This window comes from Actinoplanes siamensis (genome assembly GCF_016862395.1).
Classification (GTDB): domain Bacteria; phylum Actinomycetota; class Actinomycetes; order Mycobacteriales; family Micromonosporaceae; genus Actinoplanes; species Actinoplanes siamensis.
On record NZ_BOMW01000017.1, the window covers coordinates 1 to 115,343 of the forward strand.

At 72.3% G+C, this 115,343-nt stretch carries 89 protein-coding genes (1 of these 89 running past the window's edge); 38 read left to right on the forward strand and 51 right to left on the reverse strand.

The features are described from left to right. The 3 genes from Asi03nite_RS08410 to Asi03nite_RS08420 all read left to right on the forward strand — a co-directional run. A partial coding sequence (locus Asi03nite_RS08410; protein ID WP_307833990.1) for a DUF6059 family protein occupies positions 1-269 on the forward strand: 269 nt, incomplete at its 5' end. Positions 270-321: 52 nt separating this feature from the next. Continuing rightward, positions 322-1,098: an alpha/beta fold hydrolase gene (locus tag Asi03nite_RS08415; protein WP_203677874.1), complete on the forward strand. Its 777-nt coding sequence runs from the start codon at positions 322-324 to the stop codon at positions 1,096-1,098. A 37-nt stretch (positions 1,099-1,135) separates the two neighbouring features. Next, complete coding sequence (locus Asi03nite_RS08420; protein ID WP_203677875.1) at positions 1,136-2,398, forward strand: cytochrome P450; 1,263 nt, start codon at positions 1,136-1,138, stop codon at positions 2,396-2,398. A gap of 39 nt (positions 2,399-2,437) precedes the next feature. Here the strand turns inward: Asi03nite_RS08420 and Asi03nite_RS08425 are convergent, their stop codons facing one another. Both Asi03nite_RS08425 and Asi03nite_RS08430 read right to left on the reverse strand, forming a co-directional pair. Continuing rightward, positions 2,438-4,738, reverse strand: a complete 2,301-nt coding sequence (locus Asi03nite_RS08425; protein WP_239102534.1) for a putative bifunctional diguanylate cyclase/phosphodiesterase — start codon at positions 4,736-4,738, stop codon at positions 2,438-2,440. A 199-nt stretch (positions 4,739-4,937) separates the two neighbouring features. Then, positions 4,938-5,450 (reverse strand): DUF4360 domain-containing protein, encoded by a 513-nt coding sequence (locus Asi03nite_RS08430; protein ID WP_239102535.1) that lies wholly within the window; start codon positions 5,448-5,450, stop codon positions 4,938-4,940. Here Asi03nite_RS08430 and Asi03nite_RS08435 point away from each other — a divergent pair. From Asi03nite_RS08435 to Asi03nite_RS08445, 3 genes are all read left to right on the forward strand, one after another. Further along, positions 5,449-5,769 carry a hypothetical protein gene (locus Asi03nite_RS08435; protein ID WP_203678080.1) on the forward strand — a complete coding sequence of 107 codons (321 nt, stop codon included), beginning with the start codon at positions 5,449-5,451 and terminating at the stop codon, positions 5,767-5,769. The genes Asi03nite_RS08430 and Asi03nite_RS08435 overlap by 2 nt on opposite strands. Positions 5,770-5,986: 217 nt before the next feature. Then, a complete protein-coding gene (locus Asi03nite_RS08440; RefSeq protein ID WP_239102536.1) occupies positions 5,987-6,619 on the forward strand; it encodes a DUF4360 domain-containing protein in 633 nt (210 codons plus the stop codon). 358 nt (positions 6,620-6,977) lie between these two features. Beyond that, positions 6,978-7,919: a hypothetical protein gene (locus Asi03nite_RS08445; RefSeq protein ID WP_373872098.1), complete on the forward strand. Its 942-nt coding sequence runs from the start codon at positions 6,978-6,980 to the stop codon at positions 7,917-7,919. Positions 7,920-8,084: 165 nt separating this feature from the next. Here the strand turns inward: Asi03nite_RS08445 and bla are convergent, their stop codons facing one another. The 4 genes from bla to Asi03nite_RS08465 form a co-directional block, all read right to left on the reverse strand. After that, a complete protein-coding gene (gene bla, locus Asi03nite_RS08450) occupies positions 8,085-8,993 on the reverse strand; it encodes a class A beta-lactamase (RefSeq protein WP_203677878.1) in 909 nt (302 codons plus the stop codon). Between the two features lie 56 nt (positions 8,994-9,049). Next, positions 9,050-10,234: an AbrB family transcriptional regulator gene (locus Asi03nite_RS08455; protein ID WP_203677879.1), complete on the reverse strand. Its 1,185-nt coding sequence runs from the start codon at positions 10,232-10,234 to the stop codon at positions 9,050-9,052. 196 nt (positions 10,235-10,430) lie between these two features. Next, entirely contained in the window at positions 10,431-11,675 is a 1,245-nt protein-coding gene (locus tag Asi03nite_RS08460; protein ID WP_239102538.1) for a WD40 repeat domain-containing protein, read from the reverse strand. A gap of 51 nt (positions 11,676-11,726) precedes the next feature. Next, complete coding sequence (locus tag Asi03nite_RS08465; protein ID WP_203677880.1) at positions 11,727-12,380, reverse strand: TetR/AcrR family transcriptional regulator; 654 nt, start codon at positions 12,378-12,380, stop codon at positions 11,727-11,729. 61 nt (positions 12,381-12,441) lie between these two features. On the opposite strand from Asi03nite_RS08465, the gene Asi03nite_RS08470 reads away from it, so the two are divergent. Both Asi03nite_RS08470 and Asi03nite_RS08475 read left to right on the forward strand, forming a co-directional pair. Beyond that, positions 12,442-13,635, forward strand: coding sequence for an FAD-dependent monooxygenase (locus Asi03nite_RS08470; RefSeq protein ID WP_203677881.1), 1,194 nt, complete (start codon positions 12,442-12,444; stop codon positions 13,633-13,635). 118 nt (positions 13,636-13,753) lie between these two features. Beyond that, entirely contained in the window at positions 13,754-15,406 is a 1,653-nt protein-coding gene (locus tag Asi03nite_RS08475; protein WP_203677882.1) for a hypothetical protein, read from the forward strand. A 49-nt stretch (positions 15,407-15,455) separates the two neighbouring features. Here Asi03nite_RS08475 and Asi03nite_RS08480 read toward each other — a convergent pair whose 3' ends face one another. Continuing rightward, on the reverse strand, positions 15,456-16,862 hold the full coding sequence (locus Asi03nite_RS08480; protein WP_203677883.1) for an AfsR/SARP family transcriptional regulator: 1,407 nt from the start codon (positions 16,860-16,862) through the stop codon (positions 15,456-15,458). A gap of 121 nt (positions 16,863-16,983) precedes the next feature. Between Asi03nite_RS08480 and Asi03nite_RS08485 the strand changes: the two genes are divergently transcribed. Further along, positions 16,984-17,427 carry an SPW repeat protein gene (locus Asi03nite_RS08485; protein WP_203677884.1) on the forward strand — a complete coding sequence of 148 codons (444 nt, stop codon included), beginning with the start codon at positions 16,984-16,986 and terminating at the stop codon, positions 17,425-17,427. 145 nt (positions 17,428-17,572) lie between these two features. Here Asi03nite_RS08485 and Asi03nite_RS08490 read toward each other — a convergent pair whose 3' ends face one another. Further along, positions 17,573-18,067: a hypothetical protein gene (locus Asi03nite_RS08490; protein ID WP_203677885.1), complete on the reverse strand. Its 495-nt coding sequence runs from the start codon at positions 18,065-18,067 to the stop codon at positions 17,573-17,575. A 199-nt stretch (positions 18,068-18,266) separates the two neighbouring features. Between Asi03nite_RS08490 and Asi03nite_RS08495 the strand changes: the two genes are divergently transcribed. After that, entirely contained in the window at positions 18,267-19,286 is a 1,020-nt protein-coding gene (locus tag Asi03nite_RS08495) for an LLM class flavin-dependent oxidoreductase (protein ID WP_203677886.1), read from the forward strand. 47 nt (positions 19,287-19,333) lie between these two features. On the opposite strand, the gene Asi03nite_RS08500 is transcribed toward Asi03nite_RS08495, so the two are convergent. From Asi03nite_RS08500 to Asi03nite_RS08510, 3 genes are all read right to left on the reverse strand, one after another. Further along, entirely contained in the window at positions 19,334-20,314 is a 981-nt protein-coding gene (locus tag Asi03nite_RS08500; RefSeq protein WP_239102539.1) for an MsnO8 family LLM class oxidoreductase, read from the reverse strand. Positions 20,315-20,403: 89 nt separating this feature from the next. Then, positions 20,404-21,354 carry a pectinesterase family protein gene (locus Asi03nite_RS08505; protein WP_239102540.1) on the reverse strand — a complete coding sequence of 317 codons (951 nt, stop codon included), beginning with the start codon at positions 21,352-21,354 and terminating at the stop codon, positions 20,404-20,406. Between the two features lie 25 nt (positions 21,355-21,379). Next, entirely contained in the window at positions 21,380-23,209 is a 1,830-nt protein-coding gene (locus Asi03nite_RS08510) for a rhamnogalacturonan lyase (protein ID WP_239102541.1), read from the reverse strand. Positions 23,210-23,436: 227 nt separating this feature from the next. Here Asi03nite_RS08510 and Asi03nite_RS08515 point away from each other — a divergent pair, with 227 nt between their 5' ends. Beyond that, positions 23,437-24,984 carry an alpha/beta hydrolase gene (locus tag Asi03nite_RS08515; RefSeq protein WP_239102542.1) on the forward strand — a complete coding sequence of 516 codons (1,548 nt, stop codon included), beginning with the start codon at positions 23,437-23,439 and terminating at the stop codon, positions 24,982-24,984. Between the two features lie 57 nt (positions 24,985-25,041). Here the strand turns inward: Asi03nite_RS08515 and Asi03nite_RS08520 are convergent, their stop codons facing one another. From Asi03nite_RS08520 to Asi03nite_RS08550, 7 genes are all read right to left on the reverse strand, one after another. Beyond that, positions 25,042-25,749 (reverse strand): class I SAM-dependent DNA methyltransferase, encoded by a 708-nt coding sequence (locus Asi03nite_RS08520; protein WP_203677892.1) that lies wholly within the window; start codon positions 25,747-25,749, stop codon positions 25,042-25,044. 10 nt (positions 25,750-25,759) lie between these two features. After that, positions 25,760-27,040 carry an MAB_1171c family putative transporter gene (locus Asi03nite_RS08525; RefSeq protein WP_203677894.1) on the reverse strand — a complete coding sequence of 427 codons (1,281 nt, stop codon included), beginning with the start codon at positions 27,038-27,040 and terminating at the stop codon, positions 25,760-25,762. A 2-nt stretch (positions 27,041-27,042) separates the two neighbouring features. Next, positions 27,043-27,549 carry a hypothetical protein gene (locus Asi03nite_RS08530; RefSeq protein WP_203677896.1) on the reverse strand — a complete coding sequence of 169 codons (507 nt, stop codon included), beginning with the start codon at positions 27,547-27,549 and terminating at the stop codon, positions 27,043-27,045. 10 nt (positions 27,550-27,559) lie between these two features. Continuing rightward, positions 27,560-28,006 (reverse strand): XRE family transcriptional regulator, encoded by a 447-nt coding sequence (locus Asi03nite_RS08535; RefSeq protein ID WP_203677898.1) that lies wholly within the window; start codon positions 28,004-28,006, stop codon positions 27,560-27,562. Positions 28,007-28,426: 420 nt separating this feature from the next. Further along, positions 28,427-29,020, reverse strand: coding sequence for a hypothetical protein (locus Asi03nite_RS08540; RefSeq protein ID WP_203677900.1), 594 nt, complete (start codon positions 29,018-29,020; stop codon positions 28,427-28,429). A 239-nt stretch (positions 29,021-29,259) separates the two neighbouring features. Beyond that, on the reverse strand, positions 29,260-30,459 hold the full coding sequence (locus tag Asi03nite_RS08545; RefSeq protein ID WP_203677902.1) for a hypothetical protein: 1,200 nt from the start codon (positions 30,457-30,459) through the stop codon (positions 29,260-29,262). Positions 30,460-30,556: 97 nt separating this feature from the next. Then, on the reverse strand, positions 30,557-31,738 hold the full coding sequence (locus Asi03nite_RS08550; RefSeq protein ID WP_203677904.1) for a serine hydrolase domain-containing protein: 1,182 nt from the start codon (positions 31,736-31,738) through the stop codon (positions 30,557-30,559). Positions 31,739-31,897: 159 nt separating this feature from the next. Here Asi03nite_RS08550 and Asi03nite_RS08555 point away from each other — a divergent pair, with 159 nt between their 5' ends. Continuing rightward, positions 31,898-32,380, forward strand: coding sequence for a TetR family transcriptional regulator (locus Asi03nite_RS08555; RefSeq protein ID WP_203677905.1), 483 nt, complete (start codon positions 31,898-31,900; stop codon positions 32,378-32,380). 221 nt (positions 32,381-32,601) lie between these two features. On the opposite strand, the gene Asi03nite_RS08560 is transcribed toward Asi03nite_RS08555, so the two are convergent. Beyond that, positions 32,602-34,404 (reverse strand): CocE/NonD family hydrolase, encoded by a 1,803-nt coding sequence (locus Asi03nite_RS08560; RefSeq protein ID WP_203677912.1) that lies wholly within the window; start codon positions 34,402-34,404, stop codon positions 32,602-32,604. 250 nt (positions 34,405-34,654) lie between these two features. On the opposite strand from Asi03nite_RS08560, the gene Asi03nite_RS08565 reads away from it, so the two are divergent. Beyond that, entirely contained in the window at positions 34,655-35,809 is a 1,155-nt protein-coding gene (locus Asi03nite_RS08565; protein WP_203677919.1) for a polysaccharide deacetylase family protein, read from the forward strand. Positions 35,810-35,895: 86 nt separating this feature from the next. Here Asi03nite_RS08565 and Asi03nite_RS08570 read toward each other — a convergent pair whose 3' ends face one another. Then, positions 35,896-39,609 (reverse strand): nSTAND1 domain-containing NTPase, encoded by a 3,714-nt coding sequence (locus Asi03nite_RS08570; RefSeq protein WP_203677921.1) that lies wholly within the window; start codon positions 39,607-39,609, stop codon positions 35,896-35,898. A 121-nt stretch (positions 39,610-39,730) separates the two neighbouring features. Here Asi03nite_RS08570 and Asi03nite_RS08575 point away from each other — a divergent pair, with 121 nt between their 5' ends. Continuing rightward, entirely contained in the window at positions 39,731-40,330 is a 600-nt protein-coding gene (locus tag Asi03nite_RS08575; protein ID WP_203677922.1) for a hypothetical protein, read from the forward strand. A 49-nt stretch (positions 40,331-40,379) separates the two neighbouring features. Here Asi03nite_RS08575 and Asi03nite_RS08580 read toward each other — a convergent pair whose 3' ends face one another. The 5 genes from Asi03nite_RS08580 to Asi03nite_RS08600 all read right to left on the reverse strand — a co-directional run bounded on the left by Asi03nite_RS08580 (position 40,380) and on the right by Asi03nite_RS08600 (position 47,930). Beyond that, entirely contained in the window at positions 40,380-43,226 is a 2,847-nt protein-coding gene (locus Asi03nite_RS08580) for a GH92 family glycosyl hydrolase (protein ID WP_203677938.1), read from the reverse strand. Between the two features lie 145 nt (positions 43,227-43,371). Continuing rightward, positions 43,372-44,766, reverse strand: coding sequence for a GH1 family beta-glucosidase (locus Asi03nite_RS08585; RefSeq protein WP_203677939.1), 1,395 nt, complete (start codon positions 44,764-44,766; stop codon positions 43,372-43,374). Then, complete coding sequence (locus tag Asi03nite_RS08590) at positions 44,763-45,659, reverse strand: carbohydrate ABC transporter permease (protein WP_373872097.1); 897 nt, start codon at positions 45,657-45,659, stop codon at positions 44,763-44,765. The genes Asi03nite_RS08585 and Asi03nite_RS08590 overlap by 4 nt, the downstream gene beginning before the upstream one ends. 6 nt (positions 45,660-45,665) lie before the next feature. Continuing rightward, positions 45,666-46,598 (reverse strand): carbohydrate ABC transporter permease, encoded by a 933-nt coding sequence (locus Asi03nite_RS08595; protein ID WP_203677941.1) that lies wholly within the window; start codon positions 46,596-46,598, stop codon positions 45,666-45,668. Positions 46,599-46,664: 66 nt separating this feature from the next. Further along, positions 46,665-47,930: an ABC transporter substrate-binding protein gene (locus Asi03nite_RS08600; RefSeq protein WP_203677943.1), complete on the reverse strand. Its 1,266-nt coding sequence runs from the start codon at positions 47,928-47,930 to the stop codon at positions 46,665-46,667. A gap of 286 nt (positions 47,931-48,216) precedes the next feature. Here Asi03nite_RS08600 and Asi03nite_RS08605 point away from each other — a divergent pair, with 286 nt between their 5' ends. Next, a complete protein-coding gene (locus Asi03nite_RS08605) occupies positions 48,217-49,209 on the forward strand; it encodes a LacI family DNA-binding transcriptional regulator (protein WP_239102543.1) in 993 nt (330 codons plus the stop codon). 233 nt (positions 49,210-49,442) lie between these two features. Here Asi03nite_RS08605 and Asi03nite_RS08610 read toward each other — a convergent pair whose 3' ends face one another. After that, the gene (locus tag Asi03nite_RS08610; RefSeq protein WP_239102544.1) at positions 49,443-50,291 is read right to left on the reverse strand and encodes a DUF4352 domain-containing protein; all 849 of its coding nucleotides are present in this window, start codon (positions 50,289-50,291) and stop codon (positions 49,443-49,445) included. 450 nt (positions 50,292-50,741) lie between these two features. Continuing rightward, positions 50,742-51,917, reverse strand: a complete 1,176-nt coding sequence (locus Asi03nite_RS08615; protein WP_203677947.1) for an ROK family transcriptional regulator — start codon at positions 51,915-51,917, stop codon at positions 50,742-50,744. Positions 51,918-52,096: 179 nt separating this feature from the next. Between Asi03nite_RS08615 and Asi03nite_RS38450 the strand changes: the two genes are divergently transcribed. The 6 genes from Asi03nite_RS38450 to Asi03nite_RS08645 all read left to right on the forward strand — a co-directional run bounded on the left by Asi03nite_RS38450 (position 52,097) and on the right by Asi03nite_RS08645 (position 58,103). Further along, positions 52,097-53,308 carry a chitosanase gene (locus Asi03nite_RS38450; protein WP_203677949.1) on the forward strand — a complete coding sequence of 404 codons (1,212 nt, stop codon included), beginning with the start codon at positions 52,097-52,099 and terminating at the stop codon, positions 53,306-53,308. A gap of 215 nt (positions 53,309-53,523) precedes the next feature. After that, positions 53,524-54,111, forward strand: coding sequence for a restriction endonuclease (locus Asi03nite_RS08625; RefSeq protein WP_203677950.1), 588 nt, complete (start codon positions 53,524-53,526; stop codon positions 54,109-54,111). Beyond that, positions 54,042-54,803, forward strand: coding sequence for a transcriptional repressor LexA (gene lexA / locus Asi03nite_RS08630; RefSeq protein WP_203678074.1), 762 nt, complete (start codon positions 54,042-54,044; stop codon positions 54,801-54,803). Before Asi03nite_RS08625 ends, lexA begins: the two co-directional genes overlap by 70 nt. 219 nt (positions 54,804-55,022) lie before the next feature. Further along, on the forward strand, positions 55,023-55,682 hold the full coding sequence (locus tag Asi03nite_RS08635; RefSeq protein WP_239102546.1) for a DUF6518 family protein: 660 nt from the start codon (positions 55,023-55,025) through the stop codon (positions 55,680-55,682). Between the two features lie 219 nt (positions 55,683-55,901). Further along, the gene (locus Asi03nite_RS08640) at positions 55,902-57,257 is read left to right on the forward strand and encodes a glycoside hydrolase family 6 protein (RefSeq protein ID WP_203677956.1); all 1,356 of its coding nucleotides are present in this window, start codon (positions 55,902-55,904) and stop codon (positions 57,255-57,257) included. An 84-nt stretch (positions 57,258-57,341) separates the two neighbouring features. Next, positions 57,342-58,103 carry a S1 family peptidase gene (locus Asi03nite_RS08645; protein WP_239102547.1) on the forward strand — a complete coding sequence of 254 codons (762 nt, stop codon included), beginning with the start codon at positions 57,342-57,344 and terminating at the stop codon, positions 58,101-58,103. A gap of 208 nt (positions 58,104-58,311) precedes the next feature. Here the strand turns inward: Asi03nite_RS08645 and Asi03nite_RS08650 are convergent, their stop codons facing one another. After that, the gene (locus Asi03nite_RS08650; protein ID WP_203677968.1) at positions 58,312-59,493 is read right to left on the reverse strand and encodes a PucR family transcriptional regulator; all 1,182 of its coding nucleotides are present in this window, start codon (positions 59,491-59,493) and stop codon (positions 58,312-58,314) included. A gap of 125 nt (positions 59,494-59,618) precedes the next feature. Here Asi03nite_RS08650 and Asi03nite_RS08655 point away from each other — a divergent pair, with 125 nt between their 5' ends. Both Asi03nite_RS08655 and Asi03nite_RS08660 read left to right on the forward strand, forming a co-directional pair. Then, a complete protein-coding gene (locus Asi03nite_RS08655) occupies positions 59,619-61,832 on the forward strand; it encodes an aminotransferase class III-fold pyridoxal phosphate-dependent enzyme (RefSeq protein ID WP_203677970.1) in 2,214 nt (737 codons plus the stop codon). Then, a complete protein-coding gene (locus tag Asi03nite_RS08660; protein ID WP_203677972.1) occupies positions 61,833-63,431 on the forward strand; it encodes a xylulokinase in 1,599 nt (532 codons plus the stop codon). Positions 63,432-63,500: 69 nt separating this feature from the next. On the opposite strand, the gene Asi03nite_RS08665 is transcribed toward Asi03nite_RS08660, so the two are convergent. The 5 genes from Asi03nite_RS08665 to Asi03nite_RS08685 all read right to left on the reverse strand — a co-directional run bounded on the left by Asi03nite_RS08665 (position 63,501) and on the right by Asi03nite_RS08685 (position 70,290). Further along, positions 63,501-66,446, reverse strand: a complete 2,946-nt coding sequence (locus tag Asi03nite_RS08665; protein ID WP_203677974.1) for a DEAD/DEAH box helicase — start codon at positions 66,444-66,446, stop codon at positions 63,501-63,503. Between the two features lie 293 nt (positions 66,447-66,739). Continuing rightward, positions 66,740-67,405 (reverse strand): GTP-binding protein, encoded by a 666-nt coding sequence (locus Asi03nite_RS08670; RefSeq protein WP_203677976.1) that lies wholly within the window; start codon positions 67,403-67,405, stop codon positions 66,740-66,742. Next, positions 67,320-67,667, reverse strand: a complete 348-nt coding sequence (locus Asi03nite_RS08675; RefSeq protein ID WP_203677978.1) for a DUF742 domain-containing protein — start codon at positions 67,665-67,667, stop codon at positions 67,320-67,322. The genes Asi03nite_RS08670 and Asi03nite_RS08675 overlap by 86 nt, the downstream gene beginning before the upstream one ends. After that, entirely contained in the window at positions 67,664-68,089 is a 426-nt protein-coding gene (locus Asi03nite_RS08680) for a roadblock/LC7 domain-containing protein (protein ID WP_203677986.1), read from the reverse strand. Before Asi03nite_RS08680 ends, Asi03nite_RS08675 begins: the two co-directional genes overlap by 4 nt. After that, the gene (locus Asi03nite_RS08685; protein ID WP_203677988.1) at positions 68,086-70,290 is read right to left on the reverse strand and encodes a nitrate- and nitrite sensing domain-containing protein; all 2,205 of its coding nucleotides are present in this window, start codon (positions 70,288-70,290) and stop codon (positions 68,086-68,088) included. Before Asi03nite_RS08685 ends, Asi03nite_RS08680 begins: the two co-directional genes overlap by 4 nt. 483 nt (positions 70,291-70,773) lie before the next feature. Here Asi03nite_RS08685 and Asi03nite_RS08690 point away from each other — a divergent pair, with 483 nt between their 5' ends. Next, a complete protein-coding gene (locus Asi03nite_RS08690) occupies positions 70,774-76,230 on the forward strand; it encodes an ATP-binding protein (RefSeq protein WP_203677990.1) in 5,457 nt (1,818 codons plus the stop codon). Between the two features lie 410 nt (positions 76,231-76,640). On the opposite strand, the gene Asi03nite_RS08695 is transcribed toward Asi03nite_RS08690, so the two are convergent. Further along, entirely contained in the window at positions 76,641-78,182 is a 1,542-nt protein-coding gene (locus Asi03nite_RS08695; protein ID WP_203677992.1) for a glycosyltransferase, read from the reverse strand. After that, a complete protein-coding gene (locus tag Asi03nite_RS08700) occupies positions 78,179-79,441 on the reverse strand; it encodes a glycosyltransferase family 4 protein (RefSeq protein WP_203678076.1) in 1,263 nt (420 codons plus the stop codon). Before Asi03nite_RS08700 ends, Asi03nite_RS08695 begins: the two co-directional genes overlap by 4 nt. A 108-nt stretch (positions 79,442-79,549) precedes the next feature. Between Asi03nite_RS08700 and Asi03nite_RS08705 the strand changes: the two genes are divergently transcribed. Then, positions 79,550-81,163: a glycosyltransferase family 4 protein gene (locus tag Asi03nite_RS08705; protein ID WP_203677994.1), complete on the forward strand. Its 1,614-nt coding sequence runs from the start codon at positions 79,550-79,552 to the stop codon at positions 81,161-81,163. Between the two features lie 177 nt (positions 81,164-81,340). On the opposite strand, the gene Asi03nite_RS08710 is transcribed toward Asi03nite_RS08705, so the two are convergent. The 3 genes from Asi03nite_RS08710 to Asi03nite_RS08720 all read right to left on the reverse strand — a co-directional run bounded on the left by Asi03nite_RS08710 (position 81,341) and on the right by Asi03nite_RS08720 (position 86,001). After that, positions 81,341-83,008, reverse strand: coding sequence for an acyl-CoA dehydrogenase family protein (locus tag Asi03nite_RS08710; protein ID WP_203677995.1), 1,668 nt, complete (start codon positions 83,006-83,008; stop codon positions 81,341-81,343). Between the two features lie 3 nt (positions 83,009-83,011). Next, positions 83,012-83,560: a PadR family transcriptional regulator gene (locus Asi03nite_RS08715; protein WP_203677997.1), complete on the reverse strand. Its 549-nt coding sequence runs from the start codon at positions 83,558-83,560 to the stop codon at positions 83,012-83,014. Between the two features lie 296 nt (positions 83,561-83,856). Continuing rightward, positions 83,857-86,001: a molybdopterin oxidoreductase family protein gene (locus tag Asi03nite_RS08720; RefSeq protein ID WP_203678000.1), complete on the reverse strand. Its 2,145-nt coding sequence runs from the start codon at positions 85,999-86,001 to the stop codon at positions 83,857-83,859. A 283-nt stretch (positions 86,002-86,284) separates the two neighbouring features. On the opposite strand from Asi03nite_RS08720, the gene Asi03nite_RS08725 reads away from it, so the two are divergent. Both Asi03nite_RS08725 and Asi03nite_RS08730 read left to right on the forward strand, forming a co-directional pair. Continuing rightward, positions 86,285-87,022, forward strand: coding sequence for a M23 family metallopeptidase (locus tag Asi03nite_RS08725; protein ID WP_203678017.1), 738 nt, complete (start codon positions 86,285-86,287; stop codon positions 87,020-87,022). A gap of 264 nt (positions 87,023-87,286) precedes the next feature. Continuing rightward, positions 87,287-87,829, forward strand: coding sequence for a GNAT family N-acetyltransferase (locus Asi03nite_RS08730; protein ID WP_203678019.1), 543 nt, complete (start codon positions 87,287-87,289; stop codon positions 87,827-87,829). Between the two features lie 10 nt (positions 87,830-87,839). Here the strand turns inward: Asi03nite_RS08730 and Asi03nite_RS08735 are convergent, their stop codons facing one another. From Asi03nite_RS08735 to Asi03nite_RS08760, 6 genes are all read right to left on the reverse strand, one after another. Continuing rightward, positions 87,840-88,913, reverse strand: coding sequence for a glycoside hydrolase family 88 protein (locus tag Asi03nite_RS08735; RefSeq protein ID WP_203678027.1), 1,074 nt, complete (start codon positions 88,911-88,913; stop codon positions 87,840-87,842). 157 nt (positions 88,914-89,070) lie between these two features. Continuing rightward, positions 89,071-89,736: a YesL family protein gene (locus Asi03nite_RS08740; protein WP_203678029.1), complete on the reverse strand. Its 666-nt coding sequence runs from the start codon at positions 89,734-89,736 to the stop codon at positions 89,071-89,073. Positions 89,737-89,741: 5 nt separating this feature from the next. Then, positions 89,742-90,620, reverse strand: coding sequence for a carbohydrate ABC transporter permease (locus Asi03nite_RS08745; RefSeq protein ID WP_203678031.1), 879 nt, complete (start codon positions 90,618-90,620; stop codon positions 89,742-89,744). Between the two features lies 1 nt (position 90,621). Next, positions 90,622-91,521, reverse strand: a complete 900-nt coding sequence (locus tag Asi03nite_RS08750) for a carbohydrate ABC transporter permease (RefSeq protein ID WP_239102549.1) — start codon at positions 91,519-91,521, stop codon at positions 90,622-90,624. Beyond that, a complete protein-coding gene (locus Asi03nite_RS08755; protein WP_203678033.1) occupies positions 91,518-92,819 on the reverse strand; it encodes an ABC transporter substrate-binding protein in 1,302 nt (433 codons plus the stop codon). Before Asi03nite_RS08755 ends, Asi03nite_RS08750 begins: the two co-directional genes overlap by 4 nt. Beyond that, entirely contained in the window at positions 92,804-94,675 is a 1,872-nt protein-coding gene (locus Asi03nite_RS08760; protein WP_239102550.1) for a DUF2264 domain-containing protein, read from the reverse strand. Before Asi03nite_RS08760 ends, Asi03nite_RS08755 begins: the two co-directional genes overlap by 16 nt. A 233-nt stretch (positions 94,676-94,908) precedes the next feature. On the opposite strand from Asi03nite_RS08760, the gene Asi03nite_RS08765 reads away from it, so the two are divergent. From Asi03nite_RS08765 to Asi03nite_RS08775, 3 genes are all read left to right on the forward strand, one after another. Further along, a complete protein-coding gene (locus Asi03nite_RS08765) occupies positions 94,909-96,792 on the forward strand; it encodes a heparinase II/III domain-containing protein (RefSeq protein ID WP_203678041.1) in 1,884 nt (627 codons plus the stop codon). After that, on the forward strand, positions 96,789-97,868 hold the full coding sequence (locus Asi03nite_RS08770) for a substrate-binding domain-containing protein (RefSeq protein ID WP_239102551.1): 1,080 nt from the start codon (positions 96,789-96,791) through the stop codon (positions 97,866-97,868). Before Asi03nite_RS08765 ends, Asi03nite_RS08770 begins: the two co-directional genes overlap by 4 nt. Before the next feature lie 180 nt (positions 97,869-98,048). Next, positions 98,049-98,381, forward strand: a complete 333-nt coding sequence (locus Asi03nite_RS08775) for an STAS domain-containing protein (protein WP_203678042.1) — start codon at positions 98,049-98,051, stop codon at positions 98,379-98,381. Between the two features lie 59 nt (positions 98,382-98,440). Here the strand turns inward: Asi03nite_RS08775 and Asi03nite_RS08780 are convergent, their stop codons facing one another. The 6 genes from Asi03nite_RS08780 to Asi03nite_RS08805 all read right to left on the reverse strand — a co-directional run bounded on the left by Asi03nite_RS08780 (position 98,441) and on the right by Asi03nite_RS08805 (position 105,633). Then, positions 98,441-99,223, reverse strand: a complete 783-nt coding sequence (locus tag Asi03nite_RS08780; RefSeq protein ID WP_203678043.1) for a sulfite exporter TauE/SafE family protein — start codon at positions 99,221-99,223, stop codon at positions 98,441-98,443. Positions 99,224-99,442: 219 nt separating this feature from the next. Then, positions 99,443-99,853 carry a hypothetical protein gene (locus Asi03nite_RS08785; protein WP_203678044.1) on the reverse strand — a complete coding sequence of 137 codons (411 nt, stop codon included), beginning with the start codon at positions 99,851-99,853 and terminating at the stop codon, positions 99,443-99,445. Between the two features lie 407 nt (positions 99,854-100,260). Beyond that, on the reverse strand, positions 100,261-101,517 hold the full coding sequence (locus tag Asi03nite_RS08790; RefSeq protein ID WP_203678045.1) for a GGDEF domain-containing protein: 1,257 nt from the start codon (positions 101,515-101,517) through the stop codon (positions 100,261-100,263). A 250-nt stretch (positions 101,518-101,767) separates the two neighbouring features. Continuing rightward, the gene (locus Asi03nite_RS08795) at positions 101,768-103,114 is read right to left on the reverse strand and encodes an ABC transporter substrate-binding protein (RefSeq protein WP_203678046.1); all 1,347 of its coding nucleotides are present in this window, start codon (positions 103,112-103,114) and stop codon (positions 101,768-101,770) included. Between the two features lie 29 nt (positions 103,115-103,143). Further along, the gene (locus Asi03nite_RS08800; RefSeq protein WP_203678047.1) at positions 103,144-104,727 is read right to left on the reverse strand and encodes a methyl-accepting chemotaxis protein; all 1,584 of its coding nucleotides are present in this window, start codon (positions 104,725-104,727) and stop codon (positions 103,144-103,146) included. A 579-nt stretch (positions 104,728-105,306) separates the two neighbouring features. Then, entirely contained in the window at positions 105,307-105,633 is a 327-nt protein-coding gene (locus tag Asi03nite_RS08805) for a TraR/DksA family transcriptional regulator (protein ID WP_203678048.1), read from the reverse strand. Between the two features lie 150 nt (positions 105,634-105,783). Between Asi03nite_RS08805 and Asi03nite_RS08810 the strand changes: the two genes are divergently transcribed. Next, the gene (locus Asi03nite_RS08810) at positions 105,784-106,332 is read left to right on the forward strand and encodes a YciI family protein (RefSeq protein ID WP_203678049.1); all 549 of its coding nucleotides are present in this window, start codon (positions 105,784-105,786) and stop codon (positions 106,330-106,332) included. Here Asi03nite_RS08810 and Asi03nite_RS08815 read toward each other — a convergent pair. Continuing rightward, positions 106,284-106,574: a DeoR family transcriptional regulator gene (locus Asi03nite_RS08815; protein WP_203678050.1), complete on the reverse strand. Its 291-nt coding sequence runs from the start codon at positions 106,572-106,574 to the stop codon at positions 106,284-106,286. The two genes, Asi03nite_RS08810 and Asi03nite_RS08815, sit on opposite strands and share 49 nt — an antisense overlap. A gap of 128 nt (positions 106,575-106,702) precedes the next feature. Between Asi03nite_RS08815 and Asi03nite_RS08820 the strand changes: the two genes are divergently transcribed. The 7 genes from Asi03nite_RS08820 to Asi03nite_RS08850 all read left to right on the forward strand — a co-directional run. Further along, a complete protein-coding gene (locus Asi03nite_RS08820; protein ID WP_203678051.1) occupies positions 106,703-106,909 on the forward strand; it encodes a Flp family type IVb pilin in 207 nt (68 codons plus the stop codon). A gap of 452 nt (positions 106,910-107,361) precedes the next feature. After that, a complete protein-coding gene (locus Asi03nite_RS08825; RefSeq protein WP_203678052.1) occupies positions 107,362-110,307 on the forward strand; it encodes a glycosyl hydrolase 115 family protein in 2,946 nt (981 codons plus the stop codon). 4 nt (positions 110,308-110,311) lie between these two features. After that, positions 110,312-111,571 carry an SGNH/GDSL hydrolase family protein gene (locus Asi03nite_RS08830; protein WP_203678053.1) on the forward strand — a complete coding sequence of 420 codons (1,260 nt, stop codon included), beginning with the start codon at positions 110,312-110,314 and terminating at the stop codon, positions 111,569-111,571. 214 nt (positions 111,572-111,785) lie between these two features. Then, complete coding sequence (locus Asi03nite_RS08835; protein ID WP_239102552.1) at positions 111,786-113,846, forward strand: ATP-binding protein; 2,061 nt, start codon at positions 111,786-111,788, stop codon at positions 113,844-113,846. Between the two features lie 69 nt (positions 113,847-113,915). Further along, positions 113,916-114,902: a radical SAM protein gene (locus tag Asi03nite_RS08840; protein ID WP_203678054.1), complete on the forward strand. Its 987-nt coding sequence runs from the start codon at positions 113,916-113,918 to the stop codon at positions 114,900-114,902. A 3-nt stretch (positions 114,903-114,905) separates the two neighbouring features. After that, positions 114,906-115,070 (forward strand): hypothetical protein, encoded by a 165-nt coding sequence (locus Asi03nite_RS08845; protein ID WP_203678055.1) that lies wholly within the window; start codon positions 114,906-114,908, stop codon positions 115,068-115,070. Positions 115,071-115,109: 39 nt separating this feature from the next. Further along, positions 115,110-115,343 carry the start of a DUF3455 domain-containing protein gene (locus tag Asi03nite_RS08850; RefSeq protein WP_203678056.1) on the forward strand. Its footprint extends 426 nt past the window's final position, so only the first 234 of its 660 coding nucleotides appear in the window; its start codon is at positions 115,110-115,112; its stop codon lies beyond the right edge, outside the window.

Genomic DNA, 115,343 nt, shown 5'->3' on the forward strand with positions numbered 1-115,343 from the left:
GGACGCCCTGCGCTCGGCGGTCTGACGTGGCGCTGAGACTCCGCTGGTGGTGCCGCCGATCGCTGCGGTTCACCGGTCGGGCCGTGATGCGGGGCCTGCAGCACTACGGCGCCTGTTACGCGGGCGTGCCGGTGTTCCCACCCGCGCCGCCGCTCCCGGGGAGTCAGGGACCACCGCTCGGCCACCCCGAACGCCTGGCTGTCGACCTGCCCCTGTCGGCGGCCGAAACCCAGCTGTGGGCGCAGCTGGGTCATTTCCCCGGCCCGTAGCGCGTACGCGTGGCGGGCTTTCCGAGAACACTTCCGGGAGGAGAACAGTCGGATGCGTAAGGTCGTCTCCAGGGACGGTACGGCCGTCGCCTACGCCAAGGCGGGCGACGGGCCGCCGCTCGTCCTGCTCCCCGGCGCCTTCCGGGACCACACGGTCTTCACGTACATGCTGCCGTATCTCACCGGACTGACGACGTACTGCTACGACCGGCGGGGCCGCGGGCGCAGCGGCGACGCGCCGGACTACGCGGTGGAGCGGGAGATCGAGGACCTCGTCGCCGTCATCGAGGAGTGCGGAGGTGAGGCGGCCGTCTTCGGCGGCTCGACTGGCGCGGTCCTGGCGCTGGAGGCCGCGATGGCCGGCGCGCCGATCAGCCGGTTGACCCTGCTCGAACCGCCGTACCGGCTGCCCGGCGAGCAGCTTCCGGACGCGGACCTGGCCACGCGACTGACCGGCCTGGTGGCCCGGGGCCGCCGCGGCGACGCGGCAGCGCTGTTCCTCGCCCAGGCGGCCGGGCTCGACCAGCCGGGGATCGAGGCGTGGCGCAACGGGCCGATGTGGGAGCAGAGCGAGGCCTTCGCGCACACCCTCGCCTACGACGCCGCGATCTGCGGCGACTTCCGCCTGCCGGCCGAACGCCTGGCGCGACTGTCCGTGCCGACGCTCGTGGTCAGCAGCGACAGCACGAGCGCGTGGCTGGCCGCGTCCGCCGCCGCGACGGCCGCGGCGATCCCGGACGGCCACCACGCCGTGCTGCCCGGCGTCTGGCACCGGGTGCCGGCCGAGACGATCGGTCCCGCCATCGCCGCGTTCGTGCTCGCGGGCTGACCCGTCCTCCGGCACCCCTTCGAGATCAGGAGTTCCGATGACCCAGCGCCAGGAAGCCGTCCGGCCGGACGCCGGGGACGGGATCGTCCCCCGCCTGCCGACCGAGCGCACCTGTCCCTTCGATCCCCCCGAGGAGCTCCGGCGGTTGCGGGCCGAGGCGCCGGTGCGCCGGATGCGCTTCCCCACCGGCGACCTGGGCTGGCTGCTGACCGGTTACGACGAGGTGCGTGCCCTGCTCGCCGACCCCCGGGTCAGTTCCCGGCGCACCCGGGCCTCGCACCCGGTCCGCGAGCTCCCGCCCGAGGCGGAGGAGATCGTCCGGGTCCAGCCGGGCCACTTCATCGCGCAGGACGCGCCCGACCACACCCGCTACCGGCGGCTGCTCACCGGCCACTTCACGGTCCGCAGGGTGCGCGCCCTGACCGGGCGCATCGAGGAGATCGTCGACGACCACCTCACCGCGATGGCCGCCGGCACACCGCCGGTCGACCTGATGCAGGCGTTCGCGCTGCCCCTCCCGTCGCTGGTGATCTGCGAGACGCTCGGCGTCCCGTACGCCGAGCGTCAGATGTTCCAGCGCCGCGCCGCCGCGCTGATCTCCACGACCGACGACGTGACGGTCATCCGGCGCTCCCAGCGGGAGATGCTGGAGTACATGTCCGACCTGCTGCGCGCCAAGCGGGCGGAGCCCGGCGACGACCTGCTCAGCGGCTTGGTCACCCGGTCGGACGCGGAGGGACCCCTCACCGACGAAGAGCTGGTCAACATCGCCAACCTGCTGCTCGTCGCCGGGCACGAGACGACCGCGAACATGATCGCCATGGGTGTGCTCACCCTGCTGCGGCACCCCGGCCAACTCGCCGCGCTGTGCGACGACCCGGACCTGACGGACCGGGCCGTCGAGGAGCTCCTGCGGTACGTGACGATCCCGCAGCACGGTGTGGTGCGTACCGCGACCGGCGACATCGAGATCGGCGGGAAGCGCATCCTCGCCGGCGAGACGATCGTGGCGTCTCTGCCGGCCGCGAACCGGGATCCGGCCCGCTTCGCCGACCCGGACACGCTGGACGTGAGCCGGCAGTCGCCGGCGCACCTCTCCTTCGGTCACGGCGTGCACCAGTGCCTCGGCCAGCAGCTGGCCCGGGTGGAGATGCGGGTGGCGTTCCGCGCCCTGCTCCAGCGTTTCCCCACACTGCGCCTGGCCGTGCCGTTCGAACAGCTCCGGATGCGCACCGACAGCTTCGTCCTGGGCATCCACGAGCTCCCGGTGGCCTGGGACACCGCGGCGGCCCGCGCATAGTGGCCGGGGCCGGCCACCGCGACGGACTCCCGCGGGCTTCTATGCCGCTTCGCGGCCAGCGCCCGGCAGGCGCTCGGCGGGACGTCCGAAGTGGTAGCCCTGCGCCAGCCGGTAGCCGAGCCGGTGCAGTTCGACGGCCTGCTCTGCGGTCTCGACGCCCTCGGCGACGGCGGCCATGCCGAGCGCGTCGGCCACCCGGACGACAGCGGCCGCGATGACCGAGGTCCGGCCCCCGGCGGTCACCTCGTCGACGAACGACTTGTCGACCTTGAGGGCGTGTGCCGGCACGGTCCGCAGCAGGGCCAGCGACGAATGCCCGGTGCCGAAGTCGTCGAGGGCGATCCGCACGCCCATCCGGTCCAGCTGGCGCAGCGTCTCCTGGGCGCGGTCGGTCTCGAACACGGCGGTCTCGGTGACCTCGATCGTCAGGCAGGCGGCGGGCAGGCCGCTCTCGGCCAGCGCGGACGCGACCACCTCGGCCAGGCCGGGGCGGGCGAGTTGCCGGGCGGAGACGTTGACGCTCACCCGCTGCGGTGCCGCCGGCCCGTGATCGCTGCGCCACCGGGCCGCCTGCCGACACGCCTCGCGCAGGATCCAGGCGCCCATCTCCACGATGATGCCGTTGCGCTCGGCGACCGGGATGAACTGCGCCGGACTGATCACCCCACGTTCGGGATGGTGCCAGCGCACCAGCGCCTCGACGGCTATCAGCCGGCCGGCCGGAAGTTCGACGATCGGCTGGTAGACCAGCCTCAACTGGCCCGCGTCCAGGGCGGTACGCAGCTCTGCCCCGGTCCGCGCGTCCTCGCCCGCCCGCCTGTCGAGCTCGGGGTCGTACCAGCGGTACGGCTCACCGAGTTCCTTGGCGGCGTACATGGCGACGTCCGCGCGGCGCAGCGCCTCGACCGGGTCGGCCAGGCCGCCGGTGTCGGCGATGCCGATGTTCGCGCTGATCAGCAGCTCGTGGCCGGCCACCCGGACCGGCTGCGCGAGCATCTGGCGGACGCGCTCGGCCAGCGCTGTGGCGCTCTCGCGGGACGCGCCCGGCAGCAGCAGGGTGAACTCGTCGCCGCCCATGCGTGCCACCCACGCCGCGTCCCGGGTGGCGGCGGTGAGCGTCCTGGCCACTTCGACGAGCAGTTGATCGCCGACGTGGTGGCCGAACTGGTCGTTGACCTTCTTGAATCCGGTCAGATCGAGCAGAGCGATGCAGCCGGGACCGCCGTCCAGGGCGGTACGCAGGCGCGCCTGGAATCGGCGGCGGTTGTCCAGGCCGGTCAGCTCGTCGTGCAGGGCCAGGTTCTCCAGCTGGCCGGCCTGCTTCTGCACCTGGTTCACGAAGCCGGACATGCGCGCCGAGACGAGCAGGAACAACACGACCGCGCCGGCCGCCACGACCATCCAGTCGCCGCGGCGCGCGGCGATGCCTGGTACGAACAGCATGCCGGGGGCCAGCAGGGAGCTCGCGGCGAGCACTGCCTGACGCCCCCGGCCGAACCCGGTCCCCAGCGTCTGCGGCGCCGCGGCCGGGCTCGCCGCCATCGACGGGTGCAGCGCCGCGGCGCCCCACAACACGTACGACAACAGCCATGCCGCGTCGAGCGGATTGCCGTCGTCGAAGCTCAGACGGGCCGTGAGCACGGAGTAGCCGACATCTGCCACCAGCAGCATCAGGGCTGCCACGGCGAGCAGCCGCGTGCTGGCGGTACGGGCGCCGGCCAAGGTGAACAGCCCGGCCAGGATGGCCAGCAGCATGGCGTCGACGGCCGGATACGCGGTGTTGATCAGGCGTTCGAGTGGCGTGTTCGCCGCGGCCGCGGCCGCCGGGTGCGCCACGAACACCCAGAACACCAGCCCGGTGCCGGTCGCCACGATGGCGGCGTCGAGAAGGTGCCGCCAGCCGCGGCCGCGGTGCCGGCTCACCAGCCGTACCAGCCCGGCCACCAGCAACGGGTAGCTGCCCAGATAGAAGGCGTCGGCGACGAAGGGGAAGGGCTCCCGGTGCAGCGCGTACTCGCAGATGTTCCAGACCGCGTCGCCGGCGACGTTCATGAACTGCCCGGCCGCGAAGCAGAACCACGGCGCCGGCCGGGCCGGCCGGTGCAGCCGCACCCCCACGAGCACCGCCAGCCCGGACAGCAGGCCCATGACGTTGTAGGTCACGGCCTGCGCGAGGCCGCCGCCCGGGAGAAGGAAATAGCCGCCGATGGCCGCGACCCCGGCGGCCAGCGTGAGCCACCACAGCCGGCGGCGCAGCGTGGCGCCGGCCGGGGAAGCCGCATCTGCCGTGCGTACCGGCGCCCGGCCGGCAGTCCCGTTGTCGCGGCGTCCGAGTCTCACCCAGGTGATATCGGGGGCGGCACGCCGCAGTTGAGTTCCGGTGCCCCGGCATTGCGTCACAGCCGGAACCGGACAGCGCATCGGGCCCTGCGCATCCGCGCCCGGCCCGATCATCCGTGTCGGCCTGGACGGGCCGGACGTCGAGCCGCACCGTAGATCGGATCGGAGCGGCTCGGCGTCCCGCGGTGCCCGGCACTGGTCAGTGGCACCGCATCCAGGTGAAGTGGTAGAGCGTCTGGATGCTGCCGTCGGTGGAGTCCATCGTCAGGTAGCTGACGTCGGTGGAGGTCCCCTTGGTGACCCGCAGCTCAGTGTTGATGTTGAGATTGCGCTGCTCGCCGCAGGGCCGGAAGACCTGGGCCGCGATCGGGACCTCGTCCGTGGCGATCCAGTTGTCGTCCAGGGGCGCGGCGATCGCGTGGTTGGCGTAGCTGCCCGCCGTCATGCCCTGGAAGTAGTAGTTCGCCCGCTGCTGGGCGGTCGCGCCGCGCTGCAGGAATCCGTAGCCCCGGTAGTCGACCTTGGCGATCGCGAAGGTGTACCCGGACGGCGCGTTGACCAGCACGTTCAGCTGACAGTTCTTGCGGTTCTCGGTGACCGGGATGCCCGGGCCGACCTGCGCCAGGTAGGCGCTGTAGATCGCGGTGAACGCGGAGTTGTCCGGCGAGATCGCCACGTCGGCGGTGCCCGGAGCGCAGCCGGAGCCGGCCATGGCGACCAATTCGATGGAGATGTCACCAGTGGGCGGCGGATCGGTGATAACGAGTCCCGCGGACGCCGGAGACGCCTGGAGCAGCGACGATGCCAGGACCGCGAGCGCAACGCACCCGGCAGTTAACAACCTTTTCACGTCTTTTCCCTTCGGTTCGGAAGCGGGCCAGGACAAGCTATTGATTTACTTCAATGTAAGTCAACAGCAGCCAAACAAGTCGCCGGAATTCTTGATGCCCATCGAAAAAGAGGCCGACCGGGCATTAACCTACCGAAAAGCCCCGAAAGGTCTGCGGTATGGCGGGGTTGATACCGTTTAACCCGAACTCTACAGCGGTCGGCATGGAGCACTTACACAACCGAGTGACTTCGATGACGATCAATAGAAAATTGCCGCTTGTGTACGCCTGGCGCGCGCCACTACGGTGGTCGCGGATGTAACGGCAGACATTCTGGAATCACTCAAGAGTCAATACTGTGGCACCTGATGGAACCGTGCCCGGCTCATCCCCCCGCCCCTGCTCCGGAAGGAATTCCATGAAGAACAGCAATCGCGTGATGGCGGCCGTGCTGACCACGGTCCTCGCGTTGCCGCTCGGCACACCCGCGCACGCGGCCACCGAAGCCGGCGCGGCCGCGGCCGCGATCACCGTCGAGGTGATCGCCAGCAGCGGATCGGGGTGCGCCGCGGGCACCGCCTCGGTCGTCGGCAACGGCGACAACACCGGGTTCCGGGTCAGGTACCGGGACTTCGTCGCCGAGGCCGGCGGCGACACCGGCATCGTCGACCGCCGCAAGAACTGCCAGCTCGGCGTCCTGGTCAGCATCCCGGACGGCTGGACCATCGCCATCGCCTCGGCCAACTACCGGGGCCGGGCCGCGCTCCGGGCCGGCGCCACCGCCCTGCAGCGCACCAGCTACTACTGGCAGGGGTCGTCGGCGACCGAGCGCAAGGACGTGACCTTCACCGGCCCCCTCACCGGCCTCTGGACCACCTGGGACGTGGCGCCCGTGCTGACCTACGCCGAGTGCGGCTCGCAGAGCGTCCTCAACATCAACACAGAGCTGCGCGTCAACCCGGGCTCCTCCACCGGCACCAGCACGATGTCGATGAACACCACCGAGGGCGACGTCGACACCCTGTTCAACTTCAGCCTGTCCGCCTGCTGACCGCGCCGGCCGGGGTGCACGGCGCGCCCCGCCGTGCACCCGACGGCCGGTCGGCCGGAGCAGGGCCTGTCCCGCGGATCACGCCAGTGCGAGGCGATGCCCCGGGCGCCGAACCGCCTGGGCAGCGCCGCGGCCCCGCGCGATCCGCGAGACAGACGCCGGCGCAGGTGGCGCTGGCGTGGCTGCCGACGCCGCTCCCCCGCGACCGTCGTCGTCGCGCAGCGGGACCCGTTCCGGACCGCCACCGGGCTCGGTCTTCCGGCACCTCGACGCCCTCGGTGGACTCGTGCAAGATCGGTTCTGGTGGCCGCCGGCTGAGCGGCCACATCGGACCGACCGAGGAGATCGATTGTTCAAGGTGCTGATCTCGCGCGCCGCGGTGGTGTGCGGCCTGGCCGCCGCCATGGTCACCGGCGCCCCGGCCGTCGCGGCACAGGCCGCCTACTACAACACCTACACCGACATCGCCAGCACGCCCGACACGAGCTGCTGCACCGGGGCGCAGGGCTTCGCCGCCGGATCCACGTACCTCTACTCCATCAAGAATCACACCAACTACGACGACACCGCGGTCATCTACCGGATCAACAAGAACACCGGCGAGCGCGTGCTGATGACCAACGGCACCGACAGCACCTCGACCAACACCTGGCTCGGGCACGGCAACGACATCACGATCGTCGACATCGACGGCCAGCATCACATGTTCATCGTCACGATGGAGGCGAGCGGCGCGCAGCTCGTCCGGCTCCGCTACGACGGCACGACGTACTACCATGCCGGGTCGTACCAGCTGCGCCTCAACGGGGCGGTGGCGGCGCCGTCCGGGATCAGCCGGGTCTCGGTCAGCGGCACCACGATCACGTTCATGTTCAAGAGCGGCCGGACCGTCTACAACGGCAGCCTGCCGCTGCGCGCCTCCTCCGGGACCATCGACCTGAATAAGGCGTTCGACCTGCAGGTCGACGGCGCGCTCGTCAACGGGGCCACCGTGCCGGACCTGGCGACCTTCGCCAACCAGGGGTTCTACTACGACGCGGCGAACCAGGTGCTCTACAACCCGCTGACCAAGGAGAACCGCAGTATCGTGCTGGTCTACCGCAACGTGTCGCCGGCGACGACCGGGACCGCGCCCGCGGCCACCGACCTCTCCTTCCGCATCACGTCCTCGAAGTACTCCACCTTCGAGATCGAAGGCGTCGGCATCAGCGACGGCAAGCTCTACTTCAGCACGAACCGGGCGAACGCGGACGGCGGCTACGACGGGGTCCACTCCTTCGACGGCTACGTCGCGGGGTGACCCCGGCGGGCGCCGTGGCCCGGCCGGGCACTGGGGCCCGGCCGGTTCGCGGCCCGGAGCCGCCGGCGACGCGGCGTCGCGGGCTCGGGGCCACAGCCGTGCAAAGTGCGTGCGCCCGCACCGGATCGGCGCCGCCGGCCGGGGTGGTTGCTCTGCCACCACGATTCAGCGCAGCGCCTCCGTGACCGCGGTGGCGGCGTGCGCGACCAGGGCGTCGTCGCGGTCCGCGGCCGCGGAGTCGCGGCGGGACAGCACCGCGAGCACGATCGGGCGGCCCGCGGCGGGCCAGACCACTGCCACGTCGTTGCGGGTGCCGTACGCGGCCGCGCCGCTCTTGTCGGCGACCGTCCAGCCGCGCGGCACCCCGGCGCGGATCAGCGTGTCGCCTGTCGCGTTGCCGCTGAGCCAGTCGACGAGCAGGCGGCGGTCGGCGGCCGGCAGCACGTCGCCCAGCACGTAGGCCTGGAGGTCCCGGGCCAGAACTCGCGGCGTGCTGGTGTCCCGCTCGTCGCCCGGCTCGGCCTTGTTCAGGGTGGGCTCGTCGCGTACCGGAACCGTGGTGTTGTCGCCCAGCGCCCGCAACGCGGACCGGAAGCCGTCCGGACCGCCCAGCTCGTGCAGCAGGATGTTGCCCGCGGTGTTGTCACTGAACCGGACCGCCGCCTCGGCGGCGTCACCGAGGCCGATGCTGCCGCCGGCGTGCTTCCCGGTGACCGGCGAAGGATCCAAGATCGCCGGCACCGGGACGGGCCGGGCCAGCTCGGCTCCGGTGGTCCGGGACAGGATCGCGGCCGCGGCGAGCGCCTTGTAGGTGGAGGCGTAGGCGAACCGCTCGTCCGCCCGGTAGGCGACGGCGCGGCCGGAAGCGACGTCCAGCGCGTACACCCCGAGCCGGGCGCCGAACCGCCTCTCCAGCGCGGCGAACTCCGCGTCCGCACTGCTCACGGTGCTCGCGCTGCCGGGGCTGCCGGTGGCCGGCGGGCTGCCGGCCGCGGGCGGCGGCTGGTGGTCCGTGTCCGCGCACGCGGTCAGCAGGAGGCAGGCCAGCACGGTGGAGGTCATCCGGAAAATCATGGATCGAGGCTGACACAGTGGCCCGGAGACCGCAGGGCCGCCCGCGCGGACGAGGGTCACACCGCGCGACAGGTCCGGATGGCCGCATCTCGCCGACGGACCATCCATCGGATCAGCGACGGGGTCAGCAGGACCACGGTGAACAGGCGGATGCTCTGCACCGCGGAGATGACCGCCACGTCACGGCCCGCGCTCGCGGCGGTGGCCACCACCGCGTTGATGCCGCCGGGCGTGGTGGCGAGGTAGGCGTCCAGGAACGGCATCCCGGTGACGACGGCGAGGCACCAGGCCAGTGCCGCGCAGGCAAGGCACATCAGCCCGGTGGCGCCGATCAGATACGGCGCGAGCCGGCGCACGCGCCGGACGGACGTACGGTTGAACCGCAGCCCCACCTCGAGCCCTACCAGGACGAAGGCGAGGTCGCGCAGCGGCCCGGCCGGGGTGAACGTATGCGACGTGCCGGCCATCAGCAGCAGCGCGGTCAGCGCCATCGGCCCCAGCACCGACGGCGCCGGCAGCGACAGCCGGGCCCCGGCCCGCACGCCGGCCACACAGATCACGATCAGCTGGAGCAGGCCCACCGCCTGGTGCGGATTCGTCACGAGGCGGGCCAGCGCGGGGAAGGCGCCGGGCGAGGGCGGCGCGGCGGCCGTTCCGCCGGCGAGCGCGACGATGACCGGCGCGCTCAGCGCGACGAGCCCGACTCGCAGGTACTGGGCGAAGGCGACCACGCGTGAGTCGGCGCCGATCGCCTCCGCGGAGGCCACGATCGCCGCCGAACCGCCCGGGATGAGGGCCATCAGGGCGTCGGCGAGGCTGATGCGGCTCACCCGCGCCAGCAGGACCGCGGTTCCCACGCTGAGGGCGATCGTCACCACGGTGGCGCCGGTCAGGGGCAGCACGGTGCCGGCGAGCGCGCGTACCACGGACGGCCCGAGGTAGCTTCCCATCAGCACACCGATGGTCGCGTGTGATCCGCTGACAGCGGCTCGCGGCAGATTTCCGGCGGCCACTCCGGTCAATGCCAGCACGACGCCCACAAGCAGCGACAACACGAGTTGCGGAGCGGGAACGCGCGCCTTCTCCCCGTACTCGCCGAGCAGGTAACAGGCGACCGCCAGGACGGACCAGGCGGCGGCCGGGACCAGCCGCCTGCGAGCGGCGGTGAGCCGCCCGCGGAAGGGGCGTTCCGCTCTGTGGGCATCGAGCACGATCATGGCGTTGTCCCGTCGCGTCAGCATCGGCAAATCGGGTGAAATCTAGGCCTGTGCCGATAAGAAGACGCTGAAGACGAACACCACTCATCACCCGCTGGGCGCGCCAACGCCGGGTACCGCCCGGCCGAGGACGGCGGCGACTGAGCCGTCGCCGCCCGGGGTCACACCGCGCGTGCCGATGCGCGGTGTGACGCGCGACCACTCGCGGCCGGGGTCCGGATCAGCCCGCGTTTCCGGTGGGCAGACGCCACAGCCGGACCCGGTTGTCCGCGCCGGCCGTGAGCAGGCGCTTGCTGTCCGGGCTGATCCGCAGCGCCCAGACCTGCCCCCGGTGCCCGGTCAGCGGCAGACCCACCGGGCTTCCGGTCGCGGCGCTCCACAGCCGTACGGTGCCGTCGTCGCTGCCGGTGGCCAGCAGCTTCCCGTTCGCGCTGAACCGCATGGCCCGCACCGGCCCGGCGTGACCGGTCAGCGGCGCGCCGATCGGCCGGCGGGTCGCCGTGTCCCACAGCCGTACGGTCTTGTCGCCGCCGGAGGACGTGGCCAGGAGCCGCCCGTCGGGGCTGAACGTGAGGGCGTACACCGGCCCGGAGTTGCCGGCGAGCGGTTCGCCGGCGGGTTCGCCGGTGGCCGGGTTCCACAGTCGTACGACGTCGCCGCCGTCGGAGGTGGCCAGGAGCCGTCCGTCCGGGCTGAAGCTCACCGCGTACACCGCCCCGGAGCCCGCGGCCAGCGGCTCGCCGATCGGCCGGCCGGTGCCGGTGCGCCACAACCGCACGGTGTTGTCGCTGCCGGCGGTCGCGAGGATCCGCCCGTCCGGGCTGAACACGACCTTGCTCACCGCGCCGGCCCGGCCGGTCATGGTGTGCACCAGCCGCCCGGTGCGGGTCTCCCACAGCCGGGCCGTGCCGTCGTCACCGGCGGTGGCCACCAGTCGCCCGGCCGGGCCGAAGGCCACCGAGCGCACCGGCCCGACGTGGCCGGTCAGCGGCCGTCCGGACCGCTGCCCGGTGGCGGAGTTCCACAACGACACCCCACGGTCCGCGCCGACGGCGAGCAGCTTGCCGTTCGGGCTGAACTCGATGGAGTGAACACCCTGGATGCGACCGGCGAGCTGGGGTCCGGTCCGGCGCCCGGTCACCGTGTTCCACTGCCGTACCACTCCGCGGCTCGCGGTGGCGAAGACTTTCCCGTCCGGGCGCAACGCGATGATCCCGGCCGCGCCGGGCACGCCGTTACGGGCACGGGGGGCGGGCGCCTCGTGGGGTGCGGCGGCCCGGCTGGGCGCGACGCTCTCCGCGTTCCGGGTGAGCGCGGGTCGCGGGGCGGCATGCCCGGCGGTGGTGGTGACGGCGGGGGCGAGCAGCCCGATCATGGCAGCGGCGGCGACCCGGCCGGCGCGTCGCCGGCGGGCACCGATCAGTGAGCTGCCGCAGGCATCTTTACGATCTCTCTCCGTAGTCATTCCCGCACCGTAAGATCCGGCCGGGCGGGTGTCCGGCAGCTTCGCCGCGGTTCATCCGGCCGGGTTCTCCCGCCAGGTGGCCCGGCCGGAGCCGGGGGACTCGCCGTCGCCCGGACGGGGTTCGGCGTCGCGTGCGGGCAGCACGGCGTCGACCAGGTCCCGCGCGGCGGCCTCGAGTTCCGCGGCGGCGACCGGCCCGCCCGCGTTGGCGCCGGCGATGTTGTCGAAGAGGATGCCGTCGAGGCAGGCTACGAGCCATCTGGCCTGGCGCGGCGGGTCGCCGGCGCCGAGTTCGGTGAGCAGCGCGGCGATCCGCCGGCGCAAACCGTCCCCGGAACGGTGGAGCTCCGCGGCCACCTCCGGCCGGCGCGCCGACTCCAGGGTGAGCTCGTAGCGGGCCAGGTGACGCTGCCTGCCGGTGGTCAGCCAGCGGTGCAGGATCTCGGCGAGGAGCCCGGCCAGAGCGGCCCGGTCCGCCGCGACGAGCCGGGACGCCAGGGCGTCGAGCTCGGTGTGGTCGTCCTCCACCAGACGCTGGACGCACGCGCTGAGCAAGGCCGCGCGGGACCGGTAGTAGTAGGACGTGGAGCCGGGCGGCAAGCCGGCCGCGGCGTCCACCGCGCGGTGTGTCAGACCGCGGGAACCGTGCTGGGCCAGCACGCCTAGGGCGGCGTCGGCGACGAGTCGGTGCCGCGCGGAGATCATGACCACACTCTACCGGCGTAGAGCTTGTTTGCCCTTCCTCTACATCTGTAGGGTCACCTCTATGGATGTAGAGGAACGACGGTCCGCCGCGGTGGTCGGGGGCGGCATCGGAGGGCTCGCCGCGGCCGTGGCCCTGCACCGCGCGGGATGGACGGTGGCGGTCCACGAGCGGTCCCCGGCACCGAAGCCGGCCGGAGCGGGGCTCACCCTGTGGCCGAACGCGGTCCGCGCTCTGCACGCCCTGGGGCTCGCCGAGGCGCTGCGGTCGCGGGCGGCGCCCCTGACGGGTTCGGGCGTGCGCCGGCCCGACGGGCGATGGCTGTCGCGGACGGATGCCAGCCAGGTGATCTCCCGGCACGGTGCTCCACAGCTGGCGATCATGCGAGCCGACCTGGTGGAGCTGCTCGCCTCCGCGCTGCCGCCCGGGTGTCTGCGGCTGGGCGCGGACATCACCGGCGCCGACGCCGGCGGCCCGGACCGGCAGGCGAGCATCCGCTGTGGTGACCGGCTCGTCCCCGCCGATCTCGTGGTCGCGGCCGACGGTGTCAACTCCCGGCTGCGCCAGACGCTCTGGCCGACCCAGCCACCGGCGCGGTATTGCGGATACGTCGCCTGGCGCGCCGTGGTGCGCTCCCCGGCGACGGCGATCGGGGCGGCCAGTGAGACGTGGGGGCGGGCGGAGCGCTTCGGTGTCGTTCCGATCGGCCACGACCTGGTCTACCTCTACGCCACCGCGAACAGCCCGGCCCGGAAGCCGGGCGCCGACGAGCTGGCCGAGCTCCGCCGCCGGTTCCGGCACTGGCACGAACCCATTCCCGCCCTGCTCGACGCGATCACGCCCGACGGCCTGCTGCGGCACGACATCATGGCGGTGCAGCCGTCCCCGCGGCGTCTCCACACCGGCCGGATGGCGTTGCTCGGCGACGCCGCCCACGCCATGGAACCCAACCTCGGCCAAGGCGCCGGCCTGGCCATCGAGGATGCCGTCGTGCTGGCGCACGCGGTGACCGGCGCGTCATCGACGGTCAGCGGGCTCGCTCACTACAGCCGGGCCCGAGCCGGACGCGTCACCCGGCTCGCCCGGCAGTCGCGCCTGCTCGGCCGGATCACGCAGAGTCCCTCCGCTGCCGTCGTGGCGTTGCGCGACGTCGCTACCCGCCTGATCCCCGACCGCCTCGCGCTGCGCGGATTCGACGCCGCCGCCAACTGGCATCCGCCGGCGCCACCCCCCGGGCGCGCCCCAAGGGAGCGCTGATCAGAGCGCACAACGGCGGGCCCGGCCCTCCAGGTTTTCTCACGCCGCCCTTCAGCGTTCCTCCAGCGCCCTCGCCACGGTGGAGGGAGCACTCCGCTCCTACGGCATGGAGGTTCCTATGGCATCGCCGCCCCGTCCCGTCGTCCTGGCCGCCGCCCTGCTGGTCGCATCCACCGCGCTGGGCGGGCGCGCCGTGGCGGCAGCACCGGCCACCACCGCGGACACCGCCGTGGTGTTGCGTCCCGACGGGGACATCATCCGGGAGTGGTCAGGCGGCACCGCCGGCCCGGCGTGGTCCGCGCTGGACGACGCCGTCGTGCAGCCGGCGTCGGTGTCCGCCGCCGACTACGTCTACGCCAGCGGCGCCGGACGCCGTATCGAGGTCACGCTCACCACTACGCCGCTCTCCGGCGGCACGGCCTCGGTGACCGGCTGGTTCTATGCCAACACCGGCAGCGCCACCCAGCTGTCGGCCCAGGTGGTGACGTCCGGCCGGACGCTGGCCGGCATCACCGTCCCGGCCGGCTCGGGATTCGCCTGGCGTTCGGTGAGCGCCACCGGGATCGCCCAGGCCGATCTGGACGACCTGCGGCTGCGGTTCACCACCGCCGGGGGCGGCGACAGCAACGTGCGGGCCGCGTACGCCTCCGCGGCGGTGAGCGCGGGACCGGCGTGCACCCCGGGCTGGGGCTCGTTCGGCCCCGGATCCTGGCCGCCGGCGTGCTGGCGGCCGTTCGAGACGAGCAGCCCCTTCAACACGCGCCTGCCCGCCAGCCCGCGACTCATCGGCGGCAGCGCGCAGCGCTCCGACGCGATCAGGGCGCGGATCCTGGGTGACATCTCCGCCCGCGACTACCCGGGACACATCAGCGCGGATCCGCAGGGTCTCGGCGGCGAGCCCACCTACTACGCGCAGTCCGGCGATCCGTCGTACGTGATCGACTGCCTGTCGTACGGCGGCGCCTGCACCATCGACGGGATGAGCGTGCGCATCCCGGCGCAGGCCGCGCCGGAGGGCGGCTGGTCCGCGCCGGCCGGCGCGGACCGGCACCTCGCCGTGGTGGACCAGAGCACCGGATGGTCGTACGACATGTGGCAGGTCCGCGGCAGCGGCCTGCCCGCGCCCGGCGGCACCCTGCAGATCTCCTTCGGCGGCCGGTCGCGCGTGGTCGGCGACTGCGCCTCCGGCGTGCCCGCGGACGGCACCAACTGCGAGCCCACCGGCGTGGGGCACGGCACCGCCGCGCACTTCGCCGGGCTGGCCGGCCGGGTACGCGCGGAGGAGCTCCAGGCCGGCCGGATCGACCACGCGTTGAACATCGTGATCGACTGCGACAACGGCACCTTCGTGTACCCGGCCCGCGGCAAGGGCAAGACCTGCGCGAACACCACGGACGCGCCGCCCATGGGCGCGCTGCTGCAGCTGGACCTGACGTCGCAGCAGATCGACGCGCTGCCGGTGCAGCCGTGGAAGAAGGTCTTCCTGCGAGCCATGGCCGAATACGGCATGTACTTCGGCGACACCGGCTCGCAGAACATCTTCTCCATCGAGACCGAGTCGGGCAATCAGTACACCGCGTTCGGCCGGCCCGACCCCTGGCTCGCCTACGGGCAGGCCAACTGGGAGCCGTACACCGCGGACGGCGTGACCTCGTACGTGGCCAAGCTCTACAACCGCCCCGGCGACCCCGACCCCACCCTCGACTGGACCTCGGCGGTGTGGAGCCACCTGCGGGTGCTCGACCCGTGCGTGGCTCAGCGGACCTGCTGACCGGCACCTGTTCCCGCCGGCGCCCGGACCGCGGCGCCGGCGGGAACACTCAGTCGTCGAGCACGGTGACGTGCAACGGCAGGACCGCCTGCCGGCTCTCCGGCATCCGGATCACGGTGAGCAGCGCCCACCGGCCGGCGTGCGTCCGCAGGCACACCTCGGCGCCGGCGGCCAGCCCGGCCAGCCGGACGTTGCCGCCACCCCGCCGGGACAGGCCGCGGCAGACCTGCGGCGGGTCGCCGGGGTTGACCGCGTGCACGGCGTTGAAGGCGTCGGTGTTGGTCAAGTCGACCCCGGAGATCTGGTCGTGCGGCGCGTCCGGGCTGGTGCGGTACAGGTCCAGGTGGTCGTAGTCCGGCGAGCGCGGGTTGTTGGTGGCATGCCAGTCGCTGGGCCGCCCGGCCGGGATGTCGAGGTCGTACCCGAGGCCGGGCCGGACGGCCACGTCGAACTCCGCGAAGGTCCCACCCACGGGCGGGGCCTCCGGCACGGCGCGGTCACCCGCGCCCAGCCCGGCGGCAACCCCGATCGGCAGGACGGCTGCGGCGGCGATCCACCTCCACGGACGCCGGCGCGCCCCGGGCGCGGGCGCCGCGGGCCGCGCTTCGGGCCGGGTCACCGGTGACCGCGGCGACGCGGGCGGGGCACCGCCGATCTCCAGATCCGGGTCCTGCCGCAGGATCCGCTGCTCGAGCCGGTGCAGTCTCGGCCCCGGTTCGACGCCCAACTCCTCGACCAGGCGGGTCCGGGCGGCACGGTAGGCGCCGAGCGCGTCGGCCTGCCGGCCGGACCGGTAGAGGGCCAGCATGAGCTGCGCCACCCACTCCTCCCGCCAGGGGTTCGCCAGCACCAGGCCGTCCAGCTCCGCCACCAGCTCGGCATGCCGGCCCAGGGCCAGGTCCGCGTCGATCCGCAGCTCGGTGGCCACCAGCTGGCACTGTTCCAGCCGGGCCGCCTCCCGCGCCGCGGTGTCGCCGGGCACGTTGCCGTACGCGGCCCCGCGCCACCAGCCCAGGGCGGCGTGCAGCAGGTCCGCGGCCTTGTCGTGCTCCTGCGCCTCGAGGGCCGCCCGGCCCCGGCGCACCGCCTCCTCGAACCGGCGGCTGTCCAGCTGGTCCGGCGGCAGATCGAGCAGATACCCGCCGGGGACCGTGCGCAGCACGCGCGGCCTGTCCCCGGGACGCCGATCCGGTTCGAGCAGCCGGCGCAGCTGGGACACGTACGTCTGCAGGGTGTTCGCGGCGCTCGCCGGCGGACCGCCGGGCCAGACCTCCGCGCCCAGGGCCTCCGGGGTGACCAGCTCTGCGCGGTGCACCACCAGGTACGCCAGCACGGCGCGGGCCTTGGCGGCGCGGACGACGACGTCCCGCCCGCCCTGCCGGACGGTCAGCGGTCCCAGCACCAGGATCTCCACGCACCCCACCCTGCCGCCGGAGAGCAGGATGCCGATGCGCACCGTTGAGTATCGGACAGTTGCCGGGCCCACGATCCCGGAACGCCGGCGTTCCGGGCCGGTGGGGACCACGCTGAAGGGGTATGCCACCTGTCCAGCGTTCTTGTCGGAAGAGGTGGGAGAGATGAACGAGACCATGGGGTACGTGCCGCTGGGCACCCACCCCGATCTGATCGAGATGCAGATCCGGTACGAGCGGGCGGCGGCCAGCGGCCCGGCGGTGATCACCGACGGCATGACGTTGCTGGCCGGTCTGTGGCTGGCCGTCTCGCCCTGGGTCATCCGGTTCGACGTGACCGCGCCCGGGGTCCGGGCCAGCAACCTGATCATGGGAATCGCGGTCGCCGTGACGGCCCTGGGCCTGACCCTGATGCCGGCCCGCATGGTGCGGGTGAGCTGGGCGACCGCGGCCATCGGAGCATGGGTCGTCGCATCGCAGTGGATCATCGAGCGGTCGGCCAGCACCTGGCCCATCATGATCAACAACGTGGTCACCGGAGCGGTGATCATGGTCCTGGGCGTAGCCGCCGTCGCCATCCTGACGGCCACGGCCGAGCCCCGTAAGTGATCGAGCAACAGGCCCGGGCCAGGCTGGCCCGCATGGTGGCCAAAAGCCGGCGGTAGCGACAAGGAGCACCAGCTCGCGCGGGAACCGCCGCACTCGCCGTGACCCAGCACGGCCCTCGCCCTACCGCGAGGCGCGGTCGCCGTTGTCAATCCGTGAGGAAGGGCTGGATCCGGGCGGCCGGGGTGAGCAGGAGGATGGTCGAGCCGTCGGCGAAGGCCAGCCGCAGCCGCCGGTCCTTCTCCGTGGCCGAGACCAGCTCGGGCCGCCGGCACTCCCAGCGCAGGCGCAGGCCCGGCGGCCGGCCGGACGCCGGGTGGAGCAGGCGGCGCCAGAACCCGCCACCCTGGGACAAGACCATCAGGCGGCGGTCGGTGCGGGCCAGCACCCGCGGATCGGTGACCAGGCGGACATGCTGGTCCAGCTCTTCGGCGAGGCTGCGGGGCGGGCCGTCCGCGCCACGGCGGCCGGTGGGCGGAAGCCGGCGGAACCGGAACGGTGACATCTCGGCGCGGGTCATCCCGGTCGACGTGCGCCCGTCCGCCTTGCTGACCCAGACGGCGGCGCGGAACTCCTCGCCGGGCCGCAGGTGCTCGCGCACCGCGGCCGCCACCTGCTCGTCGTGCCCGGCACCGAAGCCCACCAGCTGCTCCCTTCCAATCGTCGCCAACAGCGTCTCAGTCGATCATGAGGTCCGGCATGGTCCGGGACCGGGTGGGGCCTCCGTCCGGCCGGGGGCAACCGCGGGCGCGCATCCGATCCCAGCACGCCGGAGGCCTCCCCCGGTGTGTTCCAACGCACCGGCGGGAACGATCCGGTACGGCCGGGCGTTGCAAGGCCGCATGACTGGTACCTTTCCGGCGACGCCGCGCCTATCGATCCTGGATCTCGCCCCGATCGCGCCCGGCGGAACCGTGGCGCAGGCCTTCGAGAACTCCGTCGCCCTGGCGCGGGCGGCCGAGGAGCACGGCTACGAGCGGGTCTGGTACGCCGAGCATCACAACATGGAGCGGATCGCCTCCAGCGCGACCAGCCTGCTGATCGGGTACGTCGCCGGCAAGACGTCGACGATCCGCCTCGGCGCCGGCGGCGTCATGCTGCCCAACCACGCCCCGCTGACGATCGCCGAGCAGTTCGGCACCCTGGCGTCGCTGCACCCCGGGCGCATCGATCTGGGGCTGGGCCGGGCGCCCGGCAGCGACCAGGTGACGATGCGGGCGATGCGCCGTGATCCGATGTCGGCGGAGAGCTTCCCGCAGGACGTGCTGGAGCTGCAGGGCTACCTGGCGGACGAGTCGCGGGTCCCCGGTGTGCGGGCGACGCCGGGCGCCGGGACGAACGTGCCGCTGTACATCCTCGGCTCGTCGATGTTCGGCGCCCGGCTCGCCGCCGCGTACGGCCTGCCCTATGCCTTCGCCTCGCACTTCTCGCCCGGCCTGCTGGAGCAGGCGGTCGCCGCCTACCGCGCCGAGTTCACCCCGTCGGCCCAGCTGTCCGAGCCGTACGTGATCGCCGGGGTGAACGTGGTCGCGGCCGCCACGTCCGAGTCGGCGCGGCAGCAGTTCGAGACCGCCCGCCGGATCCTGGTGCGCGGCCTGGTCACGCGGGCCCCGGGCGCGCCGGACTACTCGGACGAGGAGATCGACGAGTTCCTGACCACGCCGAACGGCCGCCAGCTCGCGTCGATGCTGACGTACTCGGCGGTGGGCACCCCGGACGAGGTCGGCGCGTATCTCGCCGCGTTCGCCGAGAAGGCGCAGGCCGACGAGCTGATCCTGGCCCACCAGTCGACGCTGATCGCGGACCGGGTGGAGTCGGTGCGGCTGACCGCCGCCGCCGTGCTGGGCGCCGCCACCGTCTGAACGAAGCGGGCGGCGCCACCTGAACGAAGCGGCCGGCGCCGGCCCGATCAGCGCCGGCCGAACATCGCGGCCAGCGCCGCGTCCGAGGCGCGCAGGGCGTCCCGGTCGAAGGTGCTGCCGGCGGCGACCAGCTCGCCCGCCCCGGTGCGGTCCAGCAGCTCGGCGAGCCGGCGCTCGACCCGGTCCGGTGTGCCGGTGATCGCCGCCGCCGCGGTCTGCTCCAGGTACTGCTGCTGGCGCGGGGTACGGGTGGCGGCCCGGGCCGCGGCCACCGGTTCCAGGGTCGGGAACACCCCGGTGGTTCGGCTCTGCGCCATCGCCCACGCCTCCGGCAGCAGCAGGTCGGCGGCGTCCGCGTCGGTATCGGCGACCAGCACGTCGAGGCTGATCGCCACCCACGGCGCGGGTTGCTGCGCGGAGGGCCGGAAGGCACGCCGGTAGTCGGCCAGCGCCTGTTCGCCGCCCGCCCGCAGCAGCGGCCCTCCGACGATCACCGGGAGTCCCAGCCGCGCCGCGATCGTCAGGCCGCTCCCGGTGGCCAGCACGTACAGCGGGATGTCCCGGTCCGGTCGCGGGTGCAGGGTGATCTCCGCCGTGCCGGTGAGGAATCCGCGCAGTTCGGCCAGGTCGGCGGCGAAGTCGCGGTCGGTCTGGCGCAGCGCCCGGCGCACCGGAGCGGTGAACCCGGGCGAGCGGCCCAGCCCCAGGTCGACCCGGCCCGGCGCGAAGGCGGACAGCGTGGCGAACTGTTCGGCGACGACGAGCGGCTGGTGGTGCGGCAACATCACGCCGGCCGAGCCGAGCCGGATGCCGGCGGTGGCGCCGGCGACGGCGGCCAGCAGCACGGCCGGGGCGGCGCCCGCGATGCCGGGAACCCCGTGGTGCTCGGCGACCCAGAACCGGTGGTAGCCGAGCCGTTCGGCGTGGGCGGCACGCGCGACGGTGCCTCGCAGCGCCGCCGTGTCGGGCTCGCCGGCCCGGGTGCGGGAGCGGTCGAGCAGGGACAGCCGGGGTTCCGCGGTGCTCACGAGGGATTCAGCGTCCGCCCGGGAGGATCTTGTTCCCGGTACGCCCGGAGATCCGCGCCCGCCGGTGGCGGGCGCGGGTCGGTGACCGGTCAGCCGGCCGGGTTCCAGCCATCCGTTCCGGCCAGGTACTTCTGCGGCGTGTAGTTGGCGGCCTGCGCGTCCGTCAGCTGCGCCCGGTTGCTGTTGAGTGTCGCGCCCGCACCGGTGTTGCGGTACTCGTAGAAGCGGGCGTTCTTCCACGAGTTGCCGGACATGTCGGTCCACGGCTGGGCGACCTTGATGGTGGCGCTCAGGTTGGACTCGCGGACGGTGACCTGCCCCGCGGCGCCCCACGGCCGGCCCAGATAGGTGACGTTGTCGGTCGCGCCGGTGAACGTCGACTTGTAGATCAGGAAGCCGTACGTCTGGCTCGCCGGCGTGTTGGCAGCGGTGAGGTAGCCGCCGGTGCTCCGCTTCTCGTAGATCTTGCAGGCGTGGAAGACCGCGCTGCCGTTGCCGTAGATGAAGTCGACGGTGCCCTCGATGTACGAGCTCCAGACGTACGCCCGGGCGCTGTTGTAGATCAGCAGGGTGTCCTGGTCGGCGGTGACCCGCACGTTGCCCAGCCGGGCCCGGTCGCCGTAGAGCGCCAGGGCCAGCGCCTGCGACGAGCCGTTGGCGGCCTCGTCGTAGTCGTTGCTGAACGTCAGGTTCTTGCCGTAGAACTCCTTGGCCTGCACGTAGACGGTGGCCGAGCCGGTGGTCCCGGCGGTCGAGGCGGGCTTGTTGTTGACGATCACCGTGGCCGCGGCGCTGGAGCCGAGGCCCTCCAGGGTGATGTACGGCTTGTCCGCCGGGATGACCACGCTCTCCCGGTAGGTGCCGGCCTTGACGGTGATCGTGACGCGGCTCGTGTTGCCGGCCGGGACCGCGTTCACGGCGGCCTGCACGGTGCGGTACGTCGCCGAGCCGTCGGCCGCGACGGTCAGCGTGGTGGCGGCCCGGGCGGGGATGGCGGCGACGCCGAGCAGCAGGGCCGGCACGACGACCAGGGGAGTCATTCTTCGCGACATGATCGGCACCGATCTAGGAGATGGCGAACGACGGGTGCGGGGGCTGGTTGTACGCGGTGTTCTGCCAGGCGACCGCCTCCCGGTACATCCGGTTCTGCATCAGCGAGGTGCGCGAGATGCTGGTGCTGTCGGTGGTGGAGTAGATGCGCAGCTTGGTGTTGTCCGTGGTGGGCCAGATGACCTCCTCGCGCCAGTCGCCGAGGATGTCTGCCTGCAGGGACGGGGTCGCCTTGGTGCCGTTGTTGGAGTGCACGCCGCTGGCGGTCAGCAGGCGGGTGTCGGCGCTGGTGCCGTACTTGTCGATGTGGGTGCCGTCGAGCAGTTCGCGCTGGGCGTCGCCGTCCCACCAGATGACGAAGTTGGCGCTGGACGGCTTGCGTCCGATGTTCTGCCCGGACGTGTTGAACAGGCCGGAGACCCCGGACGACCAGGACTCGGCGCCGGGGCTGCCGGCGTAGATGTCGTCCGAGACACCGCGGCCGTTGTCGCAGCCGCAGGAGGCGTTCGACCAGATGATCGCGCCGGTGCGGGCGTCGGCCATCCACGCGGCCAGCTTCGTGGTGCTTTCGTCGACCTTGAAGACCTCCAGGCCGGAGCGGCTCGGGATCAGGTCACCGACGTGGTACGCGTCGCCGTGGCCCTGGCCGTTGACCCACAGGCCGGCGCCGTTGTCGTCGACGGCCATCGCCCCGTACAGGATCTCGTCCCTGCCGTCGTTGTCGACGTCGGCGACGGAGAGCTGATGGTTGCCCTGGCCGGCCCAGGCCGAGCCGTTGGTGGAGGAGTTGCTGTCGAAGGTCCACCTACGGGTGAGCGCGCCGTTGCGGTAGTCCCAGGCGACGATCACCGAGCGGGTGTAGTAGCCGCGGGCCATGATGATGCTGGGGTACGACCCGTTGATGTACGCGGTCCCGGCCAGGAACCGGTCCACCCGGTTGCCGTAGTTGTCGCCCCACGACGAGACAGTTCCGCGCGGCGGCACGTAGTCGGCGGTGGCCATCGCCTTGCCGGTCTGCCCGTTGAAGACGGTCAGGTACTCCGGCCCGGACAGCACGTAGCCCGACGAGTTGCGGTAGTCCGCGGACGAGTTGCCGATCACCGCGCCGGTGCCGTCGGTGGTGCCGTCCGCGGTCTTCATGACCACTTCGGCCTTGCCGTCGCCGTCGTAGTCGAAGACCTGGAACTGGGTGTAGTGCGCGCCGGCCCGGATGTTGCGGCCCAGGTTGAGGCGCCAGAGGCGGGCGCCGTTCAGCTCGTACGCGTCGATGACGACCGGCCCGGTGTAGCCGGACTGCGAGTTGTCCTTGGCGTTGGACGGGTCCCACTTGAGCACGATCTCGTAGGCGCCGTCGCCGTCCAGGTCGCCGACCGAGGCGTCGTTGGCCGAGTAGGTGTAGGCGACGCCGTCCGGCGTGGTGCCGCCGGCCGGGATCTGGATCGGCACGTCCTGGTAGGCCGCCGCGAGCGCGGGAGTCGGGGCGGCCGCCTTCAGCGAGGTGGTCTCGGCGCCGCCGAGCACCGGCCGGACGGTGTACGAGGCGCCGGCCGGCGCTCCGGCGTCGGTGAAGTTGGTGCCCTTGGTGACCGGTGTGGTGTTCACCTTGGTGGCGCCGCGGTAGACGTTGAACGCGATACCTGCCGGGTCGGATGCCAGGAGCCGCCAGGACAGGAAGTTCCCGGCCGGGGTGCGCAGGCTGATCAGCCCGCGGTCCAGGTCGTCGACGGCGGTGGAGGTGTCCACGGCCGTGGTGGAGGTGTCCGCGGCACTGGCGGCGGTGGGGATCCCGCCGGCGGTGAGCAGGACCGCGGCCACTGACAGGCCGCACAGGAGTTGGCGTCGCATGGGGATCCCAACGTGGTTGAGGACGGGGACGCACCGCTACTGAAGCGGTTAACCGGACCGTAACACCCGGGATAACGCGTTCCATAGACCGACTCAAATTCCTGAAAGGATTCACCGGCCTGGGCCGCCGACCGGAGCGCGGCCCACCCGGCGGCTCGGTCGCAACGAAGCTTGTCTATCCGTGGCAGAGTGGCGGCTGGTCCTGCTTTCCAACGGAAGGTGTGAACATGGCCGTACGTCAATCGATTCTCGCGCGGGCCGGTGCGGTCCTCGCGCTGGCGGCCGCAGCGGTGGCCGTTCCCGGCGCGGCCCAGGCCGGGCCGGCCCCCGCGGTCGGCTGGTCGGCTTGCACCGAGTCCACCCTGGCGGGATTCGACTGCGCCAGCTATGAGGTGCCGCTCGACTACGACCGCCCCGGTGGCCCCACCACCACCATCGCGCTGGCCCGGCGGCCCGCCGGCGACCAGGCGCACAAGCTCGGCACCGTCTTCGTCAACCCGGGCGGGCCCGGCGGCCCCGGCCGCGGCCTGGTCACCGCGGCCGCCCAGATCGTGCGGCCCGAGGTGCTGGCCCGCTTCGACCTCGTCGGCTTCGACCCGCGCGGCATCGGCGCCAGCGATCCGCTGCAGTGCTTCGCCACCGACGAGGAGGCCGAGGCGCTGCTGTCGCGGATGAGGTCGGTGCCGATCACCAAGGCCGAGATCACCGAGACGCTCCGGGCGAACGAGGAGTACACCGAGGCCTGCAAGCGCAACGCCGGCCCGCTGCTGACCCACATGAGCACGCTCAACGTGGCCAAGGACCTCGACCGGCTGCGCCAGGCGGTCGGCGACAAGGCGCTGACCTACATCGGGTACTCGTACGGGACGATGATCGGCGCCACCTACGTCAACCTCTTCCCGGACAAGGTGCGGGCGGTCGTCATCGACGGCAACGTCGACCCGGACCAACGGGCCAACCACCGGCTGGCCAACAAGTTCGAACGGGCCGGTGGCTTCGAGATCGCGCTGGCCGGCTTCCTCCGCGAGTGCGACGCGGCGGGGCCGGACTGCGCGTTCGCCGGCCACGCCAAGGCCAAGTTCGGCAAGCTTCGGGACCGCATCCGGCAGGGCCCGGTCACGTCCGCGACCTACGGGGTGGTGACCATCGACGACCTGACCGGGTTCGTCGCGGGCAGCATGTACGACGTCGCCAGCTTCCCGGACACCGCGCAGGTGCTGCAGATCCTCTACGGCGAGCTGTTCGGCGGCCCGCCGGCCCTGACCAAGGCCCAGGCGCCCCCGATGCCCGCGACTCCGCCGGCCCGGGGCGGGATGCCCGACGCCTACGGGTACACCTCCAACGACGCCTTCTACGCGGTCAACTGCGCCGACGCGCCGCTGCCGCGCAACCCCGCGCTGTACCCCACCTTCGCCGCCGTCTTCGAGAAGGCGAACCCGACCTTCGGCCGGTCCGAGGCGTTCAGCGAGGTGGGCTGCGCCAACTGGCCCCGGGTCACGGAACGCTACGCGGGGCCGTGGAACAAGCGCACCGCCCACACCGTCCTGGTGGTGAACGGCACGTACGACCCGGCCACCCGCTACGACTTCGGCCGGCGGATGACCCGGGAGCTGGGCAACGCGCGGCTGCTCACGCTGGACGGGTTCGGACACACCAGCGGCTACAGCGCGTGCGTGCAGGACTGGTACACCAGGTATCTGCTGGCCGGCGAGCTGCCGCCGGTGGGCGCCCGCTGTGCCCAGGACCTGCCGCCGTTCCCCGCGGCCGGCTCCTGACCACCGACCACCACGCCGGCCGGTCCGCCCGGCGTCAGCCCGGGCGGGCGGCCGGCGTCAGCGAGGCTTGCGCGCGAGCAGCAGCGAGAAGCGCAGACCGCCGGCCGGCTCCTCGGCGGTCAGGTCGAGCGTCTCCACGGTGAAACCGGCCGCCCACAGGTCACGGCGGACCGCGGGCACCGTCGTGGTGCGGTAGTACATCACGAAGGACGGCAGCACCACCGAGTTGCGGACCAGCATGGCCACGTCGAAGCCGAGACTCACCCAGTACGCCCGGGTGGTCTGCGCCGGCAGCTCGCCGAGCCCGACGGCGAAGAGCCCGCCGGGGACGAGCGCCCGGTGCACTCCCTCGAAGATCGCCGGCCGCTCGGAGGGCAGGAAGTGCCCGAGCGCTCCGAAGGTCAGCGCGAGGTCGAAGCCGCCGGCGAACGGAAGCGTCCGGACGTCGGCGCGCACCAGCGCGGCAGCCGGAACCGCGCCGCGCGCCTGTTCGAGCATGCCCACGCTGAAGTCGACGCCGGTGACCCGCTCCCGGCACAACCTCTCCAGGACGGTCAGGCCGGCGCCGGTGCCGCAGCACACGTCCAGTCCCCGGCGGAACGGCCCAGCCGGGGACAGCGCCCGGGCGCTCGCGTCCAGAATGCTCTCCGGGGTGCGGAACGGCGTGTGGTCGAACTTGGGAGCCAGGTGGTCGTAGCCGCGTTCGACCGAGGACAGCGCCTGGACACACAGTTCCCGCAGAGACGGTCCTTGAGGAGAGAACACCAGGCCGAGGCTACCCGCTCGGCCGCGCCTGTCGCGCCGGGTCGGACGCGGCCGGGCCGTCCTCCCCCTCATCCAGCACCGCACGGACCACCGGGGAGCGCCGGAACGCCTGGGTGACCTGGCTCAGCCAGTGCACCTCCGCCAGGACGCTGGCGGTGACGCCGCCGACGTCGGCGGCGGTGGCGGCGGCGGGTTCCGGCGTGCCGGTCGCTCCGGCGTCGCCGGCCCGGCTCACCGCCCGCAACGACCACGCGATCTCGACGGCCTCGACGGTCGCCGCCAACTCGGCGCCCCGCAGACCCGCGCGCCGGGCGAGGTCGGTGGCCACGGCATGAGATTCTCCGCTGCGGTACGGCCGCAGCAGGAGCAACCCGTCCTGGATCTCCACGACTCGCCGGGTGAGCCGGAACCGCAGATCCCCGGGCAGCAGACGGTCCGCCCACCGCGTGTAGGGGTGCAGCGCGATCTGCGGCTTGACCGCGTACAACGCCTCCCAGAGCGGCCGCAGCGTGAGGTAGGAGACGTAGGAGCCGATCCACTGCGCCGGCCGGTGCGCGCCCACCGAGCGTCCCCACGAGGGCAGCGTGGAGCCGATGCTGATCAGCAGGGCGCTCACGATGATCAGCGGCCGGGTGGCGTGCGCGGTGACCACGTCGAGGTTGCGGTCGATCACCAGCCCGGCGGCGAACCCGGCCAGCTTCAGCGCCGAGTACAACCCGGAGAGGTAGCTGCCGCCGGTGACCATGAGCAGGCCCAGCCGCAGCAGCGGCGCGGTGCCCAGGCGCGTGAACCGGGCGGCCAGCCGCGCCACGTCCACCGCGCTGGCGCTCATGTAGCCGACGTAGGCCAGGAACACCACGGCGCCGGACCAGTCGCTGCGATAGCTCACCGGGTCCTGCGCGCGCAGCGCCGGATGCCCGGCCGGCCCGTGCACGGCGTTCGCGGCGACGAGCACCACCACCGCCAGCACGACCAGACCCACCCGCCGGCGGATGCGCCGGGCGGCGGAGGACGGATCGTTGATGCTCACCACGAAGCACTGGTAGCCGCAGGCGGCGATCATCGCGAGGGCGGGGGCGACGGCGTTCGCGGTGGCGGAGGCGCCCAGCACGGCGTCGACACCCGCCTGGGCACGTGGCCACTGCAGCGCCAGCGCCACCGCCAGCGCACCTAGACAGAGCACCAGCGACCAGCCCGCCCGCACGGACGTGGTCCCGGTCATCCGGCGCAGCTGCCACACCTTGTAGGCGGCACTACCGGCCACCAGGATCGCGGCGATGACGAACGGCATCGTCAGCCGCCCACGTCCGGATCGGCCAGGACCGCCCGCAGGCGGTCCATCAGGCCCTCCGGGTCGTCCTGCGCGGACCCGGCGGGTATCCGGTAGTCGGCCATCCGGGCGCACACCATGGTGGCGAACACCTCGGCCTCGTGCTCCTCGCGGTCGGCGAAGCCGGTGCGCCACATCATCGGGGCGCTCCCGCCCGAGCCGGCCGCCGTGCCCTCGTGCCCCAGCACCATGTGACCGATCTCGTGGGCGATGATGGTGACGGTGTGCAGGGCGCTGGTGGCCGCGTCGAACAACACCAGGTCGGCGTGCTCGGTCTCGACCCACATGCCACTGGGCCAGCCGGCCCCGGTGACCATCGGGGTGAGCAGCAGCGGCCGGCCGCGCCGGCGCTGCACCCGGTCGCGCACGTCCGCCACGCTCAACTGCCGCGACGGGCGCTCGACGATGCCGAGCTGCGCGAGCGCCTTACGGCACCGCGCCCTTGTCGTCCACCGTCGCAAGAAGTCCACATTGTTCACTCTAGGTCGTGCGCGGCCCGTCCGGCTCGTCGGCCGGGCGACCCCGCCGGTCCGCCTGCAGCGCCTGCTCGACCAGCTTGGCGACGGCCGAGAGGCCCTCCGGCGACAGGTCCAGCGCGCGCAGCGCCAGCCGGCGCACCTGGGTGTTGCCCGCCAGGCGGGCCAGCTCGTCCTGCGCCGGCTCGGCCTCGTCGAAGAAGTAGCCGATCGGCTTGTCGAAGTGGCGCGCCAGCGCGGCGAGCAGCTCCGTGGAGGGATGCTTCTTCGTCCCGTTGCGCAGCGCCGACAGGTAGGCGCCGCCCACCCGGATCTGTGGGTTCATCGCCTTGACCGCCGCCGCGACATCCTCGTTGGTGTACCGGCGCCCACCCCGTCCCGCCGGGCGCACCTCGTCGAACAGCCGGTTGAGGCGATGCGCCAGATCAGGTGAGCCGGGAGTGTCAGACACGGTGAGAGCCCTCCTTGCCGGTGAGGAGCCGCGTCAACGACCAATTGATGCAGTTCAACTGCTGGTTGACAGCTATCCAGAATGTAGGTCTAGACTCACAGACCGTACAACTCAACTGTCAGTTGAGCCAGCACTACGTAGCGCCAGCTGACACCACCACGCAGCATCAGTTCACACTGTGCGGTGCCAGTTCACACTGCGCGACAAGACGATGGCCGGATGCCACGGGGGCATCCGGCCATCGTCGTCGCCGAGGCGCCCGTCCGGCCACGGGGGAAGCCGGACGGACGCACCGTTATTGTGATTCCTCAATCTTTGTCCGTCAATGCCCGGGTCGCCGGTCAATCCGCGGAAGCCTCCTTCCCGCAGAAACGCCGCGCCCCGAGGAGGCCGCCGGGCCCGGGGCCGACATCGGCCGGGTCAGTGGCGCGCCGCCTCGGCGAACGGGGTGGCCAGCAGCGCCGGAGCGACCACGGACAGACCCGAACCATCGGCGAAGCGCAGGGCGAGCCACCCCTGCGGGTCGCCGGCCACGACGCCGCTCAGGACGGCCCGCGGGCACTGCCAGGCCACGGACAGCGGCGGCAGCGGGACGGGCCCGGCCCGGCCGAACACGCGGCGGCCACCCGCCCGGATGCGGTCGAGCAGCCCGCGCGGCGGGGCCGGCGCCGGGGCCGTCGGCGCGCCGGAGACGAGGAGCAGCAGCAGGCGGGCGTCGGTCAGGGCGAGCGCCGCCGCCGTGGTGTGCTCCGGAAGGTGCCGGTCCAGACCGCCGGCAGTGCTGCCCGCCGGGCCGTCCAGCCCGCTGTGCGGGTCCGCCGGTGGTGTCGTGCCGCCGAGGCCCAGCAGGCCCTGCGGCGCGCCCTGCCACTGCGTGATCCGGGAGATCAGCGGCAGGTCGGAGGGCCGGGCCACCCAGAGGGCGGCGCGCAGCGCCTCACCGGGGTCCAGGTGCTCGCCGACCCGCAGCCGCAACTCTGCCTGCCGCCGCGCCACCAGGCCGGAACCGTTCATCGCGTTTCTCCCGCCCCGTCCGTGCCCACCGTGGGCCCGGCCGCTCCTTGCCCGGTCCGGATCACCGGACCCGAGTCGTACCTCCACCTTTCCGGGTCGGGCAATCCGCGCGGCTCAAGTGTGCGACATGGCCCCGGCCCGCGCCGGGCAGGCGGCGGGGAGCACTCGCGCTCGGGATCCGGGGCCGGAAAAACCGCGGGCGGCGTCCTTCCGGACACCGCCCGCGGTTGCGCCAGGCGTCAGCCGTCGTAGCTGGCCTGCTCGACCGCGAACACGTTGCGGTGGCCGACCGGCTCCTGCAGCGACCAGAGCAGGTCCGGGTTGGTGGTGTCCTCCCAGTAGCTGATGCTCTCGCCGCCGCTGACCCAGCTGTACGAGGAGGGACCGGCGGCCGGCGTCCAGTAGTACAGCTTCTTGTCGCCCGAGGAGTTGAACCACCAGCGGTCGTTGTGCGAGGCCACTCCGTTCAGCTTGTACCAGGGCAGCTGCAGCGCCTCGGAGGCCGTGGTGCTGCCCGCGAACGTGGTGAGGCCCGGGGCGAAGGGGAAGCGGACCGCCCGGGGCGCCCGGTTCGGGTACGCGGTGCACCCGGACGAGCAGGTGTACTCGGCCATCACGATCGACGGGTCGGCCCGGTCCAGCGAGATCGACGACCAGGCCAGCGAGGTGCCCGACGTGGTGGCGGCGGTGATCGTGCCGACCTGCGGCAGCACGTACGCGTAGTTGTGCGCGTAGTAGGTCGTGTCGCTCTGCCGGCCGATCTGGTCGGCGGTGCCACCGGTGTTGGTCTTGAGGATCTTCGCCATGTTGAAGACCCGCATCCCGTGGCCGGTGTCCGCGACGTAGAGGTAGTCGCCGTACCAGGAGACGCCGCCAGCGTGGATCAGGACGTCCTTGAAGTTCGGCGCGGCGGTCGTCCCGGTCGGCTCGACCAGCAGAATCTTGCGGTACTTGTTCGGGTACGTGGCGTCCCAGTCGACAAGCGTGATCCGGCTGCGCGAGGTGCCGCCGCCGCAACCGTCCTTGGTGTACCAGCTCACCAGGATCAGCTGGTGCCCGTCGTAGTTCCCGCTGTTCGCCGTGCCCACCGCGTCCCGGCTGGTGGTGATGCCCTGCGGGAAGTTCGCGCAGTCGTTCACGTCGGTGTCGTCGAACTGGAACCCGGTGCTGTAGCCGGCCAGGTTCAGCGAGTCGGTGATGCCCTGGCGGTCGTGGTTGGCGTTGTCCATCACGTCGGACACCGAGGCCGTGCCGAGCTTGCCGGCCAGTGCCGTGTTGAGCGCGTCGAACTTGGTGTAGTTGGCGCTGAGCGTGAACTGGCCGGCCGGCAGCGACGTCGGCGCCGAGGCCGCGAACGCCGGGCTGCCGGCGACCAGCGCCGCGGAGACGGTGAGCGTCAGCGCCACCGTCGCCCGCGGCAGTCGTACCCGTATGGACATGTGTGGCCCTCGTGATCTGAATCAATATCGAGCGGCCACAATACGCCCGTCCGGGGTCGCTGTTGGAATCAGGTTCACGTTCGCGGCACGACCGCGGTCAGGCCGGGAGGCGGACACCCAGCACCGGCACCGGTGTGGCCGGGACCGCCGTCCGGGCCGCCGGCGTGCGCACCTCGAACGCGATGCGCAGCAGGTCGCGCAGGGCGGCGGTGAAGTCACCGAAATACGGGTTGATCGAGACAGTGAGCTGCGTCCCCGCGTCCGGCGTGGAGAACGAGTAGGAGCGGTAGCCGAAGATGCTGCCGGTGTGCCCCCACAGCGTCCGGCCGTCGGGCAGCGGCTCCTGATAGATGCCCAGGCCGTAGTTCAGCTCGCCGGCCGGATTCGCCAGCATCTCGGTGAGCTGCGCCGGGCGCAGCAGCCGCCCACCCAGCAGGGAGCGGTAGAACCGGTTGAGGTCCGCCGTGGTCGAGACGATCTCCCCGGCGGAGTACGCCATCGACGGGTTGAGATCGGTGAAGTCCAGCGGCACGATCTCGCCGTTCTCCTCGACCCCCTCGTAGCCGTGCGCGTGCGGCCCGTCGATCGTGACGTCGGTGCCGGGCACCTCGGTGCCGTGCAGCCGGAGCGGCCGCAGGATGCGCCGCTCGATCTCCGTGCCGTAGGCGTGCCCGGTGACCCGGCGCACGATCAGGCCGAGCAGCACATAGTTGGTGTTGGAGTACTTCCAGGAGGTGCCCGGCTCGAACACCGGTGGCCGCCCGGCGGCGAGTGCCACCAGATTCTCCGGCCGGAAGGTGCGGTACCGGACGTTGAGGACGTCCTCGACGGTCGCGAACAGGATGTCGGTGTAGTCGGGGATCCCGCTGGTGTGCTGCAGGAGGTTGCGGATCCTGATCCGCTCGCCGCCGGGGATCGCGCCCGGCAGCCATCGCTGCACCGGGTCGTCGAGGCGCAGCCGCCGCTCGGCGGCCAGCTGGAGCACCACGGTGGCCACGAAGGTCTTGGTGATGCTGCCGACCCGGAACTGCCCGCCGGCCACCGGCCGGCCCGGGCGTCCCAGTTCCCGTACCCCGCTCGACGAACGCCAACTCCCGGCCGGACTGTCCACCCTGGCCAGCGCGGCAGTGGCCCCGGTGGTGACGATCCGGTCCAACGCGTCCTGCAATGCGGCCCGGTCCAGCCCACCGGGCGAGGCCACGGCCGGTGACGCGGCCCCGGCGCCGGCCACGAAAGCGGCGGCGGCCGAGCCGGCCAGAACGGATCGACGGCTAGGCATAGTGCGTCTCCCCCCAAGTGACGGTCACGCGGCCGACGCTGCCAGCTTCAACGAAATCGGTCAATCCGTTTGCCGCCCTGGTCGCTCCCCTACGGGTGGTCCCGCATTCCCGCCCGGTCAGCTGGGACTCATCGCCCCTACCGGCGTCCCGCAGCCACCATGAGCCCCAGCCCGGCCGGGGCTGGGGCTCATGCCGCGGAAGCGGACCTGGTGCTCACCTACCTGCGCGAAGTGCACCGGATGGAGCGCGGCGCGATCGAGGCGGCCGTCGCGGCCCATCCCACGCCGGCAGACGCCCTGCTGGCCGTCGCCGGAATCATCGCGCGGAACATCCAGTCGCCCGGGTTCCGCGGCTGCGCGTTCCTCAACGCCGCCGCGGAGTACCCGGACAGCGGCCACCCCGTGCACCAGCAGATCCTCACCCACCGCCAGTGGTTCCTGGACACCCTGCGCACGCTGCTGGCGCAGCTCGGGGAGGGCTCGCCGGACGACGCCGCCCGCCACTACGTGATGCTGCGCGACGGCGCCATGGCGTCCGGCTGCCTGTTCGATCCCGCGCTGGTGGCCGACACGTTCCTGCGAGGCGTCGAGGGACTCGTCCGGATCCACGCCGGGCGCGAGCCGGCCTCCTCCGCGACGTAGCCGGGCACCGCGCGTCGCCGAAGGTGAGGGGATCGGCGGCCGGACCGGGACGAGCCGTTCGCCGCCGGACGTCGAACGCCGGCAGGTGGCCGGTCCGCCGGCGCTCGACACCCGGAAGCCGCCGTAGCGGTTCCCGCTCCGGGCCGCCGTAGCGGTTCCCGATGGGGAACGCCGCGAAGGCCGCCGGCAGGAGTGCGGCGCGCGCGCCTGCCGGCGGGCTCTCAGTGCTGGTTGCGCGGGGTGAGCGGGAAGGTGCCCGCGCCGACGCCGGTCAGCGTCCGGGTGTACTGGCTCAGGTAGGTGTCCAGGAACGGCGACCGGTCACCCTGGGTCGGCACGTCGAACCGGGGGTTCTGCAGCGCGAGGCCCAGCCGCGCCCGGCTGACCGCGATGGTGTTGCCGCTGGGGGTGTCGAGCCAGCTTCCGCTGCCGATCGTGCCGATCTGGACGCCGAGCTGATGCCCCACCTCGAAGGTCCAGTCGGTGGACTTCAGGTCGAACGCGACCCGGCCGGCCCGTTCGATCAGCGCCACGTTCTCGTCGAACATCACAGCGGTCCCGTCCGGGGCGACGTCCCAGAGCCGCACCATGACGTTGCCGGACGCGCCGGCGGTCAGCGTGATCCGCGGGGTGGCGGTGATCCGCACCCGGGACGTCGCCGGCGTGGACCAGCTGAAGTAGCTGTGCACGTCACCGGCTGCCGCGGCGAGACCCTTGCGGACGGCCGGGGCGGGATCCGTGTAGTGCTCCATGTCCTGCTGCCGGTCGCCGGACGCGACCGGGGCGGCCAGGGTGGAGGCCACGCCGTCGTCGACGTACCGCCCGTCCGGCAGGCTCGCGGTGGTGTACGACGAGGGCGTCGGCCAGGTCGGCTGCGCCCGCCACGCGCCGGTGTTGTCCTCGACGGCGAAGGCCGGATCGCGCACCTCCGGCCGGTCACCCTTCAGGTAGCGGTCGTAGAAGCGCATCACCTCGTCGAAGAAGCCGGCGCGGCCCTGCAGCAGCTGGCCCGCGCCGTTCGTCTCGTTGCCGCGCACGTGCTCCCACTGCCCCAGCCAGCCGCGCTCGACGCCGTGGTGGTTCCCGAGATACTCCTCCATGTCCTCGGGCTTGGTGTTGTTCTCGATGAAGCCCTGGGTGACGAAGAGCGGGGTGCTCGTGCCCTTCGCCCGCGCCGCGAGGTCGCGGGCGCGCCAGTAGGCGGAGCCGAGGTCGGGATTGTTGTTGTTGGTGAGGTTGTCGGAGAGGCACTCGGGGTGGCTCGCCTCGTAGTCGGCGTTCGCCTTGTACCTGTCGGTGTCGTCGGCCAGCGGCGCGATCGTGGCGATGCTGTTGTACGCGTTCGGCGTGCCGGTCACGTTGGGCCGCGGAACCTCGTTGCTGAACAGGTAGTTGTACATGTTCCACACCGGCTCCTGGGCCACCACGGCCTTCAGCGCGCCGAGGCGGAGGTTGTTGCCGACCAGGCCGGTCACCGCGTCGTACGACTTGCCGTACATGCCGACCTTGCCGGTCGACCACGGCCGGCTCGCCGCCCACTGGACAGCGGCCTTGACGTCGGCCTGCTCGCCCGGCCCCACCCAGTCGAGGCAGCCGGTGCTCCCGCCGAAGCCGCGCAGGTCGACCATGACGTAGGTGTAGCCGCGGTCGAACAGGTCGGTGCCGCTGGTGAAGTCCGCGAACCGGCTGGACGGGCCGGTCCGGGTCCACCCCTCCGGCCCGGTCTGGCCCGCGTGGCCGAAGTAGGGGCCGATTGCCAGGATGACCGGCGTCTTGGCGCCGGGTGGCAGGTTGGCCGGCCGGAGGACGTCGGCGTGGAGTTCCACGCCGCTGTGGTCGGCGGACGGGAAGTACGCCTCGGTCCACACCGCGCCCTCCGGCACGCGCGGATTCTGCTCGTGGGTGACGCCCGTCGGGGCCGGTGCCGGCGACGCGGCGGCGGCGGTGGCCGTGCCGCTCGCCGCCAGAGCCGCCACCGTGACCAGCGCGCCGGCGGCGGCCGCTGTCCGTCTGCGTATGCTCATCTGACCTCTCCAGCGATAGAGCAGTGTCTCTGCAAGCCTTGACGCTAGCGTGCCCGCGTCCGGTGTGGACAGCGTGGGTCCACGATGGACGGCCGACCACCCACGTCCGGGCCGGTCGCGGACCGCGCCGGCACGGTCACCGGTTCGTCCTGCTGAAGAGCGGAAATTGATCGACAAAAATCATCCTTTCGGTCGATATTGACCGGGAGTGCTAACCTCGCCCGCTGGCGACCGCGAGCGGGAGGTTTTGATGTCCGAGGAGTCCACCGGCGGGACCCCGCCCGAGGAGGCCACAATCGCGCTGCCCGCCGGCACGGGAGCGGGCGAGGCCACCGCGCCGATCCGGCCCGGCAACCCGGACGACGAGCCGACCGTGGCGATGTCCGCGAACGCCCCGGCCGACGAACCCACGGTGGCGATGCCCGCAGACGCCCCAGCCGAAGAAGCCACAGTGGCGATGCCCGCAGACACCCCGGCCGAAGAAGCCACAGTGGCGATGCGGCCCGCCGCCGCGCCGGTCCCGGAGCGGCCCGTCCAGTCGCCCTCGGAGCCAGTGGAGACGGCCACTTCGGAGTCCGGTTCCGGCGGCTTCGTCCTGAGTCGACGGCGACTGCTCCTCGGACTGTCCGGGGTGGCCGGGGTGGCGGTGGCGGCGACGGCCGTCGCCGTCCGTTCCGCGTCCAGCGGGTCCGGGGAGGACGCCTCCCGGCCCACCCCGGCCCAGCCCGTGGTGGTCACCTCCCGGGCTCCCGAGAGCACGGCCGTCAGCAAGGCCCCGGCCCCGGTCCAGCGCCGCCCGATCTCCACTCTCGCGGACTACGCGAAGGCCACCGGCGGTCCGGCGTTCCCCACCGACGCGGTCGCGCTGACCATCGACGACGGCCCGCACCCGGTCTGGACGCCGAAGATCCTCAAGCTGCTGGACAAGTACCAGGTCCCGGCGATGTTCTGCATGATCGGCAACCAGGTCCTCGGCCACGAGGACGTCGCCCGGATGGTCACCCGCTCCGGCCACCAGCTCGCCAACCACACCTGGAGCCACCCCACCGAGCTGGGCGGCAAGTCGCGGAAGGTGGCCCAGGCCGAGATCCACAAGGCACAGACCAAGATCAGCAAGACGACGGGGTACGAACCCCGGCTGTTCCGCTCGCCCGGCGGTGACTGGTCCCCCCAGCTGCTGTGGGCCGTCGCCCAGGCCGGACTGCTCCCCCTGGACTGGAGCAACGACCCCCGCGACTGGTCCCAGCCCGGCGCCAGCAAGATCGAGCACCGGATGCTGGCCGCGCAACCGGGCCAGATCCTGCTCTGCCACGACGGGGGCGGCGACCGCTCGCAGACCTACCAGGCCCTCAGCGTCGTCATCCCGGCTCTCCAGGCCCGCGGACTCCGATTCGTCGCGCTCTGATCCGGCCTGCCCACGCCGGCCCACCCAGGTAGCCGACCCGGCCGGCGCACCCGGCCGATCCGTCCACGTCGGACCACCGAGCCGGCCTACCCGTGTCCGGGGAGGAACTTGCGGCGCTCCTCGGGGCTGAAGTCGCGGGTGATCCGCCGCCCGGCGAGCGCGGCCACCGCGGAGATCGGCTGGCAGACGTCGCAGGGCACCCGCCGGACGGTGCCGTCGCGGTGCAGGGTCACCAGATCACGCCCGCCGGCGTCGAAGCCCAGGGCCATGATCGGTGGCCCGAAGCGTTCCAGAACGAGCGGCTCGCCGGTGCCGTCCGCGTTCTGCAGGCGTACGGTCTCGTCCCGGGTCACGTCCGCGATCAGGCGGCGGTCCGGGCTGAACGTGACGTCGTACGCCCAGCGCGGCTGCCCGGCCAGGACCACCGGCGAGTTCCCGTCGTCCGGGTACACCCGCAGGGAGCCGTCGTCGCCCTGGACCGCGAGGTGGCCGCCGTCCGGATCGAACCGCAGGCGCACGGCGGCGGCCGGGAGGTCCACGGTGAACACCGTCGTCACGGCGGGGATCCGCACCACCCGGACCGCGCGGGCGTCCGGCTGGACGGCGGCGGCCAGCAGCCGTCCGTCCGGGCTGAACTCGAACGGGAACGCGCTGTCCGGCACGATCAGCGGCGGGCTGCCGTCAGCGCGCAGATCCCACACCGACACCGTGAGGTGGTCGCACGCCGCGGCCACCCAGCGGCCGTCCGGGCTCAGCTCCACGTCGGAGTGCTCCGCGAGGGCGCACGGCAGCGAGCGGGGCGGTCCACCGCCGTCCCAGACCAGGACGTGGCCGCCGGCGGTGGCCACCACCGTCCGGCCGTCCCCGCTCACCCGCAACAGGTTGACCCGCGGCGTGGCCTGGCCGGAGGGGCCGGGCAGCACGAGCGAGGCTCCGTCCGTGCCGCGGTGGAGCACGATGCGGCCGTCCGAGGTGCTCACGGCCACGGCGGAGCCGTTCGCGTTCATGGCCAGCGGGCCGGGTGCGGTGGTGGCGGGGACGTCGAGGACCTGGGTGAGCCCGGCGCTGATGTCCCACACCCGTACCGTCGCGTCGGTGGCCGCGGAGACCAGCCGCATCCCGTCGGGGCTGAACGCCAGGTCGGACACCGGGGCCGGGCTGTAGAGGGTGCGCGGATGCGCCGGGTCGGACAGCTCCCACACCCGGATCGTGCGGGCGTCCACCCCCGCGACGCGGCGGCCGTCGCCGGAGATCACGATCTGCGAGGTGGCGCCCTCGTTCGGCAGCGTCACCTGCCGCTCCGGGTGCGCCGCGGGCGCGGTCCAGGCCCGGCTGCCGTCGGTGGACGCCACCTGCCCACCCCCGGCGCTGAAGGACGCCGAGATCGTTCCCGGCCCGGTGGCCGGCGAGACGACCGGTCGATCCGGGCGGGCCAGATCCCAGAAGGTGACGGACCCGTCCGCGTCGGCGGCGGCCAGCCCGCTGCCGCGTCCGGTGAACGCCAGGCTCTGCGGCTGCGCGCCGGCGCGGCCGTGCAGCACCGACCTGACCCGGCGGGTGGTCAGGTCGACGAGGCCCACCACGGCGCCGCCGCCGAACGCGACGGATCGGTTGTCCGGGCTGACGGCCAGCGAGTACTCGGCGGCGTCGGAGAGCCCGGGCAGGATCGTCGTCAGCTCGCCCGACCCCAGATCCCAGACGGTCAGCTGATGCCCGCCGGCCGGGCGGACACCGGCGATCACCAGCCGCGTGCCGTCCGGGGTGAAGGCCATCGCCAGGACCAGCTCGTCGGAGTCGTGTGTCAGGGTCGCGGCGCGCCCGGCCGGATCCCACACGTGCAGGCGGCCGGCCTGGTCCGCGCTCGCCACCCGGGAACCGCCGGGACCGACGGCGACGCTGTTCACCGGCCCGCGGTGGTCCCGGAAGGTGGTCAGGATCCGCGAGTCGGCGGTGGCCTGGCGCAGCACCGCCTCCGTCTCCGCGCCGGGCCACAGCTGGTACGCGCGGACGGCGAGCATCAAGGCGATCTCGGGATCGCTGCGGCGCTGTGCCCGGGCGTCGGCAGCGACCTGCCGGGCGGTGGCCCGGTCGCGTTCGGTCTCCGCCCGGTCGGCCTGCACCAGCGCCACCACCGCCAGGACGGCCAGCAGCACCGACGCCAGCGCGAGGCTGGCCAGGGCCAGCAACCGGCGGCGCCGGGCCGCCGCCGCCTCGCCCCGGCGCAGTTGCTCGCCGGCGTCGAGGAACTCCTGCTCGGCGGGGGTCAGCGCGGTTCCCTGCCGCCGGGCCCACTCGGTGGCGACGGTGAGCCGCGTCCCGCGGTACAGGGACCCCTCGTCGCGGCCCAGCGATTCCCAGCCGGCTACGGCGTCGGCCAGCCGGCGGTGGATGCGCAGCCCGTTGCGGTCCTCCTCCACCCAGTCGCGCAGCCGTGGCCAGGCCGAGATCAGCGCCTCGTGCGCCAGCTCCACGCCGTCCTGGTCGGTGGTGAGCAGCCGCGCGTCCACCAGCCGGTCGATCACCGTGCTCGCCGGGCCGGCCGGGCCCACCTCGGCGCGCGGCATCCGCCGGCGTTTCACCACGTCCTGCTCGTCGATGTCGACCATCCGCAGCAGCAGCCCGCGCGCCGCCCGGCGCTGCTCGTCGTCGAGCGCGTGGTACACGCTCTCCGCGGTCGCCGCGACGGCCCCGGCCACGCCGCCGGCCGCCTCGTAGCCGGCCAGCGTCACGGTGGTGCCCCGGCGTCGCTGCCACGCCTGCAGCAGCGCGTGGGAGGCCAGCGGGAGCACGCCGGGCCGGCCGGTGGTCTCCGCCACGATCGCCGACACCAGCGCGCCCTCGACCCGGGCGCCGACGTGCTCGGCCGGTTTGACCACCGCGTCGCGCAACTCGGCCGGGGTCATGCCGCCCACCAGCAGGTGCCCGTCGGTCATGGCGGCCAGCAGGTCGGGGTACTCCACGAACCGCGGGTAGTGGTCGGCCCGGGACACCAGCACCACCCGCGTGCGGCTGTCGTCGTCCCGCGCGAGCGCGACCAGCGCGGCGACGAAGCGGTCCCGCTCGGGGCCGTCCACGTCGGTGGCGAACACGGCCTCGAACTGGTCGGCCACCAGCAGCAGTTCGACTCCGTCCGGGTGCCGGGCCAGTCCCTGGCGGACCACGAGGCCGGCGTGTGCCGGGTGCCCCGACAGGTCGTCCAGCAGCGCCCCGGCCGGGATCTCGGCGAGCGCCGCCAGCCGCAGCGCGAGGTCGGTCAGCGGGCGGGTGCCCGGCATCATCAGGACCGCCGGCCACGGCTGCCGGTCGCCGCAGAGCGCGCCGCCCCGGACCGCCGGCAGCAGCCCGGCCCGGACGACCGAGGACTTCCCGGCCCCGGAGGGCCCGAACACCACCGTCAGCCGCCGCTGCGCCACCCGCCGCAGCAGGTCGTCGACCAGCCGGCGCCGCCCGAAGAACAACTCGGCGTCGTCCGGCTGGAACGGCGCCAGGCCCACGTACGGCGACCGGCTCACCGGCGGCACCGGCGGGGCGGGTTCGGGGCGCGCGGCGATCGCCCGCCACCTGGCGGTCCACTCCCCGACGTCCCCGCCGCACGCCTCGACGTACGCCACGGTCACCGGCAGCGTCGGCAGCTTGCGGCCCGAGGCGGCGGCCGCCAGCGTCGCCGTGGAGAAGTTCGCCCGCCGCGCGAGCGTCCGGTACGACGGGCTGCCCGCCTTCTCCCGCAACACGCGCAGACCCTCGGCGAACTCGCCGACCGGTCCTTCCCTGTCGTCCAGTGGACGCTCCGGTCGAGGCATCGGCCCCCGCCCCCGTTGTCAGACATTGTCCATCGTCGATTGTCCAGCGCCCCGGACCGGAAGCAAGACAATTCCCCGACATCTACACAGGACCCACAGCCATCACCTGGAAGGGATCCTGATGAGATCACCGTCAAACCGCCTGACGTCAGCGGTGTTCGCCGTGCTGACCCTCACCGCCACGCTGATGTTCGGCACCCCGGCCTCGGCGGCCGACACCGCCGGCGTCAAGGTGGACACCGCCAAGTCCCGGCCGGCGAAGGTCGCCTCGGCGAGGTTCGCCGCCGAGGGCCGGGCCGCCGGCCTGGACGCCGGCCAGGCGCGCGCCCTGCAGGGCGAGGTCAACCTGTACCTGGCCAAGTACGGCAAGGCGGCCCGGCAGGTCAGCTTCAACACGATCGCGCTCAAGGGCGCCGACATCCACGTCGCCGTGCCCGGCGAGGCGCACCCGCGCGGCATCGCGGGGACCTACTGCGCGTACAAGTGGTTCTGCGCGTACGAGTACGAGTACCAGAACGGCTCCGACATCCACATGTACGACTGCGGGGTGACCTGGTACATCCCGTGGTTCACCACGGGTTCCTGGGTGAACAACCAGACCCCGGGCACCAGGCCGCTGCTGACGTTCACGGACGGGAGCACGTGGCGCATGCCGGGTGCGTACGCTCAGCAGCTGTCCGGTGTCGGCTGGAGCCCGGTGTCGAGCATCGTGCCCTGCTGATCCCGCATCCGGCCGGCCCGGGGGATTCCCCGGGCCGGCCGGCGGCGATCTAATTCTGCGGTGGTACGTCCCTGGGACCGGAACCCCAGGTCAGGCTGGGCGCGGCCGACCGGGTGTAGATCAGGTGCCCGCCGGTGCGGATCGCCGACGCCGGCAGCCAGGCCTGGCTCCGGGACCGGCCGTCGAGCCGCAGGCCCGTGACGTAGACGCCGTCACCGGGCGCGTCGATCGTCAGCGAGCGCCCGCCGGCCAGGTGCACCACCGCCCGCGGGAACAGCGGCGTGGTCAGCGACAGTTCGGCCCGGGTCGGCACGGTCGGGTAGAGGCCCAGCGCGGAGAAGACGTACCAGGCGCTCATCGTGCCGGCGTCGTCGTTGCCGGGGATGCCGCCGGTGCCGTCGCTCCACTTGCCGTCGACGATCGCCCGTACCGTCTCCTGGGTCTTGTACGCCTGGCCGAAGTAGTTGTAGAGGTACGGCGTCTGGATGTCCGGCTCGTTCGTCGCGTCGAACCTCGTGCTGCTCGTCGCGCTCAGGTCGAACGAGCCGTCCGGCTTGCGGAAGAACGCGTCCAGCCGCTCGGCCGCCTTCGCGGTGCCGCCCATCGCCTGGGCCAGTCCCAGCACGTCGGAGTAGACCATCCAGGTGTACTGGGCGCTGCTGCCCTCGACGAAGCCGGTGCCGGTGGACGGGCTGAAGCCGGGCGCCCAGGCTCCGTCGGCGTACCGGTCCCGCATCCAGCCCACGAACGGCCCGTCCGGCGGCGCCGGGGTGGCCACCGCCGGGTCTGCCAGTTCCAGCTCGCCGAGCTGCACGATCGGCTCGCCGCCGTTGGCGGTGACGTTCAGCCGGTAGTAGAGGTACGGCTTGGGCGACGCCACCGCGAACTCACGCGTCTGCCCGCGCCGGGTGAACGTCTGCCCGGTCTGCGCGTCGACCACCTCCCAGTCGGCGCCGTCGGCGCTGCCCAGCAGCTCCCAGTTCTTCGGGTCCCGGCCCGGCACGTCGTTGCCCGAGGTCAGCGCGTAGCCGGTGACCGTCCGCGGCTGTTCGAGCCGCGCCTGGATCCAGCCGGTGGCGGCGAAGGTGAGCCACTTCGTGCCCTTGTCGCCGTCGAACGCCTGCGCCTTGCCCTCGGACGGCCCGTTCTCGCCGCTCGCGGTGATCGCCGTGATCTGTTCCCGGACGTTGTGCTCCAGGCCCGGGTCGGCCTTGGCCGCCGGGTCGAAGACGTTGCGCCAATTGTGCGAGCGGTCCAGGAACCTCTTCTCGTTCGCCCGGTCACCGAGCGCCTTGGCGAGCCGGGACAGACCGTAGTCGGCGGCCGCGTCCTCCAGGGTCTCCGCGGCGCCGCCCCAGCAGTGGCAGTTGTCGGCCGGCACGTAGCCCAGCTCCAGGTACTTGTCGAGAGCCGGTCGCTGGCCGACGCACTCGACGTTGCAGCCGGCGTCGCTCAGGTCGTTTCCGGTGGGCACGGTAGCGGCCCGTACCAGGGAATCGAATGCGCCCCTGACGTCGAAGTCCCGCGCGCCGAAGGCATGCATGCCGGCGATGGCCGCGGCCGACGGATCGCCGGACATCACCGCGGTCTTGCCGTGCTGCAGCAGCCAGCGGTCCCATTCGCCGTCGCGCTGGCCGGCATAGTTGTGGAGCGACTGGGCGAAGTCGCTGGCCATCCCGGGGTCGAGCAGCGCCAGCAGCTGTACCTGCGCGCGGTAGACGTCCCAGCCGGAGAACGTGCCGTACTGCGCCCGCTGCCGGCCGCGGACCGCGTGCACGGCGCCGTCGGCGCCCATGTACTTCCCGTTGACGTCGCTGGTCAGGGTGGGTTCGAGCTGTGCGTGGTAGAGCGCGGTGTAGAACGTGCGGCGCTGCGCCTCGGTGCCGCCGCCGATCGCGATCCTCGTGAGCCGGGTGGTCCACGCGGCCCGCGCCCTGGCCGCGATGTCGCCGAAGCCGCCCCGGCCGCTCTCGGTGGCCAGGTTGGCGCGGGCGCCCGCCAGGCTCACGTAGGAGATGGCGACGCGCATGCCGACGCTCGTCGTGCCGGGGGCGAAGGTCACGTACCCGCCGGATCCCCGGCCCGCGTTGGGCCGGCCGGCGGCGCTGTACCCGCTGCCGCCGGTCTCGTCGGTGCCGCCCGGGGTGAGCATGGCGTCCTTCCACGTGCCGGTGGCCGCGAACGGCTGGTCGAGCTGGGCGACGAAGTGCAGCGTGTAGTACGCGTGGCTGTTGTTCGTGCTCTGCGGGCCGCAGAAGTTGCCGGCGCTGACCGAGCCGGTGACCGTGCGGGTGGCCGGGTCCAGGTGCACCGTCGCGGCTTCGCTTCCGGTCTCCGACAGGGAGGTACGGAAGAGCAGGCTGGCCGTCTTGTCCGCGGGGAAGGTGAACCGGCCGAACCCGGTGCGCGGGGTGGCGGTCAGCTCGGCGCCGGCCCCGCTGTCCAGCCGCACCGCGTAGTAGCCGGGCCGCGCCGCCTCGTTGGCGTGCGTGAACGTGCTGGCGAACACGGCGTCGGCGGCGTCCGCGGTGGGCGAGGCGGTGATGTCGCCGACCTGCGGCAGGACCGGGATGTCGCCATTGGCGCCGGAGCAGCCGACGCCGCTGAGGTGGGTGAGGCTGAAGCCGCGGATCCGGGTCGCGGTGTACTGGTAGCCGCCGGGCGCCGGGGTGGAGATCTGATTGCCGCGGGAGGTCTGCGGGCTCCACGCGAGCATGCCGAACGGGGTGACCGCGCCCGGGTAGGTGTTGCCGAGGTTCGTCGTGCCGATGAACGGATCGACGTACCCGGCCGGATCCTTGACGAGTGGTGGAGACGCCGCCTGAGCTGCGACGGCGCCAATCGGAACGGTGAGGACAACCCCGAGGAGCACGGCGGCAGTACGGGATCCGAACACGCGGCCTCCACAATGACATCGATGTCAGATCACTGGTGAGAGACAGCTTTGTTCGACGATGTTCTATGTGTCAACAGTGCCCGGCGGTTCCGGAACAGGCGCGGGCCGGGCCGTCCGCACGGGACGGCCCGGCTCGCGCCTGCCCTCAGGAGGTCAGGAACTGATCGGCGGTACGACCGGCCAGCTGCTCGCGCAACCAGTGGTAACTCGCCCGCGGGGTGCGCGTCCCGGTCGGGTAGTCCACGTGTACCAGTCCGAAGCGCGGGCCGTACCCGCGCGCCCACTCGAAGTTGTCCAGCAGCGACCAGTAGAAGTACCCGCGCAGGTCGACCGGCGCGTCCGCGGCGGCCCGCGCCGCGGCCGCCAGGTGTCCGGCGATGAACCGGATGCGCTCCGGGTCCGCCCCGATGTCCTCGCGCAACTCGGCCACGCCGTTCTCGGTCACGTAGACCGGCGGCAGATCCGGGTAGCGCCCGGCCAGCCCGGTCAGCGTGTCGTAGAGGCCGCGCGGCTCGATCGGCCAGCCCAGATCGGTGACCGGCACCCCCTCGCGGGTCACCGACCGCACCCCGATGTCGCAGGCGCTGCGCAGGGCCGGATCGGGCTGCTCGTACGGCGCGGCCGCGGCGTGGATCCGGTAGTAGTAGTTGACGCCGAGGAAGTCCAGCGGCGCCCCGATCAGCTTCAGGTCGCCGTCACGCCGGAAGGACAGGTCGCTCACCCCGGCGTAGAGCCGCTCGAACCCGTCCGGGTACGCGCCGCCCAGCACCGGGTCGGTGAACTGCCGGTTGAGCATCAGGTCCATCCGGTCCGCGGCCGCCCGGTCCGCCGCCGAGCCGGTCGCCGGCACGGCCGGGGACAGGTTGAGCGTGATGCCGACCCGCGCCCCCGGCGACACCGCCCGCAGCGCGGTCACCGCCCGGCCGTGCCCGACCAGCAGGTGATGGGCGGCAGCGAGCGCGCCGTGCCCCTCCCTGACGCCGGGCGCGTGCCGGCCCTCGGCGTAACCCACGATCGACGACACGTAGGGCTCGTTCAGCGTGATCCAGTCCCGCACCCGGTCGCCGAGCCGCCCGGCGACCACCGCGGCGTAGTCGGCGAAGCGCTCCGCGGTGTCCCGCGACCGCCAGCCGCCCGCGTCCTCCATGGCCTGCGGCAGATCCCAGTGGTAGAGCGTGACGAACGGCCGGATGCCCCGCTCGCACAGCCCGTCCACGAGCCTGTCGTAGTAGTCCAGGCCGCGCCGGTTCACCGGGCCCGAGCCGGCCGGCATGACCCGCGGCCAGGCGACCGAGAAGCGGTAGGCGTCCACGCCCAGCGAGTCCAGCAGTCGCAGGTCGTCGCGCCAGCGGTGGTAGCTGTCGCAGGCCACCGCGCCCGAGGCCCCGTCGGCGACGGCGCCCGGCCGGCGGCAGAACGTGTCCCAGATCGAGTCGCCGCGGCCGTCCTCGGCCACCGCGCCCTCGATCTGGTAGGCCGCCGTGGCAGCGCCCCAGACGAAGCCGGCCGGCATCGCTGGCAGTTCGGAAGGCGTGGTCATCCCTTGATCGCTCCTTGCATGATGCCGCCGACGATCTGCCGGCCGAGCACCATGAAGATCACCAGGATCGGGAGCGTGGACAGCAGGGTGCCGGTCAGCGTGAGGGTGTAGTCGGTGGTGTAGCCACTGGCGAGCGAGGAGAGCGCGACCTGGACCGTGGCGTTGTTCTGCAGCACCACCAGCGGCCAGAAGAAGTCGTTCCACGCCTGCATGAAGGTGAACAGGCCGAGCACCGCCGCGGCGGGGCGGGCGGCCGGCAGGACGACGTGCCAGTACAGGCCGAACGTGCTGCACCCGTCCATCCGGCCGGCCTCCAGCAGTTCCTCCGGCACCGCGCGGCCCAGGTACTGGGTCATGAAGAACACGCCGAACGCGGTGACCAGGCCGGGGACGATCACCGCGGCCAGGTGGTCGGTCCAGCCCAGCCTGGACATCAGCAGATAGAGCGGGATGATGCCGAGCTGCTGCGGGACCACCGAGGTGGCGACGGCGAGCGCGAGCAGCGCCTTACGGCCGCGGAAGCGCAGCTTGGCGAAGGCGAACCCGGCCAGCGTGGAGAAGAACACCACGGAGATCGTGACCGATCCGCTGACCAGGAACGAGTTGAGCAGCGCCTGGGCGAAGTCGGTGCTGTCGAAGACCCGTGCGATGTTGTCGAACAGGTGGCCGCCCGGGATCAGGACCGGGGGCACCTGGGCGACGGCCTCGCTGGTCTGCGACGACACGACGAACGACCAGTAGAGCGGGAAGACCGATCCGGCGACGACCGCGAGCAGGGCGCCGTACGTCCAGACCGACGCCCGGCGCGGGTAGCCGAAGCTGCGGCGGCGGGCCGGGCGGTGCGATGCCGGCGTCTCGGTGCGGGCCGACGGTGGGCTGGCGAGAACGGTCACGGCGGCTCACTCCTCGTCGTTGGCGATGCGCCGGGTCAGCAGGAAGTTGGCGATCGCGAAGACGGCGATGACCAGGCACAGCGTCCAGGCGATCGCGGAGGCGTAGCCGAACCGGAACTCCCGGAAGCCCTGCTCGTACATGAACAGCGCGGCGGTCTGGAACTGCCGGTCGGAGCCGCCGGTGGGCGTCGAGCTGCCGGCGAACAGCAGCGGCTCGGCCATGATCTGCAGGCCGCCGATCGTGGAGATGACAGCGGTGAAGATGATCGTCGGCCGCAGCTGCGGGACGGTGATCCGCCAGAACTGCTGGCCGGTCGACGCGCCGTCGAGTTCCGCGGCCTCGTACAGGTCGTGCGGGATGGCCTGCATGGAGGCGAGGTAGATGAGCGCGTTGTAGCCGGTCCAGCGCCACGCCACGATGACCGAGATGGCCAGGTGCGAGCTCCAGGTGTTGGCCTGCCAGTCGACCGGCCCGGCGCCGGCCAGCCCGAGCAGCCAGTTGATCATGCCGAAGTCGCGGCCGAACATCTGGGTGAACACGATGGTCACCGCCACGATGGAGGTGATGTTCGGCAGCAGCACGCCCATCCGCAGGCTGGTGCGCGCCCGGAGCCGATGGTTGAGCAGGTGCGCGATCCAGAGCGCGGCGAGCAACTGGGGCACCGTGGACAGCACCCAGATGCTCAGCGTGTTGCCGAGCGCGTTCCAGAAGTACGGGTCGTGCAGCAGCTCGCGGTAGTTCGCCAGGCCCACCCACTGGTGCTCGCCGGCGTCCAGCAGGTTCCAGTCGTTGAACGAGACGTACCCGGTGTAGATCAGCGGGAACAGCCCGAACGCCCCGAAGAGCAGGAAGAACGGCAGGATGTAGAGGTAGGGCGAGCCTAACGTGTCGAGCCGGCTGAGCCGGGCTCGCGGGGCGGTCAGTTGTGGGATGGCCATCGTCGGTCCTTCGTCACCGGAGTGGCCGGCGGTCCCCCCAAGGACCGCCGGCCGTGCGAGGTTGGCTTACTTCTTCAGACGCTCGACGTCGCTGACGGTCTGCTGCCAGGACTGCTCGGAGGTCTGCTTGCCCTGCTCGATCCGGACGAGCCCGTCGCGGATGGTGGTCTGGATGTCACCGGTGCGCGGGCCCTGGTACTGCGGCTTGAGCTCCTTCGCGGCGGTGGTGAAGATCGTGCCGACCGGCGCGTTGTTGAAGAACGGATCCTTGTACGCGGCGATCTCGGGCTTGTCGTAGAGCGCCGGGATCGACGGCAGCAGGCCCTGCGAGGTGAAGATCCGGGCCTGCTGCTCCGGGGCGGTCAGCCAGGCGGCGAGCTTCTTCGCCTCCTCGACGTGCTTGCCCTGCTTCGGGACGGTCAGGTATGAGCCGCCCCAGTTGCCACCGCCACCGGGCACGGCCGCCACGTCCCACTTGCCGCTGAAGCTCTTGGCCTGATCCTTGATCTTGGTCATCATCCAGGCCGGGCAGGCGATCGTGGCGAACTGGCCCTTGGCGAAACCGTTGTTCCACTCCGGCGAGCTCTCGATCAGCTTGGCCGACAGGTTGGCCTGGATGGCCTGCACCACCAGGTTCCAGGCCTTGCGGACCTCGGGGTTGGTGCCGACGACGATGGTGTTGTCCTCGCTGTAGAAGCCCTGCGGCGCCTGCCCGATGATCGCGTTGTAGAGCGCGCCGCCGCCGTCGAAGAACGCGGTGCCCTTCGGCGCCTTCTCCGCGTACTTCTTGCCGACCTCGATGTACTTGTCCCAGCCGGCCGCCCACTGCGCGGAGACCGCGTCCCGGTCGGCGGGCAGGCCGGCCTGCTGGAAAAGGTCGCGCCGGTAGCAGATGGCCAGGCCGCCGACGTCGGTGCCGTACCCGATCTGCTTGCCGTCCTTGGTCAGCGACGCCTGCCACTTCCAGGGCAGGTACTGCGACGCGCGGTCGGTGCCCAGGTCGGTGAACTGCTTGCCGACCTCGCGCATCTGGGCGATGAAGCCGGTGTCGACCCCCTCGATGTCGCCGGCGCCGGTCCCGGTGGCCAGGTGGGTGGCGAGGTCGCGGTGATGGTCGTTGTACGCCGCGGTGTGCTCGGCGATCTTGACGTTCGGGTGGGCCTGTTCGTACTCCTTGTAGAGCTCCTTGTAGCCGAAGTTGCCGAACAGGTTGACGTTGAGGGTGATGTCACCGCCGTCGCTGCCGGAACCGCCGCCGGAGCCGCAGGCGGTCAGCATCACCGCGGCGGCCGTGGCCGCCGCGACGGTGCGCACCATTCGGGACAAGAGCATGTCATTCAGTCCTTTCGGCACGTGTAACCGGTTTCATGAAACCGGTTACACGATCGACACGGCAAAATCGCGAAGCGAGCTGAGGTACTCGAGAACCGGCGGGGTGCGGCCGGAAGATCACGCGGAGCGGGTGCGCCCTTTGAGCCAAGAGTTTGCCTACATCGATGGGCCGGGTGTCAAGTCACAGAGATGTAACGAGATCGACGGGATTGACCCGCGCGACACGTCGCTGTTACGGTCTTGAAACCGGTTACATAGGGGCGGTGCAGTGTCCAGCATCAGGGAATTGGCACATCGGTGCGGCGTCTCCGTCGCCACCGTCTCCCGGGTCTTCAACACACCGGAGGTCGTCAGCCAGCAGACCCGCCAGCTCGTTCTCGACATGGCCGCCGAGATCGGCTACCTGCCGAACGAGTCGGCCCGCACCCTCGCCACGAAGAAGTCCAACATGGTCGGCCTGGTGTGGGACACCGACCACCGCCGCCCCGGCTGGCGGCACCCGTTCCTGCAGGACATCCTCGTCGCGCTGAAGAGCGCGCTCAGCGCGCAGGGACTGCACCTGCTGATGCTCGCCCCGGACCAGTCCGCCGGGCCGGCCGGCCGGCAACGCTTCCTGCGGGCGGTGCAACGCCACAACGTCGACGGCGTGGTCATCATCGACAACGGCAGCCGGGATCCGGCCGTGCTCGCCCTCGCCGACGCCGGAGTGCCGTGCGTCGCCCTCGACCTGCGGTTCACCGGCCCCACCTGCACCTACGTGACCTCGGACAACCGGGGCGGCGGCCGGCTGGCCGCGGCCCACCTGATCGATCGCGGTCACCGGCGGATCGCCACCATCACCGGCCCGCCGGACACCTGGCCGGCTGCGGAACGGCTGGCCGGCTTCCGGGCGGTGCTCGCCGACGCCGGCCGGTCGCTGGACGACGCCGACGTCGTCGCCGGCGACTGGTATCTGGACAGCGGGCACACCGCGATGCGGCGACTGCTCGCCCGCGATCCCCGGCCGACGGCCGTGTTCGCCGCCGGCGACGAGATGGCTGTCGGCGCCATGCGGGCGCTGCACGAGGCCGGTCTGCGGGTGCCGGAGGACATCGCGATCGTCGGCTTCGACGACATCGAGGTGGCGGCGCTGATCCCACCCGGGCTGACCACCGTGGCACAGGACAAGACCGGGATCGGCACGGCGGCCGCGGAGGCGATGGTGGCCATGCTGCAGGGCACCGTGACCCCCGAGCCCACGGCGCTGCCGACGACGCTGATCGTCCGCGGATCGGCCTGATCCCGCGCCCGTCGGCCAGGCCGACCGACCAGGCCGGACCCCGCGTGTGTACGGCCGCGGCGCGGCCGTACACACGCGGGGTCCGGAAAAGAACGACCAGCGGCTCGGTTGTGGTTCAGGGAGGAGCTGTTGACGGTGAGGTCGCTCCGGCCCGCGGCGCCGCGATCTCGAAGCCCATCGTTCTGATAGCGGACCCCCAGGCCGACACGGGTGGCAGCCTCGGGATCGGCGCACTACTTCAACTGGACTTCGACGCCGCCGGAGAAGAACGAGTCGTGCAGCTCGATCCGGGTCAGCTTGGTCGACTTCGGAACGTCGAAGATCAGGTTGCCGGTCACCGCGTTGCCCGGGTTGATGTCGTTGAGGAAGGTCTGGGCATCGGCGTTCGCGTAGATCTCGGCGGCCGTGTCGTTCGAGAACTCGGTGCCCTTGGCGTCATACGCCTTCTGCACCGAGCCGGCGAACGTCTGCGCCTCCTTGCCGATGTTCTTGACCGTCAAGCTGATCAGGCAGAACTGGCCTTGCGCCTTCTTGTTCAGGTACTCCGACCCGACGGTGGTCTTGCCGCAGCTCATCTTCGTGATCGTGAACTCCAGCTTGCCGTCCCGGACCGGGTCGCCGATGCCCGGCTTGGCCGGGGCCTTCGTGGCGGCGGGTCCGGCGGCCTTGCTCTCGGCCGGCTTGTCGGCGGCCTCGGCGACCACGGCCTCGTCATTGCCGGTGGCGGCGGTCTCGGTGGTGTCGCCGCCGGAGAACGCGCCGATGCAGGCAAGCAGGGCGAGAACACCGCCGCCGGCGGCGAACCACGGCCATTTCTTCTTTTTCGGCGGCACGGCCGGCGGGAAGCCGGGAGGAGCACCGAACGCGGGCTGTCCCGGAGCAGGCGGATAGCCGGGAGGAGCACCGAAGGCCGGCTGGCCCGGAGCAGGCGGGAAGCCGGGCGCTACGGGTTGCGGGTAACCGGCGGGAGCGCCGGGCGGCGGGTAGGCCGCGGGGCCGGGCTGGCCGCCGGGAGCGGTGGGCGAGCCGAAGGGCGGGACCGGGGACTGGCCCGATCCGGGGTGCATGGGCTGGTCGGTCAAGGGTGGGTGTCTCCACGGACAGGGAAGCGGGCCTCGTCGCGGCGGGCCCCCGTCCCCACGCCCGACCGCACCCTCAGCCAATCCGATCCCGACTCCCGACACCTTCCGCGCAACGGACCGGAATGCACGCCGGGTGAGCAATCCGTCAACTCCGGACGGTCACCAGCCTGCACCGACACGGGCACCCAAGATCTACTGAACGGGCCGGGGCCGCGGTCCGTTCGACGCCTCCGGGGAGCGGGCGGGTGACGGATGCGTTCCGGTCACATCTCGATCAGGGGCGAGCCGGAGAGCCCTTGGGCGAGCGCCGGCCCGGCGTCCAGGGCGGGCAGGCCGGCGCCGGCGACCGGCGGCGCGGAGGGCACGTTCACGGTCGCGTGCGGAGCCCGGCGGTCCCGGAGACCTCGGCGCCGGCGTCGACGACCCTGCGCTCCTTCGCGGGTCGCGTCTCTAGTTGTCGCGGATCGCGGTGATGAGGGCTTCCCGGACCGCGGCCAGACCGGCGTCGAGAGCGCCGAGCAGGACCGCGTCGTCGTCCAGGGTGGTCACCGCGATCGAGGCCTCCAACGGGGCGGCCCGCCGGAAGGCGCCGGTCACGGCGGTGAGCAGGGCGTCGCCGCCGGCCTGGGCGACCGGGCCGGCGAGCACCACGAGATAGGGATCGAGGACCGCGGTGACCGCGGCCACGCCGACAGCGATCCGGTCGCCCAGGGTGGCCAGGAAGTCGGCACAGCCACCGGCCGCCGCGGCGGCGACCACCGCGGCCGGGGTGTCGCCGGTGATCCCGTTGTCCCGGGCCAGCTCCAGGATCGCGGCTCCGCCGAAGAGGTCCTGCAGGTCGAGCTTGCGGTGGCTGGAGTCGGGTGAGCAGAGCGGCATGTAGCCGATCTCGCCGGCGCCCCCGCGGGTGCCGCGCAGCAGCGTCCCGTTGATGTCGATGGCCAGGCCGAGGCCGTCCTGGCCGATCCAGAGCAGCGCGAAGTTCTCCGCGTCCCGGCCGGTGCCGCGCCTGCGCTCGGCGACGGCGGCCAGGTTCACGTCGTTGTCGGCGCCGACCTCGGTGCCCAGGGCCGCGGCGATCGCCGGGACCAGGCCGGGACGGGCGAAGCCGGGGACCTCGACGAGGCGGATGGTCTCGGTCTTCGGGTCGTACGAACCGGGCACGCCCAGGTGCACGTGCCGGATCCGACCGGCCGGGACCCCGGCCTGCTCGGCGAGCTGGGCGACCACCTCGGTGAGCGCGGTGACCGGGTCGGCGGCGAGGAAGTCGACGCGGGACTCGAAACGGGCCCGTACCGCGCCGGTCAGGTCGCAGAGCGCGGCGGCGACCGACGGTGTCCGGCTGGTGCCGATGTCGCGGACCGAGACGGCTACCGCGTACGCCGCCTCCGGGTTCGCCGAGTAGATCTCGGCGTTCGGCCCGGGGCGTCCGCTGGCGTGCCCCACCACGGTGATCAGGCCAGCCTCGGTCAGCCGCCGGAGCACCTCGGAGATCGTCGGCGTCGACAACGCCGTGAGCTTGCGCAGATCGGCCCGCGTGAGTCTGCCCGGGTCGAGCAGGTGTGCGAGCGCCGCGCTCTCGTTCATGGCGCGGAGCAGCTTGGACGAGCCGGCCAAACGTGTCAACGGGGCCCCCGTCGGGATAGGCAAAGTATTTAACAGTTATCCCATCCTCAGGCCGGGATCGATCCGGTGTCAAGAGTCGCCACTCCAGGATAGGCCGGCATTGATAAAGCTACTTAACAGTCGTAGAGTCCGTCCCCAACGCGCGCCATCCCCGTCACCCCCCTATCGACAGGAGCGCCATGATTCGCGTGAGGACAGTGGCCTACGCCGCACTGGGCCTGGTCGTCCCGGGCGCGGCAGTGGTCCTCGGGCTGCTTCCGGCCAGCGCCGCCACGGCCGGCCCGATCAAGGGCCTGGGCGGCAAGTGCATTGACATCGCCGGCGCCACCAGCACCAACGGAACCGCGATCCAGCTCTACGACTGCAACGGCAGCGCGGCCCAGCAGTGGACCGTGGGCAACCCCGACCAGAGCATCCGGGCGCTGGGCAGATGCCTGGACGTCACGGCCGCGGCGACGACCAACGGCGCCAAGATCCAGCTGTACGACTGCAACGCCACCGGCGCGCAGAAGTGGACGTTCAGCAACGGCACGCTGATCAACTCCGGATCCGGCAGGTGCCTCGACGTCACCGACCGGAGCACCGCCAACGGGGCCCGGCTGCAGATCTGGACCTGCGCCGGCGGCGCGAACCAGACCTGGACACTGCCCGGCGGCTCCACCCCGACGTCCGCGCCGACCACCGCCCCGGCCGGCAAGAACCTGGACGACCCGGCGAAGAAGGACGTCGCCATGCAGATCGTCTCGGCGGCCGAGAACTCCTCGCTGAACTGGCGGGCGCAGTTCTCCTACATCGAGGACATCGGCGACGGCCGCGGCTACACGGCCGGCATCATCGGCTTCTGTTCGGGCACCGGCGACATGCTCGAGCTGGTCGAGGCGTACACCGCTACCAAGCCGTCGAACGTGCTGGCCAAGTACCTGCCGGCGCTGCGCGCGGTGAACGGCACCGACTCGCACGCCGGCCTCGACCCGAACTTCACCAGGGACTGGAAGACCGCCGCGGCGGACCCGGTGTTCCAGGCCGCGCAGGAGTCCGAGCGGGACCGGGTGTACTTCACCCCGTCGGTCCGGGACGGCAAGTCCGACGGGGTCCGGGCGCTCGGCCAGTTCGCCTACTACGACGCCGCGGTGGTGCACGGCTACGAGGGCATGCGGGCGATCCGCAGCCGCGCCCTGGCCAAGGCCAGGCCGCCGGCCCAGGGCGGCGACGAGCGCGCCTGGCTCACCGCCTTCCTCGACGAGCGGGTGGTGGAGATGAAGAAGGAGGAGGCGCACTCCGACGTGACCCGGATCGACACCGCCCAGCGGGTGTTCCTGAACAACGGCAACTTCGACCTGAACACGCCGCTGGACTTCAAGGTCTACGGCGACTCGTACCACATCGGCTGAGCGCTCACGGCCGCCCGGACCCGTGGTCCGGGCGGCTCGCCGGCTCGCCCGGACCACCGACAGCGCGCGGCCCGGCCGGTCGGCGAAATCGGCACGGAACGCGCCGGCCCGGGTCGGAGGATGGCGCGACGGCGGGCCTCCCGCCGGTCAGGGCTGCGGACACGCTGCAAGTCCAGGCGAGAGATCCTGTCGTACCCATCGCCTACCGTGCAGATGTGGTCACTCGCCGGAAACGCCGCCGCCGGAACGACGGGCTGCTCACCGTCCTCGGCGGACTGGGACTCCTCGCGCTGCTGACGGTGCTGGTGGAACAGGCCCGGGCACACCCGGTGGCGGCCACGCTGATCGCCTGCGGACTACTCGCCGCCACCGCGGCCGGACTCTGGGCGTGGCACGGCGAGCGGCGGCGGATCGCCGAGCACGAACGCGAGGTGGCGGTCACCGACGGCATGTCGGGGACACAGTTCGAGCACTTCACCGCACGGCTGATGAGGGCCAGCGGCTTCCGTGGGGTCCGGGTGGTGGGCGGCAGCGGCGACCTGGGGGCGGACGTCCTGGCGTACACACCGGACGGCCGCCGGATCGTCGTCCAGTGCAAACGCCTCGCCGGCAGCCTCGGCAGCCCGCACGTCCAGAAGTTCGCCGGCACCGCCCGGGATATCCACGGCGCCGACGTGGCGCTGCTGGTCACCACCGGCCGGCCGACGGCCCAGGCCCGCGAGGTCGCCCTGCGCTGCCGGATCACCCTCATCGACCGCCCCGAGCTGGCCCGCTGGCTCTCCACCCGATCCCTCGACTGCTGACCGGGCGGGCCGGATCACCGGCGCCGGTGACGATCAGGGAAAATGACCGGGTGCCAGCGGATGACGAACTCGACACCTCGATCCTGACCGAGCGGCAGCGCCGGATCCTCACCGTCATCCGCGACTCGGCCCTGCGGTACGGATACTCGCCGTCCACCCGGGAGATCGCCGACGCCGTCGGGCTGGCCTCCACCTCGGCGGTCGCGCGCCACCTGCGAATCCTCGAGGACCTCGGGTTCCTGCGGCGCGGGCGCTCCACCCGGCCGGTCGACGTCCGGATGTTCCTGCGGCCGGCCGAGCAGCTCCGCGACGCACCGGCCACGATCGGCGTCCCGGTTCTCGGCGACATCGCGGCCGGCACGCCGATCCTCGCCGAGGAGACCGGCGACGAGGTGCTGCCGCTCCCCCGCGACCTGGTCGGCCGGGGCACCCTGTTCGCGCTCCGCGTCCGCGGCGACTCGATGATCGACGCGGCCATCTGCGACGGCGACCTCGTCGTTGTCAAGCAGCAGTCGGAGGCCTACAACGGCGACATCGTCGCGGCGATGATCGACGACGAGGCGACGGTGAAGGTGTTCCGCCGCCGCGGTGGTCACGTGATCCTGGAACCGCGCAACCCCGCCTACGCCGACATCGACGGCGACCGGGCCACCATCCTCGGCAAGGTCGTCTCGGTCCTGCGCTCGGTCTGACCGCCCTCCCGCCCGCACCACGACAACCACCCCCGGCCCGGCACCCGCGGCTGGCGCTGGTGTGGTCGTCCGGCCCGGAGGGCGTCGCCGGCTGCCAGCCGGGCGCACCGGGCCGGCGCGGGTGACCCCGCGGGGTCGGCCTTTCGGCGGATACGCCGTCGGGACGGCCCTGACCATGGTCGGATGTGCGCCCCCGGCCGGGTTCCTACGATCGGCACCATGACGATCGACGAGGGTGCCCGGCGTTCAGCTCCGCTCCAGGGCACGGGAAGGCGCCGCGCGGGACGGAGCGCCGCGGTGCTGGCGCCGGTGTCCGGGCTGCTGCTGGGGTTCCTGGACTTCGTATGGATCAAGTATGTGCCGGCCCCGTTCGGCGGGCTCGGCAACTCGATAGCGGTCTGGGCGGTCGCGGCGTTCCTGCTGACCTTCGCGAACCGGTGGCGCCTGCCGCGGGGTGTGCTCGCCGCGGCCGTCCAGCTGATCGTCGCCGTCCCGGCGTACTACCTGGCCGCGACGCTGATCCAGAACGACGACCCGGCGAACATGTTCGACGCCAACGCCGTGATCTGGATGGGGCTCGGGCTCGTCGCCGCAGTGGTCTTCGGGGCCGGTGGAGTGCTGGCCCACCGCTGGGACGCGGCGCGGGCGCTGCCTGGCGCGGTGCTGTTCGCCGAGGCGGTGATCCAGTTGCGCCGGCTCGGCGATCCGTCCTGGTCCGGGGCGGAACTCACCTCGTACGCCGCGACCCTGATCCTGCTCGGTGCCGGGATCAGCCTGCTGATCACGCCCACCTGGACCCGCCGCGGCCTGGTTCTGCTCTGGGCGCTGCCGTTGACCCTCGGTGGGTTCGTCCTGCTGCACCTCACCGGGTTCCGCTGAGGCGGGCACGGCCGCGTCCGAGCCGTCCCGGCGTGCGGAAGTGCTTGTTGATCGCCGCGCGTCAGGCGCCCGCCGAGAAAGGCGGTGCCCCCGGCGTCGCTGAATCCGCAGGTCACCTGAGGTTGGAAGATCTTATCGATTCTTGCTGATTGCTAACCGATGACTACCTGGTTACGGTGGGAGCGCTCCCAGTAGGCCCTTCTCCTCGGAAGGAAGCCCATGTCCCCTGTCTCCCCCCGCGCCAGATGGGTCGCCGCGACGGCCACGGCGGCCACCGCGGCCGCCGGCGCCGTCCTGCTCTCCACCGGAACCGCCGAGGCCGGCACGATCAGCGGCACGCTCTACCGCGACCCGGGCACCGCCGCCGCCCGATGGGTGGCCGCCAACCCGAACGACTCACGGGCCGCCGTGATCCGTGACCGGATCGCCAGCCAGCCGTCGTCGCGCTGGCTCAGCAACTTCAACCTGTCCACGATCGGGTCCGAGGTGTCGTCGTACGTCGCCGCCGCCAACGCCGCCGGCCAGATCCCGGTGCTCACCGCGTACGCCATCCCCAACCGCGACTGCGGCGGCGCCAGCGCGGGCGGCGCGCCGGACCTCAACCAGTACCAGACCTGGATCAACGGGGTGGCCGGCGGCCTCGGCAACCGGACCGTGATCGTGATCCTGGAACCGGACTCGACAGCCCTGCAGACCTGTCTGAGCGCCAGCGAGAAGACCGCCCGCGACCAGGCCCTGGCCACGGCCACCCGGACGCTGAAAGCGGCGAACCCGAACGCCCGGGTCTACCTGGACGCCGGGCACTCGACCTGGAACAGCGCCGCCGAGCAGGCCACCCGGCTGATCGCGGCGGGCGTCGCGAGCGCGGACGGCTTCTACACCAACGTCTCCAACTTCAACGGCACCTCGGCCGAGGTGAACTACGGCAAGGCGATCATCGGTGTCCTGAACGGGCGCGGTGTCACCGGCAAGCACCAGGTCGTCGACACCAGCCGCAACGGCGGGGCGTCCGGCGACTGGTGCGGCGACGACAACACCGACCGGCGGATCGGGACCTATCCGACCACCGCGACCGGGGACGCCGACGTCGACGCCTATCTCTGGGTGAAGCCGCCCGGCGAGGCCGACGGGTGCCGGTACGCGGCCGGGTCGTTCCAGCCGGACCTGGCGTACAGCCTGGCCAGCAGCGCGCCCAACCCGCCGTCCACACCGCCCTCGTCGCCGTCCACCACGCCCTCCTCGTCGCCCTCCGCGTCCGTCAGCCCCTCGACCCCGGCGGGCGCCGGCTGCACAGCGGTCCTCACCGTGGCCAGCCAGTGGCAGGGCGGCTTCCAGGCGACCGTCAAGGTCACCGCCGGAAGCCGGGCGACCAGCGGCTGGGTGGTGTCCTGGACGCTCGCCGGCGGGCAGTCGATCAACCAGGTCTGGAACGGCACGCTGACCGTCAGCGGCTCCACCGCGACGGTTCGCAACGTCTCCTGGAACGGGTCACTGGAGCCCGGCCGCTCCGCCGAGTTCGGCCTGACCGCCTCGGGCAGCGCCGGAACACCCACGTTGACCTGTACCGCGGCGTAGCGGCCCGCCCCGCCGCGCGTCATGTTGGACCCAGCGATTAATGTCGATGTGGCTTGCTGCCGAGTCCGGAAAGGACAATCGACTGTGCGAGGCAGAATCCGCTGGGCCGTCGCCGCCGTGGCCCTTCTGAGCGTGCTCGCCGGAGGGGTCACCCCGGCGAACGCCGTCGCCAACGGCGAACCAGTGCCGGACGGCTCCTACCGTTTCTCCGTCAAACTCACCATGACCGGCATCCCCACGGCCGACGGCGGCAAGCGGGACAGCGCCTGCTCCGGCGCCCTGATCGCCTACCTGTGGATCATCACCGCCGGCCACTGCTTCCGGGACGTCAACGGCGTGCGGGTGGACCGCCCGGTCGCCGACCTGACCACCGCGACCGTCGGCCGCACCGACCTCACCAAGACCGGCGGTCAGGTGGTCGAGATCGTCGCGGTCAAGCAGTCCGCCACCGCCGACGTCGCCCTCGCCAAGCTGGCGAGGCCGGTCCGCGCCGTTCCGCCGCTCCGGGTCGGCACCCAGCCGCCGGCGGTCGGCACGATCCTGCGGATCACCGGGTTCGGTTCGCTGACCAGCACCAACCCGGTCCCGTCGACCCGGCTGATGACCGGGCAGCTGAAGGTGATCTCGGTGAGCACCTCGGAGCTCGGCCTGAACGGGTACGCCCCGCAGCCGAACACCACCCCCTGCCCCTACGACTCCGGCGCGCCGTACTTCACCCAGAAGCCCGGCGAGGGCCCGGTGCTGGTGGGCGTCGTCAGCAACGGCCCGGGCTGTCCGCACACCAGTGTGGAGATCGCGGGCCGGACCGACAACCTGGCCGGCTGGATCAGCTCGACGATCGGCTAGCTCCACCCGCGGCCCTGGCCGGGCCCTCCGCCGTGGACCAGGCGACCGGTCGGCGGCGTCGGCGGAAGCGTCACGGGACGGCACGGCCGGGGCGCGGCCGCCCGGCCCGCGCCGGGCGCCCCGGCCGCCGGCCCGCGCCGCTGTCGTTCTCGCCCACGATGCCGTGACGTGGTCCGGGTGGCGCCGGGCTCGCGCTCCCGGCCGGCGCTCAAGGGTTTCTCGCGGGCCCCGCGGGACCTCTCACTGCCAGCTGCGTGAGGACGAGCTGGAGTTCGAGGCGGGCCGTGGGATCGTCGAGGGCCGGGCCGAGCAGCGCGCGGAGGCGGTTGAGCCGGTAGCTGACGGTCTGCGGGTGGACGTAGAGTTCGGCCGCGACGGCGGTGCGCGAACCCCAGTGGCGCAGCCAGGCCGCCAGGGTGACCAGCAGTTGGTCGCGCTGGCCGGGGCGCAGGCCGGCCAGCGGGGCGAGGCGACGCGAGGAGAGCGCGGCCAGCGCGCCGGGCTCGCCGCGCAGGGCCAGCGCGGCGAAATGATCCTCGACGAACACCGCGTCAGGTCCGGTTCCGATCAGTTCGGCGGTGCGTTCGGCGAGGCGGACGGCCGCCGGGACCTCGCTCCACGGCAGGGCCGGGCCGGCCACGGCGTTCCGGCCCTCCAGGGCCTCGGCCAGCGCCGGTCGGTCCGCGCGCGGACCGGCGCGCAGCAACAGCACAGCGTCCCCGGCGCGCTCGGCGACGACGCCGTCGGCAGCGAATCGGAATCGGGCGTCGCGGGCCTGGTCGGCCGGCAGCAGCACCGGGACCACCCGGTCCAGCGCCGGCCAGCCGATCGCGGCGACCGCCTCGCGGGCCACGTCGGCCGGGGCGCCGCCGCGCAGCAGCAGGTCGGCCACCCGGCGGCGGCGGCGGTCACCCTCGCCGGCCTGCTCGCGCAACTGGCGGGCCAGGCCATCGGTGCAGGCCGAGGCGAGCTCGTCGACGAAGGCGCTGATCGCGTCGGAAAGGTCGACGATCTCGTCGACGGTGACGGCGCGGGACTCGGCAAGCGACTGGGAGGCGGCCCGCAGCAGCAGGCGGGCGGCCGTGCGCAACGCGCCCAGCAGCAGCTCCGGGCCACGGTTCTCGCGGGCCTCGCCGGCGCCCAGCGCGACGAACACCTCGCGGATCCGGGGCGGCAGGGCCGGCTCGTCGGTGCCGGCCAGATCGAGGAACCGCTCCAGGGCGACCTGCACCGGCGTACGCACGTCGCGGTCGAATTTGGCGCCGGCGGTGTCGGCGAACGCCGGGTTGGCCGTGGCGACCGCGTCCGCGATCGCCGGGACGGTGGCCGGCAGTCGCGGCCGCATCGCCGCCGCGAGGTCGGTCGGCACCCGCTGCCAGGGGGTCGTCATCGTCGGATTTTGTCACCCGGTGACAACCGGAGCGCCGCAGATTGCTGGCTGCGGGACGGTGCCTCGGCGCCGTCGCGGAGTGACGATGGTCCCGGTCACACCCGACTACAGGATCGGATCCGCTCGTGAAACACCGGATGTCCCGCCGGCACGTGGTCGACATGTGCCGGACGATGCTGGACCGCGGCTACCTGAAGGCGACCGAGGGCAACGTCTCGGTGCGCATCCCGGGCCACGAGTTGTACGCGGTCACCCCGAGCAACTACGACTACGACAAGATGCGGGTCGAGGACGTCTGCATCGTCGACTTCCAGGGCAGGCACGTGCCGGACCCGGACGGCGCCGGCGGGCTCGTGCCGTCGATCGAATGCGGGATGCACGCGAACATCTACCGCGAGCGCCCGGACGTCAACGCGATCGTGCACACCCATCAGCCGTACGCCTCGGCCCTCGCCTTCCTGCGCAAGCCGATCCCGGCGCTCACCGACGAGCAGGTCCGGTTCCTCGGCAAAGAGGTCGCGATCGTGGACTACGCGCCGTCCGGCACCGGCTTGCTCGCCAGGAAGGTGCAGAAGAAGGTGGCGAGCGGGGACAACGCGTTCATCATCGCCAACCACGGCGTGGTGGCGGTCGGCACCGACCCGTCCCGCGCGGTGTTCAACATGGCGCTGCTGGAGAAGGTGTCGATCGCGTACCTGCTGGCGCTGACGTCAGAGGCCGGCAGGGTCTACACGATCCCGGACACGATCCGCGAGATCGCCTTCGGCAAGCTGCGCAAGGACGAGAAGCGGATCGCCGCGCAGATCACCGAGGCGGTCGAGCCGGTCCGCGTGCCGGACGACGAGGAACCGCCCAGCGTGGCCGACGTCCCGCAGATCGTTTCCGGCGAGAAGCCGGGATACATGATCAGCGAGTACCTCGACGTGCCGGACACCATGCGGCGGCTCAAGGCGCTGGTCGCCCAGCCGGTCCGCGGCCTGCGGCACGACGCCCTGCTGGACGTGCTGAACTACTTCGAGACCAAGTGCACGGCCAGCAGGGAGATCACCGAGCGGGCCAGGAAGCGGATCCCCGGCGGCGTCCAGCACAACCTGGCGTTCAACTACCCGTTCCCGCTCGCGATCGACAAGGCCGAGGGCGCGCACCTGATCGACCGGGACGGCAACGTCTACATCGACTTCCTGCAGGCCGGCGGGCCGACGATCCTGGGCAGCAACTACGGCCCGGTCAACGAGCGGGTGGCCGCGGTGATCAGGGAGAGCGGACCGGTCACCGGCCTCTTCCACGAGTACGAGCTGAAGCTCGCCGAGATCATCAACAGGTACATGCCGCACATCGAGATGTACCGGTCGCTGGGCTCCGGCACCGAGGCCGTGATGGCGGCGGTACGGGCCGCCCGCGCGCACACCGGCAAGAAGATGGTGATCAAGGTGGGCGGCGCGTACCACGGCTGGTCCGACACCATGGTGTACGGCCTGCGCGTGCCCGGCACGTTCCGGATGAACGCCAAGGGCATCCCGTGGGGCGCCACCGGCCGGACCCGTGAGACGTTCCCGCACGACCTGGGCACCCTCAAACGCAAGCTGATCGAGAACCGGGTGCGCGGCGGCACCGCCGCGGTCGTGGTCGAGCCGTTCGGCCCGGAGTCCGGCACCCGCCCGGTGCCGGAGGAGTACAACGCGGCCGTCCGCCGGCTCTGCGACGAGTTCGGCGCACTGCTGATCTTCGACGAGGTGGTGACCGGTTTCCGCACCGGGCTGGGCGGCGCGGCCGGATACTTCGGTGTGACCCCGGACCTGACCGTCTTCGGCAAGGCCGTCTCGGGCGGTTACCCGATGGCCGGCGGGGTCGGCGGGCGGGCCGACGTCATGAGCGTGTTCGGGTCCGGGCTGGACGGCAAGAGCGGCGCGCACATCCAGGTCGGCGGCACGCTCTCGGCGAACCCGCTGTCCTGCGCGGCCGGGTACTTCGCGATCCAGGAGATGGCCCGCACCAACGCGCCGGTGCTGGCCGGCCGGGCCGGGGACCGGCTCACCCGCGGGCTGCAGCGGCTGATCGACAGGTACGGGCTGCCCTACGTGGCGTACAACCAAGGGTCGATCGTGCATCTGGAGTGCAGCGGCGTGATGCTGCTGGACATGCGCAACCCGGTCAAGCTGCTCAAGGAGAACAAGGCGCGCAAGACGCTGATGGAGCAGATGGGCGCGGCGTACGCGGCGCACGGCGTCATCACGCTGGCCGGCTCCCGGATGTACACCTCGATGGCCGACACCGACGAGGTCATCGACGACGCGCTGGCCCGTTTCGACCGGGTGTTCGCGCTGGTCGAGGGAGTGTAGATGCCGCTGCCGCCCCAGGTCCTCGCGATCGACCTCGGCACCTCCGGGATGAAGGCCGCCCTGGTGGCGGCGGACGGCACGGTCACCGGCTGGGCCGAGCGACCGGTGCCGCTGCGCGTGCTGCCCGGCGGCGGCGCCGAGCAGGACCCGGTCGCCTGGTGGGACGCCCTGGCCGAGGTCGTCGCGGACCTCGGGCGGAGCTTCCCGGAGCACCTGCGCGCGGTGGGCACGATCTGCTCCTCGGCACAGGGCGAGGGCACGATCGCGGTGGACGCGCACGGCGAGCCGCTGACCCGGTGCATCAGCTGGCTCGACATGCGCGGGGCGGCACATCTGCGCCGTCAGTTCGGCGGATTCCCGTCGTACCGGGGAATCTCGGTCCGGAAGATCGCCCGGTGGTTGTGGCTGACCGGCGGGATGCCGTCGGTGACCGGAAAGGATCCGGCCGCGCACATGCTCCTGGTGCGCGACGAGATGCCCGAGGTGTACGCCAGGACCAAGTCCTTCCTCAACGTCCTGGACTGGATCAACCTGAAGCTGACCGGGCGCACGGTGGCGACCGTCGACTCGATCCTCACCTCCTGGGTCACCGACAACCGGAGGGCGACGGGCGTCCGGTACGCCCCGTCGCTGGTCGCGGCCAGCGGGATCGACGCGGACAAGTTCCCGCCGATCGTGAGGTGCACCGAGGTGATCGGCACGCTCGTCTCCCACGCCGCCGATCACCTCGGTCTTCCGGCGTCGGTGCGGGTGGTGGCCGGGGCGATCGACAACACCGCGGCGGCGATCGGCGCGGGCACCGTGCGGGACAACGAGCCGCATCTCTACCTGGGGACGTCGTCGTGGATCGCGGCGCACGTGGCCGCGAAGAAGACAGACGTGGGCAGCGGGATCGCCTCGATCCCGTGCGCGCTGCCGGACCGGTATCTGATGACCGCGTTGCAGGCCACGGCCGGGGCGAATCTCACCTGGCTGCGGGACAAGATCGTGGAGTACGACGATCCGCTGCTCCGCGCGGGACAGATCAGCCGCGACGAGGGAACGATCTTCGACGCGTTCGACGCGATCATCCCGTCGGTTCCGGCCGGGGCGGACGGGGTGCTCTACATGCCGTGGCTCTACGGGGAGCGGGCGCCTGTCGACAACCCGCACCTGCGCGCCGGTTTCCTCAACATCTCGCTGGAGACGAGCCGGTCGGACCTGCTCCGGGCGGTGTTCGAGGGGGTGGCGCTGAACACCCGGTGGATGGCCGCCGCGGTGGACAGGTTCCTCGGGGCGCCGGTGTCGTCCCTGGTGATCACCGGTGGGGCGGCCCGGTCCCGCTCGTGGTGCCAGATCTTCGCCGACGTGCTGGGCGTCGAGATCCGCCGCGACGCCAACCCGGTCCTGGTCAACGCCCGCGGCGCCGGCTGGATCGGCGCGGTCGGCGCGGGTCTCATCGATTTCCCGGACATCCCGGACCTCGCTCGCAACGACCACGTCTTCGAGCCGGGGCCGGACCGGGCCACCTACGACGACATCTACGCGATCTACACCCGCCTGCACAAACAGCTGGCGCCGGTCTACAAGCGCCTGCACGCCGGCCGCCGGCCCGCCTGATCCACCGGCTGCGCGCCGGCGGGACTCCGGCCAGGGCCCAGCCGACGGTTCCACGCCCGCGGGCTCGGCTCAGCGCCTGGCGGCCGGTTCCGGAGCGACCGCCGCCGCGACCTCCAGCGCCGCCCGGCGCACATCCCCGTGCCAGCGGGTCGGGAACGCGTCGATCAAGCGCCACCCCGCCCGGTGCAGGACGCCCTGCCGCTCGATGTGCGCGTCCGGCCCTTCCGGATGCACCCCGCACAGCACGCCGGCAGCGAGTTCGGCCACCCCGACGCAGAGATCGAGGGTCCACGGCCCGACGACATAACCGGGCCGCACCGGGACGCCGAGCCGCTCCAGCTCGGCGGCGAGCCGCCCGGCCCACCCGGCCGCCCCGCCGCCGTTTCCCGGCAGGCCGCCGGCGACCGGTCGGCCGCCGGAGGCCTCTCCGGAGCCGGGCGACACCCCTGCGGACCAGCGGGGAACGGGGGGCGCGGCGGATGGCGAACGGTCGCCGGAGGCCGCGGACACCTCTGCGCGCAACGGGGACCCGGCGTAGGTCAGGTAGTCGGCGAGCAGGCCGGACGGGCTGGTGAGCGAGCTGAGCACGACCAGGCGCCGGCGAGCCCGCGTCACCATGACGTTGAACAGCTGCGGGTCGGTGACGAACCGGCGCCGGCCCGGCGAGTCCCCGTCCAGCAGCCCGAGCGAGACGATCACCGCGTCCGCCTCGCTGCCCTGGAAGGCGTGCACCGTGCCGACCCGCAGCCGCAGCTCCTCGATCCGCTCGGCCGGCAGAGCCGTCAGCAGGGCCGCCTCCAGGGCCTCCGCCTGCGCGCGGAACGGGCTGATCACCCCGATCCCCCGGAACCCGGCCGCGGCCAGCTCCTGTACCGCCCGCAGCGCCGCCGCGACCTCCGCCTCGTTGACCCCGTTGACCAGCGCGGCGTCCGGCACGTGCCGGACGTCGATGGCGCTCGCCCCGTCTGCCAGCGGGGTACGGGTCAGCACCGCGACCCGGCCGCCGTAGAACCGCCGCGCCGGGAAGTCGATCAGGTGCGGAACGCCGCGGTGGTGCTCGGCCAGCCAGATCGTCGGCGCCGAGGCCGCGGCCAGGTCGTAGGTGCTGACCCGCCGCACGTCCAGCCGCTCGCCGGCGCCGTGCCGGTCGAGCACCTGGGTCACGTCGACGTCGCTGACGAACGACACGAACCGCAACTGCCGCGGATCCCCGACGATCAGCGCCCGCCTGGCCCGGGCCAGCACCGGCGCCGACCGGATCTGGTCCACGTGCGACGCCTCGTCGACGACGACCAGGTCGAAGAGGCCGGGCTCGGGCGGCAGCAGATCCTCCACGTCGGCGACCGTGCCGATCCACAGCGGCAACGCCCGGACCAGCGGCGCGGCCTCCATCCGGGCGAGCAGCTCACGGCGGCGGTTGCGGCCCGCCCGCAGCGCCGCGGCCAGCGCTCCGGCCGCCCGGCGCGCGTCCCGGTCCCACCGCTGCGCGCCGCGCGCGGAATCCCGCATCGCCTGCCCGGCCGCTTCCCGCAACTCCTGCTCCGCGGCGTGCAACTTCGACCAGCGCCCGGCGAGGTCGGTCCCGCCGGTCGCGGCGAGGTGTGCGGCCGCCCGCTGCGCGGCCGCCGCGTCAAGAGCCTCGTGCAGGACCTTGTCCGGTACGGACCCGGCCGCGCCCAGCAGCCGGTAGGCCGCCCGCCGAGCGGCCCGGGCACGCCGCCGCCCCCACCAGCCGAGCAGGCCACCGCCGCGCACGTCGCCCCGGCCTGCGTCGCCGCCGCCCGTGCCGGTGGCCAGCAGCTCGCGGACCTCGTCGAGATCGACGGCGTCGTCGAAGGCGCCGGGGACCCGCACGGACAGCTCGGGCAGCCGCGCCTGGTACTCCGGGAGCGACGCGGCACGCTGCTCCCGGGCCAGTTCGGCCCCGATGGCGGCGCTCTCCGCGCGTACCGGATCAGAAGCCGCCCTGACCCGCTCCTGGCCGGAACGGATCAGAGCAGCCTCGACCCCCTGATCTGCTCCCGCCGCGAGCTCGGCCTCCAGCCCGGCCCGGCCGCCGGCATCGCCGAAGAGCACCGGCGGCGGTCCCGGATAGCGGGCCAGAAGGCCGGCCAGCACCTCCGCGGCGTGCGGCGACTGCGTCGCCACCAGCACCGAGCCGCCCCGGTCGACCACCTCCAAGGCCGCCGCCACGACCGTGTGGCTCTTCCCGCTGCCCGGCGGTCCGGAGACCACGGTGACCGGTTCCGATCGGGTCCGGACCACCACGCGTTCCTGCGGCCCGGTCAACGGCAACGGCGAGATGACGGGATCCGCGCGGCCGTCGAGGTCACCGCGGACCCGGGTCGCGGGCGGGTCGTCGCCGACCGGCGTGCGGGGCTCGCCGTAGATCGCGGCCAGCGCGGTGCCGGACAGGTCACGGCCGGCCCAGCTGCGGAGGCTGTCGGCCAGGCCGCCGCCGAAGACGTCCCGGACCACGAACAACGCCGGGGCGGCGACCAGCGCCAGACCCTCCGCCGGGATCCGCTGTTCCCGGCCGATGATCGCGCCCACCGGCAGCCCGGTGGCCTCGGCGACGGATCGCAGCCAGGACCGGCTGCCGGTCGCCTCCAGCCAGCCGGGCGTCGCCAGGCCGGGCGCCGCCTCCAGCGCCGCGGCCAGGTCACGGTCGGTGACCAGGGGTGTCACCTCGACGTCCCCGGCCGGGACCACCTTGTAGGCGAGCAGGGACCGTTCCAGGTGCACCGGCTGGCTCAGCAGCGGCACCCGGATCTTCCGCGGCTTGCCCTCGACCTCGATCCGGCCGGCCAGGAATCCCCAGCCCCGGTGCAGGATGCGCTCCTCGCGGTGCAGCGTGTCGAGGGCGGCCAGGCGCTCGACCGCCGCCTGCCGCGGGGCCTTCTCCGCGGCCTGGAGCCAGACCAGCGCCTGCGAGCCCCGGGTGACGTCCAGGGTGCGCTCGGCGGCGGCGGGGGCCAGCTCGGCGAGTACGGCGAGTACGGTCCGCGGCTGCATCGCCCGCGAGACTACCGCCCGCCCACCAGAGCCGGCCGCCGGTGACGTCTTCCTCGCCGAGGATCTCGTGCGGACCGCGCTGACGAAGCTCTACGTCTCGTGGGCGGCGTTCCGGACGGCCGACCGTCCGGGCGCCTCCGTGCGACGGGCACTGTTCAACGCGCTGGTCGACGAGCGCAAGCGGATCTGGCGGCGGCACGAGCGGGGCCGGTCGCGGACGTCCCGGACCGGCCCGGCGACCCCGGCGGCGCGGACGACGGCGATCCGAAGCCGAGAGACCGGGGAAGTGACCGTCAGTTCCGCGCGGCGGCCTGCTCCAAGCGGCGGGTCAGCACCCGTTCGGTCAGGGTGACCAGCACGATCTTGACCGATTCCCGGCGGCGCGCGTCGCACTCGACCAGCGGCAGTTCCGCGTCCAGGCCCAGCGCCTCGCGGATCTCCCCGTGCTCGAAGCGGCGCGCGCCGTCGAACGTGTTCACCCCGATCACGAACGGGATGTCGTGCTCCTCGAAGTAGTCGATCGCCGGGAAGCAGTCCTCGATGCGCCGGGTGTCGACCAGCACGATGGCCCCCAGCGCCCCGTCCACCAGGTCGTCCCAGAGGAACGCGAACCGGTCCTGTCCGGGTGTGCCGAACAGGTAGAGCAGGAGCGCCTCGTCGAGCGTGATCCGGCCGAAGTCCAGGGCGACGGTGGTGGTGGTCTTCGCGGCGACACCGGTGAGGTCGTCCACGCCGATCGACCGCTCGGTCATCTCGGCCTCGGTGACCAGCGGCTCGATCTCGGAGACCGCGCCGACGAAGGTGGTCTTGCCGACGCCGAAGCCACCACTGATCACGATCTTGACGGCGACCGGCGGCGACGCGGTGACCGTCTCAGAGTGCCCGAACACGATCCCGGATCCTCTCCACGAGCGTGCTGGGGAACTCCCCCGGAAGGTGGTGCACCAGCACGAAACCATCGGTGATCAGGTCCGCGACGATCACCCGGACCACCCCGAGCGGCACACCCAGCGCCGCGGCGAGGTCCGCGATCGATCGCGGGGCCTGGCACAGCTCGACGATCCGGCGCGACTCGAAGCGCAGCGGCGCGGAGAGCGCGGCCGGCGCCGCGTACAGCTGGGTCTCGATCCGCAGGCCGTCGCGCATCGGCTCGGTGCGCCCACCGGTGAGCAGGAACGGCCGTACGACCGGATCGTCGCCCTCGCCGCCGGGCCGGATCATCGCGGCAGGTTCTGCCGGGACTCGGCGATCAGCGCGGGGGTCAGCAGGTCGCCGAAGCGCTCGGCGAGCCGGGTGATCTCGTAGCCGACCAGCCCCAGGTCGCTCTCCCCGCCGGCCACCACGCCCAGGCAGCTGCCGCCCGGGATCACCGAGACGACCAGGAAGCCGCGGCGCATCTCGATCATGATGAGCTTGAGGCCCTCGAAATCGTAGCGGCGCGACGCCGTGCGGGCCAGGCTGGCCAGGCTGGACACGATCGCGGCGAGCTGGTCGGCCTCGGTCCGGTCCAGGCCGTCCGAGCCGGCGATCAGCAGACCGTCCGAGGAGACCGCCACCGCGTCCCGGACGCCGTCGGTCTGCTGGACGAAGTTGCCGAGCATCCAGTTGAACTGGTGGCGGCCGGCGGGTGCTTCCACGCTCATCGAAACTCCTCGGAGGTCGCTGCGAAGGTGCGGGCGCCGCCCCGCTCGATGCCGTCGCGCAGCGCGGTCAGGCGCGCGCGGACCGCGTCGGGTGAGTCACTGATCTCGACCGTCGGTTCGGTCCGCGAGGCGGGCGCGGGGCCGGGGTCCGCCCGGCGTGCCCGGGGGATGCGTTTCCGCAACCCATTGGCGGTACGTTCGGGGTCCGCCCGGTGACCGGCCGGGCTCAGCGCGGGCGCCGCCGGGCGGTCGGTGACCACGACGTAATCGACTTCCAGAGCGCGTGGGCGGAGCCGGACCGGTCCGGTCGCCCGGGGCTGTCCGGCCGACGCCGCCGGGGAGATCGGCGCCGGTTCGGCGAGCAGCGCGGCGGGCAGGGTGATCCGGGCGGTCACCCCGGTCACCGCGGACGGGGTGAGCCGCACGTCGGCGTTCATCTGCGCGGCAAGCCGCCCGACCACGTAGTGGCCCAGATATCGGGCCGGCCCGGTCATGAAGTCGCCCTCGCCGCGCAGCCGCTGGTTGGCCCGGGCCAGCTCCTCGTCGTTCATGCCGACGCCCTGGTCGCAGACGGCGATCAGGTAACCGTCGCCGATCCGCCGCCCGTGGATCTCCACCTCGAGGTCGGGCGGGGAGAAGGTCAGCCCGTTCTCGACCAGCTCGGCGAGCAGGTGGGCGAGCCCGCTGGCGGCCCCGCCGTGCACCAGCGCGTCGTCGAGCCGGCGCAGCACCACCCGGCGGTACTCCTCCACCTCGGACACCGCGGCGCGGATCACGTCGGCCATCGCCAGCGGGCCGGGCCACTGCCGCGCGCTGGCCGAGCCGGCCAGCACCAGCAGGCTCTCCGCGTTGCGCCGCATCCGGGTGGCCAGGTGGTCCAGCTCGAACAGGTTGGCCAGCCCGCCCGGGTCGGCCTCCTCGCGCTCCAGGCGGGTGATGAAGCCGAGTTGCCGGCGCAGCAGGTTCTGGTTGCGGCGGCCCAGGTCGGCGAGGGACTCGGCGGTGCCGCGGCGCAGCGACGCCTGCTCGGTCGCCAGCGCGTACGCGGTGGTCCGCACCCGGTCGAACGCGTCGGCCACCCGGCGCACCTCGGCGCTCGCGCCGGCGGCCACCGGCAGTGGCGCGGGCGGTGCGGCGTCCTCGCCGGCCGCGGCCCGCCGGACCGCCTCGGGCAGGCTCTCGCCGGCCAGCCGGTCGGCCTCGGCGGCCAGCGCGGACAGCGGACCGGCCAGCGAGCGGGTCGCGCCGACCGCCAGCCAGGCCGAGCCGAGCAGGCAGAGCAGCACCACACCGGTGAGCAGCGCGAGCCGCAGGGTGGCCCGCTCGCGTAGCCGGTGGGCGCGGTCCAGGGTGTCCGAACCGATCCGGGCGGCCAGCCCGGTCATGTCGTCGAGCATGGTGGCCACCGCGGTCCACCAGTCCCCGGAGTCGGCGAGCAGGCTCTGCCGGTCGCCGGCGCGCAGCGCGGCGGTCTCCACCGCGCGGGCCCGCCGCGCGGCGGGGCTGTCCAGCAGTTCGGTCTTGGCCGCCGCGGCGTCCGCGCCGGCGAACTCGTCGAACTCGGTCAGCGACAGGTCCCGCGCCGCGACGATGCCGAGCAGGGTGGAGAACTCGCCCGGCTGGAAGCCGCCGGCGGTGATCACGCCGTCCAGGAACACCCACTCCTGCGCGGTGGCCTCCCTGACCTCGGTGAGCGTCTCCAGCGACTCGGCGCCGCGGCGCAGGTCCAGATCCTGGACGATCTCCAGGTGCCGGGTCTCGTCGCCGAGGTCCTCGATCAGCCCGGTGTAGAGGTCGAAGACGTCCGGCCGGGCGGCCTCGCCGCTGTCCGCGCGGGCGCGGATCCGGGGCAGGCCGTCCAGCTCGCCGAGGGCCCCGGCGGCGTCGCCGTCCAGCACCGACCGCACGGCGGCGCGCCGGTCGTCGACCCGCTGGCGGGCCGGGGCGATGCGCTCCCGGAAGCCGGTGTTGCCGCCGAGCACCGCGGCGGTCACGCCACGCTCGTTCTGCAGCTCCTGGACCAGGCTCTGCAGGGCCAGGACGACGGTGATCCGGTGCTCGGTGGCCGCCGCGTCGCGGTAGCGGGCGATCTCGTTGACGTAGATGACCGCGAGCAGCGCCAGGACCGCGGCGAGCGGCAGGGCCAGCATCCGTACGACACGGCCACGGATGGTCCGGTCGCGCCCGGTCGTGCGCCACATGTCGCAACCCCCTTGCCGCGGGTACTCGTCCGAAGCCGTTCCGTGACCGCCGCCAACGATCTGCGTCGGACATCCGACGGTCAACACCCTGATCGAGGGACGCGGCCGACGGGGCCGGGCTGGGCTCGGGTGATGCGAAACGTGATCCCCGAACGGGGGACGCGGCCGGCGCGGGCGCCGCCTCCGGAGCGGGCGGGGCGCCGGCCGGGAGGACGTGGCATTCGCCACAACCAATGCCCGGTATGCCCGTCCGGCCGGGCGACCAGGGCGACCCGCCACGGGCTCTCACCGGATGAGACGAAGATCTATTTACATAGATGTCGTGCCTGGTCCGCCGCCGTCGATGGACGCGGCGCGTTCACCACGCGGTAATACCCGCGAGTAACCGCCGGACCTGGCCGGAGCAGGGCGGTTGCCGCTGGCCCGCCCCTACCACCTGTACTCTCCTGACGAAGGTTTTTCCTCCAGTAAGGGCTCGATCGGGTGTTCAAACGAATCGCCATCGTCAACCGTGGTGAGGCCGCGATGCGGCTCATCCACGCCGTCCGGGAGCTGGCCGCGGAGACCGGCGTGCCGGTCGAGACCGTCGCGTTGTACACCGACGTCGACCGCACCGCCACCTTCGTCCGCGAAGCCGACATCGCGTACGACCTGGGGCCGGCCGCCTCCCGGCCGTACCTGGACCTGAAGCTGCTGGAGCGCGCGCTGGTCGCGACCGGCGCGGACGCGGCCTGGGTCGGCTGGGGCTTCGTCGCGGAGGACCCGGCCTTCGCCGAGCTGTGCGAGCGGATCGGGATCACGTTCATCGGGCCCGGCCCGGAGGCCATGCGCAAGCTCGGCGACAAGATCGGCTCGAAGCTGATCGCCGAGGAGGTCGGCGTGCCGGTCGCGGCGTGGAGCCGCGGGCCGGTGGAGACGCTGGAGGCCGCGCTCGAGGCGGCCGAGCGGATCGGCTACCCGCTGATGCTCAAGGCGACCGCCGGCGGCGGCGGGCGCGGCATCCGCAAGGTGGCCTCCGCCGGCGAGCTGACCGAGGCGTACGAGCGGACCAGCCAGGAGGCGGCCCGCGCGTTCGGCAGCGGCGTGGTCTTCCTGGAACGCCTGGTGACCGGCGCCCGGCACGTCGAGGTGCAGGTCATCTCGGACGGCCAGGGCACCGCGTGGGCGATCGGCGTGCGCGACTGCTCGGTGCAGCGGCGCAACCAGAAGGTGATCGAGGAGTCGGCGTCCCCGGTGATGCCGCCCGAGCGGGCCGCCGAGCTGAGGGCGTCGGCCGAGCGGCTGGCGGTCGCGGTCGGCTACCGCGGCGCGGCCACCGTCGAGTTCCTCTACCACCCGGGCGAGGACCTGCTGGCCTTCCTCGAGGTCAACACCCGCCTGCAGGTGGAACACCCGATCACCGAGTACGTGACCGGTTTCGATCTGGTCAAGGCGCAGATCCACGTCGCCTCCGGCAACCGCCTGGAAGGCGAGCCGCCGCGCGAGCGCGGGCACGCCATCGAGGCGCGGCTCAACGCCGAGGACCCGGACCGCGACTTCGCGCCGTCGCCCGGCCGCATCGCCCGGCTGGAGTTCCCGGCCGGCCCGGGCATCCGCGTCGACACCGGGGTCAGCGAGGGCGACAGCATCCCCGGCGACTTCGACTCGATGATCGCCAAGGTGATCGCGTACGGCAAGGACCGCGACGAGGCGCTCGGCCGGCTGCGCCGGGCGATGGCCGAGACCACTGTCGTGATCGAGGGCGGCGCCACCAACAAGAGCTTCGTGCTCGACCTGCTCGACCAGCCCGAGGTGATCGACGGCAGCGCCGACACCGGCTGGATCGACCGGGTCCGCGGCGAGGGCCGGCTGGTCTCCGACCGGCACTCCGGCATCGCGCTGGCCGCCGCCGCCATCGAGGCGTACGAGGACGAGGAGCGGGTCGAGCAGCAGCGGCTGCTCTCCACCGCGTTCGGCGGGCGCCCGCAGGTGCGGCACGAGAGCGGGGCGCCGCTCGACCTGAAGCTGCGCGGATCGACGTACCGCGTCCGGGTCGCCCGGGTCGGCGCGCAACGGTTCCGGGTCGGCATCGAGACCGGCGCCGACATTCGCCTCGCCGACGTCAGCCTGGAGCGCTTCGACCGCCACAGCGGCCGGATCACCGTCAACGGGGTGCGGCACAAACTGCTCACCGGAACGCACGGCGCGATCACCCTGGTCGAGGTCGACGGCGTCACCCACCGGGTCAGCCGGGACGAGGGCGGCGTGCTGCGCTCCCCGATGCCGGCGCTGGTGGTCGCCACCCCGCTGGAGCCCGGCGCCGAGGTCGAGGCCGGCGCGCCGGTCCTGGTCCTGGAGGCCATGAAGATGGAGGCGGTGCTGCGCGCGCCGTTCCGGGCCCGGGTCAAGGAGGTGCTGGTCGCGGTCGGCAGCAAGGTCGACGCCGGTGCCGCGCTGCTGCGCCTCGACCCGATCGGCGGCGACGAGGCCGAGCAGGCCGTCGCCCAGACCGCCGCCGACGTGGACCTGCCGGCCGCGCCGCAGACGCTGCCGGCCCGGCAGCGCGTCGCCCGCGGCCAGGAGGACCTGCGCAGCCTGCTGCTCGGCTTCGACGTCGACCCGCACGACGAGCGCCGGGTGCTCGACGACTACCTGGCCGCCCGCCGCGCCGCCACCGAGGAGGGCCAGCGCCCGCTGGACCGCGAGATCGCGCTGGTGGAGCTGTTCGCCGACCTGGCCGAGCTGAGCCGCAACCGGCCGGCCGGCGAGGACGGCGGCGACACCCACGTGCACAGTGCCCGCGAGTTCTTCCACACCTACCTGCAGAGCCTGGACGTGGAGCGGGCCGGCCTGCCGCAGTCGTTCCAGAACCGGCTGGCCAAGGCGCTGGGCCACTACGGCGTGACCGAGCTGGAGCGCACCCCCGCGCTCGAGGCCGCGGTCTTCCGGATCTTCCTGGCCCAGCAGCGGGCCTCGGTGGACGCCGCGGCGGTCGCCGCGCTGCTGCGCGCCTGGCTGCAGGAGCCGCCGCCGGACGCCACCCTGCACGAGCCGGCCGGTCTGGCCCTGGAGCGGCTGATCGCGGCCACCCAGGTGCGTTTCCCGGCCGTCGCCGACCTGGCCCGGGGCGTGGTGTTCGCCTGGTTCGGCCAGCCGCTGCTGCGCCGCAACCGGGCGCAGGTGTACGCCCGGATCCGCAAGCACCTGCGCCACCTCGACGAGTCCCCGCAGTCGCCGGACCGCGCCGAGCGGATCGCCGAGATGGTGCGCAGCACCGAGCCGCTGGTCCGGCTGCTCGGCCAGCGCCTGGTCCGCAACAGCGTGGACAATTCGGTGCTGCTCGAGGTGCTGACCCGGCGGTACTACGGCAACAAGGGGCTGAGCGGCGTTCGTACCGTCGAATCCGCCGGCTTCTCCTTCGTCGTCGCCGAGAAGGAGGGCACCCATCTGGTCTCCGCCGCGGAGAGCTTCGACCGGCTGAGCGGATCGCTCGCCGGGCTCGCCGCGCTGGCCTCCGGGGACGGGGCCATCGACGCCGACATCTACCTGTCCTGGGAGGGCCAGCCGGCCGACCCGGCGGAGATGGCCACCGCGCTGCACGAGGTGATCAACGGGATCGCGCTGCCGGCCCAGGTGCGCCGGCTGACCGCCACCGTCGCCGGGCGCAGCGGCGCGGTCATGCACCACCACTTCACCTTCCGGCCGTCCAGCGCCGGGATGGAGGAGGAACGGCTGATCCGGGGCCTGCACCCGTACATCGCGCAGCGGATGCAGCTGGAGCGGCTGCGCAAGTTCGACCTGACCCGGCTACCGTCCGCGGACGAGGAGATCTACCTCTTCCAGTGCGTCGCCCGGGAGAACCCGGCCGACGACCGGCTGGTCGCGTTCGCGCAGATCCGCGACCTGACCGAACTGCGCGAGCAGGACGGCCGGCTGGTCGCGCTGCCGACCACCGAGGACACCATCGCCACCTGCCTGGACAGCATCCGGCGGGCGCAGTCGCGGCGCTCCCGGGACTCGCGGTTCAGCACCAACCGCATCGTCATCTACGTGTGGCCGGTCCTCGGCCTGACGTACAACGAGATGGAGATGATCGCCCGGCGGGTGTCGCCGACCACTGCCGGCGCCGGCCTGGAGGAGATCCTGTTCATCGCCCGGCGGCGTGACGAGCAGACCGGCGAGCTGGTCAAGGTGAACGTGCGGATCACGTTCAGCGCGACCGGGGGCACCGAGCTCGTCCTCAGCGCGCCGTCCGACGACCCGATCGAGCCGCTCGACGGGTACCGGCAGAAGGTGCTGCGGGCCAGCAGCCGGAACACCGTCTACCCGTACGAGCTGACCGAGTTCCTCGGCTCCTTCGCCGAGTACGACCTGGACGAGTCGCACACCCTGGTGCCGGTCGACCGGCCCAAGGGCCGGAACACCGCCGCGCTGGTCGCCGGCGTGGTCACCACTGTCACCGCGCGGCACCCGGAGGGCATCAAGCGGGTCGTGCTGCTGGGCGACCCGACCAAGTCGCTCGGCGCGCTGTCCGAGGCGGAGTGCCGCCGGGTGATCGCGGCGCTGGACCTGGCCTCGTCGCTGCGGGTCCCGCTGGAGTGGTACGCGCTCTCCTCGGGCGCCCGGATCTCGATGACCTCGGGCACCGAGAACATGGACTGGGTGGCCGCGGCGCTCAAGCGGATCGTGGAGTTCACCCAGGACGGCGGTGAGATCAACATCGTGGTGGCCGGCATCAACGTCGGCGCGCAGCCGTACTGGAACGCCGAAGCCACGATGCTGATGCACACCAAGGGCGTGCTGATCATGACGCCCGACTCGGCGATGGTGCTGACCGGCAAGCAGTCGCTGGACTTCTCCGGCGGCGTGTCGGCCGAGGACAACTTCGGCATCGGCGGCTACGACCGGGTGATGGGGCCGAACGGGCAGGCGCAGTACTGGGCGCCGAACCTGATGGCCGCCCGGGACGTGCTGATGTCGCACTACGAGCACACCTACGTGGTGCCCGGCGAGTCCGGGCCGCGGACGATCCCGACCTCCGACCCGATCGACCGGGACATCTCGGACTTCCCGCACGTGGTGGCCGGCAGCGACTTCACCACTGTCGGCGAGATCTTCTCCGCGACTGCCAACCCGGACCGGAAGAAGCCGTTCGACATCCGTACGGTGATGCGGGCCCTCGCCGACCAGGACCACCCGGTGCTGGAGCGGTGGGCCGGCATGGCCGACGCGGAGACCGCCGTGGTGCAGGACGCGCACCTCGGCGGCATGCCGGTCTGCCTGCTCGGCATCGAGTCGCGGTCGGTGCCGCGGCGGGGCTTCCCGCCCACCGACGGACCGGACACCTACACCGCGGGCACGCTGTTCCCCCGCTCGTCGAAGAAGGCGGCCCGGGCGATCAACGCGGCCAGCGGCAACCGCCCGCTCGTCGTGCTGGCCAACCTGTCCGGCTTCGACGGCTCGCCGGAGTCGATGCGCAAGCTCCAGCTGGAGTACGGCGCCGAGATCGGCCGGGCGATCGTCAACTTCCAGGGCCCGATCGTGTTCTGCGTGATCTCGCGCTACCACGGCGGCGCGTTCGTGGTCTTCTCCAAGGCGCTGAACCCGAACATGACGGTGCTGGCCCTGGAGGGCTCGTTCGCGTCGGTGCTCGGTGGCGCCCCGGCCGCGGCCGTGGTGTTCACCGGCGACGTGAACGCGCGGACCGCCGCCGATCCGCGGGTCCGGGAGCTGGAGGCCCGGGCCGGCGCGGCGACCGGCGCGGACCGCAGCTCGCTCACCGCCGAACTGGACGACCTGCGGGCGTCGGTGCGCACCGAGAAGCTGGGTGAGGTGGCCGCCGAATTCGACAAGGTGCACAGCATCCAGCGGGCGGTCGAGGTCGGCTCGGTCGACGCGGTGATCCGCGCCGCCGAGCTGCGACCGCGGATCATCTCCGCGATCAAGGCGCGGCCGGCGTAGTTTCGTCGAAGTTCTCGGGGGCCCGGTTCGACCGGGCCCCCGCACGGCCGGACCGGGCGTGCGGCCAGCCGGCAGGCCGACGTCCGATCGGGACGACCGGGCCTGGGCGCAGCGGATCCCGCCGCTCGGCCGTCTCGATGCCCTCCGCCACCGGGCCCAGCTCCAGCGCCGACGCCAGCTGGCTGACCGCGGTGGCCACCGCCGACTGCCGGCCGACCGTGTTGATCTACTCGACCAATCAGCGGTCCAGCTTCCGGGTGGTGACCGGGCAGGTCAGCAGCAGGCCGAGCGAGGCGCCGCCGTGCCGAAGTCGTCCAGGGCCGGCCTCACGCCCGGCCCGCGCAGCCCGACCAGGGCCTCGTCCGACTCCTCGTCGACGAGCACCGCGGTCTCGGTGACCTCAATCCCGCTCAGCCGGCGCTCTTCTTCAGCACGGGTGTCCGCTGAAGGCGGGCCAGCACCCGCCGCGCGGTCAGCGGGACCACCGAGATCATCAGGCGGCCGGACTCGTCCACGGTCGGTGCGATCGCGAACAGCCGCCCGCCCCGCCGGCGCACCAGAGGCCGCGGCATCCGGGCCCGCGCCGCGCGGACCGCCGCCGCGCCCGCCGCACCGGTTGCGGTCTGCGCGCCCAGCGCGTGGGCCGCGTCGAACGCGCCGGGCTGGGCCGACACGGCCCGCCGCTGCCCGGAGTCGCCGCTGTGCGCCAGCACCGCGGCCACGTCGAGCCGGACGATCACGTCGTCGCCCGAGACGGAGACGTCGGCGGGGATCTCCTCGGCGCTCACGCTCCCCGGCCGTCCCCCGGACGCGGTGATCACCAGGTGGTCCCCGGACCAGGCGAACGACGTGGCGTCCAGCTTGGCGTCCCAGTCCGCGACGTCTGTCACGTCGAAGCACTCGTCCGGCAGCGTCCCGAAGCCCGGATAGGCGGCGAACCGGCGGCCGTCGCGTTCCACCGTGGGCGGCACGCCCACCTCCGCGTCCTGCCGGATCACCGCGAGCAGGTCGTCGAGTGAGCCGTGCCGGGCCACCGCCAGGCGGATCCGGGTCTCCGGGCCGAGCCGCCGGGCGATCCCATCGGTCAGGTACGCCTCGGCGAGCCGCCCCACCGTCCGGTGCAACTGCTCCTGAGTCGGCCGGTCCAGGCGCAGCACGTCGTCCTCGAGCAGGCGGGCCACCTCGTGGTCGAAGCGGTGCACCATGATCGCGTCCCGGCGCGGGCCGGCCTCGATCAGGCCCGCCACGAACGTCATGATCTTGTCGACGGTCTCGATCCGCAGACCGTGCCGGCTCAGGTAGGTGATGTTGGTGGCGCTGAACCGGCGGACCGCGAAGTAGTAGTCGTAGTCGGCGAGCACCGAGATCCTGCGCGCGTGGAAACAGGCGGCCAGGGTGAACGGCAGGTCGCTGCCGATCCGCATGTCCTCCGGGTACCGGATCGCGTGCTGTTCCAGCAGCTCCCGCCGGAACAGCTTGGTGTTGGCCAGCGACCGCGGCAACGGGGAGTCGAACAGGTCCACGTCCGGGTCGCTCTTCTGGTAGATGTCCTGGTAGATGTGCCGGCTGTTGACACCGACCACCCGGCCCAGCACGACGTCCGACCCGTACCGGTCGGCGGCCGTGACCAGGCGTTCCAGGGCTTCCGGGCCGAGCAGGTCGTCGGCGCCGATGAAGAACACGTAGCGGCCGGTCGCCGCGTCGATCCCGCGGTTGAACGGCACCGCGGGCCCACCCGAGTTGGCCTGGTGGATGACGGTGAACAGGCCCGGGTGACGGCGTTCGAAGCGGTCCAGCTCGGCGCCGCTGCGGTCGGTGGAGCCGTCGTCGACCGCGACGATCTGCATCCGCTCGGCCCCGATGGTCTGCCGGACCAGCGAGTTCAGGCACTCGGTCAGGTACGGCATGGTGTTGTAGACCGCCACCACAACTGTCACGTCAGGGCTACTCATGCCACAAGCTCCTGGTAGATGGTGTTCAGGCGGTCCGCCTGCGCCTCCCACGTCCAGCCCGGCAGCGGGCTGTCCGGTCCGTCGTAGACCGCCCGGTAGCGCTTCGGGTCGGCCAGGATCGCACGGACCGCTCGGGCCAGATCGGCGGGGTCCTGGGCCCGGAACACCTCGCCCTGCCCGGTCGCGCGCACCGCCTCGGCCATCGCCCGCACGTCGCTCACCACGATCGGCAGGCGCGCGTGCGAGTACTCGAAGAACTTCGTGATCAGCGCGATCTCGTGGTTCGGCCAGTGGTGGATCGGGATCACCCCGACGTCCGCCGGCGACAGGAACCGGAACACCTGGTCGGCCGGCACGTACGGCACCGCGTGCACCCGGTCGGAGGCGCCGGTCAGCGCGGTGATGTGCGGCGCGGACGGATCCTGTACGACCAGCGCGAGGTGCGCGCCGGGCAGCTCGGGCAGCGCCCGCACGATCGTGTCCAGGCCACGCTGCGGGCTGGACGACCCGCTGTACACCAGCAGCGGCGTGTCCGGGCCGACCCCGCAGAGCGCGCGCAGGTCGGGGACCTCCTCGTCGCCCGCGCGGGCCGGCGCGTTGAGCACCACGCCCGGCTTGCGCGCCAGCCCGTGCTCGGACTGCAGCAGGTCGGCCAGCGCGTCGGAGACGGTCACCACGGCGTCCGCGTACGGCACGTACTCCCGCTCGTAGGCCAGGTGCGCCGGCAGCCAGCGGGCGTTGTCCCGGCGCGGGCGCGCGCCGGGCAGGAACTCGTGCGCGTCCCAGACCAGCTTGACCACCCGGCCGGCGTCCGCGGCGCGCTGCTTGGCCCGGGCGCCGACGCCGAGCATCCGGAAGTCGTGCGCGTGGATCAGCGCGGGAGCCAGCTCGTCGATGACCTTGCCGAACGCCCGCTCGTAGTTCCACAGGCCGGGCTCCAGCCGCCGCCAGGCGCGGTCGCCCTCCTTGCCCAGCCAGTACCGCACCTGGGCGTGCTCCACCGGCCGGCGCGCCTTGCGGGCCAGCGCCAGCGGCAGGCCACCACGCTGCACCAGCTTGCGGCGCAGGCCGCCACCGCCGGATCCACCGCCGCCACCGCCCATCGGCAGCAGCCGCACCCGCGCGTCACCGATGCGCCAGGTGTGCTCTGTGTTGTCGGGTGAGCAGCCCAGCAGGGTTACGTCCCAACCGGCTTCGGCCGCCGATCGCGCGGTCTTCTGGACCCGCGAATCGCCGTGCACGCCGTTGTCGACGAGCATGACAACCTTCATGATGGCGCGAGTGTACGGTCACCCCGGACCACGAAGATCAACCGAGGTACCCGTCCGCCCTTCGGACCCCGTCCGCTCACCTTCTAGCCTCCCCTGGTGACTACCGTGCCGCCGGAAATGAACGTCATCTACCTAGCTCTCGGAGCGCGGCGGGTCCGCGCGGCCGCCGCACACACCGCCCAGTTGGCCGCCGACGGCCACCGCGTCACCCTAGCCCGGGGCGACGACCCCGCCTGGAGCGCCGTGACCGTCGCGTCGTCCGTGCAGGTGGTGCGGGTCGGCTCGGCCGCCGAGGCGCGCCGCCTGGCACAGTCCGCCGACGTGGCGTACGCCGGCGACGCCGAGGCCCTCGCCGCCGTCTACGGCCTGGACACCCGGACCGAGCCGGCCGCCGACCCGGACCGCCAGCCCAGCCCGGCCGACCTGGCCGTGGTGACCCCCTGGTACCCGTCGCCCGACGATCCGTTCGCCGGCGCGTTCGTCCGCGCGTCCACGGCCGCGGTCCGCGACCACTTCGAGCGGGTCGCCGTGCTGCACACGCAGAGCTGGTTCTACCCGCCGGGCCGGCTGCGCGGCCAGCTGCTGGGCGTGGCCGCCGAGCGGCAGGCGCTCCGCTGCGGGAACAACGTCGTCTTCGACGACCCGGAAGGGGAGATCTCCCGGGTGGCGGTGCCCACCCCGGCCGGTGGCGATTATCTGGCGTACGGGGACGAGCAGACCGCGGCGCTGCGTGCGGCCCTGCCCACCGGCCGGATCGAGGCCCCGGTCGTGCACGCGCACACCGGCATCATGGCCGGCGTGGTGGCCGGCCGGCTGGCCCGCCCGGACGCCCGGGTGGTGGTCACCGAGCACGCCACGTTCCTGGCCAAGGTCTTCGCCCAACCCGGCGCCCAGCGCCGCTACGCCGAGATGCTGGACCGCGCCGACGTGCTGCTCTGCGTCAGCGAGAGTCTGCGCACCCAGATCGCCGGGTTCTTCCCGGGCCACGCCGGCAAGCTGCGCGTGGTGCCGAACGCCATCGACTTCGGCGCGTTCACCACCCGCCCGGAGCCGCCGACGGCGCCGAACCGCTGGCTGTACCTGGGCCGGCTGATGGAGCACAAGGGCGTGCTCACGCTGATCGACGCGTTCACCCAGCTCGCCGCCGAGGACCCGGCGCTCTCGCTGGCCCTGGTCGGCTCCGGCCCGCTGGCCGAGACGGTCGATGCCCGGATCGCGGCGGCCGGCCTCACCGGGCGGATCACCCGGCGCCCCCCGGTCGGCCCGGACGAGGTGACCGCGCTGCTGCACGAGCACGACGTGCTGGCGCACGCGAGCGTGCGGGAGACGTTCGGCATGACCATCGTCGAGTCGATCGCCACCGGCACCCCGGTGCTGGTGGCGCTGAGCGAGGGGCCGGCCGAGACCCTGGCCGGCGTACGGGACGCGGCGGGGGCCACGTTCCCGCCGACCACCGACCCTTCGGTGATCGTCGCGGCGTACCGGCGCCTGCGGGACCGCTTCGCCGGGCTGGACCTGCCCGGCGCGCGGGCCGCGCTGGCGGCCCGCTACGGCCGCGAGGCGGTCGCGGCGCAGCTCCTGGACGCCTATGCGGGCGGTTCCACAGGTGGCTCACCGATGCCGGTGCCGCCGCGGCGCCGCCGCACCGGCTCGCCGCTCCCGGAGGCCACCGCCCGGGCCGCCCGGCGGGTGGTCCGCAAGTTCACCTGACCCGGAACCTCCGGTCCACACCCGGCGCGGCGCCGGCTCCGGCCGGCGCCGCCGCCTTCACACCCCGTGCCGCGCCAAGCCCGCTCCGCTCACGGCCGCAACGCGACTATCGCTCCTCGGCCGGTTCTCAGGGGTGCCTCGGATCCTCCGAGGCACCCCTGAGAACCAGCTGCCCGTTCAGGGCCGCATCTCGTACGCGCCGACCAGCGCGAGGACCCGCTCCCACACCGCGGCGGCGCGCACCTCGTCGGCCACCGGCCGCAGGATCCGGGCCCGCGCCCAGGCCGCCTGCTCCTCGGTGGTGGCGGTCTTGCCGTGCAGGTCGGTGGCGTGCTGCGCGAAGTCGCGCACCAGGATCGCGAAGATCTCGTCGAGCAGATGCGCGTCGAGACCGGTCAGCTCGGCCTGCTCCAGGATCAGGTGCCCGTAGACGACCAGCGCGAACAGCTGGCCGACCGAGAGCAGGAAGTCCAGGTCGGCCTGCTGTTCCGGCGCGACCCGCAGGTCGCCGAGGGCGTCCGCCTGCTCGCGGAACCGGGCGACGTTCGGCAGATCCAGGAATGGGTCGTACGCGATGCGCCAGTCGTGGAACCGGATCGCCCCGAGCCCCCGCGCCGGCCCCTGCCGGAACAGGAACTGGTCGTCGGCGGCGTCGTGCCGGGTCGGCACCGGCTCGTAGGCGACCGGGTGGTGCAGGTAGCTCGGCATGAACTTGAGGATCAGCGCCAGGTTGACGTGCACCGTGCCCTCGAGCTTCGGCAGCCCACGGATGTCCATGGCGGCCTTGTCGAAGTAGGTGTCCGCCTCGAAGCCCTTGGCCGCGATCACGTCCCACATCAGGTCGATGACCCGCTCGCCCTCGGTGGTCACCTTCATCTTCGTCATCGGGTTGAACAGCAGGTAGCGGCGGTCGTCCGGACCGGCCGACCGGAAGTAGTCGACGGCACGGTCGCTGAACAGTTTCATCGCGACCAGCCGGACGTACGCGTCGGACAGCTCCCGCCGCACGTGCGGGAAGTCCGTCACCGGCTTGCCGTAGAGGATCCGGCGGTGCGCGTGGGTGACCGCCTCGTACATGGCGTGCTCGCAGATCCCGACGGCGGCCGTGCACAGGTTGAACTTGCCGATGTTCACCGTGTTCAGCGCGGCGTCGAAGGCTGCCTGACCGCTGTGCAGCACGTCCTCGTCACGCACCGGGTAGTCGGTGAGCTCGAACGTGCTGACGTACATCTGCTTGTTCACGACGTTCTTGATCAGGTGGTAGTCCGGGTGGCGGCTGTCCGCCTTGAAGAACACGTAGCCGTCCTCGGTCCGGCCGAACACCGACACCAGGCCGGCCACGTTGCCGTTGCCGATGTAGTACTTCGTGCCGTTGGCGACGCCGCCACGCACCACCATGTCCGTGGAGTAGATGTCGGCGCCGTGGCCGCGCTCGGACAGCCCGAACGCCATCACGTGGCCCTCGTCGAGCAACCGCGCCGCGTGCGCCCGGGCCTGGGCGTTGGAGCTCTGCCAGACCGGGCCGAGGCCGAGCACGGTGACCTGCCAGACGTACCAGTAGTCCAGGCCGTAGAAGCCGAGGATCTCGCTGAGCGCCGCGTTGCGGGCGGTGTCCCAGCGCTTGTGCCGGTTCCCGTTCGCGTCCGGTGCCGGGGTCAGGAACGTCGCGAACAGGCCCTCCTTCGCCGCGAAGTCGAGGAAGTCCGCGTACCAGGTGCGGTTCACGTAGCTGTCGATCAGCGCCCGCTTGCCGCGCTCCTCGAAGAAGTCCACGGTGGCGCGCAGCAGCCGGCGGGTCTCGGCGTCGAAGTGCGCCGGGTCGTACGTGTTCGGGTTGAACAGCACCGTTCAGGATTCCTTCCGCAGTTCGATCAGGACTTCGGTGAGCCAGTCGAGCAGCATCCGCTCGTAGGCGATCCCGCCGCGCAACACGACGTGCTGAAGCCGCTCACCCGTGGTCGATGCCCCGGGGTCGGGGAAGTCCCGCTTCTCCCCGGCCAGATAGCGGGCCAGCAGCTCCTCGTGCCCGGCGCGGTAGCGCTCCACCTCGCCGATCAGCGCCGCCCGCCCGGCCGCGTCGTCGAACGCCGCCCCGCGCACCTTGACGGCCAGGTCGTGCCGGACGGCCTCGGGCTGCACCGGCTCGTGCAGCCAGCCGGTGAGCACGTCGCGGCCGGGGGCGGAGACGGAGAACTCCCGTTTGTCGGGCCGGCCGTCCTGCTCGACGTCGACGGCGGTCACCCAACCCTCCGCCTCCATCCGCTTCAGCACCCGGTAGATCTGCTGGTGGGTGGCGGTCCAGAAGCGGCCGATGGACCGCTCGAAGCGGCGGGCCAGCTCGTATCCGGATCCGGGCTGTTCCAGCAGGGAGACCAGGATCGCGTGCTCCAGCGCCATGCCGAGATTCTGCTATGCAACTCGTTGCATAGCAACCGGTTGCCTCCCGGCAACTGTCATTGGCGCAGGCCGGTCGCTGCTCATGGCCGCCAGGCCCCGGCTCTCCGCCGCTGGCCGCGCTTGGTCGCCAGGCGGCCCGGGCGGTGGTTCCGGTCCTGCCGCCGCCCCGGCCGGCTGGTGCTCACGGTCGCCGAACCCGCCCCCGGACCGTCACCAGCACCAGCCGGGCGCGATCGGCTGGTGGTCATCGTCGCCGAGCCCGGCCGGAGACAACCGTCAGTGCCAGGCACGCGGGGTCAGGCGGGTTTGATTTCCACGGGGATGCCGTTCAGCACGGCGTTGCCGGAGAGCGGGTCGACGAGCAGGTCGTCGGTGAGGATGTTGGAGTTGACGCCGGGCCGCTCCGACGCGACCGTCAGGCGGGTGCCGGGCAGGTCGTGGCCCCAGCCGTGCGGGAGGCTGACCACGCCGGGCATCACCCGGTCGGTGATCTCGACAAGGGCCGAGAGGCTGCCGGCTCGGGAGGTCACCGTGGCCGGGTGGCCGTCGGACAGGGTCAGGCGGTCCGCGTCCGACGGGTGGACCTGCAGCGTGCAGCGGTCGCGGCCCTTCACCAGAGCGGGCACGTTGTGCATCCAGCTGTTGTTGGAGCGTAGGTGCCGGCGGCCGATCAGGACCAGGCCGGGCCGCGGGCGGTCCAGCGCCGAGCGCAGCCGGGCGGTCTCGGCCACCAGCGGCGGCGCGCACAGCTCGATCAGGCCGCTCGGCGTCCGCAGCACCTGCGGGATCCGGGGCCGCAGCGGGCCGAGGTCCACGCCGTGCGGCGCGGCGCGCAGGTCGTCCAGCGAGAGGCCGTAGGCGCCGGCCCGTAACGCCGCGTCGAGAAGTCGCTCGGCCGGGGTGCCCGCCGAGTTCTCCGCGCCGGCTTTGCGAAGCAGTTCCGCGTGCAGGACCGACGGGTCGGTGGCGGCGCCGTGGCCGGAGGCGATCAGGATCAGGTGGGCCAGGATGTCGCATTCGTCCATGCCGCCGGGGTCCGGCGGGAACACCGGCGGCGAGTACGACGCGAAGTTGCGCACCGCCAGCGCCAGGAACGAGAAGTCGTAGTGGCCCTTCTGGGTGGCGTCCAGCGGCGGCAGGATCACGTCGGCGTGCCGGGTGGTCTCGTTCAGGTACGGGTCGACGCTGACCATGAACTCCAGGCCGCCCAGCGCACGATCCAGGCGGCCGCTGTTCGGGGCGGACAGCACCGGGTTGCCGGCGACCGTGAGCAGGGCCCGGACCTGCCCCTCCCCGGGCGTCTCGATCTCGTCCGCCAGGGTGGCGACCGGCAGCTCGCCCTTCACCTCGGGCAGTCCGCGCACCCGGCTGTGCCAGCGCCCGGTGCGGAACCCCTTGCCACCGGGCCGTGCCTGCGGCCGCAAGTGTGCGGCGAGCGGGAACATCACGCCGCCGGGGCGGTCCAGGTTTCCGGTCAGCACGTTCGTCACGTCGACGAGCCAGCTGGTCAGCGTGCCGAACTCGACAGCGCAGGTGCCGATCCGGCCGTACACCGCGGCGGTCGGCGCGGCGGCCAGCTCGCGTGCCAGGCCGCGGATCCGCTCGGGGGCGATGTCGCAGGTCGCGGCGACGGCCTCCGGCGGGAAGGCCGCGGCAAGGCCGCGAACATCGTCGATTCCCTGGGTGTACGGCGTGAGCCGCCCCGGATCGGCCAGCCCCTCCGCGAACAGTGTGTGCACGATGCCGAACAGCAGGAACGCATCCGTCCCGGGGCGGATGAACAGGTGCTCGTCGGCCTGTTCGGCGGTGCGGGTGCGCCGCGGGTCGACCACCACGAACTTGCCGCCGCGCGCCTGGATCGCCTTGAGCCGGCCCGGGAAGTCGGCGGCGGTGGCCAGGCTGCCGTTCGACTCCCACGGGTTGGCGCCGAGCATCAGCAGGTAGTCCGTGCGGTCCAGGTCGGGCACGGCGATGGTCAGCGCGCTGCCGTAGAGGTGGCCGCAGGCCACGTGTTTGGGCATCTGGTCGACAGTGCTCGCGGTGAACACGTTGCGGGTGCCGAGGGCCTTCAGCAGCGGCGTCACGTAGAGGCCGCCGGCCATGGTGTGCACGTTGGGGTTGCCGAGGTAGACGGCGAGGGACTGCGCCCCGTACCTCTCGGCGATCGGCCGCAGGCCCGTCTCGACCGCGGCGAACGCCTGCGCCCAGGACACCTCCTCGTGCCGCCCGTCTTTTTTGATCATGGGCCGGCGCAGCCGGTCCGGATCCTCGGTCAGGCGGCCGAAGGTGGCGCCCTTCGGGCAGATGAAGCCGTGACTGAAGACGTGGTCGCGGTCGCCACGGACCGCTGTCACCCGATCGCCGGTGACGGTGAGCTCCAGGCCGCAGGCCGCCTCGCAGAGCGGGCAGGTGCGGTACGCCGTGCGGGTCGACTCAGCCATACCGGCCAGTATCGGCGCGGAACGCGGTTCAGCCTAGGCGTGCGGCGGATTCCCTGGTGACCAACCGGCCGGCGATGGTCTCGACGCCGGAGCCCAGGGTGCCGCCGATCGCGGCGCTGCGCGGCGATCCCCCGGGGCCCACCACTTCGCCGGCGGTGCGGTTGGCCGTGCGCTCCGGCGTTCCCTAGAGTGGGCGATCGGTGTCGCGGTCGCGGCGCCGACCGGTCAGTGGGCGGCCGGCACCGCGAGCCGCGGCGTCCGGCCGGTCGGGGAGGACGGCACGATGCGCAAGATCGTGGCCTTCGTGGGTTTCGTGGCCATGACGGCGGCGCTGACGGCCTGCGGCGGCACGGGCGACGAGCCGTACTTCGTCAGTTCCGGCTCCTCGGCCGCCGCCACCCCGGCGCCCTCCCTCCAGGCCGTGTCCTCCGCACCGGCGCCGTCCTCGGCGCCGCCGGCGGCCTCGCTCAGCGCCTCGCCGTCGGCCAGCGGCAAGAAGCCCTTGAAGTACGTCTTCCCGGTGGTCGGCAACAACTCGTACGCGCGCACCCACCACGACTACCCGGCCAGTGACCTGATCACGAACTGCGGGAACACGATCCGCGCGGTCACCGACGGCACGATCCTCGCGGTCACCCGGGTCGACAGGTGGAAGGCCTCGGTCAACGCCGGCGAGACCCGCGGCGGGCTGTCCGTCTCGCTCCTCGGCGACGACGGCGTGCGCTACTACGGCTCGCACATGTCGACGATCGACCCCACGGTCCAGGTCGGCGCCCGGGTCACCGCCGGCCAGACGATCGGCAAGATCGGCAAGACCGGTGACGCGAGCGCGTGTCACCTCCACTTCGGGATCTCGCCGCCGTGCGCCAGGACCGGCGACTGGTGGAACCAGCGTGGCACGGTCTACCCCTGGCCGTACCTGGACGCCTGGAAGGCCGGCAAGAACAAGTCGCCGGTCGCCGCCGTCGAGAAGTGGCGGTCCGAGAACGGCTGCCCCAAGAAGCCCACCACCTTCGGCTGACCCACCCCAGCAGCCGCCGGGAAACGATGATCTACTGCTTTCCACGCATATGACGGGACGATGGCACCCACGATTCGGGTGACCCTCGCCGTGGTTGTGGGGATCCGGCGCTTCGAGAAGAGGCTCAAAGCTGTGCACGGCGCCGGTCCTGGCGGGCACGGCCGGGGAATCCGTCCGTGGCTCCGGCGAGACGGGGAGAATGGACAGCGACGTGACTCCCGAAAGGATTTGCTTCGGGTGCATCTGTCGAGCACCCTGACCGCCATGGAAGCACCTGAAATGATCAACGCCGGCGAACTCGTGCTGAAGCGCTGGGAGCCGGAGTGGGCCGAGGAGGCCGCCGCCGCGGTACGCGAGTCCCTCCCGGAGCTCGAACCGTTCCTGCCCTGGGCCACGGCCGGTTACGGCCTGGAGGAGAGCCGGGCGTACATCCGCAGCTCGGTGGAGAACTGGGCGGCCGGCACCGAGTCGAACTACGCGATCTTCACGTCGACCGGTGAGCTGGTCGGCTCGATCGGTCTGATGACCCGGATGGGCCCGGGGACGCTGGAGATCGGATATTGGACGCGTACGCCGTGGGCCGGGCGCGGCTACATGACCGCGGCGGTGCGCGCGCTGACCCGGGTGGCGCTCACGCTGTCCGGTGTGGAGCGGGTGGTCATCCGCTACGACGCGGCGAACCGGCCGTCGGCCGCGGTCGCCGCGAAGGCCGGCTTCACCGAGGTGGACCGCTCGTACCGGGAGCCGGCGGCGCCCGGCGAGACAGACGTCATCGTCACTGCCGAGCGCCGCGCGGCGGCCGCGTGAGAGCCGGCCCTCACCAGGGTGGCGTCCAGCCCGGCCGGGTGACGCGGGTGAGCGCCTCCAGGTAGAAGTAGTCCCCCCAGAGCGTCCCCTCGTCCACGCCGATGCCCTTCGGCTTGTCGTAGACGCCGTGCCGCAGCAGCGCGTCGCCGCTCGACGAGGCGTAGTCGCTGATCAGCGCGCCGAGGATGCGCCCCGCTTCCTCGTCGCGCCCGAGGGCGAGCAGGCCGCACACCGCGATCGCGGCCGCCGAGGAGTCCCGCTCGCCATCGACGAGCGAGAGATCCCAGTACGGGACGCCGCCGTCCGGGAAGTGATCCGCACACCGCCGGGCCGCCTCCAGGAACGACGGGTCCCCGGTGTGCCTGTGGTTCAGGAAGAACCCGTAGATCCCCCAGGCCTGGCCCCGCGCCCAGCACGAGTCGTCGGCGTACCCCTGCTCGGTCTCCCCGCGCAGCGGCGCTCCGGTCTCGGCGTCCCAGTAGAAGGTGTGATAGGTGCTGCCGTCCGGCCGCAGGAGGTGATCACGCAACTGCTCGGCGTGGCGCCGGGCGGCCGACGCGTAGCGCCGGTCCCCGGTCTCCGCCGAGGCCCAGAACAGCAGCGGCGTGTTCATCAGGCTGTCGATGATCGTCCGCCCGCGTTGCGCCGGGTCGCGCAGGTCGCCCCACGCCTGGATGATTCCGGCCGGCTCCAGGACGCGGGACAGCAGGTGGCCGGCCGCCGCCAGCGCCGCCTCCCGGGCCTGCTCGTCGCCGGTACGCCGGTACGCCGTCACACACGACAACGTGTAGAGGAAGCCCAGGTCGTGGGTGTCGATGTCGACCCGGCCGGCGACCCGCGACGCGAAGCTGCGCACGTGCCCGCGCGCCGCCGCCAGATACTTCCCGTCGCCGGTCAGGTCGTGCGCCAGCCAGAGCATGCCCGGCCAGAAGCTGGTGGTCCAGCCGGTGTTGGCGGGCCGGAGCGGATACCGGTCGCCGGCCGTGGTGTCGTCCGGATACCGGTCCCCGAACCGGGCCAGGTTCGCGTCGATGGTGGACAGTGCCGCGGTCACCGCGGCGGCGGTCGCGTCGATCGCCGTCATGAGGTCCTCTCGGTCGGTCTGTCGGCTGGTCCCCGGGTTGTCTCCGCGCTCCGGAGAGACCCCTGGGACCCGGCCGGGAGCGTGCGGCCGACGCTCAGCGGGGCCTCAGGAGCCCCGGGACACCCCTGGGGACCGGCCGGGAGCGTGCGGCCGGCGCTCAGCGGTGTCTCGGCGGGTTCGAGGCGACTCCGGACACCAGCCGTGTGCCCAGGGCGGGCGTCAGTGTCCAGCGGCTGTTCGCCCAGACCAGGTAGAGCAGCGGGCCGGCCGCCAGCGCGAGCGCGAGCGCCGGCTTCGCCGCGAACAGGGCCTCGAGGAGCCCGAGCACGCCCAGCGACGGCAACGTCAGGTACCACCGGCGCACACTGAGCACCAGGCCGGCCCGGAGCACGTCGCGCAGCCGCGCGGCCGGCCGCTCGGCGAGCGCCACGAGCGCGAGCACCGTGGTGGCCACCATCAGCGCGATCAGCACCGCGAGCACCGGGATCACCACCGCCCCGGCCGGGTGCCGCCCCGCGGCCCGGACGTCCACGCCGAGCACGACAAGCGCCGCCGTGGTGAGCACGCCGAGCGCGGCCGCGCGCCGCAACGACGAGCGCCAGGCCGTGACGAAGGTGCGGACCACCGGACCCGGGTGTGCGGCGAAGACCGCGAACGCGGCGCACAGGCCGGGCGCGGCGAGCGGCGCGGTCAGCAGGAACACCGGGCTGAACAGCGCGGCCAGCAGCGGCAGCAGCGCCACCGACAGCAGCACGTTCGTCATCAGCGCCAGATAGAGCAGGTCGAACAGGCCGGACAGGGTCTCGTGACGCAGGCGGGGCATCCCGGTCATCCCTTCAGTCCGGTGGTGGCGACGCCCTCGACGAAGTACCGCTGGCCGAGCAGGAAGATCACCACGATCGGCAGGACCGAGAGCACCGATCCGGTCATGATCAGCGCGTACTCGGCGCTGTACTGGCTGATGAACGTGCGCAGGCCCAGCTGGATCGTCCAGAGGTTGCTGGAGCGCAGGTAGAGCAGCGGTCCGAGGAAGTCGTTCCAGGTGTTGACCAGCGTGAGCAGGGCCAGGCTGGCCAGCGCCGGGGTGGAGAGCGGCAGCATGATCCGGCGGTAGATGCCGTACTCGCTCATGCCGTCGATCCGCGCCGCGTCGACCAGTTCGTCCGGGATCGACTCGTAGAACTGCCGCATCAGGAAGACGCCGAGCGCGCCGAACGCCTGGATCGCGATGATCGACCAGAGCGTGTCCGACAGGTGCATCTTCGACAGCAGCACGAACTGCGGGATCATGTACGACTGCCAGGGCACGGCCAGCGTCGCCACGTACGTGAGGAACAGCGCGTCCCGCCCCGGAAAGCGGATCTTGGAGAAGCCGTACGCCGCGAAGCTGCCGGTCAGCACCTGCAGGACGGTGACCGCCACGGAGAGCAGCACGGTGTTGCCGAGCCAGGTGGTCAGGTCCGAGCGGGTCCAGATGTCGGCGTAGTGGTGCCACTGCGCCGCCGACGGCAGCCACCGCACCGGCAACGTGAACACCTCGTTGTCGGTCTTCAGCGAGGAGACGACCATCCAGTAGAAGGGCAGCAGCACGGCCACCGACGCGACGGCCGTCGCGAGGTAGCCGAGCACGCGGCCGATCCGGGAGTTGCGCCTGCGCCCGGACGGCGTCTGGACCGGTGGCGCGGGCGGGGCCGGGTGGGTGGTCATCTCAGGCCTCCCGTCGCCGGTTCACCGCGAACTGCGCCATGGTGACCAGCAAGCAGAGCAGGAAGAGCACCACCGACACGGCCGACGCGTAGCCGAACTGGTTCTCCTCGAAGCCCTTGCGGTAGACGTACTGGGCGAGCACGAGCGTCGACTGGCCGGGTCCGCCGTTGGTCATCACCAGGATCAGGTCGAGCACCTTGAAGCTGTTGATGGTCAGCATCACGATCACGAAGAACGTGGTGGGCCGCAGGCCGGGCAGGGTGACCGCCCACAGCCGCTGCCAGGCGTTCGCGCCGTCCACCCGGGCCGCCTCGTACAGTTGCGCCGGCACGGTCTGCAGGCCGGCCAGGAAGATCAGCATGAAGTAGCCCATCTCCCGCCAGGTGCCGACCAGGATGACCGCCGGCATGGACCAGTCCGCCGACGTCGTCCAGCCGGGCGGATGGTCCACGCCGACCGCCCGCAGCAGCGCGTCGACCGGCCCGTACCCCGGGCTGAACAGCATGTTCCAGACCTGGGCGACGGCCACGATGGAGGCGATGTACGGGAAGAACGCCACCGTGCGGAAGAACGCCACCGCCCGCAGCCGCTTGTTCAGCAGCACCGCCAGCCCGAGCGACACGACCAGGGTGAGCGGGATGTGGAAGACGGTGTAGTACAGCGTGTTCCGGACGGCGTTCCAGAAGGTGCTGTCGTGGATCATCTGCCGGGCGTTGTCCAGGCCGGACCACTCGGCGCCGCCGAAGATGTCCCAGGTGGTGAACGCGTAGTAGAAGAGCAGCGCCACCGGCGCCATGGTGAGCACCGCGAAGCCGAGGAAGTTCGGCAGCAGGAAGCTCCAGCCGAGCAGCGTGTTGCGGCCCACCCGCCGCCGGGCGGGAGCGGAGCCCGGCGCTGTCACTTGTTCAGGACCTCGTTCTTGGCCCGGTCCTGCGCCTCGGCGATCGCGGTGTCGATGTCCTCGGTGCCGGACAGCACCGCGGTGTGCAGGTCGTTGAGGATGTTCTGCAGCGGCGCGGTGTACTTGCCGACCGGGTTCTCCGGCTTGGTGTCGTGCCTGGTGAAGGCGAACCGGGAGACGTCGTCGGTGGGGACGCCGGGGATCGCGAAGATCGTGCCGGCCGCGGCGTCGGTGTTCGCCGGCGTGATGCCGATGCCGGCGAGCGCCTTCGCGGCGTCCGCGCTCCCGACGTACGCCAGGAACTTCTTCGCGGTGTCGATCCTCGCTTTTTTGATCTTTGGGTTGATTCCCATGCCTGTCGGGTCGGCGAAGGTGACCGGCGTGGCCGAGGCGCCGGTGGTGGACTTGTCCCGCTGCGGCGCCGGGGCGATGCCCCACTCGAACTTGTCGGCGTCGCCGCTCCTCTGCTGACCGAGCAGGGTGGCGATGTACCAGGTGCCCATGGTCATCATCGCCGCCCGCTGCTTGCCGAACTGGGCCTGGTAGGTCAGGTTGTTGGTGGTCGCGTCGCCGAGGCCGACCTGCGCGCCGGCCTGCTGCAGGCCGACGGCCCGGGTGTAGTAGGGCTTGAGGAAGCCGAAGTCCCCGCTGGCGAGGTCCGCGCCCGGGGTCTGCGCGAGCGCGAACCCCTGCAGCGTCGACTGCCACACGTGCTGGTAGATGCCGAGCGCCGGGGAACCTGACGCCTTCAGCCCCTCGGTGAGCCGCTTGCCGGCGGCCGCGTAGTCGTCCCAGGTCCACGAGCCGTCCGGGTACTTCACCCGCGCCCGGTCGAACAGCGCCCTGTTGTAGTAGACGACCCAGGAGTCCTGCCGGTACGGGATCGCGAACGTCTTGCCGTCAACCTGGTAGGACGACAGCCCGTTGGCGCCGCGGCCGAGCCCGGACGCGACGTCCGAGACGTCGAGCAACTGCTTGCCGTTCTGGTACGTGTAGAAGTTCTTCAGCGTCTTCTGCACGTAGAGGTCCGGCGCCTTGCCGGCCGCCAGGTCCGCGATCATCTGGGTGTCGTAGTTCTTCGGGTCGTACTCCTTGAGCTCGACGCTGACGCCCGGGTTCGCGGCGTGGAACCCGTCGGCGAGCACCTTGAACTCCGGCGTCGTGGCCAGGCTCCAACCGGCCAGGGTGAGCGTGGCGGTCCCGTCCCCGCCGGAGGCGTCGTCGCCGGATCCGCACCCGGCGAGCGTGAGCGAGAGCGCCGTGACGGCGCCGAGGACGGCGGCTATCGAGCGTTCCAACGCGTCTCCTTCAGATGTGGGTGGCCCGTGGTGACACCGTCCGGCCAGGTCACCCGCACGTCGTCGCCGATCTCGACGGCGCAGCGCGGGCCGGCCGGCAGGCCGGCGCCGAGGGCGATCAGGGTGGCGGTCCAGGCGCCGGCTTGCGGCGGGTAGTCGATCCAGGGCACGCGGACCGGGCTCCCGAGCGGCCCGGCGTCGTCGTGGCAGGCGGCGCCGGAGTCGCTCGCGGGGGGCCGGATCGCGGCCAGCTGCGAGATGAGCGGGCCCTCGGTGACCGGCCAGCCGCCGACGCGCAGGCGGACCGCGGCGCCGTCCACGGCGTCGACGCGCACCAGCCGGACCTCGTAGGCCCCGCGCACCAGCGAGAGAACCGTGAGGTGCCCGGCCGGCCGAAGGGTCGCGGGCCGGCCTTCGCCGTGGTCCGGGCCGCTGCCGCCGGTCCGGGCCCAGTGCACCGGGCCGGCCGAACCGGCAAGACCCACAAGACCCTGCTGGTGTACGACCAGAGTCCGCATGCCGGCGCGATGCGTCGTGTTCCCGGCCGCGTCCACCAGCACCGCCGACTGGTCCACCGGCCGGGTCCAGCCCGACTCGTCCAGCACCGGCGCGGTCGCGGTCGAGTAGCCGATGCGCGCGTAGAGCGGCGAGTCCGCACTGGCCTGCCCCTCCGCGCCGTGGTCGGTCCCGTGGTTGATCACCCGGACGATCCCGTCGGCGCGGGTGCCCGAGATCACCCAGCCCGGCGCGCGCACCACCCGCAGCACGTCCCCCCGCTCGATGGGCAGCGGCTCGCCCGGCGCGGTCCACACCGGATGGTCGGCGGGCAGCGCGATGCCGAGCAGCCCCTTGCTGGCCCAGTACGGCGAGCCGGGTCCGGAGTAGGACTGCGCCAGCCGCCGCCACGGCCCGTGCCATCCCATGCTGAGCAGCCCGTCCGCGTCCGGCGCTCCGCGCTCCACGAAGTGCCGCACGATCCGGTCGGCCGCGCGCCGCAACTGCCCGGGCGGGACCGACGGCACCCGCGCGATCGCGCCGGCCCAGAACGGCGCGGCCGCCGCGAACCGGTAGATCAGGCTGCGGCCCTGCAGCAGCGGCGACCCGTCCCCGCCGACCAGCGCGACCGCGTCCCGCAGGTAGCTGTCGAGGTCGTCCACCCAGCGCCGGTCCGGGGTGGCGCCGCGCATCCGGCCCCAGAGGATCGGATAGAGATGCAACGCCCAGCCGGTGTAGTGGTCGTACGCCCGCTTCGGCCCGTCCGACAGCCACCCGCCGGCGCGCCGGAACGACTCGTGCGCGGCCAGGTCCGCCGCCATCTCGGCGGCCGACCACGGGCCGCCGACCGAGCGCAGGAAGGTCTGCACGACCAGCCGGAACCAGACCCAGTTGATCTGCGGGTAGGTCGGGTCGCCGACCGCCGGGGACAGGTAGTCCACGATCCGCTCCTGGACGCCGGGGTCCAGGTGGTCCCAGATCCACGGGCGGGTCAGATCCAGGATCAGCGCGATGCCGGCCGCCTCGACCTTGGCCTGGCCGTGCTCGGTGAGCCGGGTCCAGCGCTCCGGCGAGGCCGGGTCGGTGCCGGTGGCCAGGCCTGTCGCGTACCGCTCGACCAACTCGTCGACACCGGTCCCGCCCGCCCCGGCGATCCGGAAGCCGGCCAGCAGGAACGTCCGCGCGAAGCCCTCCAGGCCGTCCACGTCGCGGCCGTAACCGCCCTCGGCGCCGGGCAGGAGGATCCGGGCGCGGCCGGGGCTCGCGTGCCGGCCTGCGGCGGTGAGCATCCGGTCGGCCAGGCGCAGCCAGTCGTCCCGGCTCCAGTCGGCGGGGATGGGCGTTCGCAACTCTTCGGACACGCGGCACTCTCCGACATCAATCGGACGGCTCGGTGTCGAGGACGTTAAACGCTCACAATCAAGCATGTCAATGTCTTGAACCGACTGATGCGGTCAGAAGCGATCTGACCTCATCCACCTGGAGTTATCCACTCCCACGGTCCAGAGTGGGGCTTCCGGCCCCGCTCGGGCAAGCATTCATGATCGTCAAAGTGATCTGTTACGATCGCGATCGATCGTCGTGGACGGGGGACATGACCAGCGACCACCTCACCGGACCCCTGGCCGCGGCCTGGCCGACGGCCGGCCCCGGGCCCCTGCTGCCACCCGGCCGGTGCCTGCCGGTGCCACCGGCCACCGACCGGGCCGTCTGGGCCGATCCCGACGAACCGACCGTGCGCGAGCTGCGCTCCCGGGCGGCCGGCGATCTCGGCGCACCCTGGCCGGTGCCGCTGGCCAGCGGATATGCCAGGTACTTCCGGGACGGCGACCGCGACGGGTACGAGCAGGTCCTGCGGGCCCGGCATGAGCGAGTCGCCCGGGCCGCGGTGCTCGCGGCGGTCACCCTCGACGAGCGGTGGCTGGACGAGGTGGCCGACGGGGTGACGCTCTGGTGTGAGCAGAGCAGCTGGTGCTGGCCGGCGCACGACGACACGTTCGAGCGGCACGGCGCGGTGGTTCCCACCGTCACCGAGCCGTACCTGGACCTCGGGGCCGGCGAGGTGGCAGCGGACCTGGCCTGGATCGACCACCTGCTCGGCGACCCCCTGGACGACGGGGTACCCGGATTGCGCGAGCGGATCCGGCACGAGGTGGAGCGGCGGGTGCTGCGGCCGTTCCAGGAGCGGCGCGACTGGCACTGGCTCGGCCTCGACGGCCCGGTGCACAACTGGAACCCGTGGATCCACGGGAACGTGCTGGTCGCGACCCTGCAACTGGTGCACGCCGGGGAGCGGCGCGAGGCGCTGACGCGCCTGGTGATCGAGGGCCTGGACCGGTACGTCGCGGCGCTGCCGCCGGACGGCGCGGTCGACGAGGGGTACGCGTACTGGTGGAACGGCGCGGGACGGCTGCTCGAGGCGCTCGACGTGCTCGCGCACGCGTCCGGTGGGGTGCTGAGCGCCGCGCCCCCGCGGGTGTTGCGGGAGACTGTGGCGTTCCCGCACCGGATGCACCTGGGCGGGCCCTGGTATGTGAACCTCGCCGACAGCCCGGCCCGCCCGTCCGGCGGCCAACCGTGGCACGAGCTGCACCGGGAGGCCCGGCGGGTCGGGGACCAGGCGGCAGTCGCGCACGCGGCGGCGCACCGGCGGCCCGGCTCACCGGTGGCCCACGAGAGCGACGGGCTGGGACGGTTGCTGCGGGCGCTGACCGATCCGGAGTGGGTCTCGGCGACCCCGGCGGCCCCGGACTCCTGGCTGCAACGCGACGTGTGGCTGCCGTCCACGCAGGTGCTCATCGCCCGGATGGACTCCGGGCCGGCGCTGGTGGTCAAGGGCGGACACAACGGGGAGAACCACAACCACAACGACGTGGGCAGCTTCATCGTGGCGCTGAACGGGGTGCCGGTGGTGGTCGATCCGGGGCGGCCGACGTACACCGCGCGGACGTTCGGGCCGCGGCGCTACGAGCTGTGGATGATGCAGAGCTCGTGGCACAACGTTCCGGAGATCCGGGGCGTCGCCCAGTCCGCCGGCCCCGAGCACGCCGCCGGCGGGGTGAGCGCGACCGTGCGTGCGTCGTACTCGGAACTGACTCTGGATCTTGCGGACGCCTACCCGGCGGCCGGGATCCGGGCCTGGCGCCGGACCGCCCGGCTCGATCGGGTCAAACGGTCCGTGACCGTAAGGGATCAGTGGGAGCTGTCCGCCGCGGGCCGGGCGCCGACCCGTATCCACCTGGTGCTGGCCGGCGAGGTCCGGACCGGGAACGGTCATGCCGTGGTCACCGCCCTGGACGGCGCGGGCCGGCTGCGGATCGGCTGGAGCCCGCCGGTGCCGGCCACGGTCACCGTGCGCGAGCTGGACGACCCGATGCTGCGCGGCGTGTGGGGGGACCGGCTGACCCGGCTGGAGATCGACGTGAGCGGGCTCGGCCCGATCGGCACCCTCGACCTGACCGTGAAGGAGCAGCGGTGAACACATCGGACAAGCGGGGTCCGCTGCCGGAGACCCGGCGCGCCCGGCTGCTCCAGGCGCTGCGGCGCGACGGCGTGCTGCGGATCTCCGACCTGACCGAGACGCTCGGCGCGGCGGCCGTGACGATCCGCCGCGACATCGCCCAACTCGCGGCGGAAGGCCTGGTCCGGCGGGTGCACGGGGGCGTGACGCTGCCGTCGCCGGAGGCCACGCCGGAGCCCGGTCTCTCCCCGGCGCTGGGCATGCTGGTGCCGTCGCTGGACTACTACTACCCCGCGGTCGCGCGCGGCGCCGAGGAGGCGGCCCGCGAGCTGGACATGCGGATCGTGCTGCGCGGGTCGTCGTACGAGACCGAGGACGACCGGCCGCGACTGCTGCGCCTCGTCGATCAGGGAGTGGACGCGCTGATCGTCGCGCCGCGCCTGGACGTGCCCACCGCCACCCGGACCGTCGACTGGCTGGCCGGCACCGGACTGCCCGTGGTGCTGCTGGAACGCACCGCGGCGACCGGGCCGTTCCACGTGGCGCTGGAGTCCGTGGTGACCGATCACGCGCTGGGCGCCGCGATGGCCGTGCGGCATCTGGCCGGTCTCGGACATCGGCGGGTCGGCGTGGTGCTGGCCACGCACAGCCCGACCCGCCCGCACCTGCACCGCGGCTGGCGGGAGGCGGTCACCGAGCTGGGTCTGGACGCCCCGGTCGACGCGCGCGTGCCGGACGCGAGGAGTCCCGAGTGCGCGGCCGCCCTGGACGAGGTGCTGGACCGCTGCCTGGCGACCGGGACCACAGCGGTGCTCGTGCACGCCGACGCCGAGGCGATCGCGCTGGTGCAGCGGTGCGAGGAGCGGCGGATCGCGGTGCCCGGGCAGCTCTCCGTGGTGGCCTACGACGACGAGGTGGCCGGCCTGTTCAGTCCGGCGCTGACCGCGGTGCGGCCGCCGCGCCGCTCGATCGGTCGGGCCGCGGTCCGCCTGGTCGCCGACCGTCTGGCCGATCCTGATCGCCCGACTCATCGGGTCGTGATCAATCCGGCCCTGCGCGTGCGGGCCTCCACCGCTCCCCCACCGACGCCCTGACGACAGTCGCGGCCGTCCTGCCCCGCCACGCCCGCGATTCCCCGCCCGCGCCCGTCCTCCCCCGCGCGCCTTCGTCCGCGCTCCGGGCGTCCTCCTTCGCGCGGTGGCCCGGAGATCGCCGCGGCCCGCGGGTTGGCGATCATGAGTAGGGGTGGCGCGCGCTGGGTAGGGTCATCCGGCATGACCACAGATGCCATCGTGTCCTTCCGGCCCAGCGCCGACGGCAGCACGCTGGAAGCGATGCTGCTTGCCCCGGAACTCGACGTCGACGTCGCCGATGAGCTGCGGGACAGCCTGGAGAAGGCGGTGGCGGGCTCGCCCTGCCGGCAGCTCGCGCTCGACCTGGCCGAGGTGACGTTCATCGACTCGTACGCGATGGGCGCCCTGGTCGGGGTGCGCAACAGCGCCGCGGCCGCGGGGATGACGATGGTGCTGGTCCGGCCGTCCGCCCCGGTGCGGCAGGCGATCGAGGTCACCGGCCTGGCCGAGATCTTCGGCATCGATCCGGTCTAGGAGTTCCCGGGCGGCCCGCCACGTCGAGCCGCCGCCGGCTGTGACCGGCCCGGCGCCCGTCAGGCGGCCTGCCACCACAGGTAGATCGCCAGGCCGAACGCGGCGACGGCGACCGCCACCCGCAGCGGGCGCTCCGGGCTGCGGCGCACCACTGCCGGACCGATCCCGGCGCCGAGCAGGCAGCCGGCGCCGAGCAGGGCCGCGGCGCCCCAGTGCACCGGCCCGGTCAGCGCGTACAGGATCGCGGCCGCGAGGTTGGCGGCGCCCAGCACCACCGTCTTGACCGCGTTGGTCACCGCGATCGGCTCGCTCGCCGCGACCGCCATGGCCGCGAGCAGCAGCACCCCGGCCGCCGCCCCGAAGTAGCCGCCGTAGACGCCGATCAGGAAGATCGCGGGCCCGAGCGGCGGCCGCCACGCCGGCCGGACACCCGGCGGCCCGGCCGTCCCGAGCCGGCCGGGCCGGGTGTACCAGTCCCGCAGTCCCTCCCGGAACAGCAGGGCCAGCGCGCCGAGCACGATCAGGAACGGCACGATGACCTCGAAGGCCGACGCCGGCGTACTCCGCAGCAGCACTCCCCCGGTGATCCCGCCGGCCGCGCAGATCCCGCCGGCCCGCCTGATCCGCCGGCCCTGCCCGCGCAGTTCGCGCCGCGCGCCGGCGGCGGTCCCGGCCGGCGCCGCGAGCAGCGCCACGGTGTTGGTCATGCTGGCCGCCACCGGCGGGATCCCGGCCGCGAGCAGCACCGGATAGCTGACCAGCGAGGCGAGCCCGGCGATCGAGCCGGTCAGGCCGGACCCCACGCCGCCGAGCAGCAGCAGCCCGGCCTGTTCGAGATCCACGACCGCCGAGCCTAGGGCGTTCCCGGCGGCCACCACCGCCGGGCACGGCGCGAACATCTCAAGCGCCAGCCGCTCGCCGACTTCGAGCCACGCCAGGGCTGCGCCTTGCCGGGCGCCGGAGCTGCCCGCGCGGCACCCCCGGGGTGGAGGGCGACGGCAACAGCCGCACCGGTGAGTGCCGCCGCGCCGAGTATGCGGCGGCGCGACAACCGACGTCATTCACGACGATTGCCGCTTTCCTTTCTTCCAGGCTGTCCGGCGTGTCGATGTCCATCCGAGGCCCGCCAGGCTGGCCAGCAGGAGCAGGAACAGCACAGCCACGGCGGGGTTGACCCAGGGGGCGACCAGGTCGTAGTCGGCGTTGCACTTCTGGCTCAGGGGGAAGAGCCGGAAGTAGTCGTCTCGATGAGCCTGGTAATACGCGTCGTCGTACGGCTCGTGATGTCGCCGTCCGCAGGTCTCCTCAATGTCGAGTCCGCTCGACAGGGTTCCCCACAGCCACGCCAAGGCCAGCAGGAGGAAGGACGCCCAAGCGGCGTGGCCGAACCATCCTGGCCGGCGCCAGTCGCCGAGGCGCACGCCGCGGACCATTCGCCACACGCTCCAGGCCGGGATGGCCAGCAGTGGCACGCAGGGCAGAAGGGAAGCGGCACGCTCCGAGCTCAGCAACGCTGCATCGGCCTCTCTGTCGACGTATTCAGGTTCGCGTGCCCGGTCCCCAGGTCGTAGCCGGTGTACGGGTCCTTGAAGCACTTCATGTTTACCGGGGCCCCGGGCTCCTGAGAGTACGACCATGCCGCACCCCCGTAAGGCGATCGTCGGCAGCGCGAACGTCGGCTTTAACGTGGACGTCGGCAGGAGCGCGGACAGCGGCTACTTGTTTCATTGCTCTAGGACTGCGGCCCGGCCAGGCTTCGGTCTAGACGTCCGGGCTGTCGCTCTCTTTTCGGCTACGAGCGCGAGCCGGGCGATGACGCAGGCGTGACCGTGTAACGCCCGACCCCGCGGCAGATGCGCGAGGGGTCGCCCGGTTGCCCTCAGCGTCGGGCCGCCTTGCTCTGGTACATGACAGTGTCGGCGGCAGCCAGCAGCCCGGTGGCGTCGTATTCGACTCCGGTGCCGACGGCTATCCCGATACTCACGCCGACGCGGATCGTGCCGGCCGTCAGCGTCGCCGGACGTTCAACCACTTCGCAGATGCGTGTGGCCAACGCGTCGGCTCGCTGCTTGCAGTCCGGGCTGGCCAGGACCACGACGAACTCGTCACCGCCGAGCCGTCCCACCAGGTCGTCGGCTCGGATTGCGCGGCGTAGGCGATGGGCTATCAACTGGAGCAATTCGTCACCGACCGCATGACCGTATCGATCGTTGATCGGTTTGAAATCGTCTAAATCCAGGAAGAGCACCGCTACGCGGGTCAGCCGCTTGGTCAATGCCCGCGCAAGTTGGTCCAGCAGGGCCGCGCGGTTGGGTAGTTGGGTGAGCGGGTCCATCCGGGCCTGGTGGACGAGTTCACGTTCGGTCGCCTTGGCGGCTGTCACGTCAATCACGTGGGCGATGAACGAGCCGTTGTCAGCCAGTGGTGCCACGCATATGCGCAGGCAGACATGCCGGTCGTCGGCGCGGCGAAAGCTGAGGTCGCCCTCACAGGTGCCGGCAGTCCCGTCGGCCATCACGTGAAAGGCCGCTTGGGCCTGCTCGCGGTCGGCTACGTCGACCCAGTCCCAGTAGGCCCCGCCTACGATCTCCGCGGCCGGAGCGGAAAGTAGCGCCTCCAGCGCCGGGTTTACCTCCGTGATCGACCCGGTGGCGTCGAGCATCGCCATCCCGGTGGGCGCATGCCGGAACGCGGCGTGGAAGCGCTGCTGCGCGGCTGCCAATTCGGATTCGGCCCGTTTACGTTCCGTGATGTCGCGAGCCACAATCAGTGCCGCGGGGCGGCCGTTGAACTCCAGCGGGGTGCCGGCGGCCTCGATGTCGACGACTGTCCCGTCCAGGCGGACCAGTTTCTCCTCGACGTACTGCAACGGGGTGCCGTCAGCCGTCAACGAGCGCATCCGGGCCGCGCCCGGGTCCCGGTAGTCCGGGTGCATGAACTCGATCGCTGGCCGGTCCTGCAAATCGGTGAGGGTCCGGGCACCGAGCAACGCGAGTCCACGAGCATTCACGAAGGCGTGATAACCCTCGCAAATCACAAAGATCGTGTCCGGCGACAGCTCCACCAGCGCCCGGAACGAGTCGTTACCGACCTTGCCGAACTCAAAGTCCGTTTGCCCGTCGATCACAAGGCTCACCACTATCTTCAGCCGCGACTTGCCGCGCTAGCCCATCGTCCACAGACCGCCGAAGCTGAGTAGTGAGGCCGGTAACGACCGGTCGTCGCATACGGCCGGGCAGCCGCAACGACACTGACGGCAGCGTTATGGGCGGTGTGCTGCTCGCCGTCGGCTTTGAGCCGGCTGCGATGCCGCCCGGACCACCTTGACACCGATCTCTTCGGATGGCCGAATCGTTCGGGGCAATTACCGACCTGAACGGCACGCGTCACGGCCAGGACGCCTCGATGGCGTCGAGGGTGGCCCTGGTGCCCTGCCCCTTGATCCACGCGGTCATGCCGGTCCAGAAGCTGCCCGCACCGACCTTGGCCGGCATCTGGTCGGAGGCGTCGAACCGGGCGACCGACTTGGGATCCCGCAAGATCTCGGCCGAGAGCCGGTCCACCGGGTTGGTGAAGAGCCCGAGGTCGATGTTCTTGTTCGCGGATACCCAGCCGCCGAGTGGCGCGCGGCTCGCGGCGAACTCGGCACTGGCCAGGTATGCCCACACGGCCTCGACCTCCGGGCGGTCCGCGAACGCCGCCACGAAGTCCCCGGCGACCAGGACTGGCTTGCCTTTGGCGGGATCGATGGGCGGGAGGTAGAACGCGAAGATATCGCCGTCCTCGGCCACCTTCGTCCCGCGCGGCCACTGGTTGCCGTAGAACGACGCCTGCCGGTGCAGGGTGCACTTGCCGGTGAGGAGGGGCAGGCCGGCGCTGACGTAGGAGGTGGTGGCGATGCTGGCCACGCCGGCGTACCCACCGTTGACGTACCGTGGGTTTCGCAGGATGGTGCCGGCCTTGTCGACCACTGCGACGATCTGCGGGTCGTTGAACGTGATCTCGTGCTTGACCCACCGGTCGTAGACCGCCGGACCGGCCAGCCGAAGGGCGACGTCCTCGATCCAGTCGGTGGCCGGCCAGCCGGTGGCCGCACCGGACTCGATGCCGGCGCACCAGGGCTTGGCACCGCTGGCGGCGATCCTGTCGCTCAGGGCGATCAGGTCGTCCCAGCTCTCCGGCACCTCGTAGCCCCGCTTCTTGAAGGCCTGCGGCGAGTACCAAACCAACGACTTGACGCTGGCGCCCAGCGGGGTGGCGTACCGCGTGCCGTTCGCCATGCCGTAGTTCTGCCAGTCAGTCGACCAGCCCTTCTGAGCGGCGGTGTTGACCGCCGCCGACGCGGGCTTGAGCTTGCCGTCAGCGACGAAGCCCTGCATCTGCCCCGGCTGGGAGAAGAGCGCGATGTCGGGCAAGTCGTTCTTGTCCACGCGGTCCTGCAAGTCCTTTTCGAAGTTGGACGAGCCCTTGTAGTCGATTCGGATGCCGGTGCAGTTGACGAAGTGCCGCCATGCCTGCGCCAGCTTGTTGGCCTCCAGATGGGTGACCGGCCCCAGCATGGAGACGGTCGTGCCGTCGTGGCCCTGGTACGGCCGGTAGGGCTCGCACTCGGCCGAGCGGGCCACCGAGGCGCGGTCCATCGTCGCGGCACTGCCGCACCCGGCCATGATCAGAGCCAGCGCACACGCGGCGGCCACCGGAAGCGCGCGGCGGCGCCCGACAGAGCTGATCATCGTGGTCCTCGAGTGCCCTAGGAGTTTGGTCAGGTACGGAAGCGGTGGACGGCCTCGCGCAGGTGCTGCGCCGTCTCCGCCAGGTCGGCCGCGGCGGCCTGGGTGCTGGTGGCGTCCTGGGCGGCCGCCTGCACTGAGCCGGCCAGCACCTCGATGGTCGATGCGATCTCCCGTGAGCCGCCGGCCGCCTCGGAGACGTTGCGGTTCATCTCGGTGGTCGTCGCCGTCTGTTCCTCCACCGCCGAGGCGATGGTGAGCTGGAAGTCGTTGATCTGCGTGATGATCCCGCTGATCTGCATGATGGCCTCGACGGCTCCGCCTGTGTCGCCTTGGATCGCCTGCACCCGGCGCACGATGTCGTCGGTGGCCTTGGCGGTCTCCTGAGCGAGCTCCTTCACCTCCCCGGCCACCACAGCGAAGCCTTTGCCGGCCTCACCGGCCCGGGCGGACTCGATTGTGGCGTTGAGCGCGAGGAGGTTGGTCTGCTCGGCGATCGCCGTGATCACCTTGACCACGTCGCTGATTTCCGCCGAGGAGCGGCCGAGCTTCGTTACGGTTTGCGTGGTCTCCGCCGCGACGGTCACCGCCGCCGCCGCGACCCGGGCCGCCTCGTTGGCGCTGTACGAGATCGACTCGATGGACGAACCCATCTCCTCGCCGCCCACGGACAGCACTTCCACGTTGCGGGAAACCAGCCCCGCGGCCTCAGCCACCGCGTGCGCCTGCTGCGCGCTCTCGGCCGTGGAAGCGCCGAGCCTGCTGCCGGCCGCGCGCACCCGCCCGGAGGCTTCGTTGACCGCCTCGGCCGCGGTGGCGAGCGCCGCGACGGTGTCCCGCATCGCCTGCCGGGCCCGCTCATAGCCGGCCGCCATCCGCCCGATCTCGTCATTCGAATCGACCTCGGCAGGACTCGTGAGATCTCCCCCCGCCATCGCAGCGAGAGCACCCTCGACCCGCCTCACGGGCCGCACCATCGCACCGGCCAGGAACACCGCGGCAGCGCCGGCAAGCGCCAGGCCCACGACCAGCAGGGCCACGACGAGCTCGATGGCCTGGGTCTTCGCCTGCCGAATGGCGCGACCTCCCGCCATGACGCCGTCGGTCTCGAAGCGGGCCAGTTCGTCGAGGTTGTCCTTGGCCATATCCAGTGCGGCGCCCTGGACGAACCGCCCGTTCTGGAAGCTCACCACGTCGTGCGCCCGGCTGGCCGGCAACATCGTCTCGTCGCGCAACTGGCGGTACGTGGCGATCATTCCTTCGGTGGCCGCGATGGTGCCGGGTTGAGCGATGTTGGCGCCCCGGTACGCCGACCACGCCGCGTCGTACGCCGCGTCGCCGGCCTGGATCTCCGCGTCGGCCCGCCTGCGGGACACCTCGTCGGTGAGCGCGACGTGCTCCAGCAGGGTGGAGTCCTCCTGCAACAGCTGCGTCCGGGCCTCGTTGATGCGCAGGGCCTGCTGCACTTGATCATCCGTGATGGTCCTGGCCGTGGCCGCGACCGAATTCAGCTGAATGAGGGCGCCGGCGCCCACCGCGACCGTGGCGATCCCCGAGATCGCGGTTACCAGCAGCATTTTGGTCCGGACGCCCCGGTTCCGCCACCAACGGCCCATGTCTCGGCGCTCCCCCGCTTCCTTTCCTTCAGCATCGCACAGGAATGTCGTATCCAAGGCGAATCTGAGGCGAGGGGGCGGCTACCGCAGCCGGACCCCTCGCCGGAAAAGGTCCGACTGTCAAGCCCGGATCTTGAGGGAGAGCTGGTTAGCTGGTTTTTGACGGTGCGGTGAACTTGTGATCGGCATATTCGGCTTCATGGCGGGTGCACCGTTTTTTTCGTGATGACGAGCATTGAGATGCTGCTCGACAACGCCCAACTCATTCAGGTACGTGCAGGCTTGATGATCATCTTGCCAGGGGTCGGCTATCTAGGATTCATACCGATCATGCAGCGAGTTGAGGGCCGAGTGAACGATGACCGCTCTCGGCTGATCACCTCCACCTTCGAGCCTTCGGCGTGCCGCTGCCGCAACCGGACGCCAGTGCTGTTCGCGCCTGTAGCGACGGGTTCAACGAACCGGCGCCACCATTCCGATCAACCGCGCCGGGCCGATCGAAGGAAAGACATGGCTTTCGATGAAAATGCCAGCCCGGCACATCTCGAGCCCAGCGGGCGTCTCACTCTCCTCGATCCTCTATGCGCATGCCATGCACAAGCGGGCGAAGGGCCGAGCGGCGAGCCGTTCATCGCCGATCGGCCCTTCGCATCCTTCGCAGACGCCGTAGGTCCCCGCGTCCACCCGGCGCAGCGCGTCATCCACCTCGGCGATACGCTCCCGCGCCGTCGCCAGCAGCGCGGTCAGCTGGGCGCGTTCGAAGCCGATGGTGGCACCCTCCGGGTCGTGCTCGTCGTCGGCATTCGAATCGCGCGATGCCAGGAACAGCGCCTCCAGATCCCGGCCCAGCGTCGCGGCCTCAGCCTCCGCCCTCGCTCGCAGCCGCAGCAGCTCGTCCCGGACCATATGGACAGCGTAGCGACCTCCAACGGGCGCCGACGGGGCCATGGAGTGACGCGCGGGCGGCGGCGGATCCGTGCGCCTGCGCCGTCCGAGTTCGCACGGTGTCCGGCTGGCCCGGCATCAGGCCCGGTGACGGTATGAAAGGCTGCGGAAATGGAGTTCGTCTGCTATCACCGCGACCGGCCCGGCTCACTAGCGTTGCGTTACGAGCTGGCGGAACAACATTGGGCGTATATGGATAGGTTCGAAGCGGAATTGATCGCCCGTGGTCCGACCTTCGCCTCGGATGGCGATACCCCGTCGGGGAGTCTTCATATTGTGGACCTCAACGACCCGGCTGCCGCGCGCGCGTTCGCATTCGACGAGCCCAACTACCAGGCCGGGGTATACCAAGACGTGCTTTTGCGGCGGTGGCGCAACGCGCTGGGGCGCACCATGTGGGACTTCCCTGGAGGCCCGGCGGACGGCAACCGGTACTTTGTGCTCGGCTTGGGCCACGGCCCGGGCGCTGACATCACAGTGCCTTCCGATCAGGATCATTTGATCGCGTACGGGCCGCTGTTGTCCGACGATGGCACGACGTGGGTGGGAACCGCCGCGTTGTTGGTCGCTCAGGATTCAGACGAAGCGCGCACGATTCTTAGTCGGGAGCATTATTGTCTCATCGAGGTACATCGCTGGGAATTCGGAGGGCGGAGATAAGCCGTCACCAGTAAGGCGAGCGCACTCATCTCGGCCGAGCTTTGATCACCCCGCCGCCGCGCGCCGTCCCGGCGGATGGTCAGGTCGCTGACGCCCAGGTCGCGCGCCAACTCCCGGACCCGGATCGCCCCGCAGCCACACAGGCGGCCCAGCAGCCGCTCGTGCCGCCGCGCCTGGAGAAGCCGGTCCTCCGCTCCGCTCCGCCGGTGGGGACCGGGCGCCGGCCACTGCCGCCTGTCCACCGCTCACTTCGGCAACGCGCGACAACTGTTCTGCAACTCCACAAGCCTTCAGCGCACCGGGAACGTTCCGAAGTTGATGATGCCCCCGCCGCAGCACCCGCGCCACCCGCCGACGAAGGACAAGCGTCATGGAAAAGCTGAACATGCTGGTCACCTACCTCCATGCTCGCTACTTCGCCGCCGCCGACGACCGGGGCGCCACCGTTGTCGAGTACTCGCTGCTGGCCGCCATCGTCGTCGGCGTCTGCATCGCCGCCTTCTCCGCCTTCGGCGGCCAGATCGCCTCGGTCCTCACCACGCTGACCCGCGAGATCAGTTTTCCCGGCGTCTCCTGACGCGGTTCACGATCGGGCACGAGGGGGCACGGCCGGTGGCCGTGCCCCTTCGTCATTGCCCGCCGGGCCACGCCGGCGCCCCCGTTCGGCCGCGGCGGAGCAGCCACCGAGGCAACCCGGCCACAGCCGGCCGGATCCGTCCGGCGTCGCGCCGCGGCGCCGGACGAACACCGGCCCGCACTCTCGTTCCCGCAGGTCATCGTGGCGCCCCGGGAGCAGCGGACCGGACCACACCGGACACCGGCACGCCGCCCTCCGGCCGGGTCCCCAGGGACCGGTTCCCGGATCAACTGATCTTCCGTTTTCCGATCGGAATTTTCGGTGAGCCGGTTCGGGACGGCAGGCCTTTCCGTAAGCATTGACTCGATAGATGCGTGGCTATACGTTGCCGGTACCTGATCGGCATGTTCCCGAAACTTTTGGAGCGCTTCGACCACCGGAGGCGTACCCCCATGCGAAGTCACCTCGCGGCCGCCCTGGCCGCACTCGCCCTCCTCACCCCGGTCCCCGCCCGCGCCGCGCCCCCCGAACGCGACAGCGGCTATCTCTCCACCAAGGCCGGGCCCGGCCGGTTCCCACTCGTCGCCCGCGGCGTCGCCGCGCCGATCGTGACCAGCGCCAACGACTACGCGGGCGTGCTGCGGGCGGCCGGTGACCTGCGGTCCGACCTCGGCGCCGCGACAGGTGTCACCCCGCGGGCCGCCCAGGACGCGTTCCCCGGCGGCCGCGATCCGATCATCGTCGGCACGATCGGCAGGTCCGCGCTGATCGACCGGATGGTCGCCGGTGGCCGGCTGGACACCCGCGGCATCGCCGGCAAATGGGAGACCTCGCTGCAACAGGTCGTCGACCACCCGCTTCCGGGTGTGCGCCGGGCGTTCGTGATCGCCGGCAGCGATCAGCGCGGCACCATCTACGGTCTCTACGACGTGTCCCGCCTGATCGGCGTCTCGCCCTGGCATTTCTGGGACGACGTGCCGGTCCCGCACGCCGACGCGCTCTACGCCCTGCCCGGCCGGCACAGCCAGGGCACCCCGAAGGTCAAGTACCGCGGGTTCTTCATCAACGACGAGAACCCGGCCACCGGCACCTGGGCGCCGGCCTACTTCGGCCCCGGCAAGGCCCCCGGCTATCCGGGCGGGCTGAACGCCGACTACTACGCGAAGGTCTTCGAGACGATGCTCAGGCTCAAGGCCAACTACCTGTGGCCGGCGGTCTGGGGGCGGGCGTTCGCCGAGGACGACCCGGCCAACCACGCCACCGCCAGCTACTACGGCGTGGTGATCGGCACCTCGCACGAGGCGCCGATGATGCGCGGCATCGAGGAGTGGAACCGCCACCCGGCCGGCACCGGCGAGTGGAGCTTCCGGCGCAACCCGGACGCGATCAAGAACTACTGGCGGGCCGGCATCGAGCGGATGCGCGACCAGGACATCGAGGGCGTGGTCACGCTCGGCATGCGCGGCAACGGCGACGTGAGCCTGCCGGACGGCGACGGCACCGACCTGATGGACTCGATCATCGACACCCAGCGCCAGATCCTCGCGGAGGAGGGCATGCTCGGCGCGCCCCAGGTGCAGACCCTCTACAAGGAGGTGCAGCGCTACTGGGACCAGGGCTACCGCCCGCCGGACGACGTGACAGTGGTGTTCTGCGACGACAACTGGGGCAACATGCGCAAGCTGCCCGACCCGTCGCTGCCGGCCCGCAGCGGCGGGTACGGCCTCTACTACCACTTCGACTACGTCGGCGACGGCCGCAACTACAAGTGGGTGGACACCGCCAACCTGGTCAACACCTGGGAACAGCTGCACCGCGCGTACACGTCCGGCGTGGACCGGCTCTGGGTGGCGAACGTCGGCGATCTCAAGAACGAGGAGGAGCCGACCCAGTTCTTCCTGGACTACGCGTGGAACCCGGATGCGATTCCGCTGGACGGCATCAAGGCCTGGGAACGCCGCTACGCGGCGGAGAACTTCGGCACGCCGCTGTCCGCCGAGATCGCGGAGATCCTGTCCCGGTACGGCGTTCTGCAGTCGCGCCGCAAGCCCGAGCTGCTCAACCGGCGGATCACCGTCGACCCGGCCAAGGACCTACACACCGACCCGTCCGCGGTGATCTACGACGACCAGGGCAACCCGTTCAGCCTCACCGACTACGCCGAGATGGACCGGGTCGTCGGCGAGTGGGTCGCGCTCGCGGATCGCGCCACCCGCCTGCGCGAGCGGGTGCCGGACGCCTGGCGGGACGCGTTCTTCCAGCTCGTCTACTACCAGGTGGCGGCGACCGCGAACCTGTACGAGCTGCGCCGGGCCGAGTTCACCAACATCCGCTACGCGGCGCAGGGCCGGGCCGCGACCAACGACCTGGCCGCCGAGGCGGAGGCGCGGTTCGCCGAGGACCAGGCTCTCAACGCCTACTACAACACCGAGCTGGCCGGCGGGAAGTGGAAGGACTGGCAGCTGCAACCCAAGATCGGGTACGGGAACGTGGCGCGCTACGGCCCGAACGCGCCCTGGCAGCAGCCGGAACTGAACAACGTGGCGCTGCCGGACGAGATCTACCCGTACCTGCGGCGGATCGAGGTGCCCGCCGGCTCCTCGCTGGGCGTCGCGCTGGACGGCGGGGACGCCACCACGCTGCCCGAGTTCAGCCCGTGGCAGGCGCAGGCCCGGCAGTACATCGAGGTCTACAACAAGGGGACGGCGCCGTTCCGGTACCGGATCACCGCGGGGCAGCCGTGGGTGCACGTCACGCCGGCTTCGGGGACGGTGGACAAGCAGATCCGGGCGGGCGTGTCGGTGGACTGGCGGCGGGCGCCGGCCGGGGTCACCGACGTACAGCTGAAGGTCGAAGGCGCGGGAAGCACGGTCCTGGTGCGCGCGCCGATCCGCAACCCGGCGCTCACGCCGCGGGGTTTCGCCGAGGCCAACGGCTACGTCTCGATCCCGGCGACCGGCTTCGACCGGAAGGCCGGCGCCTGGCAGGTGCTGCCCGGGATCGGGAAGGCCGGCGACGGCATGACGCCGGCCGGCGGCGGCTCCCGGCTCGACTACCGGGTGACGCTGACCAGCTCCGGGCCGGTGCGGATCTCTGCCCTGCTGGCCCCGCGGAACGGGCAGCTGCGGTACGCGATCTCGGTGGACGGCGCGGCCCCGCAGACCGTCGACGCGGTCGCCGCGACCGGGGCCAACGACACCACGATGAACCGGCAGTGGGCCCGCAACACCTCGGACAACGTCAACGTCACCACGACCACGCACGAGATCGCCGGGGCAGGGACGCACACCGTCTCGTTCCTGGCGATCGACTCAGCGGTGATCCTGCAACGGTTGATCGTGGACACCGGCGGGGTCAAGTACAGCTATCTCGGCCCGCCCACCAGCCGGAGGTTCTGACATCATGAAACGGCGTGCTCTTCTGGCCGGCTCCGCCGGGATGGCCGCGGCCGGTCTCGTGCCGGACCCGGCCTCCGCGGCCCCACCCACGCCCGGCTCCACCCGGGCGGGCTGGGTGCACACCTGGACCGCGATGCCGCAGCTCACCGAACCGGGCAATCTGCCACCGGCGCCCTTCACCGGGACGGACGCGGTGCTGGTGGACAGCACCCTGCGGCAGACCGTGCGCACCTCGATCGGCGGGAAGTCGCTGCGGGTGCGGTTCTCGAACGCCTTCGGCACCACCGACCTGCCGCTCACCCGGGCCGCGATCGCGCTCCCGGCCGGCGGCCGATCGGGAACGTCCGAGATCGTGCCCGGCAGCTCGCGGGCGCTGACCTTCGGCGGCGAGGCGTCCGTCGTGGTGCCGGCCGGCGCGCAGATCGTCTCCGACCCGGTGGCGATCCCGGTGGCGGCCCGGTCGGCGCTGGCCGTCACGGTCCATCTCGCCACCGGGCAGGCCGGGCTGAACCTGACCTCGCACCCCGGATCGCGCACCACCTCCTGGCTGGCCGACGGTGATCGGGTGACCGAGCCGGACCTGCCGGGCGCGACGCCTGTCGACCACTGGTACCTGCTCAGCGGCGTCGAGGTCACCGCCCCGGACGCGGCCGGGGTGGTGATCCTCGGCGACTCGCTGACCGACGGCCGGGGCTCCACCACGAACGGCAACGACCGCTGGCCCGACCAGCTGGCGGCGCGGTGGCGCGACCCGCGGCTGGCCATCCTGAACCAGGCGGCCGGCGGCAACCGGGTGCTGCACGACGGGCTCGGACCGAACGTCCTGGCCCGTTTCGACCGGGACGTGCTGGGTGTCAGCGGGGCGGCCTGGGTGCTGGTCTTCGAGGGCGTCAACGACATCGGCACGGCCGAGGCCACCGAGGCCGCCCAGCGTCAGGTGATCACGGCGCTGACCGGGGCGTACCGGCAGATCGTCCAGCGTTCGCACGCCCGGGGCCTGCGGGTGTACGGCGCGACGATCACCCCGTTCGGCGGGAACACCGGTTACGACGATCCCGGTGGCCTGCGGGAGCGTGCCCGGGTGGCGGTGAACGGGGTGATCCGGGGCGGGGTGTTCGACGCCTATGTCGACTTCGCCGCCGCGGTGGCCGATCCGGCGGCGCCGTGCCGGCTCGACCCGGCGTTCGACGTGGGAGATCACCTGCACCTGAATCCGGCGGGGTACGGCGCGCTGGCCGCCGCTGTCCCGCGCCGTCTCTTCTAGGTCCCCCCGGACGGCCCGGCACGGTGATGCGGATGCAAGGGGCTCTCCGCCGCCGTGCCGGGCTCCACCCCCAGCACCCCGAGACGTGTCCCGCCCCTGGCTGCCGGCCGCCGGCACGCACCTGGCAGCCGAAGGCCTCCCCGCCGAACGGCACACAGGTGGCCAGGGCCAGCCGCGCGAGTGCGCGCATCTGCGTTCCCTCCGGGGGCGGGCAGTGACCGACATCGCTGCATGGGAGCGCTCCCAGCACAACGGCCCTCAGCTCCGCCGGCCGGCGGCCGAACAGACGGAGGTGCCGGACCAGATGTTCCTGCTGGCCAACCTGGTGATCATGGTCGCCTACTCGGCGATCACGATGGCCATCGCGGTGCCCGTGACGCGGGCCGGCCAGTTGCGTACCAACAAGCTGGCCATCGCCACCGCGATGATCTTCTTCAGCTGCGCGGTGGGGCACGGGCTGCACGCGTTCATCGCTCTGCTGGCAGCGGTCCGGCCGCATGGCGGGCATCCTGGGCACGCCCCGCCCGGTGACTGGTTCTGGACGTCGGCGATCTGGGATGCCTGCACCGCGGCGGTGGCCGTCTACTACTGGTCGCTGCGCCGCAGCTACGGGATGCTGCTCGGCAAGGGCGCGATCTACGTCGACCCGTGGAGCCACCGCCGGCTGGACGAGGCGGACGCGCGGGAACAGGCCGCCCGGGACGTGGCCGAGGCACACCGGATCACGCTGTCCACCGTCGTCGAGCACAGCGACGACGCGATCATCGGGCTCACCCCGGACGGCCTGGTCACCGCGTGGAACCAAGGCGCGGAACGGATCTTCGGTTATCCCACCGAGGAGATGATCGGGCAGCCGGTCGGCGTGCTGGCCGACGCCGGGGCGGGCGACGCGCATCAGCGGGAGGTGCTGTCGCGGATACGCGAGGGCGCCCGGCGGGTCACCTACGAGACGCGGCGCCTGCGCAAGGACGGCGCCCCTGTCGACGTCTCGCTGATGGTCACCCCGATCCGGGACCACACCGGCGCGCTCACCGGGATCTCCACCGTGGCCCGGGACGTCACCGCCGCCAAGGAGCACGCCGAGCGGCAGCGCGCCGTGCAGGAGCGGACCCAGCAGGCGCAGCGCATGGAGAGCCTGGGCAACCTGGCCGGCGGGGTGGCGCACGACTTCAACAACATTCTGGCGATCATCGCGAACTACACCGAGTTCGCGCTGGAGGAGACCGCCGACCGGCCCGAGGTGCACAACGACCTGATCCAGGTGCGCACCGCCGTGGAGCGGGCCACCAACCTCACCCGCCAGCTGCTCACCTTCACCCGCGGCGACGCCATCCAGCCGCGCAACGTGGCGCTCAACGCGGTGCTCGCCGAGACCCAGGCCATGCTGGAGCGCACCATCGGCGAGCACATCCATCTGGTGGTGGCGCCGTCGGAGGTGCCGCTGACCGTGCGGGCCGACCCCGGCCAGCTCCAGCAAGTGCTGCTCAACCTGGCGATCAACGCCCGCGACGCGATGCCGGAGGGCGGCAGCCTGGTCCTCGAGGCGAACTCCGCCGAGCTGGACGGCGACGAGCTGAACATGCAGCCGCCGCTGCCGGCCGGCCGGTACGCCCGGCTGGAGATCAGCGACACCGGCGAGGGGATGCCGCCGGAGGTGGCCGAGCGGATCTTCGAGCCGTTCTTCACCACCAAGCCGCGCGGCAAGGGCACCGGACTGGGCCTGGCCACGGTGTACGGCATCGTCACCGAGGCCGGTGGCAGCGTGAACCTGTACTCGGAGCCGGGCGTCGGCACCACTTTCCGGATCTACCTGCCGCTGGTGGACGCTCCGGAGGACGTGACCCGCGGGGAGCGGCCGGGCGCCGGCCCGCCGCGTGGCGACGGCCGGACGGTACTGGTCGTCGAGGACGAGGCGGCCCTGCAGCGGATCATCACCCGGATCCTGACCGAGAACGGCTACCAGGTGGTGGCCGCCACCGACGGTCGACAGGCCCTGGCCCGATACCACCAGCACGGCTGCGACGTGCTGCTGACCGACGTGATCATGCCGGAGATGTCCGGGCCGCGGCTGGCCGAGTTGCTCACCGAGCGGCAGCCCGGCCTGCCGGTGATCTACATGTCCGGCTACAGCAACGGGCTGCTCGGCAGCACCCACGTGCTGGACGGCGACATCGCGTTCGTCGAGAAGCCGTTCACCGCCGCCGACCTGCTGCACAAGGTGGCCGCGGCCGTCGAGAACCTCCACCCGGCGGCGGTGAGTGCCCGGGAGACCTGATCGCGGACGCGGACGTACCGCGTCACCGTCATCCGGTTTTGACGGCATCAGGGCGGGCATGCGCCCGGCATGCCCGCCCTGACCGAAGTTCCGCCGCTGCCCGCCCATCTGCAGCTGGAAGTCACCTCGGCCTGCAACCTGCGCTGCACCATGTGCCTGGTCCGGTACCGGCCGCCGGTCAACAAGCTGGCCGGGGCGATGCCACCGGAGCTGTTCCACCGGCTCGTCGACGAGCTGCCGCTGCGGCAGCTGACCCTGCAGGGCCTGGGCGAGCCGCTGCTGTCGCCGTACCTCCCGGAGATGATCGCGACGGCGGTCGGCCGCGGGATCCGGGTCGGGTTCAACAGCAACGCCACGCTGCTCAGCCGGCGCCGCGCCGACGAGCTGGTGGCGAGCCGGGTGGACTGGCTGCACGTCTCGCTGGACGGGGCCGGCCCGGCGGTCTACGAGGCGATCCGCGAGGGCGCCAGCTTCGGCGCCGTGCTGGGCAACCTGGCCGGGCTGGTGGCGGCGAAGCGCGCGGCCGGCAGCGCGACGCCGTGGATCCGGGTGGTGTTCGTCGCGATGCGCGACAACGTGGCCGAGCTGCCCGCGCTGGTCCGACTGCTGGCCGGGATCGGGGTGAACGAGCTGCGGGTGCAGAACCTGTCGCACAGCTTCGACGACGCGGCCGCCGGGTACGACGAGATCCGGTCGTTCACCGCGGCCCAGGCCCTGTGGACCGGGGCGGACCAGCTGGCCGCGCGCGGCGCCTTCGCCGCGGCGACGGACGCCGCCGCGGACACCGGCTTGCGCCTGCGCCTGCCGAGCCTGACCGGCGAGGGCGGCGGCAACTGCGCCTGGCCGTGGGAGGCGGCGTACGTGACCAGCGCCGGAGTGGTCCAGCCGTGCTGCATGGTGATGGGCGACGACCGGGTGAGTCTGGGCTCGCTCCACGAGTCCAGCTTCACCCAGATCTGGCACGGCGCGGCGTACCGCGACTTCCGCCGCCGCCTGGACAGCGCCGACCCACCGGACGTGTGCCGCGGGTGCTCCCTCTACCGGCACACCTTCTGAGTCTTGACCGCGCGCCTCCCCTCGGCGCCCGATCAGGTCGACCGGATCATCGCGGGAGGCTGGACCGCACATCACCCGACCGGCAACGATCAACGGGAATGGGTGGTACGAACGGACATTGTCCCCGTCGATCTCGATCCGTTGTGGACGGAACTCCGTGACAGCTGACGGTGGGCAGGGGGCCCACCCGTACTCGCAGGGGGATTCATGTTTCGTACCAAGCGTGCCCGGATCCGTGCCCTGGCTCTGACCGGGAGCCTGGCAGCCGCCGCCGGAACGATCGGCGCGGTCACGTTCGACGCCTCGGCCGCCGAGACGGCCCCGGTGACCCCGGCCGCCCCGGCGGCCCAGGTCGCCGACGCCGCGCGGGCCGCGGCGGGCGCCGCCACGCCGTGGCCGAAGGCGGCGGCGCCGGCGCTCTCCGCGATCCCGGAGGCGATC

Coding starts and splice junctions, on each gene's coding strand:
- Asi03nite_RS08595 (WP_203677941.1), bottom strand. CDS start 46,598: ATGGCCATCCCACAACTGACCGCCCCGCGAGCCCGGCTCAGCCGGCTC.
- Asi03nite_RS08510 (WP_239102541.1), bottom strand. CDS start 23,209: ATGCGACGCCAACTCCTGTGCGGCCTGTCAGTGGCCGCGGTCCTGCTC.
- Asi03nite_RS08415 (WP_203677874.1), top strand. CDS start 322: ATGCGTAAGGTCGTCTCCAGGGACGGTACGGCCGTCGCCTACGCCAAG.
- Asi03nite_RS08555 (WP_203677905.1), top strand. CDS start 31,898: ATGAGCCCCAGCCCGGCCGGGGCTGGGGCTCATGCCGCGGAAGCGGAC.
- Asi03nite_RS08435 (WP_203678080.1), top strand. CDS start 5,449: ATGGCGACCAATTCGATGGAGATGTCACCAGTGGGCGGCGGATCGGTG.
- Asi03nite_RS08800 (WP_203678047.1), bottom strand. CDS start 104,727: ATGGGCCGTTGGTGGCGGAACCGGGGCGTCCGGACCAAAATGCTGCTG.
- Asi03nite_RS08430 (WP_239102535.1), bottom strand. CDS start 5,450: ATGGCCGGCTCCGGCTGCGCTCCGGGCACCGCCGACGTGGCGATCTCG.
- Asi03nite_RS08540 (WP_203677900.1), bottom strand. CDS start 29,020: ATGAACGGTTCCGGCCTGGTGGCGCGGCGGCAGGCAGAGTTGCGGCTG.
- Asi03nite_RS08765 (WP_203678041.1), top strand. CDS start 94,909: ATGACCAGCGACCACCTCACCGGACCCCTGGCCGCGGCCTGGCCGACG.
- Asi03nite_RS08685 (WP_203677988.1), bottom strand. CDS start 70,290: ATGTGGCGCACGACCGGGCGCGACCGGACCATCCGTGGCCGTGTCGTA.
- Asi03nite_RS08720 (WP_203678000.1), bottom strand. CDS start 86,001: ATGGCTGAGTCGACCCGCACGGCGTACCGCACCTGCCCGCTCTGCGAG.
- Asi03nite_RS08675 (WP_203677978.1), bottom strand. CDS start 67,667: ATGATCCGGCCCGGCGGCGAGGGCGACGATCCGGTCGTACGGCCGTTC.
- Asi03nite_RS08660 (WP_203677972.1), top strand. CDS start 61,833: ATGCCGCTGCCGCCCCAGGTCCTCGCGATCGACCTCGGCACCTCCGGG.
- Asi03nite_RS08715 (WP_203677997.1), bottom strand. CDS start 83,560: ATGGCGCTGGAGCACGCGATCCTGGTCTCCCTGCTGGAACAGCCCGGA.
- Asi03nite_RS08650 (WP_203677968.1), bottom strand. CDS start 59,493: ATGACGACCCCCTGGCAGCGGGTGCCGACCGACCTCGCGGCGGCGATG.
- Asi03nite_RS08670 (WP_203677976.1), bottom strand. CDS start 67,405: ATGGTTTCGTGCTGGTGCACCACCTTCCGGGGGAGTTCCCCAGCACGC.
- Asi03nite_RS08635 (WP_239102546.1), top strand. CDS start 55,023: ATGACGATCGACGAGGGTGCCCGGCGTTCAGCTCCGCTCCAGGGCACG.
- Asi03nite_RS08455 (WP_203677879.1), bottom strand. CDS start 10,234: ATGCTGACGCGACGGGACAACGCCATGATCGTGCTCGATGCCCACAGA.
- Asi03nite_RS08495 (WP_203677886.1), top strand. CDS start 18,267: ATGACTGGTACCTTTCCGGCGACGCCGCGCCTATCGATCCTGGATCTC.
- Asi03nite_RS08585 (WP_203677939.1), bottom strand. CDS start 44,766: ATGACCACGCCTTCCGAACTGCCAGCGATGCCGGCCGGCTTCGTCTGG.
- bla (WP_203677878.1), bottom strand. CDS start 8,993: ATGATTTTCCGGATGACCTCCACCGTGCTGGCCTGCCTCCTGCTGACC.
- Asi03nite_RS08575 (WP_203677922.1), top strand. CDS start 39,731: ATGAGATCACCGTCAAACCGCCTGACGTCAGCGGTGTTCGCCGTGCTG.
- Asi03nite_RS08700 (WP_203678076.1), bottom strand. CDS start 79,441: ATGCTCGTCGACAACGGCGTGCACGGCGATTCGCGGGTCCAGAAGACC.
- Asi03nite_RS08600 (WP_203677943.1), bottom strand. CDS start 47,930: ATGCTCTTGTCCCGAATGGTGCGCACCGTCGCGGCGGCCACGGCCGCC.
- Asi03nite_RS08665 (WP_203677974.1), bottom strand. CDS start 66,446: ATGCAGCCGCGGACCGTACTCGCCGTACTCGCCGAGCTGGCCCCCGCC.
- Asi03nite_RS08775 (WP_203678042.1), top strand. CDS start 98,049: ATGACCACAGATGCCATCGTGTCCTTCCGGCCCAGCGCCGACGGCAGC.
- Asi03nite_RS08730 (WP_203678019.1), top strand. CDS start 87,287: ATGGAAGCACCTGAAATGATCAACGCCGGCGAACTCGTGCTGAAGCGC.
- Asi03nite_RS08810 (WP_203678049.1), top strand. CDS start 105,784: ATGGAGTTCGTCTGCTATCACCGCGACCGGCCCGGCTCACTAGCGTTG.
- Asi03nite_RS08680 (WP_203677986.1), bottom strand. CDS start 68,089: ATGAGCGTGGAAGCACCCGCCGGCCGCCACCAGTTCAACTGGATGCTC.
- Asi03nite_RS08820 (WP_203678051.1), top strand. CDS start 106,703: ATGGAAAAGCTGAACATGCTGGTCACCTACCTCCATGCTCGCTACTTC.
- Asi03nite_RS08840 (WP_203678054.1), top strand. CDS start 113,916: ATGCCCGCCCTGACCGAAGTTCCGCCGCTGCCCGCCCATCTGCAGCTG.
- Asi03nite_RS08475 (WP_203677882.1), top strand. CDS start 13,754: ATGGCATCGCCGCCCCGTCCCGTCGTCCTGGCCGCCGCCCTGCTGGTC.
- Asi03nite_RS08695 (WP_203677992.1), bottom strand. CDS start 78,182: ATGAGTAGCCCTGACGTGACAGTTGTGGTGGCGGTCTACAACACCATG.
- Asi03nite_RS08550 (WP_203677904.1), bottom strand. CDS start 31,738: ATGCCTAGCCGTCGATCCGTTCTGGCCGGCTCGGCCGCCGCCGCTTTC.
- Asi03nite_RS08565 (WP_203677919.1), top strand. CDS start 34,655: ATGTCCGAGGAGTCCACCGGCGGGACCCCGCCCGAGGAGGCCACAATC.
- Asi03nite_RS08525 (WP_203677894.1), bottom strand. CDS start 27,040: ATGCCGTTCGTCATCGCCGCGATCCTGGTGGCCGGTAGTGCCGCCTAC.
- Asi03nite_RS08740 (WP_203678029.1), bottom strand. CDS start 89,736: ATGCCCCGCCTGCGTCACGAGACCCTGTCCGGCCTGTTCGACCTGCTC.
- Asi03nite_RS08465 (WP_203677880.1), bottom strand. CDS start 12,380: ATGATCTCCGCGCGGCACCGACTCGTCGCCGACGCCGCCCTAGGCGTG.
- Asi03nite_RS08830 (WP_203678053.1), top strand. CDS start 110,312: ATGAAACGGCGTGCTCTTCTGGCCGGCTCCGCCGGGATGGCCGCGGCC.
- Asi03nite_RS08795 (WP_203678046.1), bottom strand. CDS start 103,114: ATGATCAGCTCTGTCGGGCGCCGCCGCGCGCTTCCGGTGGCCGCCGCG.
- Asi03nite_RS08745 (WP_203678031.1), bottom strand. CDS start 90,620: ATGACCACCCACCCGGCCCCGCCCGCGCCACCGGTCCAGACGCCGTCC.
- Asi03nite_RS38450 (WP_203677949.1), top strand. CDS start 52,097: ATGATTCGCGTGAGGACAGTGGCCTACGCCGCACTGGGCCTGGTCGTC.
- Asi03nite_RS08420 (WP_203677875.1), top strand. CDS start 1,136: ATGACCCAGCGCCAGGAAGCCGTCCGGCCGGACGCCGGGGACGGGATC.
- Asi03nite_RS08735 (WP_203678027.1), bottom strand. CDS start 88,913: ATGACGGCGATCGACGCGACCGCCGCCGCGGTGACCGCGGCACTGTCC.
- Asi03nite_RS08505 (WP_239102540.1), bottom strand. CDS start 21,354: ATGACTCCCCTGGTCGTCGTGCCGGCCCTGCTGCTCGGCGTCGCCGCC.
- Asi03nite_RS08640 (WP_203677956.1), top strand. CDS start 55,902: ATGTCCCCTGTCTCCCCCCGCGCCAGATGGGTCGCCGCGACGGCCACG.
- Asi03nite_RS08825 (WP_203678052.1), top strand. CDS start 107,362: ATGCGAAGTCACCTCGCGGCCGCCCTGGCCGCACTCGCCCTCCTCACC.
- Asi03nite_RS08805 (WP_203678048.1), bottom strand. CDS start 105,633: ATGGTCCGGGACGAGCTGCTGCGGCTGCGAGCGAGGGCGGAGGCTGAG.
- Asi03nite_RS08545 (WP_203677902.1), bottom strand. CDS start 30,459: ATGTCCATACGGGTACGACTGCCGCGGGCGACGGTGGCGCTGACGCTC.
- Asi03nite_RS08460 (WP_239102538.1), bottom strand. CDS start 11,675: ATGACTACGGAGAGAGATCGTAAAGATGCCTGCGGCAGCTCACTGATC.
- Asi03nite_RS08485 (WP_203677884.1), top strand. CDS start 16,984: ATGAACGAGACCATGGGGTACGTGCCGCTGGGCACCCACCCCGATCTG.
- Asi03nite_RS08725 (WP_203678017.1), top strand. CDS start 86,285: ATGCGCAAGATCGTGGCCTTCGTGGGTTTCGTGGCCATGACGGCGGCG.
- Asi03nite_RS08515 (WP_239102542.1), top strand. CDS start 23,437: ATGGCCGTACGTCAATCGATTCTCGCGCGGGCCGGTGCGGTCCTCGCG.
- Asi03nite_RS08570 (WP_203677921.1), bottom strand. CDS start 39,609: ATGCCTCGACCGGAGCGTCCACTGGACGACAGGGAAGGACCGGTCGGC.
- Asi03nite_RS08560 (WP_203677912.1), bottom strand. CDS start 34,404: ATGAGCATACGCAGACGGACAGCGGCCGCCGCCGGCGCGCTGGTCACG.
- Asi03nite_RS08470 (WP_203677881.1), top strand. CDS start 12,442: ATGGATGTAGAGGAACGACGGTCCGCCGCGGTGGTCGGGGGCGGCATC.
- Asi03nite_RS08440 (WP_239102536.1), top strand. CDS start 5,987: ATGAAGAACAGCAATCGCGTGATGGCGGCCGTGCTGACCACGGTCCTC.